Origin of the sequence: Proteus cibi (assembly GCF_003144405.1) — a bacterium.
GTDB lineage: Bacteria > Pseudomonadota > Gammaproteobacteria > Enterobacterales > Enterobacteriaceae > Proteus > Proteus cibi.
This window is the reverse complement of sequence record NZ_PENW01000019.1, coordinates 1-115,343: the sequence shown is the minus strand read 5'-3', so window position 1 is coordinate 115,343 and position 115,343 is coordinate 1. Positions and strand designations below refer to the sequence as shown.

Sequence of the window (115,343 nt, the reverse complement as noted above, 5' to 3'; positions counted from 1 at the left end):
TACAATGAAATTCCGTGGGATAAACTGGAAGAAGGTAACCCTGAATTTATCAAAGAGTTCTACTCTCGTTTAGCGCATCGCAAAGGTGAATTTAGTCACCTTGCGGATGGCTCTTACCTCATTGCACAGCGCTGGAACTTAGGTGAAGAGTATTGGGCTGACAAGAAAAACAAACTTTGGTCGCCAATGGGCTTCCCAATTCACCATGCGAATGAAGCCTCCGCACAAGTGGGCTCTATCGTTAACTGTATGTTTAACCGCGATGCGATGACACATACTCATATCAACTATATCGGCAGTGGTTTACCCCTAAAACTACAAAAAGAGATTGCGGGTGAGCTCTTTGGTTCTGGTGATGCTTTTGATGAAACCAAAAACTACACACCAATCAATAAAGCCAAAATTGCTTATACCAAGTGGACCATTTTACGTAGTTGCTTACACGATGCCGTCACCTTATGTAACTGGGTATGGCCAATGACCGTTTCTCCTCATAAGAGCCGTAATTATCGTGGTGACTTAGAAATGGAAGCTAAATTCTTTACTGCCATTACAGGTGAACCAACGACTTCTAAAGATCTGGATTTAGCCTCAGAGCGCATCTTCACATTACACCGCGCTTATACGGTTAAGTTAATGAATACAATGGATATGCGTAATGAACATGACCAAATTTGTTCATGGGTATTCGATAAAGATCCTGATATTCCCGTTTTTACTGAAGGTACAGACAAAATGGACAGAGAAGACATGCAACTTTCTCTCACCATGTTCTATCAAGAAATGGGCTGGGACCCTCAATTAGGTTGCCCAACAAAAGAAACTTTAGTTCGCCTTGGCTTACAAGATGTTGCAGACGATTTGGCGTCTCGTGGTTTATTACCAAGTTAATAGGTAAAAGAAGGAGATCATGATGATAGAACAAAATGCATCAGCTTCTATACCACAAGATATCGCTGATGATGCAGATATTGCTTTAGAGCAACCCGATATCTCTCGTCGCCGTTGGTTACTACCACTATCAGAAACAGGTGTTGGACGTAGCGCTAACACCTCCACGGATACCGTAGAAGAACCTGTTGCAGAGGTAGCCGAATTATCTGCCGAACAACATCTAGCGAATGCGATACGTCAATGTTCAAAAGAAGGTGAACTATTAGCAATTTCAACGCTGTATGATGCGCCCTATTCTCTGACTGAAGAGGATGTTGCGCAGTTAGAAACCGCGTTAAAGAGCGACGAGTTTATTGATATCGCCCATTTAAGTCTCAATGGAGAGGATTATTTCTACTCTGACGAATTTATGTCAGATAACTTCGCACAACTGCAATTATTAAACCGCCATGCGGATATTTGTACAGCAATTGCCGGTGTAGTTCGTTTCGAATGTGAAACCTATCCTCGACCATTGAAACAAAGCATGTTGATGTCTGAACCTTTTCAGTACACGGCTTCAGAGATTGAAGATGCACTGACACTGATGAAAACTCACCCTGATTTTCAGGATATTCAGCAAGTTTTAGCATCCAACGATGCCCCTTATCTCTTTAGCAATACGTTAATGAGTTACGGCAAAGCACGAGGCTTAACTGAATGGATTGAGGTAGAACAACATGAAAATCCTTAACGTTCTGCCTTATCAACGAAATTCGATGTGGGTATTACAACATCATCAGACTGAGGAGCAAAAATAATGCGTGTTTCTCGCCGTAAATTTGTAGCAGGTATGGGATCGGTCATTTTTTTCAGTGCACCACTAGGAAGTGCGCTTGCAGCAACTGCAGAAAAAAAACCTATCCGCTATGCCATGATCCACGATGAGACGCTCTGTAATGGCTGTAATATCTGTGCCACTGCATGTCGTCGATTAAATAAAGTACCTAATGGAATGGCTCGAATGGATATTGCTCATATTCCATTAAGCCTCAAAGAAGATAACGATAAATACCATTTCTTTAGACACTCTTGCCAACAATGTGAAGATGCCCCTTGTATTCCTGTATGCCCTACAGGTGCATCTTGGCGTGATGAAACCAATGGTATTGTTCGTGTAAATAAAGAGAAATGTATTGGCTGTAGCTACTGTATATCAGCATGCCCATACCAAGTACGTTATCTTAACCCAGTGACACATGTTGCTGATAAATGTGATTTTTGTCTTGAGTCCCGACTACAAAAAGGTTTCCCACCGATTTGTGTGAGCGCTTGTCCGCAAAATGCCTTGTTATTTGGTAAAGAAGACAGCCCTCAAATTCAAGAATGGCTCAAAACACACGATTACTATATTTATCAACTTGATGGTGTAGGAAAACCCCATCTCTATCGCCGTGTAGGGCCTCATGTTCAAGAGGAGGGTAAAGTATGAGTATCGTCAATACAATGCCAGACAGTGCTCAATTCCAAGCTGCACTAAAAGAGTATGTTTTAATCTATACTCCTGATTATTTGCCCCTTTGGCTAATTGTTGCAGGCGTATTATTTATTGGCATGCTACTTGTGCTCGCACTTCATGGTTTTTTACGTTATCGCTTTGCCACACCACACGGTGAGTCACATAAAGAAGAGAAGCTCTATCTTTACTCTAAAGCTGTACGTTTGTGGCACTGGAATAATGCCTCTTTATTTATTCTGTTGCTTCTAAGTGGTGGGATTAACCATTTCGCCTTACTTTCAGCCCACGATACGGCGTTATTAGTCAGTGTGCATGAAATTTGTGGTTATCTACTCTTAGTTTGCTGGTTATCCTTTGTCCTTATTAACCTTATTGGTGGTAATGGCAAGTTTTACCGTATTGACGGTAAAAACTGGTTTCACCGTGCCTTTATGCAAACGCGTTTTTATCTCTACGGCATTATCAAAGGAGAAGGTCACCCCTTCCCAGCAACCCCCACTGTTAAGTTTAATCCACTGCAACAAATGGCTTATTTAGGTGTGATGTATGCATTAGTTCCACTACTTTTGATAACAGGTGTCTTGCTTCAAAACCCAGCATTTATTCCTGCTGATGCGGTGATGTTTAAAGCATGGTTATTAATTGCACACCAATTCTTAGCTGTATGTAGTGTCTTTTTTATCATTGGTCATCTTTATCTGTGTACAACAGGAAAAACACCTTTCCAAACCTTTCGCAGTATGGTTGATGGTTACCATAGACACTAATTAATACATGGATTAAGGAGCTTATATGTCAGTCCCTTCAAAGGAAAAGATTAGATTAACAAAAGAAGACTTACGACAACTGCATGTTTCAACATCGCTTTATCGTTGGTTTTTGCGTTATTTTCCTGATGGGGGCACTTACAGTGCTATCCATAGTGAGTTAATAAAACAGCGTCGTACACAATGGATAGAAAGCTTTATTCAATATATTTATTTACGTCATTTTAGTGAAGCATCCTTTGCCGAACAGGAACAAGAAGTCATGGAAAACATCTTGTTCCTGCTCGGCAATGAACAACAACAAGGCGTGACATTACAACGGCTGCCCTATCACACCACGTTGCCAACATCTGAAAATATTCAATTTTCTACCGAATGGCATCAATTGATCTTAAAAAGTCAGCAACTGAGCACCGATCTTGCTTTGTGTGGAAGTAATAATATTGTGGCTTTTTCCGGCGATGAAAACAGCATTGCCAACACAGGTTATAGCAATCAGTTGATGATGACTGGTTTTGCAGGAAAAGTAGCTAATACCGGGGATCAATGCCGTATTGGCAGTTTAGGCGGACGCTCCCGTATTTGTAATAGTGGCAATGATGTCAAAATTTATGCTGCAGGTAATGGTGTTCATATCGCAAACAGTGGTATGCGTAATTTTATTACTGCCTCTCAAGATCGCGCAAAAATCACTAATACAGGGGATTTAGCGCAAATCAAGGTTACTGGAAAAAACGCAGTGGCAATTAATACTGGTGATAACTGTAAAATCACGGTGTCTGGCGACAACAGTCTCTGTATCTCAACCGGTAATCTTCATCAATTCTGCTTAGGAAAAGGGGGCAGTGCTGTGATTGCTTATCATGATGGCAATCGTACTCGCTTTAAAATTTTCTATGAAGGTGAAGACGGTATTGAAGCTGGTATTCACTATTATGTAGATGAAAACCAACAACCAGTGGCAGAAAAACAGTATTCTACAGATAAAAACTAATGAGCAACCTAAGCTAAATTTTTTACTCTACGTTTAAATCAAATAGATACTCTTATTACTTACTGATCTCGATGTGAGTCGAGCCTTTGCCTCTCATTTACGAAAGTTGCGTGAAAAAGAAAAAGGGTCACGTGAACAACTTGCCGAGCGTAGTACAGTTCCTGCTTCAACTATCAAAAAGTTTGAGTTACAAGGTAAAATTTCACTACGCCAGTTACTGTTACTTTGGCAATGCCTTGATGATTTAAATAATCTTTATGCGGTTGTTGATCCGAAGAAAGTGAATAAACCACGTATGCCAAGGACGATTGAATAGGTATTACAAGATGAGTTTTAAACCAACAAAAAGGGAAACTTTCGTTTCCCTTTTTATCTTTAACCCAATGTACTTTATTGCTTATGGATGGCTTCAGTATGGATCACTTTTTTATGGTGTGAACCCACAACTTTGTCATAAATACCACACACAACAATAGTAATGAGAACAGGAATTAACCACGCTAACCCTTGCTCACTTAACGGCAGCTTTGTCGCCCATTCTGGTAATAAATGTTTCAGATAGTTAGACGCTTTTATTGCATCAAAAATACCGAAAAATAAGCTAACCGCCATTGCTGGCGCAATAATACGGCTTGGATTATTCCACAGACGTAATGTGAAACTCATTAAAATGATCACAATACAAGGTGGATAAATCATGATCATCACTGGAATTGAAAACTCAATTAATTTACTTAAGCCTAAATTTGATACCACCGCTGAAAATATCGACAAAATTAATACCAATGCACGGTAAGAAATCGGTAAATAACGACTAAAGAATTCAGCACAAGCACAAGTTAAACCAACGGCAGTCACCATACAGGCTAAGAAAATTAATAATGCTAAGAAGAAGCTACCGAAGTTACCAAAAGTATATTGAACATAAGCATGAAGAATATCAGCACCATCTTTTGCCATTGGTACAATGCTGCCACTCGCAGAACCCAGTTTAAACAAACTTAAGTAGATTGCCGTTAACAACACACCAGCAATAATGCCTGCCCACATAGTGTAGCGAGTCAATAATGATGAATTATCAATACCTCTGGAACGTGCCGCATTAACAATGACAATACCAAAAACCATTGCCCCCAATGTATCCATGGTCAAATAACCATTAATAAACCCTTGGGTAAATGCCATATCTTGATACGCTTGTGTTGCTGGAATTGATGTACCTGCTGGCCAATATATTGCTGCAAAACCTAATGCAGCGAGGGCTAAAATTTTAATTGGGGCAAGAATATGCCCAACGCTATCTAATAATTTTCCAGGGTAAAGCGAAATACCAATAACAATTAAAAAGTAGATAATACTATAAATGAGCAATGCAATTTCGGTGTCACCCACTAATGGTGCAATACCCACTTTAAAAGAAACCGTTGCAGTACGAGGAGTGGCAAAAAGGGGTCCAACAGCAAGATAGGCAACAATAGCTAATAATAATCCCATTGATTTACCAATAGGTGTGCTTAATGCCTCAATCCCCCCTCCAACTTTTGCCAATGCGACAACGGTTAAAACAGGTAAACCAACGCCGGTGATCAAAAAACCAATTGCTGCCGTCCAAACAAATTCGCCTGATTGTAAACCCACCATTGGAGGAAAAATAATGTTGCCAGCGCCAACAAATAGGGCGAATGTCATAAACCCTAATGCCAGAATATCTCTGGAAGTTAATCTATGTGCCATAAGTTTTGTTAATATGTAGTTACAATAATGGTTAAATTGCGCCAATATAGCGCAACATAAAATCAACAATATCTATTTAGCCTCATACCATCATTATTCAGGATAATATCCATATATAATCATTTCATGTAGAGCAATTAGGTGCTAAATAGAAAAAATTGCCGATAACTGGTCACAAGTAAAACTTTTATAATGAAAAAAGGCAATAGCCAATCTAAAAACCAGAAGAATCATCTAAACTATTTTTCAGCGCTAGTTATAACTGTCATATATCATCGAATATACATGATATGATTTGTGCATTTTATCACCAATAATATTGCGTACAGGCATCATTTAAAGTTAGCATTAATTAATAATATTAAAATTTAACGCTACGATATTAGTTTTTATTGATATTAAAAAGATTAAAAAAAGGGCAAAAAACCCTTATCACTGATTAAAGACAAGTGATAAAGGTTTTAAAAAAGATATACGGCTAGTGTGTCTTTTTCGCGGTAAGTAATGTCTGAGGAAGGATAAAAGAGAATGTACTCCCAACACCGACTTTACTTTCAATATTCAACTGAGAGTGATGATGAAGCAACGATTTCTTCACAATCGCCAAGCCTAATCCAGTACCACCAGAATGACGAGAGCGCGCTTTATCAACGCGATAAAAACGTTCTGTTAAACGGGTTAAATGTTCAGCGCTGATCCCTGCCCCATTATCTGAAACACTAAATAGCATACCTTGGGGGATTTTCTTCCAACTGACTTTGATTGTTGAACCTTCTTCAGTGTGATTAATGGCGTTATACACTAAGTTAGAAACCGCACTACGCAGTTGTTCTTCATTACCACGCACAGCCCACTGTTCATCAACATCAAAAACAATCTGATGTTGACCTTGGCTAAGTGAGTTAGCTTCTTGTTGTAATAAAGCCAAAATGGCAGGAATATCAACAACTTTGTTTAAATCAATATGAGGAGCAGATTCGATACGAGAAAGCTGTAAGAGTTGCTGAACAAGCGTATCCATACGTTTAGCTTGCTCTTGCATCGTGACTATCGCTTTATGCTCTGCGGGTTTTGATACACTATTTTCTTCCATCATTTCAAGATAACCTTGAATAACGGTTAACGGTGTTCTTAACTCATGACTGACATTAGCAAAAAAATCACGTCGTGAGTTTTCTAGTTTATTTTTTTCTGTCACATCGCGAGCGACCATCAGGCGCTGATCTTCGCTATATGGCATCACACGGAACTCAACAATAGAGCCATTATTGAGTGAAATCGTTAGGGGACGACTAAAATCGCCTGCGGTAAAGTAATGCAAAAAATCAGGATAACGTAATAAGTTAAATATATTTTGCCCGTTATCTTCAGGCCAGCGAAATCCTAATAAATGTTGAGCAAGACTATTACACCAAAAAATATTCCCTTCGTTTGTCATCATCACAACAGCATCAGGTAAGCTTTCGGCACCACTTCTAAAACGTTTAATTAAGTCACCTAATTCTCTGCGCCGTTTACGGTTACGTTGCTGGGTCTGTCGAATACCATAAAAAATAGGCTCCCATCCCCCACTTCCTTCCGGAGGCAATACAGAGCGATCTAACCATAACCATTTAGATAATTTCAGCAAATTATAAGCATGCCACACAAGGGCACTGAGAAGCGATGCCACCAGCAACCAAGGAAGATGCCCGACAAAAAGCGATAATATAAAGGCAGGCAAGCAAAATAGACATAGCCCCCAAACGAGGGCTTTCCACGATAGTCGTTCTAACACCTGACGATTACTCCCATATTGACTTAGAAACGGGCAGAGAAGCGATATCCCGTTCCACGTACTGTTTGTATCATTCGGTCATGACCATCTTCTTCAATGGCCTTACGTAAACGACGAATATGCACATCAACAGTACGGTCTTCGACATAAACATTCGTTCCCCAAACGTAGTTTAGCAGTTGTTCTCTACTGTATACGCGTTCAGGATGTGTCATAAAAAAGTGCAGGAGTTTAAATTCTGTGGGTCCCATATCAATGGGCTTATCTTGACTTGTGACTCGATGAGAAACAGGATCAAGACCTAACCCATTAAATTCAATGATATCTTCCGCTGACATCGGTGATAAGCGTCGTAAAATCGCCTTCACACGGGCGACAAGTTCTTTAGGTGAAAAAGGTTTGATAACATAATCATCAGCACCCGTTTCTAATCCTTGGACTTTATCTTCCTCTTCCCCTTTTGCCGTTAGCATAATAATTGGAATATCACGGGTGTTACTTTCCCGTTTCATCTGTTTTATTACCTGTAAGCCTGATCCTCCTGGGATCATCCAATCTAATAAAACCAGATCAGGGTAAGGATCAATAAGAAAGCTCAATGCAGAATCATAGTCCTCTGCTTCAATAGGTTGAAAACCATTTTGTTCCAAAACAAAACAGATCATCTCTCGAATTGCGGTTTCATCTTCAACAACAAGAATACGCCTTGCCATACTCTATCCTGTGTAATGTATATAGAGGGTCAAAATGATTATGATGCAGTTTTATGACAGATTTATGACTAACCTTAACATTACTGAAATAGATCCCTGTTGTTAAGGTAAATAAATCATTTTTTGGTGAAATATCACTCAAAAATAGGGCGTATTGTTGAGTTTTCACTAAAAAAGTCAGGTGCGCTATACTCTTCATCAGATAAAAAAGAGGGATAGCAATGCGGATTATTCACACATCAGACTGGCATTTAGGACAATATTTTTTTACTAAGACTCGCGCTAAAGAACATCAACAGTTTCTTGATTGGTTGTTAGTCCAAATTAAACATTATCAAGTGGATGCACTGATTGTTGCAGGCGATATTTTTGATACTGGCTCTCCTCCCAGTTATGCCCGAGAACTTTATAACCGTTTTGTTGTTGCGATCCGAGATACGCAATGCCAGCTCGTTATACTAGGTGGGAATCACGACTCTGTAGCCACCCTAAATGAGTCAAAATCACTATTGGCGTGTTTAAATACGACCGTTATTGCCAATATTGATGCTGAAACACCACAAGCTCCGCTCATTCTTCCTCAAAAAGATAACACGCCAGGCGCATTACTTTGTGCGATCCCTTATCTACGTCCTAGAGACATGATCAGCAGTAAAAGCGGGCAATCCGGTGCTGAAAAACAAAATGCCCTGAAAGAAGCGATTGCTGACTATTATCAAGCTCAATATCAAGTGGCTCTCGATTTACGTAAGCAACTAAATGCCAAGATCCCTATTATTGCAACCGGTCATCTTACAACCATTGGTGCAAGCGTGACGGACTCGGTACGCGAAATTTATATTGGAACTCTAGAGGCTTTTTCTGCCACCCTATTTCCTGAATTTGACTATATTGCTCTTGGTCATATTCATCGCCCTCAAGTGGTGAATAAATCAGGTCATATTCGCTATAGCGGTTCCCCTATTCCGTTAAGTTTTGATGAAAGTGGACAACAGAAAAGTGTCTGCCTTATCGATTTTGAACAAGATAAATTAACTAACCTCACACTATTACCGATCCCTGAGTTTCAATTACTACGCACTATCAGTGGTTCATTAAAAGAGATCGCGATACAACTTGAGGATCTAAAAAAACAATACGGTGAATTAGACACCACGATTTGGTTGGATATCGAAGTCTCAACCCAAGATTATCTCAGTGACATACAAACTCGAATTCAAGAGTTAACTAACGACCCCCTTTTTGATGTGATCTTATTAAGAAGAGCCAAAAAACAGCGACAAACGTTCACTCAAAATGAGAACGAAACACTGACCGAATTAACCGTTTATGATGTTTTTGAAAGACGTTTAGAACAACATGAATTTGATTCAGAAGAGACAAAAGCACGCTTAACAACATTGTTTAAGCAAGCCGTTGAAATGGCAGAACAAGAGGATAACGAAGCATAATGAAAATCTTAAGTCTGCGATTTAAAAATATTAACTCCTTAAAAGGTGAATGGAAAATTAACTTCAACCAAGAGCCTTTTATTAGCAACGGATTATTTGCGATTACAGGCCCCACGGGGGCAGGAAAAACCACCCTATTAGATGCGATAAGTTTAGCGCTTTACCATCGAACGCCACGACTAGATAAAGTCACACAATCACAAAATGAATTAATGACACGCCATACTGCCGAATGTTTGGCGGAAGTTGAATTTGAAGTCAAAGGTGTGGCTTATCGTGCATTTTGGGAACAGCGTCGTGCTAATTATAAAGAAGATGGCAATCTTCAAGCACCACAAGCAGAACTCGTTAAAATTAATACCACGGGCGGTGATGATAAAATATTGGCAACAAAAATAAGCCAAGTAAAAGAGATGATCATCAGTATTACAGGGCTTGATTTTGATCGTTTCACTAAATCAATGTTGCTTTCTCAAGGACAATTTGCGGCTTTTTTAAATGCAGATGACAAATCTCGTGCTGAATTACTCGAAGAACTCACCGGTACCGATATTTATCGCCATATTTCTCAATCTATCTTTAAACATTGGCGTGAAGAAGAACAAGCATTAAAAATGCTAAAACAGCAAGCCGAAATGATGGCGTTATTAGATGAAAATGCTCGCCAAGCTTTATTAACTGAGCAAACTGAGCTTTTTACTAAAGAGCGCCAATTACAAAAGGAACAACAAGCATATCAAGTCGCAAAACAGTGGCAAGAGAAAGAAATTGAACTCAATAAAAACAAAATATTAGCACAAACTGAGGTTAACTTAGCACAAGATGCATTAGTTGCAGCCAAACCCGATATTCAACGCCTTGAGAATAGCGAACCGGCAGAGAAAATCCGTCCGATTTATGATGAAAAAAATCGTCTATTAAAAGAACAAACTTATATTGAGTCACAACTCTCAACGCTAAAAGAAGAAAAAAAACGTCTTGAACAACAGAGCCAACCTATTCATCAGCATTTAGTTGAAGCTCGTAACACATTTAAACAGCATGATGAGAAAAAACAGCAAATATTACAGCTTATTCGTGAAAAAGTAGCGCCATTAGATAGTCAGTTAATCTTGTTACAACAAGATATTTCAGTAAAAACACAGCAAAAAAATACGCTAGAGAAAACACAGTCAGAATATCTGCAAAAAATACAGTTAACAGAAGCCCAATTAGCTAGCTCACAAAAGCAATTTAATGAATTAAATGAATATTTAACTCAGCATAAAGCTCATGCTCAACTTGCTGAAAACTTACCTTTATGGCAACGCTATTTTGAGCAATATGATGAAATCACAGAAAAATATTTCATTAGCCAGAAAAGTGAAAAGGGGGAACAAGAAAAAGAGCAGCTTCTTAAACTTTCCCTCGAAAAAGCAACACTTACACTAGAAGAACAACAGCACACGCTGAATTTACAGCAACAACAGTTAAGCGAATTACAAACGCAACTTGAGCAACAAAATAGAGCAGATGCCATTGCAGATATCCCTCATCGTTTGCAAAAAATTTCTCAGCAAAGAAATGCGCTCGCAAAACTAATGGGGTTACAGGCTCAATTACAGCGTGCAATCAAAACTGAACATCAGTACCAACAAACTCAGTCAGATAATCAGCAAAAAATAGCTGTGCTAACTGAAAATATCAGCAAAAATAGCATCGTTTTAAAAGAAAAAGAGCAACATCTTAAAGATTTAAATGACAATTATCTTTTAATACGAAAATTAGCCGAATACGAAGAAGAGAGACAACGTTTAGTTAAAGACAACCCATGTCCTGTTTGTGGTTCAACCGAACATCCTTATGTTGAAAAATATAAAGAAATTAAACCCGACGAGACCAAAACACGGCTAGATATTTTAACGCAGCAAGTTCATGCATTAACAATAGAGTTAGTCGAACAAAAAACACAGTGTGCTAACTATCAAGCTCAAAACGAAAAATTAAGTCGTGATTTTGAGCAACTAACACAAGATATTGCGTCATTAAAACAGCAATGGCAGATCTTAGCTCAAACTTATGCATTACCGAATGTTGACAGCGAAGAAACGGCTTTAACTCAATTAGATTCAGAACTTGAGAAAGAAGATAATTTACTGACACAAAAACGGATTAGTTATCAACAATTAGAAGCTAAAATTCAGCAAGAATACAAACAGTTATCTGATAATAAAGAGCAATTTAATCAACAACAGCAAGCGATCCTTCATCAACAAAATGAATTTGCTCAACAACAGAAAGAAGTTTCCAATAAACAACAACAAACAGCGCAATACCTTCAACAGCAAACCCAGCTAGCGCAGGATCTGCAATCTCTTGTCAAACAACAAGGTTATGAATTACAAGAATTTGAAGATAAAATTCAATGGCTTACTGCACGTAAAAAAGAGAACCAACAATATCAATCAACCTTAACAACCCATCACGAATTACAACAAACAATCCGCGAATTGTTATTAACGTTGGAAGAGAGAAAACGCTATTTATCTGAAACTCAAAAAGAACTTGATGATGTTGTCGTCCATTTACACCAATTACATCAGCAGCAAGAACAGCTAAAAACACAACGACAAACTTTATTCGGAACACAAACCACCGAAGATACCCGCAATGAATTGGATAAACAGAGTCAGTTGTTACAAAAACAAATTGAGCAATATAGCGAAGAAAAAAATCGACTCGAAATCCGTTTAAATCAGCTTATTGGTCAATATCAGGAAAACGAAAAATCACAGCAACGGCTTCTTGTTCACTCACAAGCCACCCTTGAACAATATCAAACTAGCTTAAAAAACAGCCCTTTTGCTGATGAAAAGGCATTTCTAGCCTCTCTGTTATCTGTCGAGGAAAGAAATCGTTTACAAGAACAGCAAAAACAGCGGCTTGATAAACTATTACAAGAGAAAACGCGCTTAGATACTCAAGAAAATGTTTATCAACAACATTTGTCACAACAGCCATTATTGGCAACACAGCAAAATCTTGCACAAATTAATACTCAATTATTGCAATTAGACACCCAAGTTACTCAATTACAAGAAACCAAATTCCGTATTCAAGAGCAACTGCGTCTTGATGAGGAAAAACGCAAAGCGCAACAGGATCTACTTATCCGCATGACCAAACAACAATCTCAGTTCGATGATTGGAGCTATTTAAATGAATTGGTAGGATCTGCATCAGGCGATAAATTCAGCCGCTTTGCTCAAGGTTTAACACTTGATCACCTCATTTATTTGGCTAACCGCCGTTTAGAAAAGCTTCATGGACGTTATTTCTTGCAACGCAAAACACTAGCCAGCCTTGAACTACAAATTGCAGACACGTGGCAAGCAGATGCACTGAGGGATACTCGCACGCTCTCTGGTGGGGAAAGTTTTTTAGTCAGTTTATCGCTCGCCTTAGCGCTGTCGGATTTAGTCAGTAATAAGACCCAAATCGAATCACTCTTTCTAGATGAAGGCTTTGGCACATTAGATCCCGATACCTTAGATATTGCATTAGATGCTCTCGATAGCCTTAATGCATCCGGCAAAATTATTGGCGTAATTAGTCACGTAGAAGCCATGAAAGAGCGCATTCCAGTCCAAATTAAGGTCAAGAAAGCCGGAGGCTTAGGTATTAGCCAGCTTGCCCCTGAGTTTAGATATGCAGGTAAACAGATTCTAAATCAAGTAGTTAAAAACTAGGTCGAATATTTTGACGTAACTGATTAAATTTTTTATATATCAATAAATCACTGCTAAGCCCTATAGTATGTCCATAGATTAGCTCAAGCTAAGACACGCTTTAAGCGCTTAAATTTCTCAAGGAGACAATCATGTCTAACGCATTTACTGATTTAATGAAAAAACGTAGAACAATTTATCATTTAGGTAATCAACTTCCTATTAGCGAAGACAGAGTCACTGCAATTATCAAAGAAGCGGTTAAAGAGAGCCCAACAGCATTTAACTCACAAACATCTCGTGTTGTTGTTCTGTTTGGTGAACAACATCAAAAACTGTGGGATATTGTTAAAAACACCCTGAAAAAATTAGTTCCCGCAGAAGCATTTAGCGCAACTGAAGCTAAAATTGATAGCTTCGCCGCAGGTGCGGGTTCGATTCTGTATTTCGAAGACACCGATATCGTAAAAGGTCTTCAAGAGCAATTCCCACTGTATGCGGATAATTTCCCTGTATGGTCAGAACAAGCAAGTGGTATGGCGCAACTCTCTGTTTGGACTGCATTAGCAGCAGAGAACGTAGGTGCTTCATTACAACACTACAACCCAATTATTGATGACGAAGTTCATGCTACTTGGGATCTGCCAAAAACATGGAAATTAAGAGCACAAATGGTCTTTGGTTCGATTGAACAAGAGGCTGGTGAAAAGAATTATATGGAAGATGATGCACGCTTTAAAATCTTCAAATAAGTGTTAGAACAGACATCTGACGAAAGACCCTAGCAATAATAAGTAATACCCTCTTTTCTTTACTTTCATTCCATTGCCCACAAGCCTCTGTGGGCTTTTTTTTATTACATGCCCATAAAAAAAGAGCAAAGTGCGCAATGAATACAAAGGTAGGGATGGACCCTTTGTGTTCAACACTTTGCTCTCTTTATTTATTTACGCACCTCCCGTAAGAGGTGCGATTTTCACAAGGCGTATGAAAATACCTTATTTGCGTGTGATGTTATTCGCTTTTGGTTGAGCAATTGGAGACTGCTCAGCAAAGTATTTCACGACTGCATCAACATCTGGCACGCTGTAAACAGGATCTTTACCTTCTTTCAGTACAGAGAAGTTACTACCACCTGTTGCTAAGTATTCGTTAGCTACAACACGGTAGTTCGCTTTCATATCTACTGGTTTACCGTCAATTTTCATTGATTCAACGATAACACGGTTACCATTAGAGGCTTTGCTGTCCCATGTGTACTGGAAGTTACCTGAAATCGCTAACACTTGTGGACGTGAACGATCCCATTGTTGTTCTAACAGACGTTTGATTTGCTCACCCGTTAATGTTTGAGTTAACAGTACGTTAGAGAATGGCTGTACAGTGTAGATAGCGTTATAAGAAACATCACCACCTGTCATATCAGCACGAATACCACCGCTGTTCATCAATGCGATTTGTGCACCACCCATATCTTTTGGTTTTGCAGTGTATAAATGCGCATCAGCAATCACTTGACCCAGTGCAGACTCGCCCGCGTCGTTAGTTTGCTTCGTTAAGTTACCTTCTAACTTACCAATGATACGGTTCGCTAATGGGGTCGCGATTTTTTCGTAAGCTTCTAACAGTTTAGTGACGGCTGGATCTTTTTCGTATTTACGGTTATCAACCCAAATATTACGAGCTTCTACATCAACAACATCTTTAGTTGTTTTATCTAATTTCAGGTCAATACGCGTTAACATTGCACCGTTAGATTGTGCAGATGTCACTGATTTACCGTTGATAGTACAGTTGTAAGCTTGGTGAGTATGACCCGTCACAACAAAGTCAATCGCTGGATCTAATTGATCAACAACACCCAGAACTTTACCTGTAATACCATTACATGCGTTGATATTTACTGGACCACCATCACGACGCTGTGCTGCACCTTCGTGGATCAACACACCAATCGCTTGAACACCCTGTGCTTTTAATTGAGGCACTAAAGCATTGATGGTTTTTGCTTCGTTATGGAAGCTTAAACCTTCAGTACCTTTAGGCGTTACGATTGCAGCAGTACCTTCTAGCGTGACACCAATAAAGGCGACAGGGATACCGTTGAATTCTTTGATAACATATTCAGGGAATAACGTTTTACCTGTTTCATTAACCGTTACGTTTGCTGATAAGTATTGGAAATCAGCCCCTTTAAATTCTGTTGGACCTTGGCAACCCGTCACTGGGTGACAGCCACCGTTCTGCTTACGCAGTAACTCGCCCATACCTTTATCAAATTCGTGGTTACCCACAGATGTTGCTTCTAAGCCAGCTAATGATAATGCTTCAATTGAAGGCTCATCATGGAACATTGAAGATAACAGTGGGCTTGCACCAACCATATCACCCGCCGCAACAACGATGTTGTTCGGGTTATCTTTCTTCATTTCTTTAATTAATGTTGCCATGTGCTCGATGCCACCAGGTTTGTTTGGACCTGGCGCTTTTAGCGCACCGTGGAAGTCGTTCATGGCGATAACACGCACATCAACAACATTGGCTTCGTCGTAGTTCTTTGCACAACCCGCTAATAAGACTGAGCTTACTGCTAGTGCAACGAGTTTATATTTATGGTTCATTTAAAATTTATCCCTAAGATCAAAATTCACGTTTCGGACAATCAATTACTTCGAAATCTTTGCTATAACAGATATAGAATTCATCTCGATTAATTTGAATTTCTTTATCCTTCAGTGACGGATTGTGTTCTTTTAAGAACTTAATCAATGCACTGTTTGAAGGACGGCCTTCTGGTAATACTAACGCTTCATACAACTCTTTTTGTTTACCAAAGAATGCATCTGGTGTATCAAACGCACATACACCATGTTTTTCCCATTCGCCTTGTAACAGATCGATACCTGGAGAATCACACAGATAAGGTTTGATAGTAGAGTATTCTAAAGGAGGTAAATCGCCTTTACATAAACGAGGATGCTTGCGTATGTCTTTCCAATCACGGCACTCTTCCCATGATTTACCATCACAGGTTTCAGCCCACAGCCCATGAACAATCCAGCCAAATTTGTTATCAGAGAAACACTGGATTTCAAATTTATCGTACTCACGTTTTGCACGATCTTTTTCATTATCGTTATTTAAACGTTTAATGTTATTACTTTTATAATCACAAAAAGCGGGTGAGTAGTTAATCGCTAACTTAAAGTAATCTGTTGATGCGGTGCTATTTTGACCATAGCGATCATTAGAAGCAATGTAGTCGTAAGGTGCTGTTGGAGCATCAGGTAAAATACAAGATACGCCTTCAACTAATTTAGCTTGAGGTTTTAATGGTTCTGTAATTTCAGGTGCTTGCGTTGCACATCCTGCTAGCACTAAAGCGAAAGCAGCAGGTAATAGCTTCATAAAGCGCATAAAATCCCCTTAAAGAGTAATAAATTTTACTCTCTTGGTTCAAAAAGGTAAGAGAAACCTGCCCTGAATGGGCAGGTTTAATAGCTTATTTCTTCTCAGTTAAATCAATTTTGTAAATTGCAAAACCGATTTCATCATTTTCCACAAAGGTCATTGGATATTGAGCGAAATCTTTAATAAATGCAGCCGCTTTTTCACTTGGAGAAGTTTCAAAACGGACATCTAACGCTTTGTCAGTCTTAATAGGTAAGAATGACCAGTTATTAGCCGCTTTCGTTACAACTTCACCTTTTTCTTTCGTTTGCTTAGCAATGTAAGAAGCTAAGATGGCACGGTTTTCATCTGGAGATGCAAACGCAATATTCGCTTCACCAGTACCCGCAAACTTACCGCCGTATCCACGATAGTTATTTGTTGCAATCAAGAATGTTGCTTTAGGATCGATTGGCTTGCCTTCGTAAGTCACTTCTTTGATACGATTAGCGTCTTTGTTAACGACTTGGCAATCAACGTCATATTTAGCTGGCTGAGTTAAGTCAACTTTATAGTTCACACCACTAATAGTGTCGAAGTTATAAGTACGGAAACCATCCCAGTTGATCAGTTCTTGTGGTTTCGTTGAGTTAGGATCAACTTGGTTCCACATACCTGCTGAACATTCTAACCACTCAACAACATCCGCACCGGTTGCTTTAACAACCACTAATGTATTTGGATACAGATATAAGTCTGCAGCGTTACGGAATGTTAAGTCGCCTTTTTCAACTTCGACGAAGTCTGCTGGTGCATTTTTACGACCACCAGCTTTAAATGGTGCTGCTGCACCTAATACAGGTAAACCGTCTAAATTCGGATCACCTTGAATAAAGTGTTTGGTGTAATCAACTTGTGCATCATTAACGATTTGTACAGTTGGATCGCTCTGTACTAAAGCTAAGAAGCTGTACATGTTGGCAGACGCTTTACCAATGTGTTTACCCACGAAATCACGGGTACCTTGGTGTGCTTTTTCGATGATTTGCGCTAACTCAGCATCACGTTCAACTAATGCTTTTTTGTTTGCTTTATCGAAGATAGGACGTGCTTCACCCGTTGCTTCAGTCATCACCCATTTACCGCTGTCGTTATTGATAACCATATCAACGACACCTAAGTGATCACCCCATTGTCCAGGCATAACAGCAGGAACACCGTTTACAGTACCTTTCGCTGTATCTACCCCTTTAATACCTTCGAACTCTTTGCTTGGGAATACGCCGTGAGCGTGACCAAACATGATTGCATTGATACCTTCAACTTCGCTTAAATAATAAACAGAGTTTTCAGCCATTGCTTTGTACGGCTCTGACGCGAAACCAGAGTGAGGAATAGCCACAATCAGGTCAGCACCCTCTTTTTTCATCTGAGGGACGAATTTTTTCGCTGTTTCTGTAATGTCATTTACAACGACCTTACCATCCAGATTGGCTTTATCCCAGATTAAGATCTGTGGTGGTACGAAGCCGATATAACCAATCTTGATAGTGTGTTCTTTACCATCACGATCTTTTACTGGTGTATCAACAATAATATAAGGTGTGAAATAGTTTTTGCCTGTTTTCGCATCCATCACGTTGGCGTTGATGTAAGGGAATTTAGCACCGGCAATGGCTTTTTTCAGGTAATCTAAACCATAGTTAAATTCATGGTTACCAAAGTTACCGACGGTGTAGCCCATGGTGTTCATCAGCTGGTGAGCTGGATGAGATTCGCCTTTTTCTAAGCCTTTAGCTGCTTGATAGTCAGCCAGCGGGCTACCTTGGATCAAGTCACCGTTATCAACTAAAATCGCATTGGTTGCTTCAGCTTTTGCTGCTTTAATTAAATTAGCAGTACGGACATAACCAAACTGTTCTGTTGGTTTGTCTTTGAAGTAGTCAAAGTCGATTAAGTTACTGTGAACATCAGACGTCTCCATAATACGAAGATCGACTGTCGCAGCATTCACGTTGAATGCGACAAACATTGCTAATGTTGAAATTTTCAACACGTTCTTAACCATTACACACCCCTTATATATTGGTTAACAGGAGAGCAAAATGGCTCTCCTTTGGTTACTTCTGTCAAACGGTAGTGCCTTTACTTGGACTAGAAGTACAGACGCATACCAGTTTCGAAGATATATTGTTTTTTATCTTCATATTTCGGGTTTTCGCTACGTGCATCATCATAGGCAACTTCAGCGAATAAACGTAAGTTGTTGTATTTAGATACCGCAAAACGTTTATCTACACCCATAGTATAGGTTTCTTTTTTGTAGTTGAATGTATTGGCATCACCATCACGCAGGTAGTAACCCGCATACATACCACTTTCAATACGATCCCAGTGCCATTTCACACCAACACCATATAAATCTGCTTTCCAGTCGCCTTTAACTGAACTCCAGCTAGTCGGTGCTTGGTTTTTATCTAAAGCAAAACCATTATTTTTACCACGTGACTGACCATAATCTAAACCGATAGAGAATTCACGTCCTGGGAAGAAGTATTCCGCACCAAAAGCTAAAATACTGTTCTCTGGGTTTTTACCTTTATTTGGGCTATTTTTAGACGTCGTTGCTTCGCCCGTTGCAGAAGAATAACCTGCATCAAACTCTAAACCGAAAGTTGATTTATAGAAACCTACAATAGAGTATGCACGTGTGATATCACCTGATACACGGCGGCCATCTTCACCAGTTTTACCGGTTACAGTACCCGCTAATTTGAAGCCTTCATAACGGTTAGTTTCTAAGAAAATAGTTTGTGGTAAACGGGTCATAAAGTTGTTTTTACCAACACCTTTACCATCAGCATAACCGTTGTGGTAACCTACTGAACGACCTAATACATCGCTAAAGTAGAATACGCCTGTGTTACCGTAGCCGTAGCTTGACTTTTTAACCCAGTCAATTGGGATATAAGTACGACCAAATTGAATTTGACCATAATCACGGTGAGAGAAGCCGACATAACCCACACGGTTGTACATTTCAAAGTTTGATTTAGGGTTGTCACTGTTCGTTTTTTGAGTGTCTGAACCCCACTCTAATTTACCAAAGACTTTGATATCGTTAGTCAGTTCGTGTGAACCGAAGAAACCGATACGGCTACCATCATCATTCATTTTCATTTCATGATTTTGGCTAGTCACTTGTGTTTTTAAACGGAACTGACCATTTACATCAAAACGTGTCCCTTTATCGTTATACACGTTTACCGCATTTGCCGATCCAGAAAGAACCAACAAACCCACCAGTGCTGCTAGAGGCTTCAAGCTTTTCATGATTAAAATACCCATCTATTTTCTATAGTTTTATGATTTCCTTTAAGGTCAAAAATAATACCGCCGTATATAGTTGACCTGAGATTCAAGCAAAAGATCTCTGCCACGAATTTCGAAAAAGAAAATCGCTCTCACAATTGATAATTTTTATAGCTACTAATTATGACTCTACAAAATCTTCTTAAAGGTTTTAATTTCCTTGACACAGACGTAATCACCAATAAGACACAAAAATAATATCCTCATTATATTTAAATAAGGGCATTGCTTTTATTTCTGTCAGGAAAAGAAATCGGTTATTGAGTTTTCGATGGCATGTTACTCAAAAAAAAGCCCTACTTTCGTGATGCAGCCCACAATTACATCAATGTGCATTTTCATAGTTACATACCTAAGTGATAGGTATCACAATTAAAGGTAAAGATACGTGTTTTTTGAACTTAATCAACTTTTTAAAAATAGCACTTTTGGATTTTTCTTTTATATTTCATTTCTTTATAAGACTCTTTTTTTTGCTAATAAAAAATTTTTCGTCCTATTTAATATATTTAAAAGGAAGTATTAATTTTAACCACTAAATAAATAACACTAAAGATTTAAATATTGTTATTCCTAATTAATAATTTTTTATCTTTATATTTATTTCTTATTTAAATAAAGGCAAAGTCGAATTTAAATACAATTTAACTGGTGGTAACGAGTAGCACGCCATCTTAAAAAGAATAATTATCTACAAATATTAAAAAGAGAAGCACAAGAATGCCATTCAATCACAATATCTAATCAATACGTACAAGTAACAATAAAACCCAAAGNATAATTATCTACAAATATTAAAAAGAGAAGCACAAGAATGCCATTCAATCACAATATCTAATCAATACGTACAAGTAACAATAAAACCCAAAGAAACATTATAAAATCTAAACTATTACCATGGTTAATATAAAAAGCCCAATCGTGCTCTTTTAACGATATTTGAAAAAAAAAGATCAATATTTGTGATCTTAATCACTTTGTTAATGGTGAAAAATGCCCTCCTACATTTTCCTAATTTTGTGATAATTATCACATGAGAGTGTCAAGAATATTTTTGTTTTGTAAATTAATGCAGGGATAAATCTGAAAGTGATTTCAGTTTGTAAACAAAAAAGAGCATAAAAATATAATTATGTGATTTTTATCACATAATGACTTGTGCTAAAAATCATGTTATTTCATTATTAATATTCTTAATCAATTCAATTTTAATAATAATGATACTCATTATCATGAAGTAAATTTACTTATTATTCGTTTCAGCTTTTTTATCTTTTTATTAAATAACAGCGTATAGATTTTCTTTTAAGGGATATGACCTTTTAGATACCCGAAACATTCAGTATCATATTGAGGTAAATAATGATTAAGGGGAATGTCAGATGCTGTGGTTTAAAAATATTTTGGTCTATCGCTTAAATAAAGAGATAGCACTGTCAATGGATGAGTTAGAACAACAGCTTGCTTCATTGGCATTCACACCTTGTAGTAGCCAAGATATGACCAAAACAGGTTGGGTTTCGCCAATGGGCGATCGTGGTGAGGCACTGATTCATGTTGCTGGTAAGCAAGTGATGATCTGCGCACGTAAAGAAGACAAAATCCTACCTGCAACTGTGATTAAAAATGCCCTACAAGATAAAGTTGAAAAGCTTGAAGGTGAACAAGGACGCAAACTGAAAAAAACAGAAAAAGCGACCTTAAAAGATGAAGTGGTACACACTCTGCTTCCTCGTGCATTTAGTAAATTCTCACAAACATTTATTTGGCTAGATTTAGAAAAACAACTCGTTATTGTTGATTCAGGCAGTGCAAAACGTGCCGAAGACAATTTAGCATTGTTACGTAAAACCTTAGGTTCATTACCCGTAGTGCCACTGAGCTTTAATGAATCCGTTGAATTAAAAATGACAGAGTGGGTACGCTCTGGAGAACTTCCAGCAGGTTTTACCTTGATGGATGAAGCAGAGCTAAAAGCGGTGCTCGATGAAGGTGGCGTTATTCGTTGTAAGAAACAAGAATTAGTGTCTGACGAAATTGCGACACATATTGAAGCGGGTAAATTTGTCACCAAACTTTCTGTAGATTGGGAAGATCGCCTTCAATTTATGCTTTGTGATGACGGTTCTATCAAACGCATAAAATTCAGTGAAACTTTACGTGAGCAAAATGATGATATTGATAAAGCCGATTTTGCCCAACGTTTTGACGCTGATTTTGTTTTAATGACGGGTGAATTAAGTGCACTGATCGAACGCGTTACTGAAGTGCTAGGTGGCGAAGCCGAATAATAACCACTTCTCAAGAAAACAGCCTATCATTCACAATGCATAGGCTGTTTTTTTATTTAATAAAAATATAATTTATTTTTGAATTAAATATCGAATCGTTGGACCATCTTGTTGAATATCTAATACGGTATAACCATAGTTTTTCGCATCAAGAGGGATATTATTAATGGATTGTGGGCAATCACTTACCACTTCCAAAATTTCACCTTTCTTAAGTGATGGCATTGCTTCTAGTGTCGCCACCGCAGGATAAGGGCAAGGTTCACCAACCATATCTAGACGATAATCAGGAATAATGGTGTCTTTCTGGCTCATGCGATTTCCTTATTAATCTGTGTTGAAATAGCGTTTTGTTGTTGTGCTTTTTTACGGAAAAAGTGTTTTTCCCACCAAAGTAATAATGCAAATGACAGACCCAACATCAGATACGTCACACCTAAACCCCCCACGGGACCAAAGGTATCAAGTAAATTAATCTTGTCATAATCCGTTGCGATCACAGAGGCAAAATCATCCCAATAATAAGCCAGTAATGTTGAACCGATTACATTACCCAATCCCACCCACCAAAAGTGGATTTGACCTTCAACGGCACGATACATCCAACCCGTTTCACACCCACCAGCAAGCACAATACCGAAACCAAAAAGTAATCCCCCAATGACAGCATTAGGGCCTGCCCACATAATTTTCGGTGCAGCACCTAATTGGACATAACTGAAGATCCCAATCGCACTCACTGCCATACCGATGATAATCGCTTTTGCCATATGAGTTCTGCCAGTGATCCATAAGTCACGGAAAGCAGAAGTAAAACAGATTTGCGCACGTTCAATTAAAATCCCAAAACCAATACCGCCTAGCATAGCGAAACCCAGTTTGGGTGAATCAAAGAGAATAATTAAAGACCATGCAATCATGGCAAAAAAGATAACCATTCCCAATCTAAAGCGACGTTTCGCACGTTGTTTATCTTGAGTAATCGGTGAAGCTTGGCTGACTTTTTGCAGTTTTACGGGGATACGAAACAAAGGCATTAATGATAACTTGGCGCCAAAGTAAGAACCGATTGCGGTCGCAACCGCGAAAAACCAAGCATGTAAAGAGAACTGAGGAATACCCGTAAAGAAGGCAGCAAGGTTACAGCCCATTGCTAAGCGAGCACCAAAACCGGCGATGATCCCACCTAGAACCGCTTGAAGAATACGAATTTTATGTTGAGGATGACGAAGTTTGACGTTATTAGCCCAAAGAGCCGCCATAATACAACCGCCAAACATCCCGATAATCATCACACCATCAATACGCGTTAATGGCGTACCTTCAAGACCGATGATTTTAAAATAACCCCATTCCTCAGGATGAGCGCCAAACCACTGCATAACGTGACCACCCCAGCGAGTAAACTCACCCGTGACAGCCCAGAATGTGCCGGTTAAACCAAAGTAGTAAGTTGATAAGATACCTGCCGCGATAACGGCTGGAAGAGGCTTCCAAAAACGGATCAGGTATTGAGATTTAAATTCTGACCAAGACATGTTTTTTCCTAGAACTAACCTCTACGAGAGACACTCTCCACGCAGTAGGATTGGGCGAACATGTTACTCCAATAATTTTTTTATCAAAGAGTCAGTATTCAGATAAATGAGAGAAATTTGCGTTATAACAATTTTGTTGTAACAAGAGGGTAACTTATCCCACTTATAAATTCAGTGAACATGTCAATTTATAAGTGGGGAATAAGTGTTTAGCAAATACGAGGTAAAGGCTCGTTATAAGGGAGGTCGAGGATACGGCTAGTCCCGAAAATACCTGTTAAACGAATATAATTATCCTCAGTGACTTCGCCAATCGTACAAGCATCTTTACCTAAAACATGTTGATGCAGCGCTTCAAGGACTTGGGCTTCCGCTTCTGGTGAAACCACTAACACAATTTTTCCTTCGTTAGCAAAGTTCAGTGCTTCAAGTCCTAATAGTTCGCATACACCACGAACGGATTGTTTCATCGGTAATTTGCTTTCATGCACGTTCATACCACAACCGCTGGCTTGAGCAAACTCATGCAAAATCGCCGTCACGCCACCTCGAGTAGCATCTCGTAATGCTTTAATTCCTTCGATTTGACGTAAGGGAGCAATCATTGGCTCAAGCACCGCGCAGTCACTTTGCAGATCCGCTTCAAGCCCTAAATTTTCACGAAGATTCAGGATTGTTGCTCCGTGATCGCCAATAGTACCGCTCACTAAGATCTTATCGCCAGCGTTAATATTACTTGCAGCCCAATTAATTGCTGTTGGAATAACTCCAATCCCCGCAGTATTGATAAAGATTTTATCCGCAGCACCACGAGGAACGACTTTCGTATCTCCGGTAACAATTTGTATTCCTGCTTGCGTCGCTGCTTTCGCCATCGCCATAACGAGGGTTTCGAGGGTTTCAAATGGAAGCCCTTCTTCCAGAATAAAACCACATGAAAGGTAACGAGGAACCGCACCACCAACAGAAAGATCGTTAGCCGTACCGCAAACAGATAATTTACCAATATTGCCACCGGGGAAAATAATGGGATCGATGACATAGCTGTCTGTACTAAATGCAAGACGATCGCCAAGAGTCGTTAACTCATTTAACGAGATCCGCGCTTGGTCTTCTTTTTCATTTAATAATGGATTATCGAACGCTTTTAAAAACAGTCCTTCGATAAGTTGTTGCATACCTTGCCCACCATTTCCTTGAGCTAAGGTGATTTCATCAGGTTGTTTCATATATTACCTTCACGGCGATACTGATAATAAGCCGCACATGCACCTTCTGATGATACCATCAAGGCACCCAATGCCGTTTCTGGTGTACAACTTTTACCAAAGAGTGGGCAATCAGAAGGTTTGCATCGTCCTGTTAATACATCGCCACAGCGAGATTGTGGATTGTCTGCCACTTTCTGCGGTGCGGGAGTAAAACGTAATTCAGCATCAAACTCAGAATAAGCTGGTGTTAATTGAATACCTGACATTGGGATCTCACCCAACCCACGCCATTCGCTGGTTTCTTTTAACATAAACACTTCGCTAAGTGCTTTTTGAGCCAACTTATTACCTTCATTCGGTACAATGCGACTATATTGGTTTTCAATACTTAAAACATAAGCTGTGTTTTCTGCTTTTGCTTTAAGTTGTTTAATGACCATCAGTATAGCTTGCAATAAGTCTAATGGTTCAAATCCGGTCACCACAAAAGGCTTTTCAAATTCGTCACATAGTGGTTGATATGGCGTACAGCCAATCACCATACTCACATGCCCTGGCGCAATAAAGCCGTCAATGCGAACATCATCTTGCTCTAGTAGACAACGTAAAGTTGGTACGATAGTAATATGCTGACAAAACAGAGAAAAGTTTTTAAGTCCGCGCAATTTCGCTTGTTGTAGCGTCATTGCCGTACTTGGCATCGTCGTTTCAAAACCTAAGCCAAAGAAGACAACTTGTTTATCTGGATTATCTTGTGCAATTTTGAGTGAATCGAGCGGTGAATAAACAATACGAATATCACTGCCACGACGACGCGCATCAAGCATTGAGCCATTACGACCCGGTACTCGCATGGCATCCCCAAAAGTACAAAAAATGACATCAGGACGGGCAGCAATTTCTAAACAGGCATCAATTCGCCCCATCGGTAATACACAAACAGGGCAACCCGGACCATGAACAAATTCAATTTCTTCTGGTAATAAGCGATCTAGACCAAATTTAAAAATGGCATGAGTATGCCCACCACACACTTCCATAATTTGTAATGGGCGTTTAATAGGATGGGGCCATTGTGAAATAGTTTCACGAATTTGGACGAGTAAGGCTTTCGCAAGTTCGGGATCACGAAATTCATCAACGTACTGCATCATCAGCCTCTTCCAGAGTCACACCATAAACATGTTGTAATGCATCAAGGGTATCTTGTGCTTCTTGCTCATCAAGAATACTCATGGCAAATCCCACATGAATAAGTACCCATTTACCTAATAATTCACTAGGTTCGCCTTCACATACCATCGAAATATTAACAGCGCGTTTGACGCCACTGACTTCGGCATAAGCGAGTTGGTGGACGTCTTCGCCCACCTCAACAATCTTAGCTGGAACACCTAAGCACATAAACGACTCTCCAACCAAGCTAACCACTCTTCCATACCTTCACCCGTTGTTGCTGACAACGCAATGATTTCGATATTTGGGTTAACACGGCGAGCTGATTCAATACAGGCTTGAACATCAATATTCAGATGTGGTACTAAATCAATTTTATTGATAATCATTAAATCAGCTGCAGCAAACATATGCGGATATTTCAGGGGCTTATCTTCACCTTCAGTGACAGAAAGAATAGCAACTTTATGCTTTTCACCCAGATCAAAACTGGCAGGGCAAACTAAGTTACCCACGTTTTCAATAAAGAGAACGCTGTTATCTTGTAAGCCTAATTGGTGTGTCGCATCATGCACCATTTGTGCATCAAGGTGACAACCTTTACCGGTATTCACTTGGATCGCAGGTACTCCGGTTTCACGGATGCGATCCGCATCATTAGTGGTTTGCTGATCGCCTTCGATCACAGCACAAGGCACACGTTGTGCTAACTGTTTTAATGTTTGTGTTAATAGTGTGGTTTTACCAGAACCAGGGCTTGAAACTAAATTCAATGCCAATACATGCTGTTGTTCAAAATGTTCGCGGTTATGAACAGCAATACGGTTATTTTTATCCAACACATCCATTTCAATTTTCAGCATACGCTTTTGGCTAATACCAGGAGCATGTGTTCCTGCTTCACCTTGACCATAATGCATATTCTGATTTTCAATCACTGGGCTAAATTGCTCTTCGTGATCGTGGCTGTGAGAATGATGATGTGCATGCTCATGGCTATGATCATGGGCATGTTCGTGATCGTGACTATGAGCATGGTCATGATGGTGTGAATGATCATGCTCATGATGATCGTCATGTCCATGATGATGTTCATGGAAAACAGGGGTTTCGTTTAGCTGTGCATCGTTATGAAAATGAAGATGAACATCACCACTGTTATGGTAATAGTGGTGATGAACGATGATAGGCTGACCATGTGTTTCGTAGTTATGCTTATGCTTTTGTTCAGACTTATCAATATATTTATGAACAGTATTCGCTGGAGTAGCATTGTGTTCATGATGGTGATCATGCCCATGATGGCCGTGATCATGATGATGACCGTGGTCGTGATGATCATGGTCATGAGAGTGATGATGGTGGTGCTCATGTGAATGAGGCTCTACGCCTTCAATTCTGACATTGCCTTCACCACAACCGCAAGTGCTACACATATTCTGACTCCTGTACTATTCAATAAGAAGAATGTGACTCTGTGTCGCGTAAAATTTCTACTCTATGATCTTAACTGACCACGGAAGAGAGAACGACGACTTAAATCAACTTCTGCTACGGATTGTGTCTGCACAGGAAGAGAAAGAGCCATTTTTACACTATTTTCAACCAAGTCAACAGCATGCTCTGCGGTTAAATGTCTATCAAGTGGTGACATTAATGAACAAGCAAGATATTGCATCCCTCCCGCCAGCTCACCCACAACGAATTTAATCTGACCACAAGGTAATTCTAACCCAATACGATCACCGACTTTTCGATGTGGCCATTCTTGTGAAGGTCCAGGGAAAACGACAAGCTCTAGCATCCAAGGAGTAAGAACAGCCCCAATCCACTGATTTTCAAATAAGGTAAAGCCCCCTGCTTTTACAGGAACGCCTTCGCGGTAAAAAGGCAACCCTTTCATCTCTTTGTCAGCAATTTCACTAAAACGTGCTTCAAGTTGCTCAACAGGCGGTTCATCGTACCCGACAATATCCCAGCTTATTTCACTCATGCGGTTACCTCTTTGGGTGTGACAGGAATACCATACTCACGCAAAATATTGACAACATGTTCTAACGCAATTTCCATTGATTTTTGACCAATGTCAGACAGCGACATGCTTGGCTCTAATGATGCAGGTTCAATGCCCACTAAAATAAGCTTACGTGGAAATTCATCTGTCATACGTAATGCCATTAAGACATCAGATAAGCCTAGCTGATGAGGCGAGATCTTCTGTGTAAACAGCGCGGGAACATCATCATCATGTAACACAAAAATACTTCCTGGTTCATGATTACTTCTTACCGCATCGGCAACAATCAGGAGGTCTCTTGCAGCGATATCTTGCAAAATTTCCATACCTGATGTGCCACCATCAATAACATCGACGTTCTCTGGTAAAGAGAAGCGCTCTTCGAGCGCTTCTACTATACGAACACCAATGCCTTCATCGCTTAGTAATAAATTACCAATGCCTAAGACGAGAGTTCGCATTATAATACCTTCACCTTACTGAGTTCTTTACCTGTTAAATCAACCATATGTACAGCACACGCCATACATGGGTCAAAGGAGTGGATCGTTCTTACCACTTCTAATGGTTTTTTCGGATCAGCAACAGGTGTGCCAACAAGTGATAACTCATAAGGACCCGGTTCATCATTAAAGTTACGAGGACCCGCATTCCATGTAGATGGAACAACTGCCTGATAGTTAGTGATTTTACCGTCTTTAAACACGATCCAGTGAGATAACATACCGCGAGAGGCTTCTTCAAAACCCACACCTCGGTACTCTTTACCTGGTTCAAACTCTGGTTTAATAAAGGAAGTCGTATCACCACGACCAATATTGTCAACCAGTGATTGCCATAACGTTGCTAGAGACTCTTGTAATACACACGCATGAACAGTACGTCCAATAATGCGACCCCAAGTAGATTCTAACTGCTCTGTCACCAGTGTTTCGTTGGTTAAATGAGTATAGATCTTATTGATGTCATTGTAGTGTTTAACAGTACCTTCGTGCTTACCTGCTAAACCACACACTAACCATGCTAATGTACCGACTTCTACAGGTTTACCATAGAATGTTGGTGATTTAACCCATGAGTATTTGTTGTTTTCATCCCAACCAGTGTATTTAGGACGAGTTAAACCTTCCCATGGTTTTAATGGTTCATCATCTTCATACCATGCGTGTTTACCACTTTCCTCGATACCCTCTTTCAGGTTTTCATCTTTCCAGTTTTTAATTGGTCGATACGTAGAGAAATCAATCCCTTCCATATAACCACCAGAAAGTAAGAACTCAGTGTTATTACCATTAATTGGTAACTCAGGTACAGACAGATAGTAGTTAGCACCTTTACCGATTTTTAACCATTCAGGATAATATGCAGCGAAAATCGCAGTATCGACTTTATAAACTTGGTTAACGAAATCACCCAGTTTATCGATAAAGCTTTTCACGTACATTAAACGTTCTAAGTTAAGAACACTTGGTGCATCAAGATTAATTGGGTTAGCCACACCGCCCACAGCCAAGTTTTGGATATGTGGTGTTTTACCGCCCAAAATAGCCACGATACGGTTTGCATCACGCTGACACTCAAGTGCTTGCAGATAGTGAGCAACCGCAATCAGGTTAACTTCTGGTGGCAATTTCATTGCCGAGTGACCCCAATAGCCATTAGCAAAAATACCTAACTGACCACTGTCCACTAAACCTTGGATTTTTTTCTGTACTTTTCTGAACTCTTCAGCAGAGTTCAAGTGCCAATCAGAAACGCCTTTCAGCATCGCTGATGCTTTTTCTGGATCGGCTTGTAATGCAGAAGTAATATCAACCCAGTCCATCGCAGAAAGCTGATAGAAATGGACAATATGGTCATGAATAATATGCGAGCCGAGGATTAAGTTACGGATATACTGCGCATTGACAGGAATATCCATTCCTAAAGCATCTTCGACAGCACGTACTGAGGCAATAGCATGAACCGTTGTACATACACCACAGATACGTTGCACGATAATCCATGCATCACGAGGGTCGCTCCCTTTTAGGATCTCCTCCATTCCGCGCCACATGGTACCGGAAGACCAAGCCTTAACAACTTTTCCGTTATCAATTTCACAATCGACGCGTAAATGCCCTTCAATACGGGTAATAGGATCAATAGTAATGCGTTGGCTCATGATTTAACCTCAGCCTTTTTTAATTGTATATTCGAATCTGTTTGTGCAGGTAAAACCGGCAATAAACGGATAATAAGAATGTAAGCAGTTACTTCAAATGCAACGAAACCAATAGAAATCAGCAATTCACTTGCTGTTGGGAAATAGTGGTAACCATTGCCTGGATTGTAAGCAACTAAAGAGTAGTTCATACGCCACATTGCTGCGCCAATTAAGATAAATACAGCACAAACAAACAGCATTTTTGGACTACGGCGGTTATTATTTAAATGCATTAAAATAAGAGGAAGTAATAACAATGCACTTTCAGCAATGAATAACCACGAGAACATATCCCCATTTCCGATATAACTCAGTTTACCGTTCCAAATAATTTCACCCCAGCGACATACCAAGAATGCGATCAGCAACACTTCGATCACTTTAGTTAACTTGGTAAATAGCGGTGTTTCATCATCATTCATGGTACGACTTGCTTTTAGCAAAGAGCCTTCAAAAATAACGATAGTGAAACCAAGGAGAAAGGCGGTTAACAGAGAAAACAGCGGTAACATCTCATAAGATTGCCACAGTGGATGCACTTTCCAACCCGCTGAAATCATTAATGATCCCATTGAAGATTGGTGCATGGTTGGCAGCAAAGCACCAAGACCAATAATAAAGAACATCGCTTTATTAAGACGTTTCAACGACACTTTCCAACCTAAACGTTCTAATAACGCAGGTAAGAATTCTAATGCCATCACCATAATGTAGATGGTCATACAAGTCGCTGTTTCAAACAACACTGAGTTAACGTTAAAGTATTGCGGCATAAAGAAGTGAGGCATGTTCCAATAACGACCAATATCAATAGCGATGGATAAACCACCTAATGAATAGCCGAACAAGCTCGCTAACAATGCTGGACGTACTAATGGGTGAAATTCCCCTTTATTAAAGACATAAACAGCCCATGCAAGTGCCCAACCACCACATGCAAAGCCTGTTCCTATCAATAAGTCAAAGGCAATCCAAATACCCCAAGGATATCCCCCATTCAGATCAGAGACATCGCCCAGACCTAATACCAAACGCTTACCAATAAGAATAAAACCGAGCACAGCAAGCGGTAAAAATACTCTTACTGCGAGAGTAAATAACTTACCGCCAAGTGGACGAGGATCATGACTCGACATCGTTATCCTCCTTGTGGTGTTCCTGCTCTTGTTTTTTACTATTACGGTTAACCAAATAGGTGATCCCTGCAAGGGCTGCTATTGGTAATACCATGCCTTTGTAAAGCGTATGTTGAATATGTTCAGAACGTGCCCCCGTTGATAATGGCGCCACTTCTGGCATACCTAGATTGTCGAAAGGAACAGCAGAAAGTACCATGACTTGTGTACCGCCACCTTCAAACTCACCATAGATATGATCTTGATATTCAGGAATTTTATGTAGATAAGTATCGCCACCACTAATGGTTTGACGTGGGTAATGATATTCTTCACCCGCTTTTTTCGCTAAACGACGTTTTGCTTCTTCCAGCAACTCTTCGCGTGTACCGAAAATAACTGCACCAGTAGGACAAACTTCAACACAGCCTGGTAATAAGCCTTTATCTAAGCGCTCAACACCTTTTTGGTTACAAAGCTCACATTTATAGAGCTTACCAAATGGATCGTCATAATCGTATTTTGGAATGTTATAAGGGCATCCCACCATACAATAACGACAACCAGTACAGATATCCGCGTGATAATGGACAATACCGGTTTTTGGATCTTTGGTTAACGCAGAAACAGGGCAAACAGAAACGCAGTTTGCATCAACACAATGCATACATTGTTTCTTAATAAAGGCATAACCGTTTTCCAGTTGGTCTTTATTTTCACCAGTACCATCACGCCAAATTTGAATAATATTATTTGTGTAAGGACTTAATTTGTCATTGTTTGACCAAATCGGATCACCATTAGCGTAAGTATCACCACGCTCCATTGGCTCCGGGTGATTAATTTCCTGACATTTTGTGACACATGCTTGACAGCCTACACACAGTGTAGAGTCGTAGAGCATACCGAGAGACCCAGGAATTGGGGGACGGTTCTGCGCCGCAGCATGACTCGCAGTGGGTGCCATTCCCGCAAGGAGAACCCCACCTGATGCCAGCTTAAAGAAATGACGCCTATTCACCGTTTATCCTCCTGTGAGGCTCCTGTGGCATTCTTGTCACGGCCTAATTGACGCACAGCCATCACACTGACACCCGCAACTGCACCCACGACAGCACCCAGTAAGCCAGCAGCACCATAAGAAACACCACCACCTTCTTTTGCGTTAACATCAGGTACTTGTGCTTTTGGTGTTGGCTGATAAACGTTCGCTAATTGGAAAATACCTTTAGTAAATCCGATACCTTCTTCGTTACAACCATAGCAAGGGTGACCGATACCGACAGGCCAGATCCCACCACCCACATCGCAGAATTCTAATGTTGGGCAGTTACCATAAGTTTCAGGGCCTTTACAGCCTAGATGGTATAAACACCAGCCTTGACGATGACCTTCATCACCAAATTCTTTAGCAAAACGACCCGCATCAAAATGAGGGCGACGTTCACAGTTTTCGTGAATTAAACGCTCATAAGCAAAAAGCGGTCTGTTTTTGCTATCTAATTTAGGCAATTTGTTGAAAGTAATAATATGTGCAACAGTTGCTAAGAAGTTATGTGGGTTTGGTGGACACCCTGGAATATTGATAACGGTTTTACCCGGTAAAATGGCTTCCAGTGATTTAGCACCTGTCGGGTTGCCCCCAGTAGCAGGTACCCCACCCCATGCAGAACATGAACCAATAGCAATAATCGCAGCAGCCCCTTCAGCAGCTTCTTTGATATGCTCAAGAATTGGTTTACCTGCAACCATACAGTAAATACCGCCATCTTTGTCTGGGATTGAACCGTCAACAACGAGGACGTATTTACCTTTATATTTCTCCATCGCATTGTGTTTATTTTCTTCAGCTTGATCACCAAAAGCTGCAGAAAGCACTTCGTGATATTCGAGTGCGATAACATCAAGAACGAGGTTTTCCAGAGTCGGGTGAGTTGCTCGTAATAAAGACTCTGTACACCCTGTACATTCCTGAGCACCGATCCAGATAACGGGTGGACGTTCAGGTGATGCCATTGCTTCTGACATTTCCGCGGCAGCTTTGCCGCTTAATCCCATGGTAGCTGACAACGCAGCACACAATTTCATAAAATCGCGTCGGTTAATACCATGATGGGAAAAAACATTATTCCCCAAGGCCATATATCTCTCCTGATATGATGATTTTTAATTGGAATAATTTTAAAACACCGCCTTTTTAACACTCCGACACAATAATGACTTGATCATTATCAAGCGATAATTCATTAAAAGATAAATTATTCCTTTATGTGAGTAAAAACGTTTCAGCAATATAAGCTTCAATGCCTAATTTTTATATATTTCGTCATTTTAAATTTATTAAAATTCCATTTAATAATGATAAGGAAAATAGAAACAATTATCATTATCTTAAAAAGTCGAGATATGAAAAAGATAAAACAAAGATTAATCATACACTTATAAAGAAGACAAAAAATAAACAATTTATAAGACAATATATTTAAAATATTACAAAATTAATAATTCATTATTTCTAATTTCTAATAAAAATTATTAAAAATAAGTTCTAATATATTTTTTAATTATAATGATGACTCTTCTTTTCATATTATCAACCTTTACATTACATCATCAATAATGTTAAAAATTGCATTTCATAAACAAGAAATGATTACATTAATATATTTAATTTCTGCTTATTTTTATTACCAATTCCGAGGCTCTTCTTTTGTTATTAAATTTTAATCACCATAATAATGTTTATTTTTTAGCCAAATACTAACCTGTTTTTCTTATCATTTTTCATGTAGTTATAAGTATATTCGTTTTTGGAATAAGAAGTCGTCTTAGTATAAAACCGCTATAAAATTAAATACATATTGATGTAAGGTGATATCAACAAGATAAGATCATTAACAATTACTAATCAGTACATAATGGAGATAATTTCGTTAGGTTATTTTATAACATATCGAATTTATAACGAAATGAACGTAAATAAAATTTAATGTTAAATCCCTGTTGTTTTTGTGGATAAAAAAACATAATTTGTCGATAAATAATCCCCAAATAAAGCCTATTTCTTTTTTTTGTAAGAATAGATAAAAGAAGTGAACACAAATCTAAAAAATTGAAAAATGCTTTGTTAACTGTTTGTGTTTTTCAAGCAGGCAAGATCTCGTTGATGATGAGCGATAAACTGAGAATCAGTGTCAACATGGTACACTCTGGGGATCTCAACTTAGAAGTGGCGATAACAACGGATATAACAAGCAAAATAAAAAAGCCATAACACCGAAATGTTATGGCTTCTAAATTTATTAAAATAATAAAATGCTATGTGTAGTTCTCTGCCTTTCACGTTTTATTTTACTCACCGCTTATCAAGGATAAGAAGTGGTTTGAATAAGTCAATAAAATCGACTTACTCGAAATTGGAATGACTGAAAACAACGGTCTACCTGGTGCAATAAAAAAATAAGTCCCCTAATGCGGATAACTTAGATAATAAATAAATTAGGCGTTTTAACACATTACAGAATATTTCAATTTGTAACGTGAATGCATTATATCCAATAAGATTTTTTGCGCAAGTTTTTTTACACTTAAATCAAATTTAAATAAAAACATTATAAATCACAAGGTTATAAAAAAATTTAACTTTAAAAAGTTGATTTGAAAAAATCCAAAAATGAAAAAAAATGAAGAGTTAATGAATATTAATGTGATGGGAGGTCAAATAATGATATCTACTTAGCATTAATTGATTCAGCCCACCATTACCCAATAAACTTAATTAATTATTTATTCTGTAACTTAATCTATCTATTATTAATATTATTTAATACTAAAGTTAAATTTTATTCTAACTCAATTTTATTAATAATACCGATAACCATTAAAAATGGTGAAAATATAAACCCTATTTCTTCTAGGCAATAAAAAAGCACTTTATTCATCATTTCACAACGATAAATAAAGTGCTTTTAAAATAGCGTAATAATACTTAGATAAATAGCTTATTTGCTAAATTTTAACCCCCCGTAGAGACGGTTTCCATTCCCACAAGCCCAACTTTGAGATAACCCGCTTTTCTTAGCGAATCCATTGCCGACATTAACGTTTCATAATCGACCGTTTTATCCGCTTGGAAAAAGATCGTTGTCTCTTTGTTTGCTTGTGTCAGGGTATCTAACACATTCGCCATCGTTTCATGTGTGACCATCTCTTCACCAATGAAAATTTGTTTATCCGACTTAATCGTTAAATAAACAGGCTTTTCAGGACGAGGCTGTGGTTTAGCACTTGAAGCGGGTAAATTTACTTTTATATCAACAGTAGCTAAAGGTGCCGCTACCATAAAGATAATGAGTAGAACCAACATGACATCAATAAAAGGCGTCACATTGATATCATGCAATTCATTATCATCACCTGAATCATCACCAAGACGCATTGCCATAATTCATTACCTTGCTTTGCTGTTTTCGATATCTAGATCACGGCTGACTAATGTCACCACACCTGTTGCGATATCACCAATTTCACCACGATAACCTGCGATCATACGAGCAAAAATGTTATAGATAATCACCGCTGGAATAGCCGCAATCAGACCAATCGCCGTTGCTAATAATGCTTCTGCAATACCCGGCGCAACAACCGCAAGATTTGTCGTCTGAGAATGTGCAATACCAATAAAGCTATTCATGATCCCCCAAACCGTACCGAAAAGACCGATAAAAGGAGAAATTGCACCAATTGTGGCTAAGTAACCATTTCCACGACCTAATTCACGAATTATTGCTGCAACGCGACGTTCCATACGCATTTCAACGCGCTCTTTAATGCCTGACGCCACTTTACTTTCTTGAGAGTAAGTACGCTCTAACTCTGCATCATTAAAGAAATCAGCGGTTGCGCTCTTATTACCAAATTTTTTGCTAATCGCTAACGCATCGTTAAGTGATTTAGCATCAACTAACTGAGCCGTCTCATTTCTTAAGCGACGACGCAGTGAGAGTAAGTAGCTTCCTTTCGCGAAAAATAGTGCCCAAGTAACAATAGAGGCTAACATTAAGCCAATCATGACACTTTTAACGACTAAGTCTGCATTACGGTACATACCCATCACAGATAAATCTTCCGCAAATCCACCACCAGCAACCATTTCAGGTTGTACTTCTGCTGGTGTATTTTCTGGCGCTGAGGTTGCATTTTCTGAGTTTTCAGCCGTTGTTACAGGTGTATTTTCACCTTCAGGCTTAGTAGTTTCAGAACCTACTGCTTTCGCGTCATTCCCCGTTGTAGCGGTCGCAGAAGAAGTCGCCGTTGTTGGTGTAGCAGTTCCCGGTGTAGAAGCTGTTGAAGAAACGGCAGCAGTAGTAGTTGGCTGTTCAGTTGGTGTGGCAGGAGTCGTATCCGCAAAAGCAGAGCCTGTCAAACCGATTGCCAATAGAATAGAAGCTGTCAAATTACGCATCAGTTGGCCTTTTACTCTCTTTTTTATCTATTTATTTATTCAGTAATGGCATCTTTACGCCACTACTTACCCAAAATCGTTCACTTACAATCATCCTGTTTGCCATCAGGAAAGAGAAAACGCTCAAATGATATCAAACATGAAGCATTTTGATAGTAATTATCATTACTATTTGGCTATTTTTTTTCATTTGTCGATTTTTAAGACAAATTATCGTTCTTTCACGTAACGTGAAATTTTATCAACTACCCTGCAAGCCTTTTGTACTTATCCAAAAAATGCATTAACTTGAGGTAAACACACCATCAATTAAAAGAAGGTATTAAGGATGACGCTAAAAAAACAAGAAACCTCACTCCTCCTTTCGGGTCGAGCTAAAAAATATTCCCAAGGCGCAGTAAATCCAATTATACAACGAACATCATCCGTTATTTTTGATTCCGTTGCACAAAAACGTGAAGCAACGAAAAAACGCGCGGAAGGTACGCTTTTTTATGGTCGTCGAGGTACAACCACCCATTTTGCCTTACAAGAAGCGTTAACTGAATTAGAGCAAGGCGCAGGCTGCGCACTGTTTCCTTCAGGTGCGGCTGCGATTACGCAATCTCTACTCGCCTTTATTGAGCAAGGTGCTCATATTCTTGTTACAGGCTCAGCTTACGATCCAACTCAAAATTTTTGTGATCAGATCTTACGTAAATTATCCGTCACAACGACTTATTTTGATCCTTTAATCGGCAAAGAGATCAGCCAATTACTCCGTCCTGAAACAAAAATCGTGTTTCTTGAGTCTCCAGGGTCAATCACGATGGAAATTCAAGATCTACAAGGCATTGTCAATTCAGTTCGCCAATATAACCCTGAAATCATTATTATGATTGATAACACTTGGGCAGCAGGATTACTGCTTAAACCCCTCACATTGGGTGCCGATATTTCAATCCAATCTGCCACAAAATATATTAATGGTCACTCAGATGGCATGCTAGGTTTTGCTGTGGCTAATGAACGTTGCTGGGAGCAGTTACGAGAAAACGCCTATTTATTAGGTCAATGTGTTGATCCTGATACGGCTTATATGACAGCAAGAGGATTAAGAACATTACCAGTCAGGATGAAACAACACGAACAAAGTGCATTAGAAGTCGCTCGCTGGTTAAAACAACATCCTTTAGTTGATCATGTCTATCACCCTGCATTAGCTTCTTGTCAGGGACATGAATTTTTTCAACGCGATTTCTCAGGTAGTAACGGATTATTCTCTTTTAGTTTAAAGAAAATCTTAACGCCTGAAGAATTTGCGCATTTCTTAGATAATTTCTCATTATTTAAGATGGCATTTTCATGGGGGGGATTTGAATCTTTAATTTTAGGTTATCAACCCAATGATATTAAAGCGATGCGACAATATGAAACTCAGCCAACATTTACAGGAACACTATTCCGCATTCATGTTGGATTAGAAAATGTAGATGACCTTATTGAAGATCTCGAGCAGGCTTTTTTACGTATTTCTTAATGAAGAATGAATTTTTTATTAAAAAAAATCTATCCCTGTGGTTCCACAGGGATTAAATCAAACTGTTCTCTTTATTTTGCGTTAGAATAGCGAACATAAAGTCCTTTTTTAATGCGAGTTCGCTAATGGGTACATTAAAAGAGATCATTCACGCACTACTGCAACACGATTATATGGTGTTAGCTAATCCAAATGTGCTGTGGGTTATCTATATTGTTCTTTTTGTTATTATTATGCTGGAAAACGGGGTATTGCCCGCAGCATTTTTACCAGGAGATACGCTACTTATTCTTTGTGGTGCTTTAATTGCAAAAGGTGTTTTACACTTTTTTCCAACTATCATTATATTAGGTACTGCCGCAAGTATTGGGAGTTGGCTCGGCTTTTTACAAGGCCGTTGGCTAAGTGATACAAAAGTGGTTAAACGTTGGATGGCTCAATTACCAGAGCAATATCACCATAAGGCAAATGATCTCTTCCATCGCCAAGGCTTATATGCGCTATTACTGGGTCGTTTTATTGGATTCGTGCGTACATTATTACCAACCTTGGCAGGTTTATCTGAATTAAAGCAACGTCGCTTTCAAATATTTAACTGGTTAAGTGGCTTCTTGTGGGTAGGGATTATTGTTTCTTTAGGCTATGTGCTAAACCTTATTCCATTTGTACAAAAACATGAAACACTTGTCATGAATATCTTGATGACATTGCCAGTATTGCTCTTAAGCGCAGGCTTAATTGGCTCGATCGTGATGTATATTCGCCATCGTAAAAATAGCACCAGTCATAAATAACCCAAAAAACGCCATTATTTTAATCATCATAATGGCGTTTTTTAATCATTAAATGCTTCAAACGTTCAGTTGTTCATTGTCTTATCTCCTACCTTATTAATACCTTAGTAAAAATCCGTTGATATTTATCACCGTCATCTCTTTGCCTTAATCTATTTATTATTAAAGCTTAATGGCTTTTGAAGCTAGAAACGTTGGAATATAACTATCAACTAAGAAACGAGCATGAGGAGCAAAATCTTCAACAAAGTCTTGTAATAAGAACCCCGCTTTTAGCTGCCCACCAATCAGGTCAGTTAAAGAATGACCAAATACTAGACCATCACCTCTTGCGATTTTTTCTTGTAGGATCTCCGAAGGTAGTGAATCTTGATCGCTATATGGTAATCGGTAAGTGGGTCGCATTAATCCTTGGGTTCGTAATTGTGGATCTCGATCATCAACAAACACCACTGGGTTATAAAAGCTTGCCATTAATACCCCACCTTTTTTTAATACACGGTAGCACTCTTGCCAAACAGGGTTTACATCCGGCACATACAAATTGGAAATGGGATGAAATACAATATCAAAACTTTCATCAGCAAATGCGGTTAAATCAGCCATATCACCTTGTACGGTGACCAAATCTAACTGATGCTTTTGTGCCAATTGATGGTCTTTACTTAATTGACCTTCTGATAAATCAAATACCGTCACAACCCCACCAGCAGCCGCTAAAATAGGAGCTTGTTGCCCACCCGCAGAGGCTAAGCAGAGTATTTTTTTACCTTTAATCTCTGATAACCACTCTTTTTTAACCGGATTAGGCGTTAAATGGACTTTCCAGTTTTCTTGTTTTGCAGCGATAATTTCTTCATCACTGACAGGTTTAGACCACTGATTTTCGATTGCGGCTTGTTTATCCCAATGTTCTTGGTTTAATGTTAAATAATGACTTTCCATATTACTCCTTATAAATTAACTACAATTTGAATTGTTGTAGTCATTAAGAAAAATAATTCATCTCTTATTTCTACAACCTTACAGTTATAGTTATGTCATGCTATTCGTCTAGATACAGTGTAAAACTTTTTCCTGATTAATTGTCATCCTGCATAACATCAAATTAAGGTGGAAACAAAATGCAAAACTTTACTTATTACTCCCCCACTCGCCTTCATTTTGGTCAAGGGCAAATAGAAAAATTACGTTCTGAAATCGGAAAAAATGAAAGAATTCTGCTGACTTATGGTGGTGGTAGTATTAAACGCAATGGCGTTTTAGATCAAATCTATACCGCACTGCCAGGCTACCAAATACATGAATTTGGCGGTATTGAGCCGAATCCTTCCTATGAAACACTAATGAAAGCCGTTTCTTATGCCAGATATCATGGTATTACGCATTTATTAGCAGTAGGGGGCGGTTCCGTTATTGATGGTACAAAATTTATTGCAGCCGCTATCCCTTATAAAGGTGAGCCTTGGGAAATCGTAACCAGTCGCGGTAAAGTGGTCGAAAAAGCCATGCCTTTAAGTTGCGTATTGACACTTCCCGCAACAGGAACAGAAACCAACAGTTTTTCCGTGATCAGTAAAAAACAGACAATGGATAAACAAAGCTTTACCTCTCCTCATGTTTATCCTCATTGCGCTATTTTAGATCCAACAACCACTTATTCTTTACCACCAAGACAAACAGCTAACGGTGTTGTTGACGCTTTTATTCATATATTAGAGCAATATCTCACTTATCCAGTGAATGCTCGTGTACAAGATGAGTATGCAGAAGGTCTTTTACGGATTTTGATTGATCAAGGACCAAAAGCGCTGACATCACCAGCAGACTATGATATCCGTGCTAATATAATGTGGGCAGCATCACAAGCGCTGAATGGTATCCTTGGTGTTGGTGTTCCTCAAGATTGGGCTACGCATGCATTAGGTCACGAACTCACGGCATTACACGGGCTTGATCATGCACAAACTCTCGCCATCGTTTTACCTGCCTTATTAAATGAAAAACGGCAGGCTAAATATGAGAAGTTAATCCAATATGCACAAAAAGTTTGGGGTATAAACCAAGGTTCCGACGCTTTTAAAATTGAAACTGCGATTAATGAAACTCGAAAATTCTTTGAATTAATGGGACTTAGAACTCGACTGGCTGATTTCAAAATCACCGAAGAAGATATTCCAGCTTTAGTGCGAAAATTGGAAGAGCATGGACAAATTGCACTGGGTGAGCATCAAGATATCACATTAGAAGTCAGTCAACGTATTTATACTGCGGCACTCTAAGTACTTTTATGCGACTTTGGAGACAAAAATGGATAAACCTAAACTGATCAAATTATCTGATGGAAATGCCATCCCACAACTAGGGTTGGGTGTTTGGCAAGCAGATAATCATCAAGTTGTTAAAGCTATTCATCACGCACTAGATACAGGCTATCGCCTTTTTGATACTGCGGCAATTTATCATAATGAAGAAGGTGTGGGTAAAGCGCTAAAACAGATCACGGTTCCTCGTGATGAACTCTTTATCACCACAAAATTATGGAACAACGATCAAACTCATGCCCGTGGTGCGGTATTAGAAAGTCTCCAGCGTTTGCAACTTGATTATATTGATCTCTATTTAATGCATTGGCCAGTCCCTTCACGAGAGCTTTATGTTGAAGCTTGGAAGCAAATGATTATTCTGCAAAAAGAAGGATTAGTAAAAAGCATTGGTGTCTGTAATTTTAAAGAAGAACATCTAGAACGCATCATCACAGAAACGGGTGTAACGCCGGTTATCAATCAGATTGAAATTCACCCTTTAATGCAACAAGCACCATTAAGAGCATGGAACACAACGCATAATATTGTCACCGAATCTTGGAGCCCATTAGCCCAAGGTGGTGAAGGTGTCTTTGAACAGCCAGTTATTCAAAAACTCGCTGAAAAATACCATAAAACCCCTGCTCAAATTGTTTTACGTTGGCATTTAGATAGCGGGTTAGTGGTTATTCCAAAATCAGTTACACCTTCTCGTATTGAAGAGAACTTCCATATTTTTGATTTCAAACTTGAGAAAGAGGAAGTCGCTGCGATCACAATACTTGATCAGAAAAAACGCTTAGGGCCTGATCCTGATATTTTCGTCGATATCTCGTAGTAGAAATAACTGATTAATGTGTGATTGTTAATTGATGTCAAAAGCCAGTATAAACTTTTATACTGGCTTTTTTTAATCATATGATATTTCTTAAAAAGAGTCTTATTCTCTTTCAACGCTAGTTGAGTATTTATTTTTTCCTCTCTTTTATTTTTATACTTTTAATCTCTATTTTTTTAGATATCTAAAAACTAATGAATTCAAGTTCAGTTTTTGATATCGAAAACCTATATAAATAAGAGAATCTCATCATTATTTATTTGCGATGAGCTTTTAAAATGACAATATCAAAATATGGGCTAACACCACAGCTATCTGCGATAGCTAAAAAAGTAGCATGGGTAAATATCTTTATTCAGTTTGCTTTTCCTATCTCTGCAACAATACCTTCTAATGTATTTGCTAAAGAGAATATACAGGAAAATCAATTTATTAATAAACCAATCAATAGAGATCACTATCAAGTTCAAAAAGATGATACGCCTGAGTCAATAGCTAAAAAATTCAATATCAAGTTATCAAAATTAATTGAAGATAATCCAGATTATGTCTCTTTAGTAGGAAAATTAAAAATTAAAGAAGGAATTATCCTTAATATTCCTAAAGCAGTTTCTCATCATGGTAAATGGTTAAACGCTAATGAAAAAGATTTACCTGAAATATCTACTGATGGAGAGGAATTAGCACAGTTAGTCGTAAATAACGCATCTTTATTAAATAAAGATACCGATGCGACACAGTATGCAATTAGCCAACTTACCAACAAAGCCAACGCGGAAATAGAACAATGGTTAAGCCAATTTGGTCATGCAAGAGTTTCTCTTTCAACTGATAAAAACTTCACATTAGAGAGCAGTTCCGCGGATCTATTAGTTCCATTATATGATCAAGAGAAAAATTTAGTTTTTTCACAAACCAGCTATCATCGCAAAGACTCGCGTAGTCAGTTTAATCAAGGCATTGGCTACCGCTATTTTGCTGATCGCTTTATGCTCGGTGTTAACGCTTTTTATGATTATGATTTAAGTCGCTACCACAGTCGATTTGGCATTGGTGCCGAAATCTGGCGAGATTATTTTAAACTGAGTGCAAACCACTATCATCGACTATCAAACTGGCGTACTTCTGATGATGTAATGGATTATAACGAACGTCCTGCAAATGGTTGGGACATACGCACTGAAGGTTATTTACCGAATTATCCTCAATTAGGCGCAAAACTCACTTTTGAACAATATTATGGTGATGAAGTCGGTCTATTTGGTAAAGATAACCGCCAAAAAAATCCTCACGCCTATACCGCAGGATTAACTTATACCCCCGTACCATTAATTACCTTTGGTGCAGAGCGTCGATTTGGCTTACATGATAACAGTGATAGCAAATTAGATATCAGCGTACAATATCGCTTAGGTGAATCACTCTTATCACAATTAAATCCTGATAATGTTCGTGCCATGCGCTTAATGTCAGGTAGTCGTTATGATTTTGTCGATAGAAATAATGACATCGTCTTAGAATATAAAAAGAAAACGTTAGTCTTTCTTTCTATCGCCCCTTCTATTATGGGCTATGCCAAAGAGGAGAAAGATTTAGCGGTTCAAGTTCGCGCTAAATATCCTGTAAAACAGATTGAATGGTCAGCCAGTGCATTGATAGCCAATGGCGGTAAAATTAATCACAATGGTGCGTTTAATTATTCCGTTACGCTTCCTAACCATATTTCTGGTGCTAACCAAAAAAACAGTTATCTCATTAGTGCTGTTGCCATCGATGAAAAAGGTAATCGTTCTGATCCGGTTCAGAGTGAAATTATTGTCGATCAATCCGCCATTAATACAACCAATAGCCAATTTACACCGACTCAATCTCAATTACCGGCTGATGGACATTCTACGCAAACATTAACCTTATCTGTATTAGATAACGATAATCTGCCTGTTGATATAAACCTGCAAGAGTTGTCATTAGAAACACAATTAGGTCGCCAAGCAAGTAATAGCAAAGTTTCGCCATTTACACGTATTGATACAGGTAAATATCAAGCGACAGTCACCGCAGGTAGTGTCACTGAGAAACTGATTTTAACGCCTAAATTCCGCGATAATACCTTTAACCAAGCAGAAATTAATTTTATTGCCGATACTATTACTGCGCATATAGCCAAAGGCGATTTAACGGTGATTAAAGATAATGCATTTGCTGATGGTAAAAGTGAAAATAAAATCAAAATTATTGTTACAGATTTAAATAACAACCCAATTGCCAATTATCCAATAACACTTTCTGCTGATAATGGCGCAAAAATTATCGCGGCAAGTCGTACATCATTGATGGGTGATGTGATTATTCCTATTACAAACACCCATACGGGAATGACCCATATCACAGTGACCGTAAAAGATATTGATTATGCGATTAATGTTAACTTTATTGCGGATGAACAAAGTGCTTATATCCCTCGTTCTTATTTAACTATTACGCCCAATATCTCATTAGCTGATAATATTTCAGAAAAAATCATTAACCTTACTGTTATTGATAAAAACAAGAATCCAGTTCCAAATACCAAAGTCATTTTACGTGTAGATAATCAAGCCCAAATTAAAGATGCCGAGGTAATGACCGATAAAGACGGTAAAGCCAGTACCACCATGGTCAGTAAAATCGCTGGCGATGTAACAGTCAAAGCCGAAGTTACTACCAGTCATAAAGTGACTGAAGCAACATCTACTTTTATCAGCGATATTTCTGATGGCAAGATTATTTCCGTCACTCCATCAGCGCCTCCTTATATTGCTGATGGCAAAACAGAGGTCACCTTTACTGCTGAAGTAAAAGATAATTTTGGCAATCCACTCCCTAATGCCAATATTCTTTGGTCAACCGATCGTGACAAAAATATCGCTCATATCACCGCGGTTTCAGTCACCGATAAACAAGGGATAACCCATGCTAAATTAACCAGCACACAAGCATTACCCGTTACAGTAACTGCCACCACAAATAACAACTCTTTATCAGCAGCACCCATTACGTTTATTGCCGATAATCAGCAAGGGTTAATTAAATCATTATCTGTCGATAAAACACAAATTGTCGCCGATGCTCAAGAAAAAGCATTATTAACCGCAACTGTTGAAGATAAATTTGGTAATAAACTTCCTAATGTCGCAATAGCGTGGCAAACCAGTAATGGATCAACACTTGATAAACAGCAAACCACAACGGATGCTCAAGGCAAAACTACAGATCAAATTAGTGCGAATAAAGCAGGCTTAATCACCGTTACTGCTAAATTAGCGAATGGTGAGCAAGCTCAAGCAACATTCATGGCAATTGCTGATCCAAATAGTGCCGTTATTACATTAAAGACACTGAATAATAAAACCAGTGCAATAGCTGATAATAGTGATGCCGTTACTGTGGTTGCGGTGATCACGGATGCCAATAACAATCCATTAGCTCAACACCCTGTTTTCTGGCAATCCACACACAACACATTAAGTAAAGCATTAACCAATACCAATGATAAAGGTGAAACCCAAGTTGATATAAAGGGGACTCAAGCCATTTTAACGACGGTAACGGCGAACTTACTGAATAAACAACAAGCTTCAAAAGATATTACTTTCACTCCTGCTCAAGCTAGCGCTCAACAAAGCCGCCTAACGCTCGATCCACAATCTATTATTGCTGATGGAAAAACATTCTCGGTTGCGACCATTTCATTGAACGATAAGTTTGGTAACCCTGTACCTAAGCAAGACAAAAAAATAGCCTTAACGGGTGATAACTCAACCATTACATTTAGTGCAATAAAAGAAATTTCACCGGGTGTTTACCAAGCGAATATCAGTGGTCAAAAAGAAGGGATGAGCACTATTTCTGCCACATATCAGGGAATATCGCTTACTCAACCTTTAGGTTTTATCGCTGATAAACAAAATGCAAGGCTCCAATCCGTTACCGTTGTTCCACCGAATACGGCAATAGCCAACGGTAATGACAAAGTGACTGTTCGTGCAACAATCACGGATACTCAAGGTAATACCGGCATGGAAGGTATCAATGTGGGCTGGATAACCACTTTAGGTACGTTATCACCCATCAGTAAAACTGACAGTAAAGGTATTGCAGAAATCACGCTATCAAGTACGCAAGCGGGTACGGCTCAAGTGACAGCAATGCTCGATAGTACACAGTTTCAAAATGCCGATAACACTATCACCTTTACACCCGATGTTATCTCAGCGGATCACTCTACGTTAGCTCTTTCACCCACTACAATTACGGCCGGTGATGGAACACATAGTTATGATAAATCAGAGATTATTATTACTTTAAAGGATAAACAAGATAACTTATTAACTGGATTAAAGGATGAAATTAACGCGAAATACTCTGTTAATCTCAATCTGACAACAAGCGCATTTAAAGAAGTAAAAGATGGCGTCTACCAAGCAACGATTTATGCAACAAAAGCAGGTAATACTACGGTTAGCGCACAGGTAAAAGGCGTTACTTTAACCCCAAATGCTTCCCTTACCGTTATTGCCGATAACTTAAGTGCTAAAGTTGATCACTTTGATATCAGTGATACAGCACCTAAAGCGGGCGACACCATCACGTATACCGCTCATTTAATTGATAATTATAACAATCCAGTGAGTAGTGGTGTACCTGTTACTTGGACATCAGATAATGTCAGTGTGTTATCTAACGCCTTAACATTTACTGATGATAAAGGAGCAACGCAAACTCAATTAACCCGAGATCCTGCTGGCTTAGCAAAAGTGAATGCCGTTTTAAAATCAGGATCTTATCCAGCAAAAGACGTTAATTTTGTCGCAAGTGATGTGGATGAAAACAACTCTGAATTAACGCTGTTACCTGCAACCATTATTGCCAACGGTCAAGATAAAGCGATCCTTACCTTATTAATCAAAGATAAAGGCGGAAATATTCTTCCTGATCAAACCGTTAAAGGAACTTCTAATAATTCGACGATTATATTTGGTACAGCTAAACAAGTTTCACCCGCTAAATATGAAATAGAAGTAACAGGTAAAAAAGCAGGTACTGCCGATATTAGTGTTAGCGTTAATGGCACTCAATTTACCAAACATAAAACATTGCAACTTAATGCTGATAGTTCAACATGGAAAATAAAAGATGCCAGTGTCAGTAACACCACAATAATTGCGGGTGATACTAACGGAGTCACTTATCAGGCAAGCGTAGTTGATGCTAATGACAATATTTTACCTAATGTTATTGTGTCGTGGAAATTGCGTGGATTAGCAGATGACTATGACTTTAGTACCTACACAGATGCTCAAGGTATTGCTAAAACAAAAGTCACTAGCCATGTTGCCGGTATACTGCAAATGAGTGCCTATCTGGACTTAAATAACCATAAATCAATTGATGATGTCACCGTACAACCAGCCGCTATTGATGCCGATAAATCGACCTTAAGCAGTAACCGCCAATCTATCGGAGGCGATAACCAAGATAAAGCGACACTGACGGTAAAATTAGTCGATAAATACGATAATGCGATAACAGGTAAAAAAGTAACACTTTCAGCAACAACAAAAGTCACTTATTCAAAAGATCCATTAGCAGATATCGGTAAAGGAGAATATCAAACGGATGTAACATCAAACATTCAAGGTGATGTCACCTTTACCGCAAAAGCGGAAAGTACCTCGTTAACAAATACATTAACGATTAATGTGACAGCACCAAAACCGATTATTGTGTTTGATAAAAAACTACAGCAGGAGGTTTACTCATCAACCCCAGTTCAAGCACTGGGTTATACCGGATTACCTTCAAACTTGAAAGCAATGTGGTCAAGTTCGGAGCCTACTGTCGCTACAATTGATGCTTTCACAGGGGAAATTACCCTATTAAAAGCAGGTCAATCATTGATTACCTTGCAAACAACGGGTGATGATCACTTCTTACCTGCAGAAAATAGTTATCCGCTACTTGTTGAAAAAGCCGATCCCGGATTATCAGTAAAAAATCCACAAATAAATTCAACGTGGGAAGATGGAATTACACAACAAATTAGCGCAACGTTTAGCAACCCTGACAGTGTAAAAAACCCACCATCACTGCAATTTAGTAGCACTAATAAAGCTATATTAACCGTTGATAATCAAGGGAGTATAACAGCAGTAAAACCGGGTGATACCACCATTAATGTGACGTCGGATGCAACGGATCAATTTAAAGTAGCAACAACTACAGTAAATTATCATCAAGAAAAAGGGGTACTTAATTATACCTTTAAAAATAAGATAGTCTTTTTATCCGATAGTGATACTGATAATGGTCCAATACCAGCTCAAGAGACAGAAGCTCCTGTTCCTAGCCAAGCACAGGCAACATGGAGTAGTGATGATCCCAAATCTGTCACTGTTACACCAGAGGGTATGATTACTTATTTAAGTTATGGTAATGCTTACTTAACACTTGAAGTAAAAAATAATGCTTATTATCAAGATTATAGTAACCGTTATGAAGTTAGTGTAAACAAAACACCTAAGATTAAAATTGACCAAATTGAATTTACGTCAATGAATACTAAAGAAATTGAAACAAATCTTAATAATATGAATTGGCATCCCCTATATGTAACAGATAATAGTTTTACCGTTAAGTGGAGTCCAGTAGGTGATTTACCGCATGCCATTGATTTTGTATTAACAGATAATAATGGAAATCAAATAGACATACTGCAAAGACAGAGCTACAACAATAATGGGGGAAAAAATGGTATAGATGTTCCTGTCATATTTTATGATATCCCTCAAAAATACTTAACTAATAATAAATTAATATTAGAAGTTAAGGTTTTTGATAATGCTAATAAATCAGCTTCAAAATTTTATACTATTAATACTTCAGAAGTAGATGTAAACAATGCAATGAATTTAATGACTATTAGACCGAATTCAATATATATTGATACTGATGACGGCAATATAACATATGATCATTGTCAAGATGCTGTTGAAACGAGAACAACACATTTATTTATACAAGTCGAGGTGTTACGTAAAAATAAAGATATCGCGTTACTTTACCCTATAGATATAAAGGCACAAATTAGAAATGTTATACTTGACAATAATCCAACAATATCGGGTAACATTCGTCAAAATGTCGATTATCCAAGAACTCAGCAGTTTTATCAAAATGTAGATCAGGATATTAAGTTTTATGAAACATCTGCGCAATACGCTATTAATGAGCAATGTAGAATCAATGATTCTGGTCATGGTGAGTTAATCACTATTTTTAATATTAACGGAAAATCGACCCAGAAGAAAAAAGACTTTATTTGGAGTGGTCGCGCTAACATTACAAAATAAAGTTATCATTGACCATATAATAAATACCCACTCAATCTTTAATATTGAGTGGGTATTTTATTTATATTTAATTATTTATATTTAATTATTTAAATTTAAATTGCTTTATATTTTTTCTGATAACTCACATTTATCATCATCACCAATAATGCACAAAAAGCAATTATTGGTGTCAAGTAAGATACTAATAAGTTTAGTTGCTATAGATAAGTTGCTGTTTTTTCAACGCTAATCCTATCAAGATTAGTCGCAGGTTCATCTAAATTTTAAAGACAAGGTGCTTGTATCACAAACCTAACAACTTGAAGAAAAATTGTGGGGAGAATAACTCCCCCACCAAACTATTTATCACACATCAAAATAGCTTGAACGACTGTGTTCCCATCACTAATGTTAAGCGAACATAATCGTTCGCCTACAATCAAAGTAAAACAGAGTACGGTCACACAGATAACAGTAATGCCAAGTAAGGTTATTTTCGTCAATTCAATTGACTCCTTTCGGAAAAGGAGACAAAATCAAGTTGCTAGTTTTGAGTCTGTCCCCGGATTTTATGAAAATAGAATTCGGGGCTTTTCTCTTTTTGGTGCTTGCAAAATGCTTGAACCAAAATGATCCAAGCACCCGCCAATATAGTAACAGAAATTTCTCTACCGACTATACCTTACCCGTGGTAGACGCTAAATATTTACCAATTAAAACAATGTGTTACTTGTTGACGCAAAATAATTTACGCTTGACTTAAGCGCCCCAAAAAGACAAAATAAAACCGCTAAAACAAAGAAATCAACATGCTTATTTTCTTGACTCCTTACTCGAAAAAAAGATCCGCCCCCCCTTCTTTGTTTTACACTCGCCCCAAATAAATGTATTTGAGGCTTTCTTTTTTTTCATAAAACAGAGAAAAACAAAAAATCCCGAATACAAGTTTCCTCATAGTCGGGATCATTATTACGACAACAATTAAACTTAAGCTTTATTTATCTTTTCATGCATTTCTTGAACTGAAATAACACTCGCTGTAGGGTCCGCCGTTAATGACAACGTTGTGGCAAATCCACCATTTAATGTGGTGTCATAATGGACTTTATATCTTAATGCACTGCGGCGAATAATTTTAGAATCTTCAATGGCTTGACGACCAGATGTGGTATTAACAATATAGTCATATTCACCATTTTTAATTCTATCTTCAATATGCGGTCGCCCTTCATGCACTTTATTGACTAAACGTGGATTTATTCCCGCTTCACCTAATACAATGGCTGTACCATGTGTCGCATCTAATTCAAATCCACTTTTTAGTAATTTCGTCGCTAAGTCAACAACTCGCTTTTTATCCCCCTCACGCACTGAAAGAAGCGCTCTACCTTTTTTCTTCATGGTAGAACTGCTGCCTAACATCGCTTTAGCAAAGGCTTGAGCAAAGGTTGTTCCAACCCCCATCACTTCGCCTGTTGAACGCATTTCAGGTCCTAAAATCGGATCAACACCGGCAAACTTATTGAAAGGTAAAACCACTTCTTTTACAGAGTAATAAGGTGGGATAACTTCTTTTGTAACCCCTTGCGCTTCAAGGCTTTGACCAATCATGACACGCGCGGCGACTTTGGCTAATGGCACACCAGTGGCTTTTGACACAAAAGGCACTGTACGAGCGGCGCGAGGATTGACTTCAATAAGATAAACATCATCACCTTTCACCGCGAATTGTGCGTTCATTAACCCTTTTACACCTAATTCAAACGCAAGCTCACGGACTTGTTTACGCATCACATCTTGAATGTCTTTGCTTAGGGTATAAGCAGGCAATGAGCAAGCAGAGTCGCCGGAGTGAACACCCGCTTGTTCGATATGCTCCATAATGCCGCCAATCACAACTTGTTCACCGTCACAAATCGCATCAATATCGACTTCAATCGCATCATCAAGAAAACGGTCTAATAAGACAGGGGCATCGTTCGACACGCTCACTGCAGTTTGGAAATAGCGACGTAAATCGACTTCGTCATAAACAATTTCCATTGCGCGTCCACCAAGTACATAAGAAGGACGTACCACCAGCGGATAGCCAATCAATTGTGCTTTTTCTACCGCCTCTTCTAAAGTGGTCACCGTAGCATTTTCAGGCTGTTTAAGCCCTAACTTATCAACCGCTTTTTGGAAACGTTCGCGGTCTTCTGCTTTATCAATAGCATCCGGAGTTGTACCAATAACAGGCACACCTTCAGCTTCTAGTGCTCTGGCTAATTTCAGCGGAGTTTGTCCACCATATTGAACAATCACTCCTTTTGGCTTCTCTATACGAACAATTTCAAGCACATCTTCAAGTGTTACCGGTTCAAAATAGAGTCTGTCAGAAGTGTCGTAATCGGTTGAAACCGTTTCAGGATTACAGTTCACCATAATGGTTTCATAACCGTCTTCACGTAACGCAAGCGCCGCATGAACACAACAATAATCAAACTCAATACCTTGACCTATACGGTTTGGTCCACCACCTAAGATCATGACTTTAGGTTTATCTTGATGTGGATTTGCCTCGCACTCTTCTTCATAAGTCGAGTACATATAAGCTGTATCAGTAGCAAACTCTGCAGCACAAGTATCAACACGTTTATAGACCGGATGGAGTTGATATTGCTCTCGTAACTGGCGAATAACATGCTCTTTTACGTTAAGTATTTTAGCTAAACGTGCATCGGCAAAACCTTTACGTTTTAACTGACGCAAGAAATCAGCACTTAACCCTTTGATACCCACTTCTCTGACTTTTTCTTCAAGGCGAACAATTTCTTCTATTTGAACTAAGAACCAACGGTCAATATTGGTGAGGTTAAATACACCATCAACAGACAGTCCTGCTCGGAAAGCATCTGCGATATACCAAATTCTGTCTGAGCCCGCATCTTTTAACTCTCGACGAATTTTCGTTAATGCTTCAGGATCGTCTAAATCAACTTTAGGATCAAAACCTGTCGCTCCAACTTCGAGACCTCTTAATGCTTTTTGCAAGGATTCTTGTTGTGTTCTGCCAATTGCCATCACTTCGCCAACAGATTTCATTTGCGTTGTTAATCTATCATTGGTTCCTGCAAATTTTTCAAAGTTAAAGCGAGGAATTTTCGTCACAACATAATCAATAGAAGGTTCGAAAGAGGCTGGCGTTCTTCCACCAGTGATATCATTCATCAGTTCATCGAGGGTATAACCTACCGCTAATTTTGCAGCGACTTTCGCAATTGGAAAGCCTGTTGCTTTAGATGCAAGTGCTGATGAACGAGAAACCCGAGGGTTCATTTCGATAACAATCAAGCGTCCTGTTTTAGGATCAACGGCAAACTGAACGTTAGAACCGCCAGTTTCAACGCCAATTTCACGTAATACCGCCATCGAGGCATTACGCATAATTTGATATTCTTTATCAGTAAGTGTTTGTGCGGGTGCGACTGTGATGGAATCTCCCGTATGAATTCCCATTGCATCAAAGTTTTCGATAGAACAGACGATAATGCAGTTGTCGTTTTTATCGCGCACCACTTCCATCTCATACTCTTTCCAACCAATGAGTGATTCATCAATTAACAGCTCATTGGTGGGTGATAAATCTAAACCTCGGATACAAATTTCTTCAAATTCTTCACGATTATAGGCGATACCACCACCGGTTCCGCCCATCGTGAATGAAGGGCGAATAATGCAAGGAAAACCAACTTGTTCAGCAACAGCAAAAGCTTCATCAAGATTATGTGCAATACCTGAACGCGCAGTATCTAAACCAATTTTTTTCATCGCTTTATCAAAGCGTTGTCTATCTTCTGCTTTATCAATTGCATCGGCTGTTGCACCAATCATGGTGACACCAAACTCAGCTAAAACACCTTGGCGCTCTAGCTCTAACGCACAGTTCAGTGCAGTTTGTCCCCCCATTGTCGGTAATACCGCATCAGGACGCTCTTTTTCAATGATTTTTCTCACAACTTGCCAGTGAATAGGCTCGATGTACGTTGCATCGGCCATTTCAGGATCGGTCATAATGGTTGCAGGATTTGAATTTACCAAAACAACACGATATCCCTCTTCACGTAGGGCTTTACATGCTTGGGCGCCTGAATAGTCAAATTCACACGCTTGCCCGATCACAATCGGTCCAGCGCCTAAAATCAGGATTGTTTTGATATCTGTTCTTTTAGCCATTTTCTTTCGCTCCTGATTTATTTGGTTGTCACTGATTGCAGGTTTTGACGATATTGCGCGATAAGCTCGATAAAGTGATCAAAAAGAGGTGCGGCATCATGCGGTCCCGGGCTGGCTTCTGGGTGACCTTGGAAACTGAAGGCTGGTTTATCTGTGCGATGAATACCTTGCAAGGAACCATCAAACAGAGATTTATGTGTCACACGTAAATTGGCGGGAAGAGATGTTTCATCAACGGCAAACCCATGATTTTGCGCTGTGATCATCACCGTATTTTTATCTAAATCTTTAACAGGATGATTACCACCGTGATGACCAAATTTCATTTTGATGGTTTTTGCACCGCTAGCTAATGCTAATAGCTGGTGCCCTAAGCAAATACCAAATACCGGAATATCTGTGGTTAAAAAAGTTTGAATGGCGTTAATGGCGTAATCACAGGGCTCTGGATCCCCGGGACCATTGGAAAGGAAAATACCCTCAGGAGAAAGCGCGAGTACCTCTTGTGCTGAGGTGTGTGCTGGCACAACCGTCACTCGACATCCTCTATCCACCAACATACGTAAAATATTACGTTTCACACCAAAATCATAAGCCACAATATGCAAAGGTAATTCAGCCGCTAATTTAGCTACGGGTAATTCATTTTCTCGCGTCCAACTTCCTTGAGTCCACTGGTAAGGCTGTTTAACAGTGACTGCTTTGGCTAAATCCATTCCCTTTAAACCGGGAAAGGCTTTGGCTTTTTCGAGTGCCAATTGGGTATCAAGATGTTCACCTGCGATGATACAACCGTTTTGCGCACCTTTTTCTCTCAACAAACGAGTTAACTTACGTGTATCAATATCCGCAATAGCGACGATATTATGGCGTTTAAGATAATCAGATAACGTTTCTTGGGCACGATAGTTGCTCATCACTAATGGCAAGTCGCGAATAATCAAGCCTTGAGCATGGATTGTTTCTGATTCTTCGTCTGAACGATTAACGCCGGTGTTGCCAATGTGGGGATAAGTGAGAGTAACAATTTGTTGGGAGTAAGAAGGGTCGGTTAGTATTTCTTGATAACCGGTCATTGAAGTATTAAAAACGACTTCACCGATGGCGGCGCCTTCTGCGCCAATCGACTTGCCGTGGAATTCGGTCCCATCTTCTAGAACCAGTATAGCTGATCTAATCAAAACGCCCTCCAGAGAATAATAAATCACATTTCATGCATATTAATTCAGATTTAAGACTCTAAATCAATGCCAAAAACATAAAATTGGGCAAATTTTTGGCAAATTGGGCGCATTCTAAAGATCGAATGAGCAGATGTCTAGAAAAAACACCTTTTTAATTTAAAAAATATCAATTATTAGCAAATTAGTCATCCAAGTGACAATTTACACCATCAATCTTACAAATTTAACCGTTTACTTACCAAGATAACTTAAAAATAGAATAAGAAAGAAGAAAAATGAGGGTTTTGTGGATTTAGAGAAGTAAAAATGGACAAAAAACAAAGATAATCAACAAAAATAACAAACAAAACAAAAATAAAGAATATATAAAACAAAAAACTCATAATTACAAATATAATCATGAGTTTTCAATCAGTTAAAATAAATAAAAACTACAAATCCTCAAGAGAAAGAACATCTTTCATATTATAAAGACCTGATTTTTTATCACCTAACCAAATAGAGGCTTTAACAGCACCATTTGCAAAAGTCATTCGACTGGAAGCCTTATGACTTATCTCTACTCGCTCGCCAATATCAGCAAAGATCGCGGTGTGCTCTCCCACAATATCCCCAGCGCGGATCGTTGCAAAACCAATACTTTGGGGATCACGCTCTCCCGTATGCCCGACACGCTCATAAACCGCACACTCTTTAAGATCACGACCTAATGCATCTGCAATAGATTCACCCATCGCTAATGCAGTACCTGATGGCGCATCAACTTTATGACGATGGTGCGCTTCTACAATTTCAATATCACAGTAAGAACCCATCACTTTAGCGGCTTTTTCAAGTAATTTAAGCACCAAGTTGACACCAACACTAAAATTAGCGGCAAACACAATTGGGATCATTTTGGCGGCATTTTCAATCGCTTTTTTACCTTCATCATCAAAGCCTGTCGTACCAATAATCATGCCTTTTTTCTGTTCTACACAAAATGCAATATGAGAAAGTGTTCCTTCAGGACGTGTAAAATCAATTAACACATCAAATTTGTCTGTTTGAGCCAGCAAATTATCAGTGATTGTGACGCCTAAATGTCCGATACCCGCTAATTCTCCGGCATCAGCACCAATCAATGAAGAATTAGTACGCTCAAAAGCAGCACCTAAAACGGTTCCTTCTTGTTGAGAAATTGCCTGAATTAATTGGCGCCCCATACGACCACCCGCACCAACAACGGCAAGACGAAGTTCTTTTGCAGACATAACTCAATTTCTCCTTAACAATACTTATTATCTCTATTTATTATTTACAGATTAGCGATGTCATCCACTTGATGCCAGCATTTAACGTTCGAGATAAGAAAAACACACAAAACTGTAGTTATTATCAGTAAAAGAGATGAACAGCATGATTATTCATTTAACTTTACTTTATATATAAAAAAAGCAGAGTTGTTCACTCTGCTTTTTGAATTCACTATCACATTTAAGTGAGGTTATTCGATAACTTTATAATCTAGACGAAGCTCTTTAGGGACTTCAAAAACAATATTTTCTTCACGCCCTGATAATTCGACCACGTCATCAGCACCAAAGGTTTTTAAACGTTCTAATACTTGTTGAACCAAAATATCGGGCGCTGAAGCGCCAGCAGTAACGCCAACAATATTTGCATTAGCCACCCATGACTCATCAATATCTTCAAAGCTATCGATAAGATAAGAAGGCTTACCTGCACGCTGGGCAAGTTCCGCTAAGCGATTAGAGTTTGATGAGTTCTTTGAGCCAACGACAAAGACAACATCCGCTTTTTCTGCAAGCTCTCTAGCGGCTTCTTGGCGATTGGTTGTTGCGTAGCAGATATCATCTTTACGAGGCCCAATAATTTTGGGGAAGCGTGCATTTAAAGCATCAATCACTTCAGATGTATCATCAACAGAAAGCGTTGTTTGGGTCATAAAGCAAAGATTATCTTCATCTTTCACTTCTAATTTCCAAACATCAGCAGGCGACTCAACTAAATACATTCCCCCTTCGGGATTGTTGTATTGCCCCATTGTGCCTTCAACTTCAGGGTGTCCTGCATGACCGATTAAAATCGCTTCTTTGCCTTTACGGCTCGCTCTTGCCACTTCCATATGAACTTTAGTAACTAATGGACAAGTTGCATCGTAAAGCATGGTTAAATTACGTGAGCGAGCTTCTTGGCGAATAGCTTGGGAAACACCATGAGCAGAAAAAATTAAAATCGCGTTATCGGGTACTTCTGAAATTTCTTCAATAAAGATAGCACCACGTTCACGTAAGTCGTTAACGACGTAGCGGTTATGAACAACTTCGTGACGAACATAAATAGGTGCGCCATAGATTTCCAGAGCGCGGTCAACAATGCTGATAGCTCGGTCAACACCCGCACAAAATCCTCGTGGGTTAGCCAGCAGTATTTGCATGTGTTGTTTCCTCCTCAGGATTAATGCTGACAACTTCAATATCAAATGTCACTTCTTCTGACGCTAACGGATGATTAAAATCAACGGTGACAGAGTCTTCAGTAACATCTCTTACAATGCCGGGCATTTCACTGCCATTCATTGCTGTAAATAGCATAATAGTGCCAGCCTCAGGCACCCCAGACTCTGCAAAATCAGAAGGCATAAAGTATTGGATCAAGTCAGGATTGTATTTACCAAAAAGATGTTCACCCGCAAGCGTAAAGGTTTTTTTATCTCCTGTAGATAATCCCAATAATTCCGCTTCTAAGGCTGGCGATAAACTGTCATCCCCTAAACGAAAAAGAGCGGGTTTACCATGCGCTTGTGTAGATTCAGCAACAGAGCCATCGGCTAACTTTAAAGTGAAATTCAGCAACACTGCGCTGTCGTTGAGTACCTGCATAACCATACGAATACCTTCTATTAAGCGTAACCCCCGCCATAAGGCAGGGGTTATTTTAGTTAACTTCTTGTCTGATTACTTTTGCTTTTTTGTCTCTTGAGGACTGACATTTTTATCAGGGAAAAAGCTCTCAATAATAATAAGCCCTGCACCAATACAAATCCCCATATCAGCAATATTAAAGGTAGGCCAATGCCAATCTCCGATATAAATATCAAGAAAATCGATGACAAACCCGTGGATCAGACGATCAGAGAGATTACCCAATGCTCCGCCAATAATTAGCGCATAAGCAACGTTACTTAGTTTGGCGCTCGCTTTGTTTTTATACATCATTACCAATAAAGTAATGCAGATTGCCAATGCAATCAGTGCAAAAAACCAACGTTGCCATCCCCCTTTATCTGCTAAAAAGCTAAAGGCAGCACCATAGTTATGCGCGTAAGTGAAGTTGAAAAAAGGCATCACAGCAACAGATTCATACAGACGAAATGTCTGCATGAAATACTGTTTTGTTCCTAAATCCAACACCACTACGGCGACGGCTAGCCATAGCCAGCGTAAACCTGTAGAGCAAAGTGTTTTCTTCATTAATTAAGCAAACTTACGTTCTTCACCGTTACCGGCTACGTTAGTAACACAGCGTCCGCATAATTCAGCGTGTTCCGCTACTTGACCGATATCTGTCGCATAATGCCAGCAACGAGGGCATTTTTCGCCATCTGCTTTATTAAAGGCGATTTTTAAACCCGCCATATCAGAAGCTAATGCTGTTTCTGGTGCTTCATTAATATCTGCCACTTTCGCTTGGGAAGTTAATAAAACAAAACGCAGTTCGTTACCTAACGCATTTAACTTATCTGCTAAAGCCTTATCTGCATACAGAGTGACTGATGCTTCTAAAGAACCACGCAGTTGTTTATCTGTACGAGCTTGCTCTAATACTTTGTTGACTTCACCACGAACGGCGAGTAATTCAGCCCAGTAGTCATCATTTAAAGTTTCTGATGCATCTAAGCCAAATAAGTCGGTATACCATTCTTCCGTTAAGACATATTTTGCACGTTCACCAGGTAACTCATTCCAAATCTCATCTGCTGTGAATGACATAACTGGCGCCATCCAACGAACTAATGCTTCACTGATATGGAATAACGCAGTTTGGCAACTACGACGAGCAACACTATCGCTTTTCGCGGTGTACTGTCTGTCTTTAATGATATCTAAGTAGAAAGACCCCATTTCTACTGAACAGAACTGCATTAAGCGTTGAATAACATTATGGAAATCGTAATTTTCATAGTGTTTTAAGATATCCGCTTGTGCTGCTTTCGCACGACCGACTGCCCAGCGATCTAACGTGACCATATCTTCTGGTTTAACTTGGTGTTTTGCAGGATCAAATCCATTCAAGTTAGCTAAGAAGAAACGCGCGGTATTACGAATACGACGATAAGTATCCGCAGAACGTTTTAAGATCTCATCAGATACGGCGATTTCACCTGTGTAATCTGTTGATGCAACCCATAAACGTAGGATATCGGCACCCAATTTATCCATCACGTCTTGTGGACTTACTGTGTTACCGATAGATTTAGACATTTTACGACCTTGTCCATCGACGGTAAAACCGTGTGTTAACACTTCACGGTAAGGTGCTTTGCCTTTGATTGCCGTCGAGATCATCAGCGAAGACATAAACCAACCACGATGTTGGTCAGAGCCTTCTAAGTACATATCTGCTGAATTGCCGTGGAACTCTGGACGGTCATCAACAACCGTTGAGTGTGTTGATCCTGAATCGAACCAAACATCCAGTGTATCTGGCGTTTTCATATAATCGTCAGCGTCATCACCCAGCACTTCACGGATATCTAAATCCCACCATGCTTGAATACCACTCACTTCAACACGTTTTGCCACTTCTTCCATCAACTCTAAAGTACGTGGATGTGGCTCTTGAGTCTCTTTGTGAACAAACAGAGACATTGGCGTACCCCAAGTACGTTGACGAGAAATACACCAGTCAGGGCGGTTCTCAACCATTGATTCAATACGTGCTTGACCCCAGTCAGGGATCCATTTAACACTTTTGATCTCTTTTAATGATTGTTGGCGTAAACCGTTTTTATCCATGCCAATAAACCATTGTGGTGTAGCACGGAAAATAACTGGCGTTTTATGTCTCCAACAGCAAGGATAACTATGCTGTAAGGCTTCATGATGTAACAGAGCACCTTTTTCTTTTAGCAGTTCAACAATGACATCATTGGCTTTAAAAACAAAAACGCCATCTAATGTTGGATAAGTACCCGCTAAATAACAACCATTTGGACCAACAGGGTTTGCAACTTCTAAACCGTATTTTTGACCAACAACGAAGTCATCAGGACCGTGACCTGGTGCAGTATGAACAGCACCTGTACCTGCTTCTAATGTTACGTGATCACCTAAAATGGCAGGCACATCAAAGCCCATAAATGGATGATTAAAGCGCAGTAGCTCTAAATCAGCACCTTTACACTCACCTAAAACCGCCCAGCTTGTTACGCCAATGCGTTTCATTACGCCTTCAACAAGATCAGCAGCTAAAATCACGCATTCATCGTCAAAAGAGACTAAGGCATAATTAAATTCTGCATTTAATGCGATAGCGCGGTTAGCAGGCAATGTCCAAGGTGTTGTTGTCCAGATAACCAAAGAAATTGGTTTATCTGTTGTTGTATGAAATTTTGCAGCAACTGCATTTGGATCAACGGCGGTAAAACGCACATCAATTGAAGGGGACGTTTTATCGTAATATTCAACTTCAGCTTCTGCCAGCGATGAACCGCACGCTGTACACCAGTGAACAGGTTTAGCCCCTTTTAACAGGTGACCATTTGCGATAATGCGCGCTAATGCACGGATAGTATTCGCTTCAGTTTTATAGTCCATTGTAAGATAAGGTTTTTCCCAATCTCCTAGAACACCTAAACGAATAAAATCTTTTTTCTGTGCTTCAATTTGCTCGTAAGCATATTTACGGCATTCCTCGCGGAATTGCGCTGCAGATATTTTCTCTCCTGGTTTACCTACGATTTGTTCAACTTTTAGTTCGATAGGTAATCCGTGACAATCCCATCCTGGAATGTACGGAGAATCAAAGCCTGACAGCCCTTTGGACTTAATAATAATATCTTTGAGAATTTTGTTTACTGAGTGACCAATATGAATATTGCCGTTGGCGTATGGAGGACCATCGTGCAAAATAAATGTTTTCTTACCACTTTTAGCCTGACGAATTGCTTGATACAAACCTTCTTTGTACCAACGGGATAACATCTCTGGCTCGCGCTTTGCTAAATCCCCGCGCATAGGGAACCCTGTTTCTGGTAAGTTCAGGGTATTTTTATAGTCACTCATTCGATTCTCAGTTCCAATTTTCCGCTAGTTTATGACTCCGACCGCTGCGATAAAAAATCCCTAGCAGTAGCCACATCATCTGCGATTTGCTGCTTCAATGCATCCAATGATGCAAATCGCTGTTCATTACGTAATTTCTTTCGTAACACAACATCAATACGACGTCCATATAAATCCATATTAACGTCGATTAAATGAACTTCTAATTGTACGCCCTTTCCTTTTACGGTAGGACGACTTCCGATATTTGCCACACCGGGTAATGATGATTGATTATCTGATAAATAGACATCAACGGCATACACACCTTTAACGGGTGCAACTAAGCGTTTCATAGGAATATTGGCTGTCGGAAAACCAATGGTTCTACCCAATTCATTACCATGAACAACACGCCCACAAACGCTGTAAGGGTGTCCGAGTAGTGATTCAGCAAGAACTAAATCATCATTGAGTAACGCTTCTCGTACCGCCGTGCTACTGATACGCAATCCTTTATCGCAATAACTTTCTGTGCTCGCGACTTCAAATCCATATCTAACACCGGCTTGTTGTAAAAAATGAAAATCACCTTCACGGTTTTTGCCAAAGCGAAAATCATCGCCAATAGCAAGAAACTTTACCCCTAATTTATTCACCAATAGTGATGAAACAAATTCCTCTGGGGTTTGCGCCGCAAATTGCTTATCAAATTTGACACACAAAAGGTAATCAATACCACATTCAGCTAAATACTTAATCTTGTCTCGTAAACGAGTCAGACGTGCTGGTGCCTTTTCTGGTAAAAAGAACTCAAGTGGCTGAGGCTCAAATGTCATCACAACCGTGGGTAATCCTCGCTGTGATGCCTCTTGCTTCAAATGTTTCAATAATGCCTGATGGCCTCTATGGACACCATCAAAATTTCCAATTGTCAGAACGCAACCGTGGTGTAGCGCTCTAATATTTTGTATACCGCGAATTAGCTCCATAACTGGCTCAATACCGTGGAAATTATTGGATTATACCTTGTCAAAGGCTTGAGAGTAACCCAATATATCAATGTTTATTGATGAGTAATATCTCGACAAGTCGATTCACTGTTATGCTTAAATTTGATTGCTCACTCAAACAAAAAATGGACTATCACTCACTTCTTGGTTATAAAATCGCATAAAATCAAGCATAGATCCTATTAGAATCTATTATTTATTACTCATATACACGATTTTGATGATTTTTTCACTCAAAAGACTGTATTCTACCCGTCTTAACTGATAAAATCTTGCGCCATCACAACGAAACAAGTGTCGCGTACAACGACGCTAATTTTGTATAAATCCATTGACAAACTTAGGTTGAAAAGGCATATTCCTTCACCTTTGTATTTGTCCTCGCTAGAATATATTTGGGAGTTGGAACTTGGCTAATATCAAATCAGCTAAGAAACGTGCGGTTCAGTCTGAAAAGCGTCGTCAGCACAACGCAAGCCGTCGTTCTATGATGCGTACTTACATTAAAAAAGTATACGCAGCAGTTGCTTTAGGTGATAAAGAAGCAGCACAAAAAGCATTTAATGACATGCAACCAATTGTTGACCGTCAGGCAACTAAAGGCTTAATTCACAAGAATAAAGCAGCACGTCATAAAGCTAATCTGCAAGCACAAATCAAAGCAATGTAATATTGCTTTCTTGTGTTATAAAAAACCGGCTTATGCCGGTTTTTTGTTTTCTACTGTTTAACCCCAATCACTTTATGGATTGACAACACTCTTTTTATCGCCATTAAAGAGTTCTGAAAAATCAGTGTTACAAACACGTTGAACTGCTGGATGTTGGATCATTCGTTCTGCAAAAATCGCGTAGTACTCTTCTTTTACGGTATCAAGCATGCCAATTTCTTCGATATTACTATGAGCAAAAGTTTCATCGGTATACAGTGAAGGCGCTACAAAGATAGCATTATAATTTAAGCCAAATGCTTTCATTAATGCCGCATCATCAAACTCACCCAATATTTCTACTTGCAAATTTTTATTACGTATCCAAGTTAATAAATGACGACCTAACATATATCGACGTCCTGGGATCAGGAGTTTTCGCTCTTCTAAACATTCAGGAAACGGTTTTTCAGGAAGAGGATGACTGCAAAAAAAACTCATATTACATTCGCCAAGTTTGACAGAGAATAGACCTTCTTGTTGTGACGAATCCACAGGGCAATCTGATAAGATCATATCCAGCTTATGTTGACTTAATTGTTCTAGCAATAGTTCATGAGTAGATTCAAAACAACGTAGATGGATTTGCTCATTATCAATGACAGCCGTTTCTAATACGCGACTGACGAGTTGTTTTGATAATGCATCCGCAACACCAACATCAAACAATAAACTCGATTCACGACTGTAGTTGACGATATCTAGCATTTCTTGACTGAGCATAAACATTTTATCAGCATAACGAAAAATGAGCTGACCCAATTCAGAAGGAACCAATCCTCTTCCTTGGCGTTTAAATAACTTGCCACCTAATCTTTCTTCTAATGCTTTAATTTGCCCTGTAATCGTCTGAGGTGTCAGATACAGCGCTTGCGCTGCACCCACAACAGAGCCTTCTTTACACACATGCCAAAAATAATAAAGATGGTTAAAATTGAGATGTGACACCCGCATAGTTATCTTCCTTTCAACTTCTGTGCTTCAAACACAGACTATGTAATAACGCCTTAGTTTGCGATTGGCTTTCCTTGCATCCAATCCTCATAAAAACACCTACGGCACAATACACTGTATTGCACCGTAGGTTTAAATGTATAACTCGGTATTTATTGTGTTGAGAAACTCAAGTCCGTAATAAATTTCCCTATATTGACTTCGTTTTTAACTTCGGCAAAACAGAACGAAGCAACAAATATCCTGCAACAGCAGCTACTGTTGAACCGACTAAAATACCAAGCTTAGCATAGGTATTATAAGCTTCATCTGCACCATCAAATGCTAACCCTGCGATAAAGATAGACATAGTAAAACCGATACCACATAACACAGACACTGCAAATATTTGTTTAAGATTAATCGCATCTGGTAATTTTGCAATGCCTAGTTTTACCGAAATCCAACTAAAGAGAAAAATCCCAATCGGCTTACCTAAAAATAGTCCTAACGCGATACCTAATGGTAAGGCAGATAACATGCCATCAAGCGTTACGCCATTTAAAGAAACCCCAGCGTTACTAAATGCAAATAGCGGTAGAATAAAATAGGCAACCCAAGGGTGTAGCACATGCTCCAATTCTTCAGAAGGAGAATCACCTTCTTTATTTCTTAATGGGATAAGGAATCCAACAATCACACCCGCAATGGTGGCATGAATACCTGATTTTAAAATACATACCCACAAGATGAACCCAAGAATTAAATAAGCAGCCGTATTACCCACTTTACGCCAGTTCATTATGCCCAGAGCAATCACGATTAACCCCGCTAAAGCGAGAGGCATTAGTGCAATACTCTTTGAATAAAAGAGCGCAATAATGACGATCACACCTAAATCATCAATGATAGCTAACGCTAACAGAAAGACTTTTAACTCGACAGGAACGCGCTTACCCAGTAATGCCATCACACCCAGTGCAAAAGCAATATCAGTTGCTGCCGGAATTGCCCAACCTTGCTGTCCAATTGCATCCGTATGATTAAACATCAAATAAACCAATGCCGGTGCTAACATACCACCTACTGCGGCTATCGCAGGGAAAATAGCTCTATCACGCTGAGCCAAAGAGCCTTCTTTTAATTCACGTTTAACTTCCAATCCTACCACTAAGAAAAAGATCGCCATTAAGGCATCATTTACCCAAAGTAATAATGGTTTATCAAGTTCGAACGCGCCGAATTTGATCATAATAGGAATGGATAAAAACTCATTATACAAAGCACTTAGAGGTGTATTCGCCATAATCAATGCGATAATAGCAGCAATAATCAGAAGAATACCGCCTGATGCCTCTAATCTCAAAAATTGTCTAATAATTGCCGTCATAATATTAACCTCAAAATCACTAATCTTGTTAATAATATGATAATTATAAATTCGCAAAAAACAGATTATTTATGGATAACAACTCGGATTTTTCGAATCTAAAAAGAAATATCAAGAAAAACAAGATAAATAATATCAATTCATCAACATAATTTTTCAAAAATTGAAGAACAGGAATAATTAATAATGATTAAAATAACACATTGAATATAAATGTTATTTTTTACAATTAAGTAAAAATAAGCCTCTTTTTTGATAAATCATACCAATTGATAAAATAGATCAGATATATCAATCTTTAATTATCAAAAAATTATTATTTTTATCTTTTTTATTTACAACTTTCCAAAATTATAAGAGAAAAAATGTTATTCATTTCACTATTTAACCATTGTGTTATTGTTTTATAGATAGTGAATACTCTCGTTATAGTAAGGTTTCTATCAATATGTCGATAACTATTTTTATTGCTGTTTTATTCGCTGCTATCTTTCATGCATGTTGGAATGCATTGGTTAAAGTAGGTAGTGATCGATTTTTAGGGATCTCGTTACTGACTTTTTTTTCGGGCGCTGTAACACTCCCCGCCCTGTTTTGGGTTGGGCTCCCTGATGTCGGTGCATGGAAATGGCTTATTCTTTCTGTTTTATTTCATGTTGGTTACACACTCTCTTTAAGTCGCTGTTATGCATTGGCTGATTTTAATCAGGTCTACCCTATCTCTCGTGGTAGTGCACCATTAATGACCGCTTTTCTTGGCTTTTTTCTCTTCCATGAAACACTCCCAATAGCTGGCTTGATAGGCATTTTATTTATCATTTTGGGTATTATCCTTATCTCACGTAGTAGAAAAATAGCAGAGTTTAATTTACGTAAAGATGCACTCTTTTTTGCGTTGCTTACCGCATTATTTACTGCAAGTTATACCCTATCTGATGGTAATGGCTCTCGCGTAGGTGAAACGCCGTTTGCATATATTTTATGGCTCTTCTTTTTAAATGGCATCGCAATGTATTTACTTGCTTGGCTTCGTTATCGCCAACATTTAAAAACCAAGATAAAGGATTATTGGAAACCCGCATTTTTAGGTGGGATCATGCAGTTGGTAAGCTATGGCATTGTAATATGGGCGATGAGTCATGCTTCAATCGTACTTGTCGCCGCGTTAAGAGAGACCAGCGTATTATTTGCCATGATCTTATCTGTCTATCTGTTAAAAGAGCAATTTAACCGTAAACAGCTATTGGCGTGTTTAGTGATTTTAGCCGGCATTGTTGCTATCAAGATGGGGTGATCTCGATAAACTGAAATAAAAACAATAACGAATAAAAAGAGAAGAAGCCTGATGATTATCACTCAATAGCATATCATCAGGCTTCTTTTTTAATTAAATTTAAGTAGAAATTACTTTGTTAAATCATCAAAGAATTTTTTCACACCATCTAAAAAACTCTTAGAGCGTGGTGTGTTTTTCTCACCACTCTTGCCACCAAATGATTCACCCAGTTGTTGCATTAACTCTTTTTGTTTTTCATTGAGCTTAACAGGGGTTTCAACCACAACACGGCACATTAAGTCACCAATACTACTACTACGTACTGATTTAACACCTTTGCCTTTCATGCGGAACATTTTACCCGTTTGTGTTTCGGCTGGAATTTTAAGTTTCACACGACCATCAAGTGTTGGGACTTCAATCTCTCCACCTAAAGCCGCAATAGCAAAGTTAATAGGGACTTCACAGTAAAGGTTATTGCCATCACGTTCAAAAATATGATGCTGACGAACATGAACCTGTACGTATAAATCGCCTGCTGGTGCACCGTTTTCACCGGCTTCACCTTCACCACTTAAACGAATACGGTCGCCTGTATCAACACCGGCTGGAATTTTAACAGACAACGTTTTAGAGCGTTCAACACGACCATCACCATGACATTTAGAGCAAGGCTCTTTAATCACTTTACCGCGACCATGACAAGTTGGACATGCTTGCTGTACAGTGAAGAAACCTTGACGTAAATGAACCTGACCAGCGCCATGACAAGTAGAACAGGTTTCTGCTGATGTACCTTCTTTAGCACCGCTACCATGGCATTTGTCACATGTTTCTAATGTAGGTATACGAATTTCTTTCGCAACACCACGAACAGCTTCTTCAAGCGTTAGATCCATGTTGTATTGTAAGTCAGAACCACGCGCTGCGCGTTGTTGACGGCGACCACCACCAAAAATATCGCCAAATACATCACCAAAGATATCACCAAAGTCAGCACCACCGCCGAAGCCGCCGCCACCTTGACCACCAAATCCACCCTGTTCAAACGCAGCATGACCATACTGATCATAAGCCGCACGTTTTTGAGCATCACTTAAGATTTCATAGGCTTCTTTGATTTCTTTGAATTTCGCTTCTGACTCTTTATCACCTTGATTTCGGTCTGGGTGATATTTCATTGCTAAACGCTTATATGCGCGTTTAATTTCTTTTTCGTCGGCAGTTTTACTTAAACCGAGGACTTCGTAAAAATCTCTTTTCGCCATTCTAGATTACCCTTGACATAAGCACACGGGCGTTGAGTTTCCTCGACGCCCGTGTTCGGTATCAGTAACTATTCACAGGTGAGTTACCGCGGCCCGTTAAGGGCATTATTTCTTGTCTTTGCCGTCAACTTCTTCAAATTCTGCATCGACAACATCGTCATCTTTCTTCGCACTTGCATCAGCACCCGCGGCATTACCTGCTGCGCCTGCTTGAGCTTGTTGTTGTGCGATTTCTAGCAGTTTTTCAGAAGCTTCAACTAATGCTTTAATTTTTGCTTCAATAGCGTCTTTATCTTCGCCTTTAGAAGCAATTTCTAACTCGCTTACCGCTTTTTCGATAGCTTCTTTATCGTTCGCTGGTAATTTATCACCCGCTTCTTCAACTTGTTTACGTGTACCGTGAACTAATTGGTCAGCTTGGTTACGAGTTTGTACTAATTCTTCAAACTTACGGTCAGCTTCTGCGTTTGCTTCTGCATCACGAACCATTTTTTGGATTTCATCTTCATTTAAGCCAGAAGAAGCTTTGATAGTGATGTTTTGCTCACGACCACTGTTTTTATCTTTTGCTGATACATGCAAGATACCATCAGCATCGATATCAAAAGTCACTTCGATTTGTGGCATACCACGTGGAGCTGCTTGAATACCATCTAAGTTAAACTGCCCCAGTGATTTGTTATCACTTGCGCGTTTACGTTCACCTTGTAATACGTGAATAGTGACAGCAGATTGGTTATCTTCTGCGGTAGAGAACACTTGGCTATGTTTAGTTGGAATTGTGGTATTTTTCGCAATCAGAGAAGTCATCACTCCCCCCATTGTTTCGATACCTAAAGACAGTGGAGTTACATCAAGTAACAGAACGTCTTTAACATCACCCGCTAACACACCACCTTGAACCGCCGCACCCATTGCAACAGCTTCATCTGGGTTAACGTCTTTACGTGGCTCTTTACCGAAGAAATCAGCAACGGTTTTTTGAACCATTGGCATACGAGTTTGACCACCAACCAGAATAACGTCGTTAACTTCGCTAACTTTCAGACCTGCGTCTTCTAATGCAACACGTACTGGTTCCATTGAACGTTTCACTAAATCTTCAACTAAAGATTCTAGTTTTGCACGAGTTACTTTGATATTTAAGTGTTTAGGACCCGTTGCATCTGCTGTGACGTATGGCAAGTTAACATCTGTTTGTTGTGCAGAAGATAATTCGATTTTCGCTTTTTCTGCTGCTTCTTTCAGACGTTGCATTGCTAATGGATCGTTACGCAGATCAATGCCTTGCTCTTTCTTAAATTCATCAACTAAGTAGTTAATTAAGCGGCTATCGAAGTCTTCACCACCTAAGTGTGTATCACCATTGGTTGACAGAACTTCATAAGTTTTTTCGCCGTCAACTTCATCGATTTCGATGATAGAGATATCGAATGTACCACCACCTAAGTCGTAAACTGCGATAGTACGGTTACCCACTTCACGATCTAAGCCGTAAGCCAGAGCAGCCGCTGTTGGTTCGTTAATAATACGTTTAACTTCAAGACCTGCGATACGACCTGCGTCTTTAGTTGCTTGACGTTGAGCATCGTTAAAGTAAGCAGGAACAGTGATAACAGCTTCAGTAACGGCTTCACCTAAATAGTCTTCTGCTGTTTTCTTCATTTTTTTCAGGACTTCAGCAGAGACTTGTGGTGGCGCCATTTTTTCGTTACGTGCTTCAATCCAAGCATCACCGTTATCTGCTTTTACAATTTTGTAAGGCATGATAGCAACGTCACGTTGAACTTCGGCATCTTCAAAACGACGACCAATTAAACGTTTGATGGCAAATAAAGTATTTTGTGGGTTAGTCACAGCCTGACGTTTTGCAGGTTGACCAACTAAGATTTCACCATCTTGTGCATAAGCAACGATTGAAGGAGTAGTACGATCGCCTTCTGCGTTTTCAATAACCCGGGCAGTTTTGCCATCCATTACAGCAACACAAGAGTTAGTTGTACCCAGGTCAATACCAATAATTTTACCCATTTAAACGCCTCCAAAGAGAATTCTTTATCAATTTGATTACCAATCTATATGAGGATGAATATTCATTTTTCAAGTCACAAATTAATAGACTAAACAACATCATCTCAAAGCGGATATAAAATCAACGCAACTCAAAAGTGGTAATTGCAGTTGAAAAAGAAGATGGGGTCATAAATACATTCATCAAGGGGAGTAATGAAAAAAAATGCAAAAAATGCGAAAATTTTGTGTCTAAGAATAAAACGAGAATTAAAACTCATTATTTTTCATGGTGTTACACCATCTTCAAATAACATCAAGATTTATCTAAAATACTTTTTTAAGACTAGGCTTAAAACGAGAGCATAATTAGTTGAAAAACAATGCTTTTTAACTTTTATGATAAAAATATCAAATCAATATAAGGTTACTTTTGCGTTATCTAAATTGAGTCAAAACGTTTCCTAGCCAGTAGCTTAACAACAAAAGTAACCTCTTACATTCTTTATGCTGAAGTAGAACGTCGTGCTGATTTAGGTCTAAACGCAGCGACAATAGCTTCATTCGTTTCGACATAAGGACCATCAAGCAGTTGAATGCAATACGGTACACTAGCGAAAATGCCGCTAACAATCACATTACCGTCGTTATCCTTTAATCCTTCCAACGTTTCTGCAATAGCCTTAGGTTGCCCTGGTAAATTTAGAATTAACGCTTGATTACGAATAACACCAACTTGGCGAGATAAAATAGCAGTGGGCACAAATTTCAGACTAATTTGACGCATCTGCTCGCCAAAACCTGGCATTTCTCTGTCTGCAATTGCCAACGTAGCATCAGGAGTAACGTCACGACGAGCGGGGCCCGTTCCCCCTGTTGTTAACACTAAATGACAACCAACTTCATCAACTAGCTCACACAGTGTTTGCTCAATCATAAGTTGTTCGTCAGGAATTAAACGTGATTCGATATGAAAAGGCGTTGTTAATGCAGATTTTAGCCAAGCTTCTAAAGCAGGTAAGCCTTTATCTTCATAAATCCCACTTGAAGCGCGATCAGAAACAGAAACTAACCCTATGCGTAATTCGTTCATATCAAACCTCTATTAATCAATCACCCTCTAACTTGCGCGCAGATATTACCATGAGAACACAAGAGAATTAAAAAGAATCTCAATATATTACTGATATTTAATATTTGATTATTGAGAATAGATAATAAAGAAATGATAACAATCTATTTTTTGGGCTTTAACTAAAAATAAAAAAGGGAGCATAAGCTCCCTCTCTTTAACCTTCAATAATATTAATTAATATTACTCATCAATATATTTAGTAATATACGAAGCTGCTAATTTTTTCGCTTCAGCTAATTGTGCTGCATTTAATGCACGAGCAGTACGTTTTAGCATAGCTTCATCACCATCACCATTTTCAACAGCAACAGAGAACCATGCATAAGCTTCTTTCAGATCGCGTTTAACGCCTTTACCGTAATAATAGTTTAAAGCGAGGTTATTTTGAGCCAAACCATTACCTTGCATCGCTGATTTTCTATACCATTCAACCGCTTTACGTGCATCTTTAGCAACACCGTCGCCTTCATCGTACATTACGCCTAAGTTATTTTGCGCATCACGATTACCTTGGTTTGCGGCTTTGGTATACCAGAAAACCGCTTTAGTGCCGTTACGTTCTACACCTTCACCATCATCATAAGAAACAGCTAAGTTATATTGCGCATCAGAATGACCTTGTTCCGCGGCTTTTGTGTACCAAACCACTGCTTTTTCATGGTCTTGTGCGACACCGATACCTTCATCATAAGAGATACCAAGGTTGTATTGTGCATCACTATCACCTTGCTCACCGGCTTTAGTATACCAATACACGGCTTTCTCATGGTCTTGCTCTACACCATCACCATCATCATAAGAAACAGCGAGATTGTATTGAGCTAAAGAAACACCTTGAACAGCGGCTTTGTTATACCAATAAACTGCTTTTTCTGCATCACGGTCAATATCATCACTCATGTCATACATCAGTGCTAAATTTAACTGTGCTTCAGCGTGACCTTGTTCGGCAGCTTTGGTATACCACTCCAGCGCTTTTTGTCCATCCTGCTCAACACCTTCGCCGTTCTCATATTTTACGCCCAATTGATACTGAGATGCTGCATTTCCACTTTCAGCACTTTTTTCAATTGCAGGTAAAGAGAACGCCGTTTTACTTTCTGCCATTGCAGCGCCACTAAAAAATAACGATGCAAGTACCGTTGCCAAGACAATCTTTTTCATAATTCACCAATAATAAATAGAGTTCTTTAATAATATATTTTTATAATTATTACTGGATAAATAATATATTCCAATCAATTTAATCTTAAAATTTACTTAAATGTTATTTTGAGTGGCAAAAAATGAAAATACCCACCTGTATAAGATGGGTATTTAAGATTTTTATAAGAATTTAACGACGAATTATAATAAATCCGCAATCATTTTCTCTAATTTTTCCTGATCGACAGCAAATTTACGAATACCATCAGATAATTTATCTACTGCCATTGGGTCAGCGTTATGTTCCCAATAGAATTGAGCTTCAGTGATAGCTGCTGGACGCGCTTTCACTTCACCTTTGTAGGATAATTTATGTTCAACTTCACCTTCAGCTTCTGATAATTCTTTTAACAGTGCTGGAGCAATAGTTAAACGGTCACAACCTGCTAATTCTAAAATCTCACCCATATTACGGAAGCTTGCGCCCATAACAACTGTGTTATAACCATGTTGTTTGTAATAGTTATAGATTTCAGTAACAGAAATCACACCTGGATCTTCAGCTGGCGCAAATTCTTTTTTATCTGTATTGGCTTTATACCAATCCATGATACGACCAACAAATGGAGAAATCAGGTAAACACCTGCTTCAGCACATGCACGCGCTTGAGCAAAAGAGAACAGTAAAGTCAGGTTACAGTTAATACCTTCTTTTTCTAATTGCTCTGCGGCACGGATACCCTGCCAAGTAGATGCTAATTTGATAAGAATACGGTCGTTACTGATACCTGCATCATTATAAAGTTTCATTAAATGACGTGCTTTTTCGATACACGCTTGTGTGTCGTAAGAAAGACGTGCATCAACTTCTGTTGAAATACGACCAGGGATCAGTTTTAAAATTTCTAAACCGATATTTACTGCCAATTTGTCGCAAGCATCAACGATTTGCTGTTCACGAGAATCGCTTTGTGAACGAGCCCATTCAATCGCTTCATCAATTAATTTACGATATTCAGGAATTTGAGCGGCATTTAAAATTAAAGATGGGTTGGTAGTTGCGTCTTGTGGCTGATACAGTTTCATTGCTGCGATGTCACCAGTGTCAGCAACAACAGTTGTCAGCTTACGCAAAGAAGTCAATTTGTTGGTCATTTTGTTTATCTCATCTACTAGGTAAATCTGTTTGCAGTCACCTGCGGATATCTATTGATAATAACATGGACTGCTCACACTACAAGACGCTTAGATTCATACAAAGCAATTATTTGAATGCCAAACGTTTTCGCAAAACAAAAGCGGAAAAAAACAGAAGAAGATCACAGGCTGAATCGTTTAAAACGACGAATTTTACGGCAAATAAGAGAAACCATTGTTTTTTCCTATTACTATAATTTAGTCTTTAATCGAAAGAGTTTGCTATATTTGGTCAACATTAAAATCACGTATCGAGGGAATTATGCTAATCACCATTTCACCAGCTAAAACACTGGATTTCGAATCGCCTTTAGCAACAACGCACTTCACACAACCTGAATTGCTAAAATATTCCCAACAACTTATCGAAGAATGTCGAAAATTATCATCAAGCGATATCGCAAGCTTAATGAAAATAAGTGATAAACTCGCAGGATTAAATGCCGCTCGTTTTGGCGAATGGCAACCTCATTTCACACCAGAAAATGCACGCCAAGCTATTTTGGCATTTAAAGGTGATGTTTATACCGGAATGCAAGCTGAGCTTTTTTCTGAAGATGATTTTCAATTTGCACAACAGCATTTACGTATGCTTTCTGGCTTATATGGTGTACTTCGTCCTCTTGATTTAATGCAACCTTATCGCCTTGAAATGGGAATAAAGCTAAAAAATAACAAAGGAAACGATTTATACCAATTTTGGGGAAATACCATTACAGAAGCGTTAAACAAAGCGCTTGAGGAACAAGGCGATAATATTTTAATTAACTTAGCGTCTGATGAATATTTTAAATCGGTTAACCCGAAAAAGCTGAATGCAGAAATTATTAAGCCAGTTTTCCTTGATGAGAAAAATGGTAAATATAAAGTGATCAGTTTCTACGCTAAAAAAGCCCGTGGATTAATGAGTCGCTTTATTATTCAAGAAAAACTGACCAATAAAGCACAACTAAAAGCGTTTGATCTCGAAGGTTATCAGTTTAATGCTGCAGAATCAGAGGGAAATACCCTCGTATTTAAACGTGCTGAATCCATGGCAAAATAGATATCGTTTAAATTGAACGTGTAATCATGAAATAGCCCTTAGTAAAGGGCTATTTTTTAATCGTTAAAACGCCCAATGTTTTACTACCGCTGATAATGGCGACCATGTTAATGGTGAAGCAAGTTCATTACCTTGTATTGTCATTAATTGTTGCTCATTAAACTGCGCCATTTCTTGAATAATCGCAGCAAGAGATTGCGCTGAAAACGCACTTTGTTTTTCAATAAGAGCAACCGTTTTTTCTGCTTTATCCTGGGGTGTTTTTACAGTTAAAACAAATTGATTATCGTGCGTTTTATACTGCATGTCCTCACCTACTCGAGAAGCAATCAGCTTCTCGTGTTTTGATAATCCTGAAATAAAAAGATGACTACGGTTTCCTTCATCATAAACAGTCACTTCACCATCACGCTTTTTCACAATATAAACATTAGTGCCCACACCGCCATTTAAATAGTCATTACCAAATTCAGAAATTAATAAATCATTCCCACTTCCAGCATTGAGGTTATCATTTCCCTCTCCCGCAATTAAAATATGATGCCCGTGATTAACGACAATATGATCATCCCCTTTTCCACCATCAATCACCGAGCTATTTTTATTACGATTAACAACAATATCATTCCCTTCCATTGGCTCAATAATTGATAAAAAGTCAACCGCCTGATTTAGTTTCTTTTGCGAGGCAAGTGAATAAAATGGCGAGTCATCGTGAGAAAGAGAATATTCAAATAATGTCTCTTTATTTAAGGTAAGAGATTCAGGGATCATAAGTACATCATCTTCCGCTGTTAACGCTAAGTTTAAATCTGTAATAGGAACAAGCAAACGTTGCTGACTCTCTTTTGTAGGAAGAGTAAAAACTGTATTATCTTTATCAATAAAGCGAAGCTTCATTTCTGATCCCCAAATAGCATTGATATCAGTAGGTTCAAAAACCAGTTTTAAGTGCATATCTGGATGATAACGATGTGATAAAACATTATTGCTAAAGATTAAATCAAAGCCACTAATATCAGATAAAAAGAAATCACTTATACTTTTTGATAGTATTTCATTTATATGATTAGAAAATGAAATCTTAATTTCACCACCTTTATTTTTTGAGAAATAGGTTTTAATTTGATAACTATCATGACCAGCGCTTAATTTAATAAATGAATTAGGTGTAACACCTAAGTAATGATTATCCATTTCATTTCCATGAATAGAAAATCGTAATTGTTCACCAGAAGAAAAACCACTGTATTGTAACTGGGGTAATAATGTGATTATTTTATTATAATCCGGATATGAAAGAGATAAAGAGTGGTTATTATCATCAATACAAATTTCTTTAATAAGATCTTCATTTTGATTATATGTCTCTAAATAGCTAAATTTATATAACACATTATCTTTAATCGTTTTATTTTCATTTACTGTTAAGAGAAAACCATCTAGCGTAGTTAAAGTATATCGATGTGCTAACATATCATTTTCATGGTAAACATTTCTTAATGTTATAGAGTGATAAATTAATTCATCATTTTTATTTCCATCATTCACTTTTATATCAAAAACAATATCGTTTCCTCGACGGGAAATAGCGACAATTTCATCAAAATGATAGTTTAACCGTACAATACTCGATTCGATCTGACTCACTTCATTAATAATTGTTTCAAATTGAATATGATAATTTTTATCTAAAGAAGATCTTAAAATAACATAGCTATCATTTCCCTCACCACCTTCAGCATACCCCTCTTGTAAAACCAGTGTGTCATTTCCTCCTAATCCATATAATAAATCAGCACCGCCACCACCATCTAAATAATTATCTTCTTGATTACCAGAAATAATATCGTCGCCAAATTCACTACCAATAACATTTTCAATATTGTCTAAATAAGCAATTACTTTTTGATCTTGTAAAATAATATTAGGCATAGAATCAACTAAATTTTTTGAATAAAGATATCCACTCTCTTGATAAAGAAAAAGTTTTGAATGGAAGTTTTGGCTATTGGTTTGCTCTTCTGAGTGCTTAAATTTGACGTAATTATCTAATAAATTAACGTCATAACCTTGATATTTATGTGTTGTTTTTATAATACGCAGTGTATCATTTCCTTCTCTACCATAAAAACGACTTGCATAAAGTGGAGACTCCGAGGTAAATAAATTAAATATATCCTCTTTACTCCCCCCACTTAATCTCTTCGTTCCATTATAGATATCAAAGACATTTTTCGTATTTGAAGGTGCAGCAATAATATCATTACCATTATAAGTATTGAAATGAAACACTTCATTTTCACTCCAACCTGAAGAATAATATTTTTTATTCTGATTTAATTTTATTAAACTCTGTGATAAATCCTCAATACCTAATAAATTAATTACACTTTCTCTGTTTGTTATTATATTTTTAAAAAAATCACTATCGACCATACTATCAAAAATAGGAGAATCATCATCCGAAATAATATCTAAAGTATAAGGTTTTAATTCATCAACATAAAAATCGATATCAAAAATAATTGTTTCATTCGTAGCAATCGCCTCTTTAGGGAGATAGTATTTATATTCTGTTTTTTCCGCGCGTAAATGATAAGAAAGTGAAGCTATTTTTTCAGCCACTTCTTGACTGATATTTTGAGATATTCGTTGAGCAACAAATTCGCCTAAGGGGTTTAAAATTGAGTCTAATGTTTTTCCCATTAAGTTTGGCAACACTTTATAATAATAATACTCTTGATAAATTTGTTTTTCATTTATATAAAAATAACGGCTCTGATGATTTTGTTTTTTTATCTCATCAAGGTAATTAACTGCATTTTTATCAATCATCTCTTCTAACTGTGTTTCTGTTTCTAAATAGGTGATTTCATTCTTTTTATTTGGCAGTAAATCCCCCATTAAAAAGGCATAAAAACCATTATTAAATTCTTCTAATGGTGTGAAACTTACCTTTATCTTTGCTTCATCAATAAGCCTTGCGGCATTATAAATTGATGTTGCAAGCGCAATAACCGCACCAGCCACAATACCAATAGGGCCTGCAATCGTTGAACCTGCAAGCATTGCAATAGAAACCCCTAGCGTAACCAACCCAGATACGATAGCAAAAGAACCATTAACAATATAATCAATTTGCCTTGTTTCATTATTTTCATCAGAAATTCGGCTAAAATTGTCATAGGCATTATAAATATCAAACCCAATTGAAAGGATATTAAGCCCAATTCCAATTTTTGTGCTTATTTTATTGACATATTCTAATGGATTATGTCGATATTTTAATAACCCTTTAGCTAAAGTCATTTCAATCATTTCGGAAAGACCATTGTAAGCCATTTCAGACCACATAATGGCAAGATTATTAATAATCTCTTTACGCTCTTTTAGTGTTAATCGTGGATTATTGAGCTGTTCAGCAAGCATAAACGTGGCGTTAATTGATTGCCACATGCCAAATGTAATATTAGCATAGCCGATTTTACTCATTATTTTCATATGTCGAGGAAGGATTAGTGATCCCTTTCTTAGCATATCCCAATCTTGTGGTTGATACTCTTTATGACCTAATTCATTAAGTTTAAGCAATCTTTCTGAAGCCGCTAAATAATCTACTCTATTCGCATCACTAGAAAGCAAATATTTAATTTTATCTTTTTTATTATTTATCAAATAAAGAAATAAAGAAACGAGTGATTTATCTTTTTCACCCCCAGAAAGAGAGAGAAAATAATCATTAAGGTGATAAGGATCAAAGGTGAGTTTCGCCCCCCATTTATTGACGGTATTAACATCAACTGAATCAATACTTTTTCCATTAACTTTTGCTCCCACACTCGCTAATAATTGTTTATCAATAGAAATATTATTTATTGTTACATTTTCTTTATTAAGCAATGGCGGGTTATTTACTTTAAAAATATTTAACTGATTTAAATCATTTGCTTTCTCTAAAGCCTTAGAGGGAGAGGCGGAATCAGGTATCTTCTTATGGTGGAGCATTGTGATGATATTGTGAAGTGAATTTATTATTTTCTTATAGTTTTTAAAAATAGATATATTATCTAGCAGCACTCGATATAAAACACCTTTTTTATTTTCATCAAAAAATGAAGATAATAAAGTCACTGAAAATGAACTTAGATTCTTTATCAATACTGGATTATCATAAATGGCATGAATAATCTTAATGACTTGATTTGTCTTTTCAATTAATGTGTTATGCCCTTTAGCGAATAATTCTAAGGATTGCCATTGTTCAAATGATATTTCACCCACTAAATATTGATTAAATTTATTGCTCATCAATGGATCATATATAACTTGTGTTAATTTACTTTCTAGTTTCTTTTTATCTGTAGTATTAAAAATAACTGATAATTCATCTACATATTGATGGCATACTTTTTTTATTGAAATATCACCATTGATAATTTTATTACTAATATGCTTTAATTCTTCTCTATAATACTCTAAATTAATAGAATCTACTTTTTTAATAATAGAACCCATTTGATAAATACTAAGATCATAGCGATTTAATTTAATATAATCTAAAATATCAGATAGCATTATTTCATTTGAATAATCTAAAATTACTCTTTTTATCTCTTTATTATATCCTAATTTAAACTGTTCACTTTCTCGATAATTAGGATGCAAAGATGAAATGACTTGATAAATTTCTTTTGCAATTCGGTGATTTTCTAGCGCTATTTTTTCTTTATTTGAAATAACTAAAGTATCATCGTAATCTGCTTCAGCAATAATTACATTAGATATCATCGTACTCGCAAGTAGCGGTTTATCGATATGCTGCCTGTTTATAATAGGTTTAACAATAACATGTTCTCTTAAAAGAGAGATTTTATTATCAATAATCTGATAGATCGGCATATTCAATCGTTGAGCAATGCCTTCAATAAAAACATCACCCGATTGATAACTTAATAACTTTTCTTTTTTTGCAAAAATAATAGTTCTTTCATTAAAAAATTGATTTTCATTAATAATATTTTGCAATGACTCAACATCATTTTTTTGTTTAATAAAAGTATGATGAAAATGTGTATTATCATCATTCCCTGTCACAATTAATCTTATTTTATTTTTCAGACAATAATCCAAAAATGTACTTATTTCTGGATTATTATTTAAATAAACAGTTAAATTTTTGCTTTTTACTCCATTATAAAAATAGATAATAATATCATCTTGATATAATGAGTTAATACTATCAACAATAATATTGTCAATATTTTTATCACTAAAAAATGCATTATCAGAAAATAAAAACTTAAAATTCTCTTTATCATCATCAAATAATAAATAGCTACAGTCCATTTCATTTTTATTTTGATTAAGTGAATCTTCAAATATAGCACTAGGGTCACTTTGACTTAGATAAAAATTATCCGGATGATAGGTGTAATTTTTTTCACGATAGTTTGTATTATAATAACTTTCTAACTGATTAATTTCATGTACTATCATTCTATTAGTAAATTGATTGTTTCTAAAAAGATCAATATAGCGTTCGCTATAACATCCCGCTTCATTACCTTTTTTCAGATCTATTTCTGTCTCAATTAAATTCAGCAATTGGTTAACGTACTTATCATTTCTATATTCTGATAATTTATTATAATTTTCTTTTAGATGTAATTTGTTTTCGTCTTTTATTAAAATTGTATTCTTTATCTCAGGTATATTAATACGTTTTACAATCTCATTAACATATTGATAGCTATTGTGGAATTCTATCGTGTAATCATAACCCTCAACACCTACACTTCTCTTTTTATCTACTGACAAATAAGGACTTTCGATAATTTGATTATAAATAAAATTACTTACGCCATGAGTACCATCACTGATTTCGTTTACCATTAACTGATAAAACTTTGCAGCAACTAAACTGTTTTTTCCAGCTAATTGGATAAGTTTTTCTTTTCCATAATTTAATCTATCGTAAAATAATTTATCTTCTAACTTAATTTTTATTTTACTTAAAATTTCAGAAAGTGATACGTTAGTATTATCATGATTAAATGATTTTATTTTATCAAGTAGAGAAAAACTAGCTATTAACTTATCAAAATAAATATTTCCTTCTAATTTATCTATTAAACAAACAATTTCTTTCAATTCTTGCGCTTTTTTTCCTTTAGCTAAATAACTGTTTATTTCAATTAAATCTCGGTAGTAAATATCATTAAAATCAACATACCCATTTTTTTTCTTAATCTCTTGAAAATTATTGAATTCAGCCACTACAATATCAACACTATTATCATCATTCTGACTTAAAATAATCTTACTTGCCTGATTATCTTCAAGAATGTTATCAATATAATGCTTAATTAAATAAACCCCTTCATCAACATGCGTGTTTTTTACAATCACTTCAATTAAAACATTCTCTTTTTTAAGCTCAATAATAAGATCTCGCTGTTCACTATAATGAACAACTCGTCCTGTTATATTATCTTTAAACGGTAATGAAAAACCTATTTTCTTTATGTTTTCAGCGATACCTTTATTTGTCTCTATATTATTGCAATCCCAAATACTTTGGTAATTTGAAGTCTCACCTTTCGTATACTCATCAAAAATAATATATTTTTCATTATCAATTTCATGTGAACCATAAAAATCCATTTTCTTCTCTAATACTTCATTTATAGATATAACACTAGAGTATTCTAATAACTCACTATTAGAATCGAATAAAGAAAACTTATCATTATTCTCAGAATATCTTTTATAGGAAATAGCAATAGCATGGTCTTTGAAGGCAATAATAGCATAATAATCATTGTAATTATTCATGACATGTTCTAAGTATTTATGAATGTTATCTTTATCAAACACTATTTTTTTAACATGTGATCTTTTTAACCCTCGATTCTCTAATATTTGACTATATTCAAGTGACTTTAGTGTATCAAAAACAAAATATTGTGATTTTTCACCTAATCTCTCCATTTGAAAGTGTTGAGAAAATATAATGTTTTTAATTTCTTTAATTAGATTTAATATTTCATATTCTTTTATACTATTAAATAAAATAGAATCCAATTTATCCGCGATAAATTCTTTTTCACTCTGATAAGAAGATATATTTTCTTTTAACCAGAATAAGTATTTATTTCCGCCTTCTAAACCATTATTTCTAACCTCTAATAAATAATTTAGGCTTAAACCATAACATAACCCAGCCAAAGTATGAATATGACTAAAATCATAATTAGTTTCTGTTGATGTGATAAGATTAACTCGACTCATCACTCTTTCTAGAGGCTTTAATAGATCGGTATATTGTGAAAATTTTTTTACAATATTATTTTTTATTTTCGTAATAAACCAACCCGTACCGACTTTATAAAGTAAATGTTCTCCACTCTCCGTTATCTGATCGTATTTAGATTTTGCAACGGTAAATGCTTCTTCTATATCATCAACATAAATATGTAGAATTTTTTCTTTATTTTCTATTTTATCCCTGATAATAAAAATATTTTTATATGAATAACTTTCATTTAATTCAATAGAGATATGCTCATTAACATTTATTTGTTTTTTGTTCTTAATATCATTAACTATTTCCATAAAAATATCTTTATTATTTACTTTCCAATTTTCTGTATTTTTAAAATAGCTAATATATTCTTTTCTATTATAAAAACGATAATATAATATATCCCCATTACTTTTATTGTTTATAACATCATAAATTTTATTTATTATCTCATTCTTATTATAAAAAAAACTAACACACCCATCAAAATCAACAATTCTAAATTTATTATTTTCACTGTCTATTTGTACAAAGGCTTTATTACCCTCAAATTCTAGATAGTAATCACCGGATGAATTATTTTGAATTAATAGTTTTAATCGTGCTTTTTGTATTTTACTGGGCTCTCGGTTTGCTAATTTAGCGCTATTAAAAAACAATGCCTCTATACTTGAATTAATCTCTTTTCTAATAAAATCAATATTTTTTGTAAAATCATTCTGATGATAGAGTAAAAAATTATTATCTATTTTTTCCAAAAATTCATTTGCTGCATATTCATTTTTAGACATAAAAATAGAAATATAATTCTCAATTAATATTCTCTTTATAGAACTTATCTTAAAAAACAGTTCTGAATTATTTTCTTTTATATGATCCTCTATTTTTAACACAATACGATTAATAATATCTTTGAATATTATTTCTTTGAATCCATTCATATTTTAATTCCTTAATTCTAATTAATTTAATTACTGAGAATAAAATATATAAATTGCTTTTTATCTTTTCTAAATACTGATTTTCCTATTTTTAGATAAAAAAATAGCCCAACATTTTGTTGAGCTATTTAATTAAATATATATCTAATTATTTAAAATAATTATTATTTAGGTGCTCTTTCAAGTAAAAATGCACGTAGCTGAGCAAAATCTGCAGGTAAGAAATGCGAAAGCAATTCTTTATCTGCACGTTCAGCAAGCTCTTTAGGTAATGGTAATTCGCCACCTAAAATACGTTCGACACTTTCTTTAAATTTAGCAGGATGGGCAGTCCCCAAGAATAGACCATATTCGCCCTCTTTCAGCTCATCACGCAATAAACGATATGCAATTGCTGCATGAGGTTCTGAAATATAGCCTTTTTGCGCTAATTCACGCACGGTTTCTTCCGTCGTTTCATCACTCACTGAACCATGAGCAAGATCAGAGAGATCCCAACCTTTACGACGATACAATTCTTCAATGCGTGGCCAGTTATTTGGTTGGCTAACATCCATTGCATTAGAAAGTGTTGCAACAGTACGATGAGGTTCCCATTTACCATTATCTAAATAACGAGGAACCGTGTCATTTACGTTAGTTGCTGCAATAAAGCGCTTAACCGGTAATCCCATCGATTTAGCCAATAAACCTGCAGTTAGATCCCCAAAGTTACCACTTGGTACTGAAATCACTAGCTGCTCATGTTTTTCTGCTGGGAGTTGTGCAACAGCTTCAAAGTAGTAACAAATTTGAGCAAGTAATCGGCTGATATTAATAGAGTTCGCTGAGTTCAAATACATTGTTTTCTTTAAGAACTCATCATCAAAAGCTTGTTTTACTAATGATTGGCACGCATCAAAATCATCTTGAATTGCAACTGTGTGAATGTTTTCACCTAATGTACAAAACAGTTTTTCCTGTAACGGGCTAATTTTGCCTTCAGGATAAAGAATAACAACTTGTACATTGTCTAGTTTGTAAAAAGCATGCGCAACAGCAGCCCCAGTATCACCTGATGTTGCTGTTAAAATAGTAACAGGTTGATTGCCAGCAACTTCTGATAACATTTGCGCCATAAAGCGACCACCAAAGTCTTTAAATGCCAGTGTCGGGCCGTGGAAAAGCTCTAAACAACTCACATCATCTTCAACTTGAGTTACTGGTGCAGGAAATGCAAATGCGGTGCTAATACGTTTTGCTAAGATATCAGCAGGAATTTCATCACCAATAAAGGCCGTTAAAATACGGCTACTACGTGTTGCAAAATCAAGCGCTAATAACTCATCAATTTCAGCTTTAGAAAACGAAGGTAAGTCTTGTGGAAAAAAGAGCCCTTGTTGTTTACCCAAACCTTGTTTTACTGCTTGAGCAAAACTGACTTGCTCTTGATTATCTTTCAAATTATATAATTTCATGACTTATCCTATCTGTCTTGCGCCACGCGTATCTATACGGCAGATATGTACAAAGCCTTCACTGTTTTGTACGTAGTTTTGTTTCAACCATTCGGCCATCTCTTGTGCGATTTCAAGTGAATCACTAATCGTAAAAATAGTCGGTCCTGAGCCAGAAATACCACACGCTAATGCACCTGCCTTTTGCGAAGCCTCTCTGGCTTTTTCAAACCCCGGAAGAAGTTGGGTGCGATAAGGCTCTGCAATCACATCTTGCATCAAACTCGCAGCTAGCCCTGATTGCTGAGTATGGCAAGCATGAATAAAACCAGATAAATAACGGCCGTGGTTAATAATGTCTGCTTTAGAATAGTGTTTTGGTAAAATCGCTCTCGCTTCTGCCGTAGAAACTTTAATTCCCGGATATGCCATAACCCAGTACCAATCATCAAAGGTTGGTACAGACTGACAAATGGTACCATTTTGTTCCAAAATCAGTTGGAGCCCACCTAAATAACAAGGTGCAACATTATCATAGTGCACACTACCTGAAATACGTCCTTCAAGCTCACCCATCATTAAAAGCAATTGTCTTTCATCAAAAGGCTTTTGGGCAAATTCATTAAGTGCAACCAATGCTGCAACAACAGAACAAGCACTTGATCCTAAACCAGAGCCAATCGGCATATTTTTCTCAAGAGTCATGGCAACTGGAAGTTGTTTGCCTAACTTTTCACAAAATAACTGCCAGCATTGATACACAATATTTTGTTTAGGATCGGAAGGTAATTTGCTAACAAAGTGCCCTTTACTTTCAAGTGCAAATGCCGAAGCCGCCTCAACGGTGACACAATCTCCCAGTAATTGCCCATCAATAGGTGAAACTGCCGCGCCAAGGACATCAAATCCGACACTCACGTTGCCTATTGATGCCGGTGCATAAACTTTAACCACGCTTAAACTCCCAATTTCCATGATAAGGTACGTAATACATCTGCAAACACCCCAGCAGCAGTAACATCATTACCAGCACCATATCCACGTAATACCAATGGAATAGGTTGATAGTAGCGAGTGTAAAAGGCTAAAGCATTTTCACCATTTTTCACTTTAAACAGAGGATCATTTGCATCAACAGCCATTATTTTAACTTGGCATTTGCCTTCATTGATGATGCCAACATAACGTAATACCTTGCCTGCTTTTTGTGCTTCTTCGACTTTAGCATCAAATTCAACATCAACTTGAGGTAAACGATTTAAGAAGCTTGCTACATCACCTGAACTATCAAATGAAATAGGCAGTACAGGCTCTACATCGATATCACTTAGTTCTAAGTTATAACCCGCTTCACGCGCTAAAATAAGTAATTTACGCGCAACATCCATACCGGAAAGATCATCTCGAGGATCAGGCTCTGTAAATCCTTTATCTTTTGCTGAAAGCGTCGCTTCAGATAAGCTTTTACCTTCATCTAATTGACCAAAAATGTAAGATAATGATCCTGAAAGAATACCATTAAATTGAACTAACTCATCACCGGCGTTTAGTAAGTTTTGTAAGTTTTCAATCACCGGTAAACCCGCACCTACGTTAGTGTCATACAAGAACTTACGGCGTGAAGCTTCTGCGGCTTGTCTAATTTGATAGTAATAGTCCATCGACAGCGTATTCGCTTTTTTATTTGGTGTAACCACGTTAAAGCCATTTTGTAAGAAATTTGCGTACTGTTGCGCAATTTCTTCGTTTGATGTGCAATCAACGATCACTGGATTTAAGAAGTGGTACTCTTTTTCTAAACGAATAAGCTGGCTAAAGCTAAAAGGTTCTTTGGCTTCTTTTAAGGCATGTTGCCAATTATCTAAATCAATACCTTGCATATCTGTCAGCATAGCCCTTGAATTAGCAATACCACATACACGAAGGTCGATATGCTTATTTTTCAACCATGCTTGTTGACGATGAATTTGTTCAATTAATGCACTACCAACACCACCCACACCAACAATAAAGACTTCAACGATTTGATTGGTGTTGAACAGCATTTGATGGCATAAACGCACAGCATTGGTTGCTGAATCATTAGCGATAACAGCGGAAATTGAGCGTTCTGAAGAACCTTGAGCAATCGCAACAATATTAATGTTGCCACGAGTTAATGCAGAGAAAAATCTTGCTGAGATCCCTTTTAATGTACGCATACCATCACCTACAACGGAGATGATAGCGACGTTTTCCATGATATCTAATGGATCAAGGACACCGTCTTTTAATTCTAAATAGAATTCATCTGATAACGCTTTTTGTGCCCTAATCAGTTCTTTTTGTGGTACACAAAAACTGATGCTGTATTCAGAAGAAGATTGTGTAATCAGAACAACAGAAATACCCGCTCTCGACATCACAGAGAATACACGAGCGGCCATCCCCACCATACCTTTCATACCAGGACCAGACACATTGATCATCGCCATATTATTAAGGTTGGTGATCCCTTTAACTGGTGTACTATCATCTTTTTGACCATCACCAATTAATGTCCCCGGCGCATCTGGGTTGCCTGTGTTTTTTATTAAACAAGGAATTTGGAATTGGGCGATTGGTGCAATCGTGCGAGGATGAAGTACTTTTGCACCGAAGTAAGAGAGTTCCATCGCTTCTTGATAAGACATGCCTTTTAATAGACGCGCATCAGGAACTAAACGAGGATCACAAGTATAAACACCGTCAACATCTGTCCAAATTTCACAACACTCCGCACGTAAGCAAGCCGCTAACACAGCGGCAGAGTAATCTGAACCATTACGACCTAATACCACCAGTTCATTCTTTTCATTACCTGCCGTAAAACCTGCCATTAAAATGATATCGTCTTTTGCGATATTGAGTTCTAAGATGCGGCGAGTAGACTCAGGAATATCAACTGTCGATTCTAAATAATGACCTTGTGCGAGTAAATTTTTGACAGGATCGATCACGGTGACATTATAGCCACGTGCCTGTAAAACAGATCCCATAATGGCGATAGAGAGCTTTTCACCGCGACAAATCATCGCAGCATTGATGCTATCAGGACATTGACCTAATAAAGATATCCCGTGAAGAATATGTTTGATCTCGGCAAATTCACGCTCAACTTTATCTTTTAAGCGCTCATAATCAAAACCAGGTTGTTTTTCTCTTAAACCTTGTAATAAGTTGGCAAAAATTTGCTCGGCTTCTCGTACTTGAGTGAGAGGATCTTCGCCTTCTGCCGTTTTTTCAATCATTGCAACCAAGTAGTTAGTTATCTTGGCTGGTGCTGATAATACAAGAGCGACTTGTCCCTGCTCTCTTTTTTTCTCAGCGATATCAGCAACATTCAGCACACGCTCTGCGTTGGCAACTGAAGTTCCTCCAAATTTTAACACTCGCATACAGCTCTCCTGATTTTTCACCCAAAAAAAAACCCGCATTTCTCAATGCGGGCTTTTTCGATTTTCGTTTTTTATATGCGACAGCCCGCCCCGTGATATAAGATCCCGGTGGTGGTGGTAATAATTGTCATTTTAGCTGGGCTGTAAATACGCATAACTATCCTGTCTGTCTCAAATTTAGTTTGACTATATACTGGTTAAAGCAAAGCGAGAGAGATGTCAAATTTTTTCTTTTTTTTCACCCAAAAACAAACTCAACTTAAGTGAAATTTATTTGCCCCTTACCCCTATTGTAGTATAGATATTGCTATCACAAAGGGATAAATAAAGAAAATAAAGCTACCATTTTAGAGTTATTTGGGGATTTGTACTTTTATAAGGAATAAGGTATTTTATGCTACTTTAATTTGTGTAACAAAACTGGAAAAAAAAATAAACCCCACTATATTTAACATATATTTTTCTTTTACATTACATAAATCAAATTATATAGTTAACTATTGAAATCAAGGTTAAGCTGTTATCTTGATTTTGATATGTGTCAACAAAAGTTAGCTTTTTAGATGGTATTTAATACAACTGGTGTTATATTGCTGTTAATAGACTATGGGCGTTTTGCATTCTTATTTCGGCGTCCATTATCGATTAAAATTGTAAGCTTTGTAATAACGTGATGGTTATTTATCGAATTTCAATCTGGGTCTAGTTTTTACGTGCTAATAACAAAAATGAATAACCACACAAGTGCACACAGAAGTTAAACACAGATTTCCTTTTTCTATTTTTGGTAATTTTAGGTAGCAAATATGCAAACCCCGCACATTCTGATTGTTGAAGACGAAGTTGTTACTCGTAATACCCTGAAAAGCATATTCGAAGCTGAAGGGTATATCGTACACGAAGCCACTGATGGCAATGAAATGCATAATGTTCTATCTGATCATGATATTAATCTGGTCATTATGGATATTAATCTTCCTGGTAAAAACGGGCTGTTACTTGCTCGTGAATTACGCGAACAGGCAAGTGTTGCATTAATGTTCCTAACAGGCCGTGATAATGAAGTTGATAAAATCTTAGGCTTAGAAATTGGTGCCGATGATTACATTACTAAACCATTTAACCCTCGTGAATTAACGATTCGTGCACGTAACTTATTGTCACGTACCATGAATTTAGTTAATGGCACAGAAGAACGTCGTTTAGTTGAAAGCTATAAATTCAATGGTTGGGAGCTCGATATTAACAGTCGCTCACTCATCAGCCCTGCAGGTGAACAATATAAATTACCACGCAGTGAATTTCGTGCGATGCTGCATTTCTGCGAGAATCCAGGAAAAATCCAAACTCGTGCAGAATTACTAAAGAAAATGACAGGCCGTGAACTGAAACCTCATGATCGTACTGTTGACGTCACCATCCGTCGCATTCGTAAGCATTTTGAATCAACACCAGATACACCAGAAATCATTGCAACAATTCATGGTGAAGGTTATCGCTTCTGTGGTGATTTAGACGAGTGATTTGATCTAATATCAAGCACTTACTAATAAAAAACCCCTGAATAATATTCAGGGGTTTTCTTTTATCTAAAGAAAGATGAATAAAATTACAAAAGGTAAAAATTGATCTTGGCGACTGTTTTGAAAAAAATATAACTTCTTTTTTTAAAAAAATTTTAAACCTTATTCGTATTAATTTTATTAACCATTAATTTCTCTAGCAAATAAAAATCACTCTTTCCATGGCATAATAGGAACTGCACTAATCGCATTTTTCGGCGAACCATCAATGACTTTATCTGAGTAAGTTAGATAAACCAAAGCGTGGCGCTGTTTATCGTAAAAACGCACAACTTGAAGCTTTTTAAATACGAGTGATGTTCTTTTCTGGAAAACAACATCGCCATTATTTTTCCCTTTAATAACCTTTTCACTTAGTTCAATAGGTCCTACTTGCTGACAAGAGATAGCGGCATCAGCAGTATCTTCAGCAAGACCTAAACTCCCTGAAATGCCCCCCGTTTTTGCTCGACTTAAATAACATGTGACATTTTTAACTTCAGGATCATCAAATGCTTCAATCACAATTTTGTGGTTAGCGCCAAAAAACTTAAATACGGTATCCACGTAACCAATTTCTTCTGCTTTTGCCATCAAAGAAAAAGGGAGTAAGATAGATACTGCTAGCATCTTTTTGAAATTTAACATATTTACCTTGTTCCATTGAAAAGATGAGAAAATAATTCCGTCTAGAATAAAACAATCTATTACTAACTGATAGAAGAATTTGTGTACATTAGTCAATGAAAAAGACTATATTTTACGATTGTCTAACAATATAACTTGTTATAGATGTTCAGGCTCTTTACCATCTACGGCAATAAACAAACGAATATGACTAAGGGAGATGTATGGATCAAACCAACATCATACGTGATTTGCTCGCTTGGCTTGATAGTAACCTAGACAAGCCATTATCCCTCGATAATGTCGCAACCAAAGCGGGTTACTCTAAGTGGCATCTACAACGCATGTTTAAAGAAGTTACAGGACAAGCGATTGGTTCTTATATTCGTTCAAGGCGTCTATCCCGTGCAGCCGTTGCATTACGTTTAACGAGCCGCCCTATTTTAGACATCGCTTTGCAATATCGTTTCGATTCTCAGCAGACGTTTACTCGCGCTTTTAAAAAGCAATTTGATAGAACCCCCGCACTTTATCGTCGTACTGATGAATGGTGTGCGGTAGGTATTTGTCCCCCCATTACTTTAGATCCTCAAAATTTACCTAAATGGGAATTTGTAACGCTATCTGAGAAGAAATTAATTGGTATTGAACAAACTTGTAGCCACACCCTTGAGCAATGGGCTGAAGCCTGCTCTAACATGCGCCAAACCTTCTGGCACTACTACATGAGCAAAATAAGTGCTGTTCCTCATCAAGTGTATGGACTTCACCACACACAACATAGCGATGAGCATGAAGACGAACAACGTGTGCTTTACACAACCGCCGTTGAGCCAGATTATGCAACGTTTATTGATGATGATGCAGCACATGAAGTCTCTCTTGCTGGCGGTGATTACATTCGCTTTGATTTTGAAGGTGAAGCTAAACGCGGAGCAATGCAGGAATTTTTATTCCTAATTTATGGTGTTTGTTTACCTAATATGGGATTAACACGCCGCAAAGGCTATGACGTTGAAAAATACTATCTTAAAAATGTGCGTTACAGCAATGAGATGGTGACTGAGCCACAAGATCATATCGAACGTTTTGAATATTACATCCCCATTAAACGTGAAGATATAACCGCATAAGAAAAAGCTCTCTTTGTAATATGAAAAGAGAGCTTTTATTTTTTATCGCTGAACTTCATCTAATGCAGTATCAGTAAGATGACTCACATCACCCGCTGTTTCAATCACCCAACCATTAGCAAGCCAAGGGCTATTTTGATAATCAACGCGTGAAATCGAGCAATTACGCAGTCTCAAACGGCGTTCTGCATATGCAGGTAATCCCAATACAGTGCTCAGTAAGCACCCTAAAGCAATACCATGACTGACTAAGAGAGGGCGGCTATTTTCGGGTAAATCAAGACATTGATTTAGCGCAGCCTGCATACGACTTGCTAATTCTGCCATTGATTCTCCTTGGGGAATTCGTCCATCAGGTGTACCATCAATCAAACTCTTGCGCCAAGCCTCTTCTTGTGTCTTTAATGTTGCGATCTCTCGCTGTTCAAGAACGCCCATATTGAGTTCACGTAAACGTGGATCAGTTATCACTTCACAGCCACAAGCTTGTGCAATGATATCTGCCGTTTGACGAGTACGGCCAAGATCGCTTGAGATAATGTGGGTAATGCCTGCTGATTTTACTTTTGCAGCAACTTGCTGTGCTTGACGCACACCATTCGCTGTTAGTGGGCTATCAGATTGCCCTTGAATACGTCTCGCCACGTTCCATTCAGTTTCACCGTGGCGAACAAGATAGACCTGTAACATACATTTTTTCCGTTATACTGCTCTAATTTTTCAAAGGATGATTAATTCATTATGTATCATGTCATTGCAGCCACTACGAATCCAGCAAAAATCAACGCGATAAAACTCGCTTTTGAGCAAGTATTCGGTAAAGATACCTTTGATATTGAAGATATTAATGTCGATAGCCGTGTTCCACAGCAACCTATCGGAAATACAGAAACGAGAACTGGCGCACGTCAACGTGTGATGGCCGCTCGCCAAGTTCGTCCTGAAGCTGATTTTTGGGTTGGTGTCGAAGCCGGTATTGAAGATGATATGACCTTTGCTTGGATTGTTGTCGAACATGGTCAAATTCGTGGAGAATCGCGCTCAGCAAGCCTTATGCTACCAGAACAGATCTTAAAAGGGATACGTGAAGGTCGTGAGCTTGGCGATGAAATGGCTTTCTTAACAAAAATTGACAACATCAAACAGCGTGGCGGGGCGATTGGTTATTTTACTGATGGCCTACTCAGTCGTACCTCTGTGTATCAACAAGCATTAGTGCTAGCATTAGTCCCTGTCACTCATGATATTTATAAAGAACTCAATCAAAAAGAAGATTAATAATTAATCTGATGTGTTTTTTAAATAAATAACAAAAAAAGCCATTTAATCAAATCATTAAATGGCTTTTTATCATTCTCGTTTAGAACATCACAACGCGTCTATTTTTTTGTCATTAGCTCTTTTTCAAGCCATAATTTCACATCATGTGGCGCTGTTTTTAAACTATTAGAGCCTCTAGTGATGGTGGCAATACCAACGCCTAACTCTTCTTTTAACTCACGCTGACTTAAATCCCCTCGCATTAACTCTTGCACAATGCGAACTCGTGTAGCCAAAGCACTACGTTCATCGGGTGTCATTAAAAGTTGTAAAATAGGAAATTGCACATCTTGCTCAAAAGCATGTTGTAATAACTCAACAAATCTTAGCCAGTGCTCATTCTCTTCAGGTGATAATGCAGGATCTTGCATCGTGGGAACCTCTTCTTGCCACACTCATTAACTAGTACATAATATAACATACTTTACTAATGTACAAAGAGGCTCCGACGATAAATACGCGTTATTGATCTCTTAATATCGACTATTCCACTCATTTTCAGTCAGTACAGGCTGTTGTTCGCCAGCAAAATAGCTATAGAAAACAGCAAATGAGAGTACATTTTTGACATAACCTCGCGTTTCAGCAAAAGGAATACTTTCAACAAATGCTATCGCATCTAATTGACCATTCGCATCAGATAACCAACGATCAACACGCGCAGGCCCCGCATTATACGCAGCACTTGCTAAAATACGGTTTTGGTTAAAACGTTGATAGACAGAATCAAGATAAGCCGTACCAATCTCAATATTTTTCACCGGATTAGTTAGCTGTGCACTGCTTACATATCCCGTAATACCCGCTTGTTTTACCGTGAACTCGGCTGTTTTTGGCATGACTTGCATTAAGCCTGTTGCACCCGCTGAAGAGCGAGCTTGAGGGTTCCACGCACTTTCTTGACGAGCAATCGCCATCGCATAATTGCGGTCTATCGATTTATCTTTCGTATATTGCTCAAACTCATTTTTCCAAGCAAGAGGAAAGCGTTCTTCTAGATGATCCCACATTTTCCCGGTGATCGTAGCCTGCACCGCTAAATCAGCCCATTTTTGCTCATATGCATAACGCGCTAATTCAGATTGTATTTGCGCTGGCTGTGAAGCAACATAATTTGCCCACTCTGATCGCGCTAAGTTATCCATTTGCCAATACATTAATTCACGAACACGCTGTATTTCTGGCTGATTAGGGATGCTTGATGAAACACTTGGGGCTTTATCTATCACCATCACATAAGGCTTACCTAATTTGGCAGCGGCGACCATTGGATAAAAACCACGATTTTGTGTTAGCGCTTCTAAAATAGCTTGTGCTTCACTGTTTTTACCTTGTGATTGCAACACCATTGCTCGCCAATAACGCCACTCTTCCTTATTTTTACTTTCAGGAGAGAGTCTTTCTAACCACAGCGTCAATTCAGCGGGTTGGTTTTGGCTTAATGCTAGGCGTACACGACGCTCACGCAATGTATCTGATGCGGTGTCTTGAATAACGCTATCACGCCATTTAACCTGCTCTGGTGTGGCATAAGGCATATACTGCCATGCAACACTGTCTCTCATTAACTGACGTTCACTTGCCGTCATTTTTTGTGCATGTGCAATATTATCAATTTGTGCTCGAGCTGCATCTGCGTCTTTTCTTGCCCAACGTGAAAATGCGGATTGTATGATGGAACGGGTAAAATCCGTTGGTGAAAGCGCGGTTGCATAGCGTCCAACTAAATTTGGATAGTCTTGTAATTCAACCAAAGCATCACTAATAGTTTGATAATTTTGAGGAAGGCGTCGAGCCAAATAAGCCGCTAGCCCCGTATTACCATTTTTAATTGCTAAGTTAATTCGCTCTAACACTAATTCTGGTGTTAATTGATTTGCCTTTTGCCATTCATCAAAAAGAGGATCGCAACTTGATGGCATTGAGGTGCCATTTAGCCATGCTTCTTTAGCACCTACCCATGCGGTTTGAATATCGCCTGTCGCCCATTTCGCATAATAGTAATTACATCTTGCGGCTTTAGGATTCGGTGGATTTGGACTAAAAGTCAGTAAGTTTTTCCATTCTTGACGTTTTGCCAATTCATTCACAAATAGCGAAGGAAGTGCTTTAGCTGGCGGTAAAGTAGGGTATTTAGCAACAAATTCAGTGACTACAGCAGGTGCAATCACATCAAGATTGTCCGTAATTTGACGGTATTCCAGATAGGGATAAAGAGGGTAATTTTGCAATGTTGGGAGTAATTTTTCTACTTCATCTGTTTTTTTAAGATCCCATGCTGCTTTAATTTCTTGATAACGAACACGTTGTTCACTTAATGAATCTGCTTGTGCCCATGCAGAAAAACACAATGCACCTATTGCGAATGTTAACGACCACTTTTGCTTCACCACGTTATTTCTCCCACCTCAAATAGAACCACCAAAGAGTGAATACATTAGCTAATATGATAATCATTAACAATGTAAGTTCCCCTCTTTAAGAGAAATTTTCATTACTTTCAGAGGAAGTGCGAAAGGTAGATAAAAACCTCTCTTTTGACTAAGGTTTTCTTTTATAAATCGGGTATACTGGCGACTTTCATCATTTTCGGGTCTTTGGCAAATACTGACATTGACTTTGCTATTGTTCATTTTGGTGCCATAAACACGCGATTTAATCACAAAAAATTTGTTTTTAGCGCAAAAAGTGGTACCTCAGATAAAATCTCTTTTATAATCAAAGGGTAATTATAGTGGCTCAATACGTTTATAGTATGTTGCGTGTCGGGAAAATTGTCCCACCTAAGCGACATATCCTTAAAAACATTTCACTCAGCTTCTTCCCGGGCGCGAAAATTGGTGTGCTTGGTCTTAATGGTGCAGGTAAATCGACATTACTACGCATTATGGCTGGTATTGATACTGATATCGAAGGTGAAGCACGTCCACAACCGGGTATTAAAATTGGTTACTTACCACAAGAACCAAAATTAAACCCTGAACATACCGTACGTGAAGCCGTTGAAGAAGCCGTCAGCGAACTGAAAAACGCATTAAACCGCCTTGATGAAGTTTACGCGGCTTATGCCGATCCTGATGCTGATTTCGATAAATTAGCAAAAGAACAAGGTCAACTAGAAGCGATTATTCAATCTCATGATGGTCATAACCTTGAAAACCAATTAGAGCGTGCAGCAGAAGCGCTGCGTTTACCTGAGTGGGACGCGAAGATTGAGAAACTTTCAGGGGGGGAACGCCGTCGTGTTGCTATCTGTCGTCTTCTTTTAGAAAAACCAGATATGCTGTTATTAGACGAACCAACTAACCACTTAGACGCCGAATCTGTAGCGTGGTTAGAACGCTTCTTACACGATTATGAAGGAACCGTTGTGGCAATCACGCACGATCGTTACTTCCTTGATAATGTGGCTGGTTGGATCTTAGAACTTGACCGTGGTGAAGGTATTCCATGGGAAGGTAACTACTCTTCCTGGCTCGAGCAAAAAGATGCACGCCTTGAGCAAGAAGCGGCAACTGAAGCGGCTCGCCATAAATCTATCCAGAAAGAACTTGAGTGGATACGTCAAAATCCTAAAGGTCGTCAAGCAAAAGGTAAGGCTCGCCTTGCTCGCTTTGAAGAACTTAATAACGTTGATTATCAAAAACGTAACGAAACCAGTGAACTCTTTATTCCACCAGGACCACGTTTAGGGGATAAAGTGTTAGAAATTAATAATCTAACAAAATCTTATGGTGATCGCGTTCTGATTGATGATTTAAGTTTCTCGATCCCTAAAGGGGCAATTGTCGGGATTATCGGTCCTAACGGTGCGGGTAAATCAACACTATTTCGCATGATCTCAGGTCAAGAACAACCCGATTCAGGTACCTTAACACTTGGTGATACTGTTAAACTCGCCTCTGTTGATCAGTTCCGCGATAGCATGGACGACAGTAAAACTGTTTGGGAAGAAGTTTCAGGTGGCCAAGATATTATGCGCATTGGTAACTTTGAAATTCCAAGCCGTGCCTATGTTGGTCGCTTTAACTTTAAAGGTGTTGACCAAGGTAAACGTGTTGGTGAACTTTCTGGCGGTGAACGTGGTCGTTTGCACCTAGCTAAACTGCTACAAGTTGGCGGTAACATGTTACTGCTCGATGAACCAACCAACGACCTCGATGTTGAAACTTTACGTGCATTAGAAAATGCCCTGTTAGAGTTCCCTGGCTGTGCTATGGTTATTTCCCATGACCGCTGGTTCCTTGACCGTATTGCGACACATATCATCGATTATCAAGATGAAGGTAAAGTGGAATTCTTTGAAGGTAACTTTACTGAATATGAAGAATACAAAAAACGTACACTAGGTAACGATGCTATTCAGCCTCGTCGCATGAAGTACAAGCGTATGAGTAAATAATCGCATTTATTTACTGTATTCAATAAGAAAAAAGCAGAGATGATTCTCTGCTTTTTTCTATTTTATGCGTTTGAAATTTAATCACTAATTGTAGAACATTAATAATTAACTCTCTTGCCTATAATCAAAACTTAAAGGTGCTGTAAACGAAATATTTCCATTTTCTAAACGGTAGCTTTCAGGTGCAGGAAATGGCGAAGCACGTTTAATAGTATTTAAGGCCTCTTTATCAAGAATACGATTACCTGATGATGTTTCTACTTTCACATCTAATAACTCACCTTTTGCATTTAACACGATAGACACTTGCGTCACACCCGTTGCTTTAAAGCGCAATGCTGTTCGTGGATAGCGTTTATAGGCATTAATGTGGCTATGAACCAAACTTTCCCACCCCATTTGTCCACTCACAGAAGAGGAAGATAAACTATTAAATTGAGCACTACTGCTTGTATTAGAGCCAGAAACAGGTGCACTTGTTACATCTGATGGCGCTTCTGAGACAGGAAGATCATCGGGTACTTTTATGGCAACGGGTTTTGGTTTAACCACAGGCTTTACTTTTGGCTTTTCAGGGATACGTTCATAAGTACCTTGTTCAACCACAGGCATTTTGGGTAAATCCAATACTTCTTTAATTGGCTCTGGTTCTGTTTCTGCTGGCTCAGGCACTGACATCACTTTTTCAGGTCCAATCGGAACGTCTTTTGTTTCTATTTGAGCTAATTGGTAAACACCGAGATCCATTGTCATTGCGGGTGGTAAAACACCATAACGTTCATCTTTAGAGGTTATCCAGCCAATGGCGACAACAACTAGCGTTGCATGAAATAAAATACTGGCAGTTAATCCACCAATAGAAAATGACCAACGGCGTGGAAAAGTCGCCGACATACTACTCATAATTCTTGCCTCTGATTTTCTTTCTGATGAATTATAGGCATAATACAAACACAAATGATATTGCTTATTATTAATAATACAATAAAAATTAGCTTGATAATTATCATAACTTGTTCGCTTGAGAAGCAGTAAGAGCTTATTATTTCACTCTTTTTTAAACACCAGAGATTATGGCTAGCGATAAATCATTGGCACAAAAAATTAGTTGTGCCTATCAATCAACCTATGGACAACTTGTGCGTTTTTTCCACAAACGTACGGGTAATTACCATGACGCAGATGATTTGTCTCAAGATGTGTTTACACTATGGCTAAACAGAAAAGAACAAACACCAGTGCAAGAACAGCGTGCTTTTTTGTTTAAAATAGCGAACCACGTTTTGATTGACCATTGGAGAAAAAATCAAAAGCAAAAAGATCTCTATCAGGATGATAGTAAACTCGATGACGCCGCTCAAAGTTATACTACGGAGATTGATCCGGGGTATGTCCTTGAGCACCAGCAGCGTTTAGATCTACTTAGTGAAGCAATTGAAACATTACCTCCACGCCGTCGAGAAGCATTTGTTCTTTATCGTTTTGATGGACTATCACAAAGCGAAATTGCCGAGCAAATGGATATCTCAATCAGTATGGTGGAAAAACATATTGCGGCGGCCCTATTATATTGCAAAAGATATGTCGATGCAGGACAGGAGAAATGCACGAATGATGAGTAAGCCGGAAAAGAATTTACCGGAAAATAAACCTCACACAGATGAGGACTCAGACTCCCTTTATTTGGAGAATGATGATGAATTACTCACTGGATCGCCTGATGAGCAAGCCGCCCTTTGGTTCACCCGACAACATAGCCAAAGGATGCCTTCCAAACAACGCCAAGCGTTTAAAGTGTGGATAGAAAATGATATAAATCGGCAAGCATATCAAGACATTGCTGGTATCTGGCGTCAATGCGATGCATTACCGCGCCCCAACCTAGCCACGGTTGAAAAGAAAAAACGCGCTCCTTGGCGCCCAGTGATCCACACCACGGCGACTCTTTGTTTGCTCACCGTTTTATATCTTCCTTATAGTCATTTACCTGCATTACTGATGGATAATATGACGCTTGCAACCAGTGACTTACCTAAAGAAATGACCTTAGCTGATGGCTCTAAAGTCTATTTAGACAGAAATACACAGGTAAGAGTAGCTTATATACAAGAAGAAAGACGATTATGGCTGGATAAAGGACAAGCCTATTTCAAAGTTAAATCAAATCCTTATCGCCCTTTTTATGTACATGCTGATCCCCGATTAATTAAAGTTGTCGGGACTGAATTTGAAGTCAGTCGCTATGATAACAATCAAATTAACGTCGCTGTCCATGAAGGAATTGTAGAAGTAAAAGCAACACCAAAATCTTCTCCAGCCTATCTATATGCGGGCTCTCAAGCCACCAGCAAATTAACCAGTGATAGTTTTGTTATCTCTTCGGTCAACATTGATTCCGTGGGAAGTTGGCGTTTTGGTCAACTGCATTTCTTTGAGCGTCCATTGAATGAAGTGATAACTAAACTCAAACCTTATCTTGATATCAATATTCAAATTTCCTCCCCCGAAATTGCCAAAATGAAAGTCTCAGGGATCGCGAACATTAATGATGCCGAAGCGTTTATTACCGCTATTCCCCTTATCTTGCCGGTTAATGTCGTTTTTACCGATAAAAATAATGCGTTAATTATCAACAAGTAAAAAGAAATATGAAAAATATTCTTTTTTACAGGTGAGGATAATTCTCATTTCACCCTCTTCCTTAGTAACAACAATTATTAAGTTAGTGAATGGGATTGGTGAAATGAAAATGAATAACAAAAAAGAGACCCTTAAGAGGTCTCTGCTAACGTTGCTAATAAGTACCACTATTGTCGCACCTTGCGCTTATGCATCTACAGTTTCTGTGGCTTTACCAGAACAATCTTTAGCTGATTCATTAAGTGCCATTGCAAAGCAAGGGCAAGTACAAATTTTATTTGATGCAAATTCGGTCAAAAACCTACGAGCCCCCGCACTTTCAGGTCAATTTGAAACCCAAACCGCATTACAAAAAGTCTTAATTGGTAGCGGGTTAGACATTATTCCACAAGGCAGTGGATTTGTTATTCGCCCTCTTGCAACGGCTAACGCGATTGTTATTCCTGAAGTTAAAGTAACAGGTGTTGGTAGTACGTATCATCCGGCTACTGATGTGGTTTCAGCCCCACAATACATCACCTCAGAAGAGATAAAACAGCGTAATACAGGTGATGGCAACATCACTGACTTACTCAAAAGTAACCCTGCTGTTCAATTTTCCAATAATGACAGCACATCAATGAATCAGGGTGAAATCAAACCTTCACGTATTTCTATTCACGGCTCTAGTAGTTATCAAAACGCCTATAAACTTGATGGTGTCAGTTTTAACAACGACTTTGACCCCGCCAATTCAGGTAATGGTGAAACCAATACTCGTGTTACGAGTGATGAACAAGGGATGTACCTTGATAGTCGCTTAATTGATAGTGTCACTGTTTACGATAACAACATTCCGGTGGAATTTGGTGGATTTACAGGCGGTACCGTTGATGTACAGAGCCGTCGTTGGTCTGGCGAAACTCACGCTAATGCCTATTACCGTACCACTCGTTCAAGTTGGAATAATATTTTCACCGATCCAAAACTAAATTTTGATACCGCAAACAATGATTTTAGTAACCCCGCACGTTTCCAAAAAAAATATGATAAGCAAAATTTCGGTGGTTGGTTTGAAACAGGATTAACTGAGCATACAGGTTTAATATTCTCTGCATCTCGCCGTGAATCAAGCATTCCTATGATGATGAGTAGTGCTGGTGGCTTTATCCATACACCTGACTATGAATTAGAACAAGTGGAACAAAATGCAGGTTATCGCGACCAAACGCGTACCTCAGATAACTATTTTATTAAATACTCTTGGGATATCTCAGATACTCAATCTCTTGATTTATCAAGTAATATCGCACGTTATAAAAGCTATCTATTCTCAGGTTCAGTCTATAATTCAGGCTATGATAATGAGCATAATGGTTTAAGTTTTACTGCACTTTATAAACATAAATTAGCGCTTGGTACATTAGAATTAACAACGGGTTATCAAAAATTAGAAGATAAACGAACGAATGATCAAAATTACTTTATTCGTTTAGATGATGCAATTACTGGTTGGTCAACACCAACAAGTTATAACAGTGGCGGTCAGGGTGATCTAAAGAGTAATCAAGAAACCGTAAGTACTAAAGCGATAATGCGTTTTAACGCTTATGACTTAGGTTCAACCATACACCAACCTACGACAGGTTTTGAAGTAGCAAGAACCAAAGGCTCTTATATCAGAGATAAAGATTTTTATAGTTATTTCTATACGGGGATCACAGATCCTGATACAAACGAGTGGAGTGGCGGACGTTCAAATACTACACGCTTCCAATCAGGAAGCCATAGTGCAACCTATACAAATTATGCAATCTATCTTGATGACAATATTCAATATAAACGCTTAACACTGCGTCCTGGTATTCGTTTAGATAGAGATGATTTTGTTCAAAGAAACAATATTTCACCGCGTTTAAGTGGGACTTATGATATTTGGGGCACAGGTAATACCCTCTTAATTGGTGGTGTAAACCGTTACTATGGTCGCTCCATGTTAACTTACGCATTGTATGGGGCACAAAATGCAGGTTTGCAACACTGTTACTTTGATTGTGAATCCTCTGATGCCAGCTGGAATAACCGTACTGATTTTGACGGTCTAGATTCCTTAAAAACACCGTACAACGATGAATTCACTTTAGGTTTACAACAAGAAATCGCCTCAACCACTTGGCGTTTACAATACGTTCATCGTAACGGTCGTGATGAAGTGCGTAGTGATACAAAATATCCTGATAGCACGGATTACGAAAAAATGAATATTCGTGCATTTAATAATAATGGTCGTAGTTCACACGATACAGTGACGCTATCAGTTAAAAACAGCCAGCCGTGGGAATTGGCACAAGCTGATCATGTTTTTAATGCTTCAATAAGTTGGCAACAAAGCAAAACTAATACCCCTAAAGATTCAGGTTATGCCGATTTTAGTCCAAACACTCAAAACGTTAACCGAAACAAAGTGCTCTATGATGGAAAAATCATTGATGCCAAAGACTTACCTTCTGGTAACTTCAACTCGCCATTAAAAATCACCGCTGATCTCACCAGTGTTTGGGATGAATGGAATGTGACTTGGTTTAACCAATTGCAATGGAATAGCTGGCGCTCCCAAGCAGAAAAAACCAATAACGGTAACCCGATTCAAACCCCTGAAGCTGGTTATATTTATGCCTATAAAAAACAAAACTACAGTAGCCGCTTTACTTGGGATACCAAATTAAGCTGGCAACCTGAGTTTGCTTATGGTGTGGGTATCTCTGTTGAAGTGAATAACGTTCTTAATACTCGAAACGTTGCTGATCACTTCACTTACAAAGATAAAGAATACAAATCTTATGAACCCGGTCGTCAGTTCTGGTTACAAGTCAGCTACGACTATTAATAAATTGACGAAGTTAATGTGAGCAACCAAGTCGATATACAATAAAAATATGACCAATAAGCAATGAAAACAATAAAACAATTTTTCTATTTAGTTTCACCTTTTTGGGGGCGGCGTGCCGCCCTTTACTGCTGGTTTCTATTGATTGTCTCTTTGACCTTAACCCTGTCATCCGTTTGGTTTAACGTCAAAATGAATGAATGGAATGGTGGCTTTTATAACGCATTACAACAACTTGATGGACAAGCGCTCTACAAGCTTCTTCAACAATTTGTCATTATTATTGCAGGATTAATTACTGTGGTGGTAATGGGCGATTTCTTACGCCAAAAAATGGTTATTCGCTGGCGAGAAGGTATGACGGAACAAGTCCTTGATCGCTGGTTATCAAAAAACAGTAAACACTATATGTTAAGGCTCACGTCTCAAGAGCCGGATAACCCAGATCAGCGTATTGCAGAAGATATTCGTTTACTGATCGAATCCACCATGCGTTTAACCGTGACATTTTTGCACTCGTTACTCACGCTTATCTCTTTTGCCACCATTCTTTGGTCACTCTCTGGTGCGCTCTCTTTCACATTAGGGGGAAGTGAGTGGACTATTCCCGGTTATATGTTCTGGGCGTGTATTATCTATACCATTATCGGGATCACCATTACGCAATTCATTGGTTCACCCTTGCGTAAAATTAATATGGAGAAACAGCGCAAAGAAGCGGATTACCGTACTGCACTCATCACCCGTAAACAACATGGTGATGCAATTGCAGGTCAACGCGGTGAAATCAGTGATCGCAACGAATTAATGGGGCGTTTTTTAGGCGTTATTCATAACTGGAATAACCTAATCCGCTATGAAAGGAATCTTGCATTCTTTACAGTGGGTTACCAACAAGCGACTGCAATGGCACCTATTATTTTTGCCTTACCTAAATTCCTTGCAGGCGAGTTAATGCTAGGCGGATTAATGCAATTAAGACAAGCATTCTCTAGTGTCGCAGGTGCATTAAGCTGGTTTATTTTCTCGTATAAAGAGATCGCCGCATGGCAAGCAACGGTAACACGTCTTTATAATTTCGTGGTGCTTTTAGAGCACGATCACGAGCCAGAAGTCACTGATTTAAATGACAAACAGACTAAATTAAAAGCCAATCTTTCTCTGTTTATGCAAGATGACAGTTTGTTAATCCAAGATATTAACCTCTCTGTAAAAGCGGGTGAGTTAACCATTATTGAAGGTTGTTCTGGTTTAGGTAAATCAACACTGCTTAGAGCATTAAGTGGACATTGGCCTTATTTCAAAGGAGAAATTCAACGTTCGCCAAATGTGTGCTGGCTCCCACAGCGTATGTATCTGCCTTTTGCGCGTTTAGATAGTTTGCTCGCTTATCCTTGTCAACCTAATCAATTTTCCGCAAAAGAGTACCAAGAAGCGCTCCACTTGGTGGGCTTAGACAAAATAAAAAATCAGCTTTCACTAGAAACGGATTGGACAACTCGTTTATCAGGTGGTGAGCAACAACGCCTTATTTTTGCCCGTTTATTACTCAATAAACCGGAACTGATTTTATTAGATGAAACCACCTCTGCACTTGATGAACAAAATGCATTAAACATGTTGATGTTGCTAAAACAACATCTGCCCACCGCAGGTATTGCCTTAGTCAGCCACCAACGCTTTACACATGTGATTGCAGATAATGTGATTTCACTCAACGCCCCGTCCGTATCTTCCTCTCAACCTGCTGGAGCTGCCGAATATGTATCGTAACTTATTGATTATCGCAGTCAGTCTTTCACTTTTAGGGTGTGCCACAGGCACCCCATCTCAAGGTGATAATAATGCGCTATTATTGCGTCCTGATGTTCGCCATTTCACGTTAGATAACGGTTTAGATGTCTACTTATTACAACGCCCACAAACGGGTGTTGAAATGCGCCTTTTAGTTAAAAGTGGTTCCGTTCAAGAAGATGAAAAACAGCTCGGTTTTTCACACTTTACTGAGCATATGGCGTTTAAAGGTACAACGCATTTCCCCGGTACTACAGGCTTTAAACAACTTGAAAGCCTAGGCATGAAATTAGGAAGTCATGTTAATGCGGCAACAAGTTTAAATGCGACGACTTATAAGCTGTCATTACCTAATGCAAATCCGATCCAAATTAAAACAGGGTTAAAGATTTTATCAGACTGGGCATTTGAAATGACATTCGATCCTATTGAGTTTGATAAAGAGCGTCCCGTTATTGTTGAAGAATGGCGTTTGCGTCAAGGTATCGGTTTTCGCATTAACCGCCAGTTAGAAGAGTTACGTTATTACGGTAGCCGTTATCTCAATCGTGATCCTATTGGTGATTTAGACATCGTTAAACATGGCGATGTGAAAGATGCTAAACGCTATTACGATACTTGGTATCAACCAGAAAGAATGGCATTAGTACTAGTTGGTCACTTTAATCAAGGCGATGCTATTGCCGATATTAAGCAACTATTTAACGCCAAAAACAGCGAGAATAAAGGGATTGACGACCCATCTTGGCACAATTTTATCGATCATAAAGATCTACTTGTTAAAACGATTTTCGACAAAGAACAAGGTTCGCGTATTTTGCAGTTCACCTTACAACGAACTTTGCCCGCACCTTTAAATAGTCGCCAAGGTCAATATGAAGATTTAATGGATTCATTATGGCTATCAATTTTAAATCAACGTTTCTCCACTATCGTTGATAATGGCTTAATTGCGTCTATTAGTGCCAATGCTCAAGGTGCAATGTTAGATGCTCGTCGTTCACAACAATTGATGATTGTGCATCCTAAAGGTAATGATTACCAAGGCGCATTAGATATTTTATTCACAGAAGTTCAACGCCTAGCCTCTGTTCCTGTCACTCAAGAAGAGTTAGATAATGCTCGCAACGCGATATTAAAACGTTTAAGTCAACAAGCCGCGGGTGAAGAGCGTTACGAACACGATTATTTAGCCAATCAAATCACGACAGCCATTGAATTGGATATGCCAATTCAAACTAAAAAACAGGCGCTAAATCTAAGCTATCAATTAATCAATAAAGTGACCCCTGAAACATTATCTGCTTATTTTGCCCAATATCTAAAACAATCATCGCCACGAGTTGCTGTAATTGGTCCTGATAATGACGCTAATGTGTTTAATGCAACTCAAGTCGCACAACGTTGGAACGAAATTAGACAATCAAATCCGGGAGCATTTACCCTAAAAACGCAATCTGTTGTATTAGATATTAAACCAGAGCTAACGGGTTCAGTTGTTTCAACACAATCATTGCCGATTGAAAAAACACAAGAGTGGACATTAAGCAATAACATAAAAGTGATTGTGAAAAATGACAGTTATCTCAAAGATAATATTCAAGTTTCACTGCGTATTCCGGGTGGCGCTTCACTTGAAACAAATCAAAGCTTAGGCATGGTGCTATGGGCATTAAAATTACCTGAAGTCAGTAGATATGGTCATTATAATGCACGTGAATTGGCGTTATTTAGCAAGCAACACCAAATAAGTTTACGCCCTTATAGCGAACTGTTATTCCACGGTTTTCGTGGCGAAGCACCGATTGATGAATTGGAAACCTTACTCACATTAATGCATCTAAAAGTGACTTCTCCACAGTTTAATGGCGAGAAGTTAGAGCAACAAAAGCAAGCCATGGCATTAGGTATTTCAAAAACACCAGTTGAACGTACTTTCTTAGATAATATCAATAAAGAAAGCTATCAAAATGGCGATCGTTTAGTCGTTTCGCCTCAAGGTGCTTGGAAACAATTTACTGCCCAACAATTGCAGCAAACAAACCAAATGATTTTAGGGCAACCTGCTGATATGACAGTAGTTATCAGTGGTCCAATTAATCTAAATCAAGTTAAACCACTGGTTGAACGCTGGATTGCAAGTTTACCAACGCGTTCAGAACAACGCCTATTTTGGGCAGATCCCGCGATTAACCCTAAACTTACCTCGTTTAGCAAAACTTATCCTATTGCAAGTAGTGATAAGAGCATGATTAGCATTCAATATGCGGCACCTGCCCAATGGTCACAACAACATGTATTGGCGCTAAATTTACTCGACACCGTGATCAGCCAACGTTTAAGACTCAACTTACGTGAAAAAGCCGGTGGTATTTATTCACTTGGTTTCTCTGAGGTATTAACGAAAATGCCGACAAGCTACTATACTGGTCGTTTAAACTTTACGGCATCACCTGAGCGCGCAGATGAATTAATTACGCTTGCTCGTAAAGTCATGAATGAAGTTAAGCTATCAGGCATTACTGATAAAGAGTTACAAGAGGCTAAAAATATCTGGCTAACTGAATACTCACAGATAAATGACAGTGCAAGCTATTGGACAGATGCCCTTGCACAAGTTGCCACGGATGACCAACAGTATCAGCGTTTACTGACTGATCCCGCCATTATAAAAACATTAAATGTTACTGATATAAACCAAGTCGCTCAGCAATGGTTAGGCGAGAATGAAAAGATCTTTAAATTAACGCCCGCCAATAAAAAATAAGTCTTAATCGTTAAAAAGAAAACGCCCAGTTCAAATTAACAAACTGGGCGTTTATTCATCTATTTTAATCAAGTTATAACAATAAGATTCAAATTTATTGATTATTAGATTTATTAATCTTTTTTAACAGCAAAACGACCACTGCCTAAAAACATGACAGCAATTGCCGCAAATAAATAGAAGCCTGCACTTTCTGGTGCCCATCCCCCTGTTTTAGGGTTTAATGCAAATAGATCACCAGAGTGAACCATCAAGACAGCAACAAACATGGTACCTGCTAAAACCAATGCTGACACACGAGTAAATAGACCGATAATCAGTAAGATAGGAGCGACCACCTCCCCAATCACTGTACCGTAGGCAATAAAAGTTGGTAAATTATAATTAGCCAACATGCCTTGAATACCCGCTAATCCACCGGGTTCCATTTTATGAAGGCCATGTAATAACATTAAAACGCCAAGAGAAACACGTAATACCAATTTACCCAAGTCAGAACAGTCAACAAGTTGATTAAATTTATTAATCATAACGTCTCCAAATTCAAAATAGTAATGTGTGTTTTTAATACAGATTAATAGGCACACTACATTATATGATGAAATATTATGAATGAGTGTAATTTTTATTATCACTATTTGTTCTCATTAGCTCATCATTTAGATTATTATTGCTTTATAGCCCTCTACTCACCTTTTCCATGATTAAGATCACAACTTATTAACATAATAAACTCTTAATCACTCACTTCTCGTTATGCTAATAGATATCTCATCTGACCAGTCTAAAAAGGGTATCTGATGGCACATTATTCTCATCTATTCTCACCTCTTGATTTAGGGTTTACTGTACTTAAAAACCGTATTCTTATGGGTTCTATGCATACTGGACTTGAAGAAAATCCGAATGATGCCCCAAAACTTGCACAGTTTTATGCCCAACGCGCAGCGGCTGGTGTCGCATTAATAGTGACCGGGGGGATCTCCCCTAATAAACAAGGGGTGTTATTACCTCATGCGGCAACATTAATGTCTGAAAACCAACTGGCAACTCACCAACTTGTTACTGATGCGGTTCATCAGCAAGGAGGTAAAATTGCTTTACAGATCTTGCATACTGGTCGTTATAGTTACCAACCTAACCTCGTTGCTCCTTCTGCTATTCAATCCCCAATAACCCCATTTATGCCAACAGAAATGAGTCATCAACAAATCGAACAAACTATCGATGACTACATTCATTGCGCTCAATTAGCCCAAAAAGCGGGCTATGATGGTGTTGAGATAATGGGATCTGAAGGCTATTTAATTAATCAGTTTTTAGTCAGCCATACTAATCAGCGAAATGATCAATGGGGTGGAAATATTGAAAACCGTTGTCGTTTCGCTTTACGCATTCTAGAAGGTATAAAAAAAGCCGTTGGTGAACGGTTTATTATTATTTACCGTCTTTCTATGTTGGATTTAATTAAAGATGGCTCAGATGCATCAGAAGTGCTTTATCTTGCCAAAGCTGTTGAAAAAGCTGGTGCTACAATGATCAATACAGGGATCGGTTGGCATGAAGCGCGAATTCCCACGATAGCCACCATGGTGCCAAGGGGACAATTTTCAAATGTAACGCGCGAATTGATGGGAAAAGTGAATATCCCACTGATTACATCAAATCGAATTAACACGCCACAAACCGCAGAAGCGATTTTAGCGGAAGGTTGTGCTGATATGGTTTCAATGGCTCGTCCTTTTCTTGCTGATCCTGAGTTTGTGCTTAAAGCACAACAAGGGCGTGAAGATGAAATCAATACTTGCATTGCTTGCAATCAGGCGTGCCTTGATGAAATATTCTCAGGTCAAACCGCTTCTTGTTTAGTTAACCCTTTTGCTTGTCGAGAAACCGAACTTTTGGTGATCCCAACCCAACAACCTAAAAAGCTGGCTGTTGTTGGTGCGGGTCCTGCAGGGTTATCTTTTGCGGTAACCGCCGCGAAACGAGGTCATCATGTCACACTGTTTGAAAAAGAAGATGTGATTGGTGGGCAACTGAATATTGCAAGCCAAATACCAGGAAAAGAAGAGTTTAAGGAAACCTTACGCTATTTTAAACGACAGCTACAACTCACAGGTGTGATTGTTAAAAATAATACCGAAGCCACAGCCCATCATCTTGAAAATTTTGATGAAGTTATTTTAGCCAGTGGCGTAACGCCTCACAGCCCTGACATTGAAGGACAAAATAATAAGATAGTTAAAACTTACCTTGATGTTTTAAAACACCATCAACCTGTGGGTAAAAATGTCGTGATCATTGGTAGCGGAGGTATTGGCTTTGATACAGGTCTCTATTTTACTCAACAAGGGCAATGCAGTAGCCTAAGTCCTTGTGCCTTTAATAAAGAGTGGGGCATTGATCCGACTCTTTCATCCCGCGGTGGCATCAACCCCACAACTCACCTTAAAGACGAGACTAAACACATTGTTATGACACAACGTAAAGCGGGAAAAATAGGTTTAAGTTTGGGGAAAACAACAGGCTGGATACACCGACTCACATTAGAGAAAAAAGGCGTTAAATTCTTAACACATTGTCATTATCAAAAAATCACACCAGAAGGTCTTGTGATTGAACTAGATGGAAAACAACAGCTTCTTATGGCTGATAATATTATATTGTGTACAGGACAACGTGCTTATCACCCTCTATTTGCACCTTTAGAAAAAGAAAACAAAATAGTTCATCTTATTGGTGGAGCAAAAGATGCCCATGCATTAGATGCGAAACGCGCGATTAGACAGGGAACAGAATTAGCACTTACCATTTAACGCGTTCACATGATGATAAAATGACAAAAAGAACCCCCACATAAATGTGGGGGTTCTATTTTTTTATTATTGATTATTATTTTTACAGCTCTTCCTGTCTTACTACTTACCCTTTTTACCCATTATTTTTTTCAGTTAACGGATTATCTGAAATACGATTATCTTCGGCAATACAGACTGTTGCAGTAAAGAGAACGTCCGTTGATGAGTTCAGTGCGGTTTCTGCTGAATCTTGTAGCACACCAATCATCACACCCACCGCAACCACTTGCATAGCGATATCATTGTTAATACCAAACATGCTACAAGCCAGTGGAATTAGCAGCAAAGAACCGCCAGCAACACCAGATGCACCACAAGCACAAACTGCAGCAACAAGGCTTAATAATAATGCAGTTGGCACATCAACAGGCATACCCAGTGTATTGACTGCGGCTAATGTCAAAATCGTGATAGTAATTGCCGCCCCACCCATATTGATGGTCGCACCTAATGGAATTGAAACAGAATAAGTATCTTCGTTTAAATTCATACGACGACACATTGCCATATTCACGGGAATATTTGCTGCTGAGCTACGTGTAAAGAATGCCGTTACACCACTTTCACGCAAACATGCCCATACTAATGGATATGGATTACTGCGAATTTTCCAAAATACAATCAGTGGGTTCACGACTAAAGCAACAAACAGCATACAGCCAAGCAGTACCACAAGAACTTGTAAGTAGCCTGCAAGCACTTCAAAGCCTGTTGTTGCAATCGTTGATGACACTAAACCAAAAATACCGATAGGCGCTAAACGAATAACAACACGGACTACATTTGTCACTGCGTCAGCTAAATCTTGCGTTAAAACTTTAGTGGTATCACGTGCATGGCGTAATGCTAAACCAAGCCCGATAGACCACGCTAGGATACCCATATAGTTACCATTGATAAGTGCATCAACAGGGTTTGCGACCACATTAATTAATACGCCTTTAAGCACTTCAGCAATATTTTCAGGAGGTGACAATTGTGATTCATTAACAACCAGTGTTAAAACTGATGGGAACATGAAGCTGGCAACAACGGCAGTTAATGCCGCAAAGAACGTTGCTAGCAGATATAAAATTAATACAGGGCGAATATTCGATTTTTGCCCTTGACGGTGATTAGCAATTGAAGCCATAACCAGTACCCATACTAAGACAGGCGCTACAGCTTTCAATGCACTAATAAACAGGGTACCTAATAGACTCATCATCTTGGCAACTTCTGGCGCTAACCAAGCAAGTAAGATCCCTGCAACTAAACCAATGAGTATTTGTTTGACGAGGCTTCCCTTAAAGAACAGGCTGAAGACTCTGGATTGTTGTTTATCCATAGCTATTCCATTACTTAAAATAATATTTAAAAAAGGCATTATTGAGTGTTTGCAATGCCAGTATAAGGAATTGAATCGCGCTGAAAAGCTGATTATGCAAAATATACAGCATTAACCGTTTTTGTTAACAATAAAATAACATAACTGTGATCATAATAGGATTTTGTTCTTTTTAATATACCAATATGAAATGAAAGAAATTATTATTATCAGTAAGTTATACTTAGTCATCTTACTTGATTTTTATTTTATTTCTCTTCTTTTTCATTTTCTCAATCTATTGATAGTCTTTTTTATTAACATTATCACTAACAATTATCTATGACTAACAGCCTTAACTTGAATAAATAACAAACAAAAAAAGACGATCAAGATAACGTTTTATTTTCTTAATTAAGATTAAAAATTTATCTTTTATGATCTCTTTAAAATAGAGAACACTTCTTGGTGTTATTCATTTTCTTAAAGTTTTCTTTTTAAAAACGCCCTATTCTGAACTCAAAAAGAGATTAGATGTCTATTTTTCGAGATCCAATACCCATGTGTAAGTGGTGTCGTCATCCAGTTGAAAAATTTTCTGTCCAGTTTTTCCTGATTTTGTTAGAGTGTTGCTGTTTTAAACAATGAAAAATAGACCCTATGAAGTAGAAAATGGGTAAATAGATTACAACAGCGATTGATTTTATATTTACCCCCAAATGACTCAGTTTTAGGAAGCCTTTTATATGGAAATCGTAAGAGAGCTATTCTTGGCGCTATGGCATCAAGATTACGAAACCTTAGCTAATCCTTCATTAATATGGATTATCTACATTTTATTATTCACCATACTATTCCTAGAAAACGGAGTATTGCCCGCGGCTTTCTTACCAGGAGATAGCTTATTAATTTTAGTGGGCGTGTTAATTGCTAAAGATACAATGGATTTTCCATTGACCTTACTTATTTTGACTGCAGGCGCAAGCTTAGGCTGTTGGTTGGGCTATCTTCAAGGGCGATGGCTTGGAAATACGAAATTAGTACGCAGTTGGTTATCGCATCTACCAGAACATTATCACCAACGTGCACATGGGCTTTTTCATCGCCATGGCTTAGCCGCACTACTTATTGGTCGCTTTTTAGCATTCGTTAGAACATTGTTGCCAACGATTGCTGGTCTTGCTGGATTGAACAATACTCGCTTTCAAATTTTCAACTGGTTAAGTGGGCTTTTATGGGTGGGCATCTTAACCACACTCGGTTATTTACTCGGTAATAGTCCCCTATTTCGTCAGTATGAACACTATTTAATGAATATCCTTATGTTATTACCTGTTTGCCTCTTAATTATGGGATTAATTGGTAGCATCTGGGTTGTCATTAAAAAGAAAAAAGCGAAAGCGTAAGATCTATCAAATAATATAAAGATTTTCCGACTGCCATAAAAAGCAATAAGCAAAAAATAACAAAGGCCTGTTTCATTTATGTGAGCAGGCCTTTATTTTAATTCGCTATAGACTCGTCTTAATACCCACGCAATCTTGTCACCATGAACACCGATTAAGATTTATCTCTTTTTTTTACTATTAAGTCGTTATTTAATTTCATTAAGCAGTAAAATTAGTCTATTGTTATAAGTATCACATCTCTCTATTAAAGGAGTTACTTATGTCTCATCAACATTCAAATGAAGATCTGCGCGGTGAATTGAAATCTCTTGCTGATACTCTAGAAGAAGTACTGAACTCCTCCGCAGATAAATCCAAAGAAGAGCTCCAAAGCCTACGAGCCAAAGCAGAATCAGCTATAAAAGGTTCTCGTGCAAAACTCAGCGACGCTGGCCGAGAAATTGTTGATAACACCAAAGAAATCGCCGGAAAAGCAGATAACTATGTTCGTGAAAACCCATGGACAGGTGTCGGTATTGGTGCAGCAGTTGGTGTTGTTCTTGGTGTTCTACTAGCAAAACGCTAATTTATAATGAGTGATACTCAAAGACCACAGGGCCCCGCATCCGGGGTTCTGAATTCTCTCAGTAAAATTGGCGCTATCATGATAGGCATGGTTGAAACACGCCTAAACTTGATTGCCGTTGAGCTGGAAGAAGAAAAAACCACACTTATTCAGCTTATTTTAATGGCGGGTGTTACCTTGTTGCTCACCGCCTTTGGCTTAATGAGTTTACTTATTCTGATATTTTGGGTTATTCCACCTGATTATCGAGTCCATGCTTTAGCTATCACAACCGCTACTTTACTTTTCTGTGCACTCATTGGTGCCGTCATGACATTAAGAAAAGCGCGAAATTCCACCTTGTTAGGCGATACTCGCCAGCAATTGGAATTGGATAAACGTCTTTTGGAGCAATATCATGATGAGCAAACAAAATAAGCAGGCGATCCTCGCAAGACGTAAAAAGCTGTTGTTGAATAAAATTCAGCAACAGCGCGCTGATTTAGGGAAAAGCACACAAACTTGGCTTGATGTGACAGAACCTTATGATAAAGCGTGGCGAATTTTAGTCTCTTTAAAACCGGCATTTTTAGTGGGAGCTAGCTTTATTTCTCTTTACAGCATTAAACACCCTAAAAAAATCATACGATTAGGGCAACGTGCCATCGGTGCAATTGGCTTAATTCGTACAATCCAAAAGTCCTTCAAAAAAACCTCAGAATAAACATCAATTTTTTTGTCTAAGAATGTTAATTCTTCTTAATATCCTCTTTTTCAATTTCCCATTATTGTATATCTCACAACGTAGCCGTGGTTATTAAATCTAAAAACAGAAAAATAACCGACGAAAATACAATACAAATCGATATACATTGCGAATAATAGAGTTTGATTAGGAATAAACATCATGAAAAAATTTGAAGACATTGCATTATTAATTGCCCGTATTTTAATGCCTATTTTATTTATTAGTGCAGGCTACGGAAAAATTGGGGGTTACGAAGGTACACAGCAATATATGCAAGCAATGGGTGTTCCCGGTTTCTTATTACCACTGACTATTTTATTAGAATTAGGCGGTGGATTAGCAATCTTATTTGGTTTCTTAACTCGCACCACAGCAATTTTTACCGCAGTATTTACACTTCTTACTGCATTACTGTTCCACAGTAATTTTGCTGAAGGTATGAACCAATTAATGTTTATGAAAAATATGACAATTGCTGGCGGATATTTATTACTGGTTATCACAGGCCCAGGTAAATGGAGCTTAGATCGTATTTTCAATAAGAATTGGTAATAACCCATTTAGAAACAAAAAGATCCCCTAGGGGATCTTTAAATCGATGAGAACCCCATGTTTTAAGCATCGGGTTCTTTTTTTATATCATTTTCATTAATCCCTTTCTGTTACTCCCCCCACCCCTAAATCACTCTGGTGAGTGATATTTTGCCTTTATTCAAATGGATCTTCTGCGATACACTAAATTTTAGGTGCGGTTTTTTTGTACTGTGAGAATAAAAACCGTAGTTTACTTATTATTCTGAAAATAGTGTGATTTTTTCCTTATAAATTAATGTTGTTACAATTTGAAATAAAATACACATTTTGTTACATATTAAAAATCCATGTACATTAGAACTGACTGGCTTTAGCAAGATTTCGGACATTTACGAAAGTGAATAATATAAGTAAATACACTTATTATAAAAAACGAAAGCAGTAAATAACGTGTGGACAATTATTTTACGCTAAGTCACTTATCCTACGAGGATAGAATGCTTGTTCTCTCTACCCCTTCCTTTACTTCTTATTGAAAATACTTAAGCTACTCTAATTAATTGAAGACTCTATTATAAGCCCATTATTAAACAGAGACGTTTCTAGGCTTATTTTTGTCTTTTTTATTGCGTGTGTGTCACCGTTAAATGGGAGCTTTTATGTCAATGAATGACGCAAACAATACCCCTAAACCTCGTTTGGTATTAGATGATCCGGCATCATCCCCCTCCTTTAAAATGGGGATGACATTCTCCGAACAACAAGCTCGCATTAAAAAATACAGTGAATTACTCGA

General features: G+C 38.1%; 82 protein-coding genes (1 of these 82 running past the window's edge). 33 read left to right on the top strand and 49 right to left on the bottom strand.

Annotation, left to right across the window (positions count from 1 at the left end):
* From DK865_RS11660 to DK865_RS11635, 6 genes are all read left to right on the top strand, one after another.
* Nucleotides 1-891 carry the final stretch of an aldehyde ferredoxin oxidoreductase gene (locus DK865_RS11660; RefSeq protein WP_109391985.1) on the top strand. The gene continues 1,212 nt to the left of window position 1, outside the view, so the window shows 891 of its 2,103 coding nt (coding positions 1,213-2,103); its start codon lies beyond the left edge, outside the window; it ends in the stop codon at nt 889-891.
* Between the two features lie 19 nt (nt 892-910).
* Entirely contained in the window at nt 911-1,627 is a 717-nt protein-coding gene (locus tag DK865_RS11655) for a YdhW family putative oxidoreductase system protein (RefSeq protein WP_023580895.1), read from the top strand.
* A 66-nt stretch (nt 1,628-1,693) separates the two neighbouring features.
* Nucleotides 1,694-2,365, top strand: a complete 672-nt coding sequence (locus DK865_RS11650) for a 4Fe-4S dicluster domain-containing protein (RefSeq protein WP_023580896.1) — start codon at nt 1,694-1,696, stop codon at nt 2,363-2,365.
* Entirely contained in the window at nt 2,362-3,159 is a 798-nt protein-coding gene (phsC, locus tag DK865_RS11645; protein WP_109391984.1) for a thiosulfate reductase cytochrome B subunit, read from the top strand. Before DK865_RS11650 ends, phsC begins: the two co-directional genes overlap by 4 nt.
* 25 nt (nt 3,160-3,184) lie before the next feature.
* On the top strand, nt 3,185-4,153 hold the full coding sequence (ydhT, locus tag DK865_RS11640; RefSeq protein ID WP_109391983.1) for a protein YdhT: 969 nt from the start codon (nt 3,185-3,187) through the stop codon (nt 4,151-4,153).
* Between the two features lie 73 nt (nt 4,154-4,226).
* The gene (locus DK865_RS11635; RefSeq protein ID WP_228407775.1) at nt 4,227-4,469 is read left to right on the top strand and encodes a helix-turn-helix domain-containing protein; all 243 of its coding nucleotides are present in this window, start codon (nt 4,227-4,229) and stop codon (nt 4,467-4,469) included.
* A 74-nt stretch (nt 4,470-4,543) separates the two neighbouring features.
* Here DK865_RS11635 and brnQ read toward each other — a convergent pair whose 3' ends face one another.
* From brnQ to phoB, 3 genes are all read right to left on the bottom strand, one after another.
* Nucleotides 4,544-5,887 carry a branched-chain amino acid transport system II carrier protein gene (brnQ, locus tag DK865_RS11630; protein ID WP_109392046.1) on the bottom strand — a complete coding sequence of 448 codons (1,344 nt, stop codon included), beginning with the start codon at nt 5,885-5,887 and terminating at the stop codon, nt 4,544-4,546.
* Nucleotides 5,888-6,365: 478 nt separating this feature from the next.
* On the bottom strand, nt 6,366-7,664 hold the full coding sequence (phoR, locus tag DK865_RS11625) for a phosphate regulon sensor histidine kinase PhoR (RefSeq protein ID WP_109391981.1): 1,299 nt from the start codon (nt 7,662-7,664) through the stop codon (nt 6,366-6,368).
* A 23-nt stretch (nt 7,665-7,687) separates the two neighbouring features.
* Nucleotides 7,688-8,377 (bottom strand): phosphate regulon transcriptional regulator PhoB, encoded by a 690-nt coding sequence (gene phoB / locus DK865_RS11620; protein WP_023580900.1) that lies wholly within the window; start codon nt 8,375-8,377, stop codon nt 7,688-7,690.
* Nucleotides 8,378-8,598: 221 nt separating this feature from the next.
* Here phoB and sbcD point away from each other — a divergent pair, with 221 nt between their 5' ends.
* The 3 genes from sbcD (at nt 8,599) to DK865_RS11605 (ending at nt 14,287) form a co-directional block, all read left to right on the top strand.
* Nucleotides 8,599-9,828 carry an exonuclease subunit SbcD gene (gene sbcD, locus DK865_RS11615; RefSeq protein ID WP_023580901.1) on the top strand — a complete coding sequence of 410 codons (1,230 nt, stop codon included), beginning with the start codon at nt 8,599-8,601 and terminating at the stop codon, nt 9,826-9,828.
* Nucleotides 9,828-13,556 carry an AAA family ATPase gene (locus DK865_RS11610; protein WP_109391980.1) on the top strand — a complete coding sequence of 1,243 codons (3,729 nt, stop codon included), beginning with the start codon at nt 9,828-9,830 and terminating at the stop codon, nt 13,554-13,556. The genes sbcD and DK865_RS11610 overlap by 1 nt, the downstream gene beginning before the upstream one ends.
* A gap of 131 nt (nt 13,557-13,687) precedes the next feature.
* Nucleotides 13,688-14,287, top strand: coding sequence for a nitroreductase family protein (locus DK865_RS11605; RefSeq protein WP_023580903.1), 600 nt, complete (start codon nt 13,688-13,690; stop codon nt 14,285-14,287).
* A 246-nt stretch (nt 14,288-14,533) separates the two neighbouring features.
* On the opposite strand, the gene DK865_RS11600 is transcribed toward DK865_RS11605, so the two are convergent.
* From DK865_RS11600 to DK865_RS11585, 4 genes are all read right to left on the bottom strand, one after another.
* The gene (locus DK865_RS11600) at nt 14,534-16,156 is read right to left on the bottom strand and encodes a bifunctional metallophosphatase/5'-nucleotidase (protein WP_023580904.1); all 1,623 of its coding nucleotides are present in this window, start codon (nt 16,154-16,156) and stop codon (nt 14,534-14,536) included.
* A gap of 19 nt (nt 16,157-16,175) precedes the next feature.
* Nucleotides 16,176-16,952 carry a ribonuclease T2 family protein gene (locus tag DK865_RS11595; protein WP_036911738.1) on the bottom strand — a complete coding sequence of 259 codons (777 nt, stop codon included), beginning with the start codon at nt 16,950-16,952 and terminating at the stop codon, nt 16,176-16,178.
* 85 nt (nt 16,953-17,037) lie between these two features.
* The gene (locus tag DK865_RS11590) at nt 17,038-18,993 is read right to left on the bottom strand and encodes a bifunctional 2',3'-cyclic-nucleotide 2'-phosphodiesterase/3'-nucleotidase (RefSeq protein WP_023580906.1); all 1,956 of its coding nucleotides are present in this window, start codon (nt 18,991-18,993) and stop codon (nt 17,038-17,040) included.
* Nucleotides 18,994-19,079: 86 nt separating this feature from the next.
* Nucleotides 19,080-20,258: a porin gene (locus DK865_RS11585; protein WP_228407774.1), complete on the bottom strand. Its 1,179-nt coding sequence runs from the start codon at nt 20,256-20,258 to the stop codon at nt 19,080-19,082.
* Between the two features lie 1,421 nt (nt 20,259-21,679).
* Between DK865_RS11585 and rdgC the strand changes: the two genes are divergently transcribed.
* Nucleotides 21,680-22,588 carry a recombination-associated protein RdgC gene (rdgC, locus tag DK865_RS11580; protein ID WP_023580908.1) on the top strand — a complete coding sequence of 303 codons (909 nt, stop codon included), beginning with the start codon at nt 21,680-21,682 and terminating at the stop codon, nt 22,586-22,588.
* Between the two features lie 72 nt (nt 22,589-22,660).
* On the opposite strand, the gene yedF is transcribed toward rdgC, so the two are convergent.
* The 14 genes from yedF to exbB form a co-directional block, all read right to left on the bottom strand.
* On the bottom strand, nt 22,661-22,903 hold the full coding sequence (gene yedF, locus DK865_RS11575; RefSeq protein ID WP_006535172.1) for a sulfurtransferase-like selenium metabolism protein YedF: 243 nt from the start codon (nt 22,901-22,903) through the stop codon (nt 22,661-22,663).
* Nucleotides 22,900-24,126, bottom strand: coding sequence for a selenium metabolism membrane protein YedE/FdhT (gene yedE / locus DK865_RS11570; protein ID WP_109391979.1), 1,227 nt, complete (start codon nt 24,124-24,126; stop codon nt 22,900-22,902). The genes yedF and yedE overlap by 4 nt, the downstream gene beginning before the upstream one ends.
* Nucleotides 24,127-24,335: 209 nt before the next feature.
* Nucleotides 24,336-25,355, bottom strand: coding sequence for a hydrogenase expression/formation protein HypE (gene hypE / locus DK865_RS11565; protein WP_109391978.1), 1,020 nt, complete (start codon nt 25,353-25,355; stop codon nt 24,336-24,338).
* Nucleotides 25,352-26,488, bottom strand: a complete 1,137-nt coding sequence (gene hypD, locus DK865_RS11560; RefSeq protein WP_109391977.1) for a hydrogenase formation protein HypD — start codon at nt 26,486-26,488, stop codon at nt 25,352-25,354. Before hypD ends, hypE begins: the two co-directional genes overlap by 4 nt.
* Entirely contained in the window at nt 26,475-26,741 is a 267-nt protein-coding gene (hybG, locus tag DK865_RS11555) for a hydrogenase maturation factor HybG (protein WP_006535180.1), read from the bottom strand. The genes hypD and hybG overlap by 14 nt, the downstream gene beginning before the upstream one ends.
* Nucleotides 26,732-27,949 carry a hydrogenase nickel incorporation protein HypB gene (gene hypB, locus DK865_RS11550; protein ID WP_109391976.1) on the bottom strand — a complete coding sequence of 406 codons (1,218 nt, stop codon included), beginning with the start codon at nt 27,947-27,949 and terminating at the stop codon, nt 26,732-26,734. Before hypB ends, hybG begins: the two co-directional genes overlap by 10 nt.
* Nucleotides 27,950-28,011: 62 nt before the next feature.
* Nucleotides 28,012-28,506, bottom strand: a complete 495-nt coding sequence (gene hybE / locus DK865_RS11545) for a hydrogenase-2 assembly chaperone (protein WP_023580915.1) — start codon at nt 28,504-28,506, stop codon at nt 28,012-28,014.
* Nucleotides 28,503-28,991 (bottom strand): HyaD/HybD family hydrogenase maturation endopeptidase, encoded by a 489-nt coding sequence (locus DK865_RS11540; protein WP_023580916.1) that lies wholly within the window; start codon nt 28,989-28,991, stop codon nt 28,503-28,505. Before DK865_RS11540 ends, hybE begins: the two co-directional genes overlap by 4 nt.
* Nucleotides 28,991-30,694 carry a hydrogenase 2 large subunit gene (hybC, locus tag DK865_RS11535; protein ID WP_023580917.1) on the bottom strand — a complete coding sequence of 568 codons (1,704 nt, stop codon included), beginning with the start codon at nt 30,692-30,694 and terminating at the stop codon, nt 28,991-28,993. Before hybC ends, DK865_RS11540 begins: the two co-directional genes overlap by 1 nt.
* Complete coding sequence (hybB, locus tag DK865_RS11530) at nt 30,691-31,872, bottom strand: Ni/Fe-hydrogenase cytochrome b subunit (RefSeq protein WP_023580918.1); 1,182 nt, start codon at nt 31,870-31,872, stop codon at nt 30,691-30,693. The genes hybC and hybB overlap by 4 nt, the downstream gene beginning before the upstream one ends.
* Complete coding sequence (gene hybA, locus DK865_RS11525) at nt 31,859-32,872, bottom strand: hydrogenase 2 operon protein HybA (RefSeq protein WP_036911746.1); 1,014 nt, start codon at nt 32,870-32,872, stop codon at nt 31,859-31,861. Before hybA ends, hybB begins: the two co-directional genes overlap by 14 nt.
* Complete coding sequence (hybO, locus tag DK865_RS11520) at nt 32,869-33,993, bottom strand: hydrogenase 2 small subunit (RefSeq protein WP_023580919.1); 1,125 nt, start codon at nt 33,991-33,993, stop codon at nt 32,869-32,871. The genes hybA and hybO overlap by 4 nt, the downstream gene beginning before the upstream one ends.
* 1,873 nt (nt 33,994-35,866) lie before the next feature.
* Entirely contained in the window at nt 35,867-36,295 is a 429-nt protein-coding gene (gene exbD, locus DK865_RS11515; RefSeq protein ID WP_023580921.1) for a TonB system transport protein ExbD, read from the bottom strand.
* Between the two features lie 6 nt (nt 36,296-36,301).
* Nucleotides 36,302-37,315, bottom strand: coding sequence for a tonB-system energizer ExbB (gene exbB, locus DK865_RS11510; RefSeq protein WP_109391975.1), 1,014 nt, complete (start codon nt 37,313-37,315; stop codon nt 36,302-36,304).
* A 328-nt stretch (nt 37,316-37,643) separates the two neighbouring features.
* Here exbB and metC point away from each other — a divergent pair, with 328 nt between their 5' ends.
* A complete protein-coding gene (metC, locus tag DK865_RS11505; RefSeq protein ID WP_023580923.1) occupies nt 37,644-38,834 on the top strand; it encodes a cystathionine beta-lyase in 1,191 nt (396 codons plus the stop codon).
* 125 nt (nt 38,835-38,959) lie between these two features.
* Nucleotides 38,960-39,628 (top strand): DedA family protein, encoded by a 669-nt coding sequence (locus tag DK865_RS11500; RefSeq protein ID WP_023580924.1) that lies wholly within the window; start codon nt 38,960-38,962, stop codon nt 39,626-39,628.
* A 162-nt stretch (nt 39,629-39,790) separates the two neighbouring features.
* Here the strand turns inward: DK865_RS11500 and DK865_RS11495 are convergent, their stop codons facing one another.
* The gene (locus DK865_RS11495; protein ID WP_023580925.1) at nt 39,791-40,573 is read right to left on the bottom strand and encodes a class I SAM-dependent methyltransferase; all 783 of its coding nucleotides are present in this window, start codon (nt 40,571-40,573) and stop codon (nt 39,791-39,793) included.
* 179 nt (nt 40,574-40,752) lie between these two features.
* Between DK865_RS11495 and DK865_RS11490 the strand changes: the two genes are divergently transcribed.
* The 3 genes from DK865_RS11490 (at nt 40,753) to DK865_RS11480 (ending at nt 50,163) form a co-directional block, all read left to right on the top strand.
* A complete protein-coding gene (locus tag DK865_RS11490; protein ID WP_023580926.1) occupies nt 40,753-41,910 on the top strand; it encodes an iron-containing alcohol dehydrogenase in 1,158 nt (385 codons plus the stop codon).
* 28 nt (nt 41,911-41,938) lie between these two features.
* Nucleotides 41,939-42,772, top strand: coding sequence for a 2,5-didehydrogluconate reductase DkgA (gene dkgA / locus DK865_RS11485; RefSeq protein ID WP_023580927.1), 834 nt, complete (start codon nt 41,939-41,941; stop codon nt 42,770-42,772).
* Nucleotides 42,773-43,050: 278 nt separating this feature from the next.
* The gene (locus DK865_RS11480) at nt 43,051-50,163 is read left to right on the top strand and encodes an Ig-like domain-containing protein (RefSeq protein ID WP_109391974.1); all 7,113 of its coding nucleotides are present in this window, start codon (nt 43,051-43,053) and stop codon (nt 50,161-50,163) included.
* 341 nt (nt 50,164-50,504) lie between these two features.
* Here the strand turns inward: DK865_RS11480 and DK865_RS11475 are convergent, their stop codons facing one another.
* The 9 genes from DK865_RS11475 to ribF form a co-directional block, all read right to left on the bottom strand.
* Nucleotides 50,505-50,648: a Hok/Gef family protein gene (locus tag DK865_RS11475; protein WP_071788542.1), complete on the bottom strand. Its 144-nt coding sequence runs from the start codon at nt 50,646-50,648 to the stop codon at nt 50,505-50,507.
* Nucleotides 50,649-51,132: 484 nt separating this feature from the next.
* A complete protein-coding gene (gene carB / locus DK865_RS11470) occupies nt 51,133-54,360 on the bottom strand; it encodes a carbamoyl-phosphate synthase large subunit (RefSeq protein WP_109391973.1) in 3,228 nt (1,075 codons plus the stop codon).
* 17 nt (nt 54,361-54,377) lie between these two features.
* Nucleotides 54,378-55,541 (bottom strand): glutamine-hydrolyzing carbamoyl-phosphate synthase small subunit, encoded by a 1,164-nt coding sequence (gene carA, locus DK865_RS11465; protein WP_109391972.1) that lies wholly within the window; start codon nt 55,539-55,541, stop codon nt 54,378-54,380.
* Nucleotides 55,542-55,975: 434 nt separating this feature from the next.
* Nucleotides 55,976-56,797 carry a 4-hydroxy-tetrahydrodipicolinate reductase gene (gene dapB / locus DK865_RS11460; RefSeq protein ID WP_109391971.1) on the bottom strand — a complete coding sequence of 274 codons (822 nt, stop codon included), beginning with the start codon at nt 56,795-56,797 and terminating at the stop codon, nt 55,976-55,978.
* Between the two features lie 233 nt (nt 56,798-57,030).
* Complete coding sequence (gene ispH / locus DK865_RS11455; RefSeq protein WP_023580932.1) at nt 57,031-57,984, bottom strand: 4-hydroxy-3-methylbut-2-enyl diphosphate reductase; 954 nt, start codon at nt 57,982-57,984, stop codon at nt 57,031-57,033.
* Nucleotides 57,965-58,435, bottom strand: a complete 471-nt coding sequence (gene fkpB, locus DK865_RS11450) for an FKBP-type peptidyl-prolyl cis-trans isomerase (RefSeq protein WP_023580933.1) — start codon at nt 58,433-58,435, stop codon at nt 57,965-57,967. The genes ispH and fkpB overlap by 20 nt, the downstream gene beginning before the upstream one ends.
* A 69-nt stretch (nt 58,436-58,504) precedes the next feature.
* On the bottom strand, nt 58,505-59,020 hold the full coding sequence (gene lspA, locus DK865_RS11445; RefSeq protein ID WP_023580934.1) for a signal peptidase II: 516 nt from the start codon (nt 59,018-59,020) through the stop codon (nt 58,505-58,507).
* A 3-nt stretch (nt 59,021-59,023) separates the two neighbouring features.
* A complete protein-coding gene (ileS, locus tag DK865_RS11440; protein WP_109391970.1) occupies nt 59,024-61,834 on the bottom strand; it encodes an isoleucine--tRNA ligase in 2,811 nt (936 codons plus the stop codon).
* Between the two features lie 29 nt (nt 61,835-61,863).
* Nucleotides 61,864-62,805 carry a bifunctional riboflavin kinase/FAD synthetase gene (gene ribF, locus DK865_RS11435; RefSeq protein WP_023580936.1) on the bottom strand — a complete coding sequence of 314 codons (942 nt, stop codon included), beginning with the start codon at nt 62,803-62,805 and terminating at the stop codon, nt 61,864-61,866.
* Between the two features lie 430 nt (nt 62,806-63,235).
* Between ribF and rpsT the strand changes: the two genes are divergently transcribed.
* Nucleotides 63,236-63,496, top strand: coding sequence for a 30S ribosomal protein S20 (gene rpsT / locus DK865_RS11425; protein ID WP_036911755.1), 261 nt, complete (start codon nt 63,236-63,238; stop codon nt 63,494-63,496).
* A 72-nt stretch (nt 63,497-63,568) separates the two neighbouring features.
* Here the strand turns inward: rpsT and nhaR are convergent, their stop codons facing one another.
* Together nhaR and nhaA are read right to left on the bottom strand one after the other, a co-directional pair.
* Nucleotides 63,569-64,489: a transcriptional activator NhaR gene (gene nhaR, locus DK865_RS11420; RefSeq protein ID WP_023580938.1), complete on the bottom strand. Its 921-nt coding sequence runs from the start codon at nt 64,487-64,489 to the stop codon at nt 63,569-63,571.
* Between the two features lie 190 nt (nt 64,490-64,679).
* Nucleotides 64,680-65,858: a Na+/H+ antiporter NhaA gene (gene nhaA / locus DK865_RS11415; protein WP_023580939.1), complete on the bottom strand. Its 1,179-nt coding sequence runs from the start codon at nt 65,856-65,858 to the stop codon at nt 64,680-64,682.
* Nucleotides 65,859-66,306: 448 nt separating this feature from the next.
* Between nhaA and DK865_RS11410 the strand changes: the two genes are divergently transcribed.
* Nucleotides 66,307-67,152, top strand: coding sequence for a DMT family transporter (locus DK865_RS11410; protein ID WP_023580940.1), 846 nt, complete (start codon nt 66,307-66,309; stop codon nt 67,150-67,152).
* A 110-nt stretch (nt 67,153-67,262) separates the two neighbouring features.
* Here the strand turns inward: DK865_RS11410 and dnaJ are convergent, their stop codons facing one another.
* The 5 genes from dnaJ to tal all read right to left on the bottom strand — a co-directional run bounded on the left by dnaJ (nt 67,263) and on the right by tal (nt 73,848).
* Nucleotides 67,263-68,402: a molecular chaperone DnaJ gene (gene dnaJ / locus DK865_RS11405; protein ID WP_023580941.1), complete on the bottom strand. Its 1,140-nt coding sequence runs from the start codon at nt 68,400-68,402 to the stop codon at nt 67,263-67,265.
* A 105-nt stretch (nt 68,403-68,507) separates the two neighbouring features.
* Nucleotides 68,508-70,433, bottom strand: a complete 1,926-nt coding sequence (gene dnaK / locus DK865_RS11400) for a molecular chaperone DnaK (RefSeq protein WP_023580942.1) — start codon at nt 70,431-70,433, stop codon at nt 68,508-68,510.
* A 484-nt stretch (nt 70,434-70,917) separates the two neighbouring features.
* Nucleotides 70,918-71,505: a molybdopterin adenylyltransferase gene (gene mog / locus DK865_RS11395; RefSeq protein ID WP_109391969.1), complete on the bottom strand. Its 588-nt coding sequence runs from the start codon at nt 71,503-71,505 to the stop codon at nt 70,918-70,920.
* 222 nt (nt 71,506-71,727) lie between these two features.
* Nucleotides 71,728-72,711 (bottom strand): tetratricopeptide repeat protein, encoded by a 984-nt coding sequence (locus DK865_RS11390; protein ID WP_023580944.1) that lies wholly within the window; start codon nt 72,709-72,711, stop codon nt 71,728-71,730.
* Between the two features lie 183 nt (nt 72,712-72,894).
* Entirely contained in the window at nt 72,895-73,848 is a 954-nt protein-coding gene (gene tal / locus DK865_RS11385) for a transaldolase (RefSeq protein WP_023580945.1), read from the bottom strand.
* Between the two features lie 304 nt (nt 73,849-74,152).
* On the opposite strand from tal, the gene yaaA reads away from it, so the two are divergent.
* Nucleotides 74,153-74,935 carry a peroxide stress protein YaaA gene (gene yaaA, locus DK865_RS11380; protein ID WP_109391968.1) on the top strand — a complete coding sequence of 261 codons (783 nt, stop codon included), beginning with the start codon at nt 74,153-74,155 and terminating at the stop codon, nt 74,933-74,935.
* A gap of 63 nt (nt 74,936-74,998) precedes the next feature.
* On the opposite strand, the gene DK865_RS11375 is transcribed toward yaaA, so the two are convergent.
* From DK865_RS11375 to thrA, 4 genes are all read right to left on the bottom strand, one after another.
* A complete protein-coding gene (locus tag DK865_RS11375; protein WP_109391967.1) occupies nt 74,999-83,182 on the bottom strand; it encodes an RTX toxin in 8,184 nt (2,727 codons plus the stop codon).
* 164 nt (nt 83,183-83,346) lie between these two features.
* On the bottom strand, nt 83,347-84,639 hold the full coding sequence (gene thrC / locus DK865_RS11370) for a threonine synthase (RefSeq protein WP_023580948.1): 1,293 nt from the start codon (nt 84,637-84,639) through the stop codon (nt 83,347-83,349).
* Nucleotides 84,640-84,642: 3 nt separating this feature from the next.
* Entirely contained in the window at nt 84,643-85,593 is a 951-nt protein-coding gene (gene thrB / locus DK865_RS11365) for a homoserine kinase (protein ID WP_109391966.1), read from the bottom strand.
* Nucleotides 85,575-88,034: a bifunctional aspartate kinase/homoserine dehydrogenase I gene (gene thrA, locus DK865_RS11360; protein WP_036911759.1), complete on the bottom strand. Its 2,460-nt coding sequence runs from the start codon at nt 88,032-88,034 to the stop codon at nt 85,575-85,577. The genes thrB and thrA overlap by 19 nt, the downstream gene beginning before the upstream one ends.
* An 806-nt stretch (nt 88,035-88,840) precedes the next feature.
* Between thrA and arcA the strand changes: the two genes are divergently transcribed.
* A complete protein-coding gene (gene arcA, locus DK865_RS11355; protein WP_006535263.1) occupies nt 88,841-89,557 on the top strand; it encodes a two-component system response regulator ArcA in 717 nt (238 codons plus the stop codon).
* A 210-nt stretch (nt 89,558-89,767) separates the two neighbouring features.
* Here arcA and creA read toward each other — a convergent pair whose 3' ends face one another.
* On the bottom strand, nt 89,768-90,226 hold the full coding sequence (gene creA / locus DK865_RS11350; protein WP_171455359.1) for a protein CreA: 459 nt from the start codon (nt 90,224-90,226) through the stop codon (nt 89,768-89,770).
* A gap of 221 nt (nt 90,227-90,447) precedes the next feature.
* On the opposite strand from creA, the gene robA reads away from it, so the two are divergent.
* Entirely contained in the window at nt 90,448-91,356 is a 909-nt protein-coding gene (robA, locus tag DK865_RS11345; RefSeq protein ID WP_109391965.1) for an MDR efflux pump AcrAB transcriptional activator RobA, read from the top strand.
* 42 nt (nt 91,357-91,398) lie between these two features.
* Here the strand turns inward: robA and gpmB are convergent, their stop codons facing one another.
* Nucleotides 91,399-92,046: a 2,3-diphosphoglycerate-dependent phosphoglycerate mutase GpmB gene (gene gpmB / locus DK865_RS11340; RefSeq protein WP_023580953.1), complete on the bottom strand. Its 648-nt coding sequence runs from the start codon at nt 92,044-92,046 to the stop codon at nt 91,399-91,401.
* A gap of 51 nt (nt 92,047-92,097) precedes the next feature.
* Between gpmB and yjjX the strand changes: the two genes are divergently transcribed.
* Nucleotides 92,098-92,634 carry an inosine/xanthosine triphosphatase gene (gene yjjX, locus DK865_RS11335; RefSeq protein WP_023580954.1) on the top strand — a complete coding sequence of 179 codons (537 nt, stop codon included), beginning with the start codon at nt 92,098-92,100 and terminating at the stop codon, nt 92,632-92,634.
* 101 nt (nt 92,635-92,735) lie between these two features.
* On the opposite strand, the gene trpR is transcribed toward yjjX, so the two are convergent.
* Both trpR and sltY read right to left on the bottom strand, forming a co-directional pair.
* A complete protein-coding gene (gene trpR / locus DK865_RS11330; RefSeq protein ID WP_036911763.1) occupies nt 92,736-93,047 on the bottom strand; it encodes a trp operon repressor in 312 nt (103 codons plus the stop codon).
* 102 nt (nt 93,048-93,149) lie between these two features.
* Complete coding sequence (gene sltY, locus DK865_RS11325; RefSeq protein WP_109391964.1) at nt 93,150-95,069, bottom strand: murein transglycosylase; 1,920 nt, start codon at nt 95,067-95,069, stop codon at nt 93,150-93,152.
* Between the two features lie 341 nt (nt 95,070-95,410).
* Here sltY and ettA point away from each other — a divergent pair, with 341 nt between their 5' ends.
* A complete protein-coding gene (gene ettA / locus DK865_RS11320) occupies nt 95,411-97,078 on the top strand; it encodes an energy-dependent translational throttle protein EttA (RefSeq protein ID WP_036911774.1) in 1,668 nt (555 codons plus the stop codon).
* Nucleotides 97,079-97,183: 105 nt separating this feature from the next.
* Here the strand turns inward: ettA and DK865_RS11315 are convergent, their stop codons facing one another.
* Nucleotides 97,184-97,981, bottom strand: coding sequence for an energy transducer TonB (locus tag DK865_RS11315; protein ID WP_036911780.1), 798 nt, complete (start codon nt 97,979-97,981; stop codon nt 97,184-97,186).
* Nucleotides 97,982-98,151: 170 nt separating this feature from the next.
* Here DK865_RS11315 and DK865_RS11310 point away from each other — a divergent pair, with 170 nt between their 5' ends.
* From DK865_RS11310 to DK865_RS11290, 5 genes are all read left to right on the top strand, one after another.
* The gene (locus tag DK865_RS11310) at nt 98,152-98,700 is read left to right on the top strand and encodes an RNA polymerase sigma factor (RefSeq protein ID WP_023580957.1); all 549 of its coding nucleotides are present in this window, start codon (nt 98,152-98,154) and stop codon (nt 98,698-98,700) included.
* The gene (locus tag DK865_RS11305; protein WP_023580958.1) at nt 98,690-99,718 is read left to right on the top strand and encodes a FecR family protein; all 1,029 of its coding nucleotides are present in this window, start codon (nt 98,690-98,692) and stop codon (nt 99,716-99,718) included. The genes DK865_RS11310 and DK865_RS11305 overlap by 11 nt, the downstream gene beginning before the upstream one ends.
* A gap of 103 nt (nt 99,719-99,821) precedes the next feature.
* Entirely contained in the window at nt 99,822-102,584 is a 2,763-nt protein-coding gene (locus tag DK865_RS11300; protein WP_036911783.1) for a TonB-dependent receptor, read from the top strand.
* A 63-nt stretch (nt 102,585-102,647) separates the two neighbouring features.
* The gene (locus DK865_RS11295) at nt 102,648-104,357 is read left to right on the top strand and encodes an ABC transporter ATP-binding protein/permease (protein WP_109391963.1); all 1,710 of its coding nucleotides are present in this window, start codon (nt 102,648-102,650) and stop codon (nt 104,355-104,357) included.
* Complete coding sequence (locus tag DK865_RS11290; protein ID WP_109391962.1) at nt 104,347-107,145, top strand: M16 family metallopeptidase; 2,799 nt, start codon at nt 104,347-104,349, stop codon at nt 107,143-107,145. The genes DK865_RS11295 and DK865_RS11290 overlap by 11 nt, the downstream gene beginning before the upstream one ends.
* 113 nt (nt 107,146-107,258) lie before the next feature.
* Here the strand turns inward: DK865_RS11290 and DK865_RS11285 are convergent, their stop codons facing one another.
* Nucleotides 107,259-107,675 carry a DoxX family protein gene (locus tag DK865_RS11285; RefSeq protein WP_023580961.1) on the bottom strand — a complete coding sequence of 139 codons (417 nt, stop codon included), beginning with the start codon at nt 107,673-107,675 and terminating at the stop codon, nt 107,259-107,261.
* Between the two features lie 270 nt (nt 107,676-107,945).
* Between DK865_RS11285 and DK865_RS11280 the strand changes: the two genes are divergently transcribed.
* Nucleotides 107,946-109,964, top strand: a complete 2,019-nt coding sequence (locus DK865_RS11280; protein ID WP_109391961.1) for an NADPH-dependent 2,4-dienoyl-CoA reductase — start codon at nt 107,946-107,948, stop codon at nt 109,962-109,964.
* A 115-nt stretch (nt 109,965-110,079) separates the two neighbouring features.
* On the opposite strand, the gene sstT is transcribed toward DK865_RS11280, so the two are convergent.
* Nucleotides 110,080-111,333: a serine/threonine transporter SstT gene (gene sstT / locus DK865_RS11275; protein ID WP_036911791.1), complete on the bottom strand. Its 1,254-nt coding sequence runs from the start codon at nt 111,331-111,333 to the stop codon at nt 110,080-110,082.
* Between the two features lie 725 nt (nt 111,334-112,058).
* Between sstT and DK865_RS11270 the strand changes: the two genes are divergently transcribed.
* From DK865_RS11270 to DK865_RS11250, 5 genes are all read left to right on the top strand, one after another.
* Nucleotides 112,059-112,718, top strand: a complete 660-nt coding sequence (locus DK865_RS11270; protein WP_109391960.1) for a DedA family protein — start codon at nt 112,059-112,061, stop codon at nt 112,716-112,718.
* Between the two features lie 262 nt (nt 112,719-112,980).
* Complete coding sequence (locus DK865_RS11265) at nt 112,981-113,286, top strand: DUF883 family protein (protein ID WP_023580965.1); 306 nt, start codon at nt 112,981-112,983, stop codon at nt 113,284-113,286.
* Between the two features lie 6 nt (nt 113,287-113,292).
* Nucleotides 113,293-113,703 carry a phage holin family protein gene (locus tag DK865_RS11260; protein ID WP_023580966.1) on the top strand — a complete coding sequence of 137 codons (411 nt, stop codon included), beginning with the start codon at nt 113,293-113,295 and terminating at the stop codon, nt 113,701-113,703.
* A complete protein-coding gene (locus DK865_RS11255) occupies nt 113,684-113,989 on the top strand; it encodes a YqjK-like family protein (RefSeq protein ID WP_023580967.1) in 306 nt (101 codons plus the stop codon). The genes DK865_RS11260 and DK865_RS11255 overlap by 20 nt, the downstream gene beginning before the upstream one ends.
* Nucleotides 113,990-114,172: 183 nt before the next feature.
* On the top strand, nt 114,173-114,565 hold the full coding sequence (locus tag DK865_RS11250) for a DoxX family protein (RefSeq protein WP_023580968.1): 393 nt from the start codon (nt 114,173-114,175) through the stop codon (nt 114,563-114,565).
* Nucleotides 114,566-115,343: the final 778 nt, after the last annotated feature.

Bases quoted from the DNA above. Each gene is read 5' to 3' on its own strand.
- DK865_RS11655 (WP_023580895.1), top strand. From the start codon at position 911: ATGATGATAGAACAAAATGCATCAGCTTCTATACCACAAGATATCGCT.
- DK865_RS11650 (WP_023580896.1), top strand. From the start codon at position 1,694: ATGCGTGTTTCTCGCCGTAAATTTGTAGCAGGTATGGGATCGGTCATT.
- phsC (WP_109391984.1), top strand. From the start codon at position 2,362: ATGAGTATCGTCAATACAATGCCAGACAGTGCTCAATTCCAAGCTGCA.
- ydhT (WP_109391983.1), top strand. From the start codon at position 3,185: ATGTCAGTCCCTTCAAAGGAAAAGATTAGATTAACAAAAGAAGACTTA.
- brnQ (WP_109392046.1), bottom strand. From the start codon at position 5,887: ATGGCACATAGATTAACTTCCAGAGATATTCTGGCATTAGGGTTTATG.
- phoB (WP_023580900.1), bottom strand. From the start codon at position 8,377: ATGGCAAGGCGTATTCTTGTTGTTGAAGATGAAACCGCAATTCGAGAG.
- sbcD (WP_023580901.1), top strand. From the start codon at position 8,599: ATGCGGATTATTCACACATCAGACTGGCATTTAGGACAATATTTTTTT.
- DK865_RS11610 (WP_109391980.1), top strand. From the start codon at position 9,828: ATGAAAATCTTAAGTCTGCGATTTAAAAATATTAACTCCTTAAAAGGT.
- DK865_RS11605 (WP_023580903.1), top strand. From the start codon at position 13,688: ATGTCTAACGCATTTACTGATTTAATGAAAAAACGTAGAACAATTTAT.
- DK865_RS11600 (WP_023580904.1), bottom strand. From the start codon at position 16,156: ATGAACCATAAATATAAACTCGTTGCACTAGCAGTAAGCTCAGTCTTA.
- DK865_RS11595 (WP_036911738.1), bottom strand. From the start codon at position 16,952: ATGCGCTTTATGAAGCTATTACCTGCTGCTTTCGCTTTAGTGCTAGCA.
- DK865_RS11590 (WP_023580906.1), bottom strand. From the start codon at position 18,993: ATGGTTAAGAACGTGTTGAAAATTTCAACATTAGCAATGTTTGTCGCA.
- DK865_RS11585 (WP_228407774.1), bottom strand. From the start codon at position 20,258: ATGAAAAGCTTGAAGCCTCTAGCAGCACTGGTGGGTTTGTTGGTTCTT.
- rdgC (WP_023580908.1), top strand. From the start codon at position 21,680: ATGCTGTGGTTTAAAAATATTTTGGTCTATCGCTTAAATAAAGAGATA.
- yedF (WP_006535172.1), bottom strand. From the start codon at position 22,903: ATGAGCCAGAAAGACACCATTATTCCTGATTATCGTCTAGATATGGTT.
- yedE (WP_109391979.1), bottom strand. From the start codon at position 24,126: ATGTCTTGGTCAGAATTTAAATCTCAATACCTGATCCGTTTTTGGAAG.
- hypE (WP_109391978.1), bottom strand. From the start codon at position 25,355: ATGAAACAACCTGATGAAATCACCTTAGCTCAAGGAAATGGTGGGCAA.
- hypD (WP_109391977.1), bottom strand. From the start codon at position 26,488: ATGCAGTACGTTGATGAATTTCGTGATCCCGAACTTGCGAAAGCCTTA.
- hybG (WP_006535180.1), bottom strand. From the start codon at position 26,741: ATGTGCTTAGGTGTTCCAGCTAAGATTGTTGAGGTGGGCGAAGACGTC.
- hypB (WP_109391976.1), bottom strand. From the start codon at position 27,949: ATGTGTAGCACTTGCGGTTGTGGTGAAGGCAATGTCAGAATTGAAGGC.
- hybE (WP_023580915.1), bottom strand. From the start codon at position 28,506: ATGAGTGAAATAAGCTGGGATATTGTCGGGTACGATGAACCGCCTGTT.
- DK865_RS11540 (WP_023580916.1), bottom strand. From the start codon at position 28,991: ATGCGAACTCTCGTCTTAGGCATTGGTAATTTATTACTAAGCGATGAA.
- hybC (WP_023580917.1), bottom strand. From the start codon at position 30,694: ATGAGCCAACGCATTACTATTGATCCTATTACCCGTATTGAAGGGCAT.
- hybB (WP_023580918.1), bottom strand. From the start codon at position 31,872: ATGTCGAGTCATGATCCTCGTCCACTTGGCGGTAAGTTATTTACTCTC.
- hybO (WP_023580919.1), bottom strand. From the start codon at position 33,993: ATGGCCTTGGGGAATAATGTTTTTTCCCATCATGGTATTAACCGACGC.
- exbD (WP_023580921.1), bottom strand. From the start codon at position 36,295: ATGGCAATGCGTCTTGGTGATGATTCAGGTGATGATAATGAATTGCAT.
- exbB (WP_109391975.1), bottom strand. From the start codon at position 37,315: ATGCGTAATTTGACAGCTTCTATTCTATTGGCAATCGGTTTGACAGGC.
- metC (WP_023580923.1), top strand. From the start codon at position 37,644: ATGACGCTAAAAAAACAAGAAACCTCACTCCTCCTTTCGGGTCGAGCT.
- DK865_RS11500 (WP_023580924.1), top strand. From the start codon at position 38,960: ATGGGTACATTAAAAGAGATCATTCACGCACTACTGCAACACGATTAT.
- DK865_RS11495 (WP_023580925.1), bottom strand. From the start codon at position 40,573: ATGGAAAGTCATTATTTAACATTAAACCAAGAACATTGGGATAAACAA.
- DK865_RS11490 (WP_023580926.1), top strand. From the start codon at position 40,753: ATGCAAAACTTTACTTATTACTCCCCCACTCGCCTTCATTTTGGTCAA.
- dkgA (WP_023580927.1), top strand. From the start codon at position 41,939: ATGGATAAACCTAAACTGATCAAATTATCTGATGGAAATGCCATCCCA.
- DK865_RS11480 (WP_109391974.1), top strand. From the start codon at position 43,051: ATGACAATATCAAAATATGGGCTAACACCACAGCTATCTGCGATAGCT.
- carB (WP_109391973.1), bottom strand. From the start codon at position 54,360: ATGGCTAAAAGAACAGATATCAAAACAATCCTGATTTTAGGCGCTGGA.
- dapB (WP_109391971.1), bottom strand. From the start codon at position 56,797: ATGTCTGCAAAAGAACTTCGTCTTGCCGTTGTTGGTGCGGGTGGTCGT.
- ispH (WP_023580932.1), bottom strand. From the start codon at position 57,984: ATGCAAATACTGCTGGCTAACCCACGAGGATTTTGTGCGGGTGTTGAC.
- fkpB (WP_023580933.1), bottom strand. From the start codon at position 58,435: ATGGTTATGCAGGTACTCAACGACAGCGCAGTGTTGCTGAATTTCACT.
- lspA (WP_023580934.1), bottom strand. From the start codon at position 59,020: ATGAAGAAAACACTTTGCTCTACAGGTTTACGCTGGCTATGGCTAGCC.
- ileS (WP_109391970.1), bottom strand. From the start codon at position 61,834: ATGAGTGACTATAAAAATACCCTGAACTTACCAGAAACAGGGTTCCCT.
- ribF (WP_023580936.1), bottom strand. From the start codon at position 62,805: ATGGAGCTAATTCGCGGTATACAAAATATTAGAGCGCTACACCACGGT.
- nhaR (WP_023580938.1), bottom strand. From the start codon at position 64,489: ATGCGGGTGTCACATCTCAATTTTAACCATCTTTATTATTTTTGGCAT.
- nhaA (WP_023580939.1), bottom strand. From the start codon at position 65,858: ATGACGGCAATTATTAGACAATTTTTGAGATTAGAGGCATCAGGCGGT.
- DK865_RS11410 (WP_023580940.1), top strand. From the start codon at position 66,307: ATGTCGATAACTATTTTTATTGCTGTTTTATTCGCTGCTATCTTTCAT.
- dnaJ (WP_023580941.1), bottom strand. From the start codon at position 68,402: ATGGCGAAAAGAGATTTTTACGAAGTCCTCGGTTTAAGTAAAACTGCC.
- dnaK (WP_023580942.1), bottom strand. From the start codon at position 70,433: ATGGGTAAAATTATTGGTATTGACCTGGGTACAACTAACTCTTGTGTT.
- mog (WP_109391969.1), bottom strand. From the start codon at position 71,505: ATGAACGAATTACGCATAGGGTTAGTTTCTGTTTCTGATCGCGCTTCA.
- DK865_RS11390 (WP_023580944.1), bottom strand. From the start codon at position 72,711: ATGAAAAAGATTGTCTTGGCAACGGTACTTGCATCGTTATTTTTTAGT.
- tal (WP_023580945.1), bottom strand. From the start codon at position 73,848: ATGACCAACAAATTGACTTCTTTGCGTAAGCTGACAACTGTTGTTGCT.
- yaaA (WP_109391968.1), top strand. From the start codon at position 74,153: ATGCTAATCACCATTTCACCAGCTAAAACACTGGATTTCGAATCGCCT.
- DK865_RS11375 (WP_109391967.1), bottom strand. From the start codon at position 83,182: ATGAATGGATTCAAAGAAATAATATTCAAAGATATTATTAATCGTATT.
- thrC (WP_023580948.1), bottom strand. From the start codon at position 84,639: ATGAAATTATATAATTTGAAAGATAATCAAGAGCAAGTCAGTTTTGCT.
- thrB (WP_109391966.1), bottom strand. From the start codon at position 85,593: ATGGAAATTGGGAGTTTAAGCGTGGTTAAAGTTTATGCACCGGCATCA.
- thrA (WP_036911759.1), bottom strand. From the start codon at position 88,034: ATGCGAGTGTTAAAATTTGGAGGAACTTCAGTTGCCAACGCAGAGCGT.
- arcA (WP_006535263.1), top strand. From the start codon at position 88,841: ATGCAAACCCCGCACATTCTGATTGTTGAAGACGAAGTTGTTACTCGT.
- creA (WP_171455359.1), bottom strand. From the start codon at position 90,226: ATGCTAGCAGTATCTATCTTACTCCCTTTTTCTTTGATGGCAAAAGCA.
- robA (WP_109391965.1), top strand. From the start codon at position 90,448: ATGGATCAAACCAACATCATACGTGATTTGCTCGCTTGGCTTGATAGT.
- gpmB (WP_023580953.1), bottom strand. From the start codon at position 92,046: ATGTTACAGGTCTATCTTGTTCGCCACGGTGAAACTGAATGGAACGTG.
- yjjX (WP_023580954.1), top strand. From the start codon at position 92,098: ATGTATCATGTCATTGCAGCCACTACGAATCCAGCAAAAATCAACGCG.
- trpR (WP_036911763.1), bottom strand. From the start codon at position 93,047: ATGCAAGATCCTGCATTATCACCTGAAGAGAATGAGCACTGGCTAAGA.
- DK865_RS11315 (WP_036911780.1), bottom strand. From the start codon at position 97,981: ATGAGTAGTATGTCGGCGACTTTTCCACGCCGTTGGTCATTTTCTATT.
- DK865_RS11310 (WP_023580957.1), top strand. From the start codon at position 98,152: ATGGCTAGCGATAAATCATTGGCACAAAAAATTAGTTGTGCCTATCAA.
- DK865_RS11305 (WP_023580958.1), top strand. From the start codon at position 98,690: ATGATGAGTAAGCCGGAAAAGAATTTACCGGAAAATAAACCTCACACA.
- DK865_RS11300 (WP_036911783.1), top strand. From the start codon at position 99,822: ATGAAAATGAATAACAAAAAAGAGACCCTTAAGAGGTCTCTGCTAACG.
- DK865_RS11295 (WP_109391963.1), top strand. From the start codon at position 102,648: ATGAAAACAATAAAACAATTTTTCTATTTAGTTTCACCTTTTTGGGGG.
- DK865_RS11290 (WP_109391962.1), top strand. From the start codon at position 104,347: ATGTATCGTAACTTATTGATTATCGCAGTCAGTCTTTCACTTTTAGGG.
- DK865_RS11285 (WP_023580961.1), bottom strand. From the start codon at position 107,675: ATGATTAATAAATTTAATCAACTTGTTGACTGTTCTGACTTGGGTAAA.
- DK865_RS11280 (WP_109391961.1), top strand. From the start codon at position 107,946: ATGGCACATTATTCTCATCTATTCTCACCTCTTGATTTAGGGTTTACT.
- sstT (WP_036911791.1), bottom strand. From the start codon at position 111,333: ATGGATAAACAACAATCCAGAGTCTTCAGCCTGTTCTTTAAGGGAAGC.
- DK865_RS11270 (WP_109391960.1), top strand. From the start codon at position 112,059: ATGGAAATCGTAAGAGAGCTATTCTTGGCGCTATGGCATCAAGATTAC.
- DK865_RS11265 (WP_023580965.1), top strand. From the start codon at position 112,981: ATGTCTCATCAACATTCAAATGAAGATCTGCGCGGTGAATTGAAATCT.
- DK865_RS11260 (WP_023580966.1), top strand. From the start codon at position 113,293: ATGAGTGATACTCAAAGACCACAGGGCCCCGCATCCGGGGTTCTGAAT.
- DK865_RS11255 (WP_023580967.1), top strand. From the start codon at position 113,684: ATGATGAGCAAACAAAATAAGCAGGCGATCCTCGCAAGACGTAAAAAG.
- DK865_RS11250 (WP_023580968.1), top strand. From the start codon at position 114,173: ATGAAAAAATTTGAAGACATTGCATTATTAATTGCCCGTATTTTAATG.